At 41.0% G+C, this 115343-nt stretch carries 99 protein-coding genes, 2 tRNA genes and 1 pseudogene (1 of these 102 running past the window's edge); 58 read left to right on the plus strand and 44 right to left on the minus strand.

Annotation, left to right across the window (positions count from 1 at the left end; all coding sequences use genetic code 11):
* Together P2W73_RS18785 and P2W73_RS18790 are read left to right on the plus strand one after the other, a co-directional pair.
* Positions 1-110: pseudogene (locus P2W73_RS18785) on the plus strand (IS982 family transposase); the annotation flags it as partial.
* A gap of 24 nt (positions 111-134) precedes the next feature.
* Positions 135-893, plus strand: coding sequence for a hypothetical protein (locus P2W73_RS18790; RefSeq protein ID WP_276503635.1), 759 nt, complete (start codon positions 135-137; stop codon positions 891-893).
* Between the two features lie 153 nt (positions 894-1046).
* On the opposite strand, the gene P2W73_RS18795 is transcribed toward P2W73_RS18790, so the two are convergent.
* From P2W73_RS18795 to P2W73_RS18825, 7 genes are all read right to left on the minus strand, one after another.
* Entirely contained in the window at positions 1047-1520 is a 474-nt protein-coding gene (locus P2W73_RS18795; RefSeq protein ID WP_276503636.1) for an anthrone oxygenase family protein, read from the minus strand.
* Positions 1521-2131: 611 nt separating this feature from the next.
* Complete coding sequence (locus P2W73_RS18800) at positions 2132-3043, minus strand: DUF4249 domain-containing protein (RefSeq protein ID WP_276503637.1); 912 nt, start codon at positions 3041-3043, stop codon at positions 2132-2134.
* Positions 3044-3046: 3 nt separating this feature from the next.
* Entirely contained in the window at positions 3047-5338 is a 2292-nt protein-coding gene (locus P2W73_RS18805; RefSeq protein WP_276503638.1) for a TonB-dependent receptor, read from the minus strand.
* Between the two features lie 205 nt (positions 5339-5543).
* Positions 5544-6158 (minus strand): HD domain-containing protein, encoded by a 615-nt coding sequence (locus tag P2W73_RS18810; RefSeq protein WP_276503639.1) that lies wholly within the window; start codon positions 6156-6158, stop codon positions 5544-5546.
* A 250-nt stretch (positions 6159-6408) separates the two neighbouring features.
* Positions 6409-7122 carry a hypothetical protein gene (locus tag P2W73_RS18815; protein ID WP_276503640.1) on the minus strand — a complete coding sequence of 238 codons (714 nt, stop codon included), beginning with the start codon at positions 7120-7122 and terminating at the stop codon, positions 6409-6411.
* Positions 7123-7441: 319 nt separating this feature from the next.
* A complete protein-coding gene (locus tag P2W73_RS18820; protein ID WP_276503641.1) occupies positions 7442-8956 on the minus strand; it encodes an outer membrane beta-barrel protein in 1515 nt (504 codons plus the stop codon).
* Between the two features lie 6 nt (positions 8957-8962).
* Positions 8963-9511: an RNA polymerase sigma factor gene (locus P2W73_RS18825; protein WP_276503642.1), complete on the minus strand. Its 549-nt coding sequence runs from the start codon at positions 9509-9511 to the stop codon at positions 8963-8965.
* Positions 9512-9766: 255 nt separating this feature from the next.
* Between P2W73_RS18825 and P2W73_RS18830 the strand changes: the two genes are divergently transcribed.
* Positions 9767-10801, plus strand: coding sequence for a proline iminopeptidase-family hydrolase (locus P2W73_RS18830; RefSeq protein ID WP_276503643.1), 1035 nt, complete (start codon positions 9767-9769; stop codon positions 10799-10801).
* 86 nt (positions 10802-10887) lie between these two features.
* Here P2W73_RS18830 and P2W73_RS18835 read toward each other — a convergent pair whose 3' ends face one another.
* Complete coding sequence (locus P2W73_RS18835) at positions 10888-11640, minus strand: sterol desaturase family protein (protein ID WP_276503644.1); 753 nt, start codon at positions 11638-11640, stop codon at positions 10888-10890.
* A gap of 325 nt (positions 11641-11965) precedes the next feature.
* On the opposite strand from P2W73_RS18835, the gene P2W73_RS18840 reads away from it, so the two are divergent.
* Positions 11966-12640 carry a hypothetical protein gene (locus P2W73_RS18840; RefSeq protein WP_276503645.1) on the plus strand — a complete coding sequence of 225 codons (675 nt, stop codon included), beginning with the start codon at positions 11966-11968 and terminating at the stop codon, positions 12638-12640.
* A 157-nt stretch (positions 12641-12797) separates the two neighbouring features.
* On the opposite strand, the gene P2W73_RS18845 is transcribed toward P2W73_RS18840, so the two are convergent.
* The 4 genes from P2W73_RS18845 to P2W73_RS18860 all read right to left on the minus strand — a co-directional run bounded on the left by P2W73_RS18845 (position 12798) and on the right by P2W73_RS18860 (position 15473).
* The gene (locus P2W73_RS18845) at positions 12798-13298 is read right to left on the minus strand and encodes an SRPBCC family protein (protein WP_276503646.1); all 501 of its coding nucleotides are present in this window, start codon (positions 13296-13298) and stop codon (positions 12798-12800) included.
* Positions 13299-13878: 580 nt separating this feature from the next.
* Complete coding sequence (locus tag P2W73_RS18850; protein WP_276503647.1) at positions 13879-14283, minus strand: GreA/GreB family elongation factor; 405 nt, start codon at positions 14281-14283, stop codon at positions 13879-13881.
* Between the two features lie 87 nt (positions 14284-14370).
* On the minus strand, positions 14371-14544 hold the full coding sequence (locus tag P2W73_RS18855; protein WP_276503648.1) for a hypothetical protein: 174 nt from the start codon (positions 14542-14544) through the stop codon (positions 14371-14373).
* Positions 14545-14813: 269 nt separating this feature from the next.
* Entirely contained in the window at positions 14814-15473 is a 660-nt protein-coding gene (locus P2W73_RS18860; RefSeq protein WP_276503649.1) for an RNA polymerase sigma factor, read from the minus strand.
* A gap of 159 nt (positions 15474-15632) precedes the next feature.
* On the opposite strand from P2W73_RS18860, the gene P2W73_RS18865 reads away from it, so the two are divergent.
* The 4 genes from P2W73_RS18865 (at position 15633) to P2W73_RS18880 (ending at position 19369) form a co-directional block, all read left to right on the plus strand.
* Positions 15633-16358, plus strand: a complete 726-nt coding sequence (locus P2W73_RS18865; protein WP_276503650.1) for a ferredoxin reductase domain-containing protein — start codon at positions 15633-15635, stop codon at positions 16356-16358.
* Between the two features lie 19 nt (positions 16359-16377).
* Positions 16378-17073 (plus strand): GTP cyclohydrolase I FolE, encoded by a 696-nt coding sequence (gene folE, locus P2W73_RS18870; protein WP_276503651.1) that lies wholly within the window; start codon positions 16378-16380, stop codon positions 17071-17073.
* Positions 17074-17198: 125 nt separating this feature from the next.
* The gene (locus P2W73_RS18875; protein ID WP_276503652.1) at positions 17199-17867 is read left to right on the plus strand and encodes a ferredoxin reductase domain-containing protein; all 669 of its coding nucleotides are present in this window, start codon (positions 17199-17201) and stop codon (positions 17865-17867) included.
* 203 nt (positions 17868-18070) lie between these two features.
* A complete protein-coding gene (locus P2W73_RS18880; RefSeq protein WP_276503653.1) occupies positions 18071-19369 on the plus strand; it encodes a hypothetical protein in 1299 nt (432 codons plus the stop codon).
* A 176-nt stretch (positions 19370-19545) separates the two neighbouring features.
* Here P2W73_RS18880 and P2W73_RS18885 read toward each other — a convergent pair whose 3' ends face one another.
* From P2W73_RS18885 to P2W73_RS18895, 3 genes are all read right to left on the minus strand, one after another.
* Positions 19546-20361, minus strand: a complete 816-nt coding sequence (locus tag P2W73_RS18885; protein WP_276503654.1) for an HAD-IIA family hydrolase — start codon at positions 20359-20361, stop codon at positions 19546-19548.
* 752 nt (positions 20362-21113) lie between these two features.
* A tRNA-Leu gene (locus P2W73_RS18890) sits at positions 21114-21197 on the minus strand.
* A gap of 135 nt (positions 21198-21332) precedes the next feature.
* On the minus strand, positions 21333-22139 hold the full coding sequence (locus tag P2W73_RS18895; protein WP_276503655.1) for a 2,3,4,5-tetrahydropyridine-2,6-dicarboxylate N-succinyltransferase: 807 nt from the start codon (positions 22137-22139) through the stop codon (positions 21333-21335).
* A 135-nt stretch (positions 22140-22274) separates the two neighbouring features.
* Here P2W73_RS18895 and P2W73_RS18900 point away from each other — a divergent pair, with 135 nt between their 5' ends.
* From P2W73_RS18900 to P2W73_RS18925, 6 genes are all read left to right on the plus strand, one after another.
* Positions 22275-23441: a glycosyltransferase family 4 protein gene (locus P2W73_RS18900; RefSeq protein ID WP_276503656.1), complete on the plus strand. Its 1167-nt coding sequence runs from the start codon at positions 22275-22277 to the stop codon at positions 23439-23441.
* A 26-nt stretch (positions 23442-23467) separates the two neighbouring features.
* On the plus strand, positions 23468-24034 hold the full coding sequence (locus P2W73_RS18905; RefSeq protein ID WP_276503657.1) for an L-threonylcarbamoyladenylate synthase: 567 nt from the start codon (positions 23468-23470) through the stop codon (positions 24032-24034).
* A 111-nt stretch (positions 24035-24145) separates the two neighbouring features.
* Positions 24146-25570 (plus strand): CCA tRNA nucleotidyltransferase, encoded by a 1425-nt coding sequence (locus P2W73_RS18910; RefSeq protein ID WP_276503658.1) that lies wholly within the window; start codon positions 24146-24148, stop codon positions 25568-25570.
* A gap of 9 nt (positions 25571-25579) precedes the next feature.
* Positions 25580-26149, plus strand: a complete 570-nt coding sequence (locus P2W73_RS18915) for an IS1096 element passenger TnpR family protein (protein ID WP_276503659.1) — start codon at positions 25580-25582, stop codon at positions 26147-26149.
* Positions 26150-26256: 107 nt separating this feature from the next.
* On the plus strand, positions 26257-27174 hold the full coding sequence (gene miaA / locus P2W73_RS18920; RefSeq protein ID WP_276503660.1) for a tRNA (adenosine(37)-N6)-dimethylallyltransferase MiaA: 918 nt from the start codon (positions 26257-26259) through the stop codon (positions 27172-27174).
* A gap of 134 nt (positions 27175-27308) precedes the next feature.
* Positions 27309-29852, plus strand: coding sequence for a TonB-dependent receptor (locus P2W73_RS18925; protein WP_276503661.1), 2544 nt, complete (start codon positions 27309-27311; stop codon positions 29850-29852).
* Between the two features lie 85 nt (positions 29853-29937).
* On the opposite strand, the gene P2W73_RS18930 is transcribed toward P2W73_RS18925, so the two are convergent.
* Together P2W73_RS18930 and P2W73_RS18935 are read right to left on the minus strand one after the other, a co-directional pair.
* Positions 29938-31506 carry an OmpP1/FadL family transporter gene (locus P2W73_RS18930; RefSeq protein WP_276503662.1) on the minus strand — a complete coding sequence of 523 codons (1569 nt, stop codon included), beginning with the start codon at positions 31504-31506 and terminating at the stop codon, positions 29938-29940.
* Between the two features lie 103 nt (positions 31507-31609).
* The gene (locus P2W73_RS18935) at positions 31610-32353 is read right to left on the minus strand and encodes a hypothetical protein (RefSeq protein WP_276503663.1); all 744 of its coding nucleotides are present in this window, start codon (positions 32351-32353) and stop codon (positions 31610-31612) included.
* 254 nt (positions 32354-32607) lie between these two features.
* Here P2W73_RS18935 and proS point away from each other — a divergent pair, with 254 nt between their 5' ends.
* The 3 genes from proS to P2W73_RS18950 are packed head-to-tail and all read left to right on the plus strand — an operon-like array spanning position 32608 to position 34980.
* Positions 32608-34083 (plus strand): proline--tRNA ligase, encoded by a 1476-nt coding sequence (gene proS, locus P2W73_RS18940; RefSeq protein ID WP_276503664.1) that lies wholly within the window; start codon positions 32608-32610, stop codon positions 34081-34083.
* An 18-nt stretch (positions 34084-34101) separates the two neighbouring features.
* Positions 34102-34533 (plus strand): hypothetical protein, encoded by a 432-nt coding sequence (locus P2W73_RS18945; RefSeq protein ID WP_276503665.1) that lies wholly within the window; start codon positions 34102-34104, stop codon positions 34531-34533.
* A 3-nt stretch (positions 34534-34536) separates the two neighbouring features.
* Positions 34537-34980, plus strand: a complete 444-nt coding sequence (locus P2W73_RS18950; RefSeq protein ID WP_276503666.1) for a hypothetical protein — start codon at positions 34537-34539, stop codon at positions 34978-34980.
* 8 nt (positions 34981-34988) lie between these two features.
* On the opposite strand, the gene P2W73_RS18955 is transcribed toward P2W73_RS18950, so the two are convergent.
* Positions 34989-35795, minus strand: coding sequence for an RDD family protein (locus P2W73_RS18955; RefSeq protein WP_276503667.1), 807 nt, complete (start codon positions 35793-35795; stop codon positions 34989-34991).
* 225 nt (positions 35796-36020) lie between these two features.
* On the opposite strand from P2W73_RS18955, the gene P2W73_RS18960 reads away from it, so the two are divergent.
* The 7 genes from P2W73_RS18960 to P2W73_RS18990 all read left to right on the plus strand — a co-directional run bounded on the left by P2W73_RS18960 (position 36021) and on the right by P2W73_RS18990 (position 43987).
* A complete protein-coding gene (locus P2W73_RS18960; RefSeq protein WP_276503668.1) occupies positions 36021-36989 on the plus strand; it encodes a stage II sporulation protein M in 969 nt (322 codons plus the stop codon).
* Between the two features lie 54 nt (positions 36990-37043).
* Positions 37044-37838 carry a DUF4129 domain-containing protein gene (locus P2W73_RS18965; RefSeq protein ID WP_276503669.1) on the plus strand — a complete coding sequence of 265 codons (795 nt, stop codon included), beginning with the start codon at positions 37044-37046 and terminating at the stop codon, positions 37836-37838.
* Positions 37835-39058, plus strand: a complete 1224-nt coding sequence (locus tag P2W73_RS18970) for a DUF4350 domain-containing protein (RefSeq protein WP_276503670.1) — start codon at positions 37835-37837, stop codon at positions 39056-39058. The genes P2W73_RS18965 and P2W73_RS18970 overlap by 4 nt, the downstream gene beginning before the upstream one ends.
* 1 nt (position 39059) lies before the next feature.
* Complete coding sequence (locus P2W73_RS18975) at positions 39060-40037, plus strand: AAA family ATPase (RefSeq protein ID WP_276503671.1); 978 nt, start codon at positions 39060-39062, stop codon at positions 40035-40037.
* Between the two features lie 49 nt (positions 40038-40086).
* Complete coding sequence (locus P2W73_RS18980; protein ID WP_276503672.1) at positions 40087-41409, plus strand: DUF58 domain-containing protein; 1323 nt, start codon at positions 40087-40089, stop codon at positions 41407-41409.
* Between the two features lie 141 nt (positions 41410-41550).
* Positions 41551-42222 carry a tRNA pseudouridine(55) synthase TruB gene (gene truB / locus P2W73_RS18985; protein WP_276503673.1) on the plus strand — a complete coding sequence of 224 codons (672 nt, stop codon included), beginning with the start codon at positions 41551-41553 and terminating at the stop codon, positions 42220-42222.
* An 88-nt stretch (positions 42223-42310) separates the two neighbouring features.
* Complete coding sequence (locus P2W73_RS18990) at positions 42311-43987, plus strand: glutamine--tRNA ligase/YqeY domain fusion protein (RefSeq protein ID WP_276503674.1); 1677 nt, start codon at positions 42311-42313, stop codon at positions 43985-43987.
* An 89-nt stretch (positions 43988-44076) separates the two neighbouring features.
* On the opposite strand, the gene P2W73_RS18995 is transcribed toward P2W73_RS18990, so the two are convergent.
* Complete coding sequence (locus P2W73_RS18995) at positions 44077-44286, minus strand: hypothetical protein (protein ID WP_276503675.1); 210 nt, start codon at positions 44284-44286, stop codon at positions 44077-44079.
* 211 nt (positions 44287-44497) lie between these two features.
* Between P2W73_RS18995 and P2W73_RS19000 the strand changes: the two genes are divergently transcribed.
* Both P2W73_RS19000 and P2W73_RS19005 read left to right on the plus strand, forming a co-directional pair.
* Positions 44498-44755 (plus strand): DUF6364 family protein, encoded by a 258-nt coding sequence (locus P2W73_RS19000; protein WP_276503676.1) that lies wholly within the window; start codon positions 44498-44500, stop codon positions 44753-44755.
* A 1-nt stretch (position 44756) separates the two neighbouring features.
* Positions 44757-45179, plus strand: coding sequence for a PIN domain-containing protein (locus P2W73_RS19005; RefSeq protein ID WP_276503677.1), 423 nt, complete (start codon positions 44757-44759; stop codon positions 45177-45179).
* A 5-nt stretch (positions 45180-45184) separates the two neighbouring features.
* Here the strand turns inward: P2W73_RS19005 and P2W73_RS19010 are convergent, their stop codons facing one another.
* The 3 genes from P2W73_RS19010 to P2W73_RS19020 all read right to left on the minus strand — a co-directional run bounded on the left by P2W73_RS19010 (position 45185) and on the right by P2W73_RS19020 (position 47969).
* Positions 45185-45736 (minus strand): GNAT family N-acetyltransferase, encoded by a 552-nt coding sequence (locus P2W73_RS19010; RefSeq protein ID WP_276503678.1) that lies wholly within the window; start codon positions 45734-45736, stop codon positions 45185-45187.
* A gap of 93 nt (positions 45737-45829) precedes the next feature.
* Positions 45830-47410 carry an acyl-CoA mutase large subunit family protein gene (locus tag P2W73_RS19015; protein WP_276503679.1) on the minus strand — a complete coding sequence of 527 codons (1581 nt, stop codon included), beginning with the start codon at positions 47408-47410 and terminating at the stop codon, positions 45830-45832.
* Between the two features lie 52 nt (positions 47411-47462).
* Entirely contained in the window at positions 47463-47969 is a 507-nt protein-coding gene (locus P2W73_RS19020) for a DUF7935 family protein (protein ID WP_276503680.1), read from the minus strand.
* 135 nt (positions 47970-48104) lie between these two features.
* Between P2W73_RS19020 and P2W73_RS19025 the strand changes: the two genes are divergently transcribed.
* Entirely contained in the window at positions 48105-48449 is a 345-nt protein-coding gene (locus tag P2W73_RS19025; RefSeq protein WP_276503681.1) for a HesB/IscA family protein, read from the plus strand.
* Positions 48450-48592: 143 nt separating this feature from the next.
* Here the strand turns inward: P2W73_RS19025 and secDF are convergent, their stop codons facing one another.
* A complete protein-coding gene (secDF, locus tag P2W73_RS19030; protein ID WP_276503682.1) occupies positions 48593-51754 on the minus strand; it encodes a protein translocase subunit SecDF in 3162 nt (1053 codons plus the stop codon).
* 614 nt (positions 51755-52368) lie between these two features.
* On the opposite strand from secDF, the gene P2W73_RS19035 reads away from it, so the two are divergent.
* A complete protein-coding gene (locus P2W73_RS19035) occupies positions 52369-53559 on the plus strand; it encodes a pyridoxal phosphate-dependent aminotransferase (protein WP_276503683.1) in 1191 nt (396 codons plus the stop codon).
* Between the two features lie 127 nt (positions 53560-53686).
* Here the strand turns inward: P2W73_RS19035 and P2W73_RS19040 are convergent, their stop codons facing one another.
* The 6 genes from P2W73_RS19040 to P2W73_RS19065 all read right to left on the minus strand — a co-directional run bounded on the left by P2W73_RS19040 (position 53687) and on the right by P2W73_RS19065 (position 59890).
* A complete protein-coding gene (locus P2W73_RS19040) occupies positions 53687-54004 on the minus strand; it encodes a hypothetical protein (RefSeq protein ID WP_276503684.1) in 318 nt (105 codons plus the stop codon).
* Positions 54005-54097: 93 nt separating this feature from the next.
* Positions 54098-54691 (minus strand): dephospho-CoA kinase, encoded by a 594-nt coding sequence (gene coaE / locus P2W73_RS19045; protein WP_276503685.1) that lies wholly within the window; start codon positions 54689-54691, stop codon positions 54098-54100.
* A gap of 140 nt (positions 54692-54831) precedes the next feature.
* Positions 54832-55173: a preprotein translocase subunit YajC gene (gene yajC, locus P2W73_RS19050; RefSeq protein ID WP_276503686.1), complete on the minus strand. Its 342-nt coding sequence runs from the start codon at positions 55171-55173 to the stop codon at positions 54832-54834.
* Positions 55174-55192: 19 nt separating this feature from the next.
* Complete coding sequence (locus tag P2W73_RS19055; RefSeq protein ID WP_276503687.1) at positions 55193-55636, minus strand: DUF1573 domain-containing protein; 444 nt, start codon at positions 55634-55636, stop codon at positions 55193-55195.
* Between the two features lie 84 nt (positions 55637-55720).
* The gene (gene nusB, locus P2W73_RS19060) at positions 55721-56662 is read right to left on the minus strand and encodes a transcription antitermination factor NusB (RefSeq protein ID WP_276503688.1); all 942 of its coding nucleotides are present in this window, start codon (positions 56660-56662) and stop codon (positions 55721-55723) included.
* Positions 56663-56839: 177 nt separating this feature from the next.
* On the minus strand, positions 56840-59890 hold the full coding sequence (locus P2W73_RS19065; protein ID WP_276503689.1) for a zinc-dependent metalloprotease: 3051 nt from the start codon (positions 59888-59890) through the stop codon (positions 56840-56842).
* A gap of 406 nt (positions 59891-60296) precedes the next feature.
* Here P2W73_RS19065 and P2W73_RS19070 point away from each other — a divergent pair, with 406 nt between their 5' ends.
* From P2W73_RS19070 to P2W73_RS19085, 4 genes are all read left to right on the plus strand, one after another.
* Positions 60297-60578 carry a co-chaperone GroES gene (locus tag P2W73_RS19070; RefSeq protein WP_276503763.1) on the plus strand — a complete coding sequence of 94 codons (282 nt, stop codon included), beginning with the start codon at positions 60297-60299 and terminating at the stop codon, positions 60576-60578.
* Between the two features lie 90 nt (positions 60579-60668).
* The gene (gene groL / locus P2W73_RS19075) at positions 60669-62306 is read left to right on the plus strand and encodes a chaperonin GroEL (protein ID WP_276503690.1); all 1638 of its coding nucleotides are present in this window, start codon (positions 60669-60671) and stop codon (positions 62304-62306) included.
* Between the two features lie 651 nt (positions 62307-62957).
* Positions 62958-66065: a zinc-dependent metalloprotease gene (locus P2W73_RS19080; protein ID WP_276503691.1), complete on the plus strand. Its 3108-nt coding sequence runs from the start codon at positions 62958-62960 to the stop codon at positions 66063-66065.
* 125 nt (positions 66066-66190) lie between these two features.
* Positions 66191-67816 carry an ABC-F family ATP-binding cassette domain-containing protein gene (locus P2W73_RS19085; RefSeq protein WP_276503692.1) on the plus strand — a complete coding sequence of 542 codons (1626 nt, stop codon included), beginning with the start codon at positions 66191-66193 and terminating at the stop codon, positions 67814-67816.
* Positions 67817-68037: 221 nt separating this feature from the next.
* Here P2W73_RS19085 and P2W73_RS19090 read toward each other — a convergent pair whose 3' ends face one another.
* Positions 68038-68997, minus strand: coding sequence for an SMI1/KNR4 family protein (locus tag P2W73_RS19090; protein ID WP_276503693.1), 960 nt, complete (start codon positions 68995-68997; stop codon positions 68038-68040).
* A gap of 222 nt (positions 68998-69219) precedes the next feature.
* Positions 69220-70545 (minus strand): OmpA family protein, encoded by a 1326-nt coding sequence (locus tag P2W73_RS19095; protein WP_276503694.1) that lies wholly within the window; start codon positions 70543-70545, stop codon positions 69220-69222.
* Between the two features lie 449 nt (positions 70546-70994).
* Between P2W73_RS19095 and P2W73_RS19100 the strand changes: the two genes are divergently transcribed.
* The 3 genes from P2W73_RS19100 (at position 70995) to P2W73_RS19110 (ending at position 74140) form a co-directional block, all read left to right on the plus strand.
* Entirely contained in the window at positions 70995-72080 is a 1086-nt protein-coding gene (locus P2W73_RS19100; protein WP_276503695.1) for an aromatic ring-hydroxylating oxygenase subunit alpha, read from the plus strand.
* Positions 72081-72297: 217 nt separating this feature from the next.
* Positions 72298-73725, plus strand: a complete 1428-nt coding sequence (locus P2W73_RS19105; protein WP_276503696.1) for an APC family permease — start codon at positions 72298-72300, stop codon at positions 73723-73725.
* Positions 73726-73780: 55 nt separating this feature from the next.
* Positions 73781-74140, plus strand: a complete 360-nt coding sequence (locus P2W73_RS19110; protein ID WP_276503697.1) for a hypothetical protein — start codon at positions 73781-73783, stop codon at positions 74138-74140.
* Between the two features lie 90 nt (positions 74141-74230).
* Here the strand turns inward: P2W73_RS19110 and P2W73_RS19115 are convergent, their stop codons facing one another.
* Entirely contained in the window at positions 74231-75676 is a 1446-nt protein-coding gene (locus tag P2W73_RS19115; RefSeq protein ID WP_276503698.1) for an aminotransferase-like domain-containing protein, read from the minus strand.
* Between the two features lie 175 nt (positions 75677-75851).
* Between P2W73_RS19115 and P2W73_RS19120 the strand changes: the two genes are divergently transcribed.
* From P2W73_RS19120 to P2W73_RS19150, 7 genes are all read left to right on the plus strand, one after another.
* Entirely contained in the window at positions 75852-76748 is an 897-nt protein-coding gene (locus tag P2W73_RS19120) for a DMT family transporter (protein WP_276503699.1), read from the plus strand.
* Positions 76745-77260, plus strand: a complete 516-nt coding sequence (locus P2W73_RS19125) for a GNAT family N-acetyltransferase (protein WP_276503700.1) — start codon at positions 76745-76747, stop codon at positions 77258-77260. Before P2W73_RS19120 ends, P2W73_RS19125 begins: the two co-directional genes overlap by 4 nt.
* 82 nt (positions 77261-77342) lie before the next feature.
* Positions 77343-78038, plus strand: coding sequence for an aspartate/glutamate racemase family protein (locus tag P2W73_RS19130; protein WP_276503701.1), 696 nt, complete (start codon positions 77343-77345; stop codon positions 78036-78038).
* Between the two features lie 128 nt (positions 78039-78166).
* A complete protein-coding gene (locus P2W73_RS19135) occupies positions 78167-78709 on the plus strand; it encodes a GNAT family N-acetyltransferase (RefSeq protein WP_276503702.1) in 543 nt (180 codons plus the stop codon).
* Positions 78710-78726: 17 nt separating this feature from the next.
* The gene (locus P2W73_RS19140) at positions 78727-79791 is read left to right on the plus strand and encodes a branched-chain amino acid aminotransferase (RefSeq protein WP_276503703.1); all 1065 of its coding nucleotides are present in this window, start codon (positions 78727-78729) and stop codon (positions 79789-79791) included.
* A 269-nt stretch (positions 79792-80060) separates the two neighbouring features.
* The gene (locus P2W73_RS19145) at positions 80061-80756 is read left to right on the plus strand and encodes an outer membrane beta-barrel protein (protein ID WP_276503704.1); all 696 of its coding nucleotides are present in this window, start codon (positions 80061-80063) and stop codon (positions 80754-80756) included.
* A 118-nt stretch (positions 80757-80874) separates the two neighbouring features.
* Positions 80875-81276: a hypothetical protein gene (locus P2W73_RS19150; RefSeq protein ID WP_276503705.1), complete on the plus strand. Its 402-nt coding sequence runs from the start codon at positions 80875-80877 to the stop codon at positions 81274-81276.
* A gap of 34 nt (positions 81277-81310) precedes the next feature.
* On the opposite strand, the gene P2W73_RS19155 is transcribed toward P2W73_RS19150, so the two are convergent.
* Both P2W73_RS19155 and rocD read right to left on the minus strand, forming a co-directional pair.
* Positions 81311-82012 carry a VIT1/CCC1 transporter family protein gene (locus P2W73_RS19155; protein WP_276503706.1) on the minus strand — a complete coding sequence of 234 codons (702 nt, stop codon included), beginning with the start codon at positions 82010-82012 and terminating at the stop codon, positions 81311-81313.
* A 136-nt stretch (positions 82013-82148) separates the two neighbouring features.
* Positions 82149-83384, minus strand: a complete 1236-nt coding sequence (gene rocD / locus P2W73_RS19160; RefSeq protein WP_276503707.1) for an ornithine--oxo-acid transaminase — start codon at positions 83382-83384, stop codon at positions 82149-82151.
* 203 nt (positions 83385-83587) lie between these two features.
* Here rocD and P2W73_RS19165 point away from each other — a divergent pair, with 203 nt between their 5' ends.
* Positions 83588-84070: a VOC family protein gene (locus tag P2W73_RS19165; protein ID WP_276503708.1), complete on the plus strand. Its 483-nt coding sequence runs from the start codon at positions 83588-83590 to the stop codon at positions 84068-84070.
* Here P2W73_RS19165 and ispE read toward each other — a convergent pair.
* A complete protein-coding gene (ispE, locus tag P2W73_RS19170) occupies positions 84065-84895 on the minus strand; it encodes a 4-(cytidine 5'-diphospho)-2-C-methyl-D-erythritol kinase (RefSeq protein WP_276503709.1) in 831 nt (276 codons plus the stop codon). The two genes, P2W73_RS19165 and ispE, sit on opposite strands and share 6 nt — an antisense overlap.
* A 108-nt stretch (positions 84896-85003) precedes the next feature.
* Complete coding sequence (locus P2W73_RS19175) at positions 85004-85615, minus strand: bifunctional nuclease family protein (RefSeq protein WP_276503710.1); 612 nt, start codon at positions 85613-85615, stop codon at positions 85004-85006.
* 128 nt (positions 85616-85743) lie between these two features.
* Between P2W73_RS19175 and P2W73_RS19180 the strand changes: the two genes are divergently transcribed.
* Positions 85744-86847 (plus strand): hypothetical protein, encoded by a 1104-nt coding sequence (locus P2W73_RS19180; protein ID WP_276503711.1) that lies wholly within the window; start codon positions 85744-85746, stop codon positions 86845-86847.
* A gap of 100 nt (positions 86848-86947) precedes the next feature.
* Here the strand turns inward: P2W73_RS19180 and P2W73_RS19185 are convergent, their stop codons facing one another.
* Together P2W73_RS19185 and P2W73_RS19190 are read right to left on the minus strand one after the other, a co-directional pair.
* Positions 86948-87913 (minus strand): electron transfer flavoprotein subunit alpha/FixB family protein, encoded by a 966-nt coding sequence (locus tag P2W73_RS19185; protein ID WP_276503712.1) that lies wholly within the window; start codon positions 87911-87913, stop codon positions 86948-86950.
* 208 nt (positions 87914-88121) lie between these two features.
* Entirely contained in the window at positions 88122-88865 is a 744-nt protein-coding gene (locus P2W73_RS19190) for an electron transfer flavoprotein subunit beta/FixA family protein (RefSeq protein WP_276503713.1), read from the minus strand.
* A gap of 103 nt (positions 88866-88968) precedes the next feature.
* Here P2W73_RS19190 and P2W73_RS19195 point away from each other — a divergent pair, with 103 nt between their 5' ends.
* Together P2W73_RS19195 and tilS are read left to right on the plus strand one after the other, a co-directional pair.
* Positions 88969-89280 carry a tetratricopeptide repeat protein gene (locus tag P2W73_RS19195; RefSeq protein ID WP_276503714.1) on the plus strand — a complete coding sequence of 104 codons (312 nt, stop codon included), beginning with the start codon at positions 88969-88971 and terminating at the stop codon, positions 89278-89280.
* A 29-nt stretch (positions 89281-89309) separates the two neighbouring features.
* Positions 89310-90668, plus strand: a complete 1359-nt coding sequence (tilS, locus tag P2W73_RS19200) for a tRNA lysidine(34) synthetase TilS (protein ID WP_276503715.1) — start codon at positions 89310-89312, stop codon at positions 90666-90668.
* On the opposite strand, the gene P2W73_RS19205 is transcribed toward tilS, so the two are convergent.
* Both P2W73_RS19205 and P2W73_RS19210 read right to left on the minus strand, forming a co-directional pair.
* Positions 90646-91314 carry a rhomboid family intramembrane serine protease gene (locus P2W73_RS19205; protein WP_276503716.1) on the minus strand — a complete coding sequence of 223 codons (669 nt, stop codon included), beginning with the start codon at positions 91312-91314 and terminating at the stop codon, positions 90646-90648. The two genes, tilS and P2W73_RS19205, sit on opposite strands and share 23 nt — an antisense overlap.
* A gap of 111 nt (positions 91315-91425) precedes the next feature.
* Positions 91426-91899: a 23S rRNA (pseudouridine(1915)-N(3))-methyltransferase RlmH gene (locus P2W73_RS19210; protein ID WP_276503717.1), complete on the minus strand. Its 474-nt coding sequence runs from the start codon at positions 91897-91899 to the stop codon at positions 91426-91428.
* A gap of 70 nt (positions 91900-91969) precedes the next feature.
* Here P2W73_RS19210 and P2W73_RS19215 point away from each other — a divergent pair, with 70 nt between their 5' ends.
* The 6 genes from P2W73_RS19215 (at position 91970) to P2W73_RS19240 (ending at position 98668) form a co-directional block, all read left to right on the plus strand.
* Complete coding sequence (locus tag P2W73_RS19215; RefSeq protein ID WP_276503718.1) at positions 91970-92404, plus strand: hypothetical protein; 435 nt, start codon at positions 91970-91972, stop codon at positions 92402-92404.
* Positions 92405-92586: 182 nt separating this feature from the next.
* A tRNA-Arg gene (locus P2W73_RS19220) sits at positions 92587-92660 on the plus strand.
* A 208-nt stretch (positions 92661-92868) separates the two neighbouring features.
* Positions 92869-94089: a Pycsar system effector family protein gene (locus P2W73_RS19225; protein ID WP_276503719.1), complete on the plus strand. Its 1221-nt coding sequence runs from the start codon at positions 92869-92871 to the stop codon at positions 94087-94089.
* Positions 94090-94107: 18 nt separating this feature from the next.
* Positions 94108-94965 (plus strand): SdiA-regulated domain-containing protein, encoded by an 858-nt coding sequence (locus tag P2W73_RS19230; protein WP_276503720.1) that lies wholly within the window; start codon positions 94108-94110, stop codon positions 94963-94965.
* Positions 94966-95014: 49 nt separating this feature from the next.
* On the plus strand, positions 95015-97357 hold the full coding sequence (locus P2W73_RS19235) for a GAF domain-containing protein (protein ID WP_276503721.1): 2343 nt from the start codon (positions 95015-95017) through the stop codon (positions 97355-97357).
* A 237-nt stretch (positions 97358-97594) separates the two neighbouring features.
* Positions 97595-98668: an AI-2E family transporter gene (locus P2W73_RS19240; RefSeq protein ID WP_276503722.1), complete on the plus strand. Its 1074-nt coding sequence runs from the start codon at positions 97595-97597 to the stop codon at positions 98666-98668.
* A 48-nt stretch (positions 98669-98716) separates the two neighbouring features.
* On the opposite strand, the gene P2W73_RS19245 is transcribed toward P2W73_RS19240, so the two are convergent.
* From P2W73_RS19245 to P2W73_RS19255, 3 genes are all read right to left on the minus strand, one after another.
* Positions 98717-99481, minus strand: a complete 765-nt coding sequence (locus tag P2W73_RS19245) for a Bax inhibitor-1/YccA family protein (RefSeq protein WP_276503723.1) — start codon at positions 99479-99481, stop codon at positions 98717-98719.
* A gap of 119 nt (positions 99482-99600) precedes the next feature.
* Positions 99601-101529, minus strand: coding sequence for a glucosamine-6-phosphate deaminase (gene nagB, locus P2W73_RS19250; protein ID WP_276503724.1), 1929 nt, complete (start codon positions 101527-101529; stop codon positions 99601-99603).
* Positions 101530-101674: 145 nt separating this feature from the next.
* Entirely contained in the window at positions 101675-102220 is a 546-nt protein-coding gene (locus P2W73_RS19255) for an RNA polymerase sigma factor (protein WP_276503725.1), read from the minus strand.
* 141 nt (positions 102221-102361) lie between these two features.
* Between P2W73_RS19255 and P2W73_RS19260 the strand changes: the two genes are divergently transcribed.
* From P2W73_RS19260 to P2W73_RS19270, 3 genes are read left to right on the plus strand one after another with little or no spacing between them, the layout of a single operon-like run.
* Positions 102362-103366: a FecR family protein gene (locus P2W73_RS19260; protein WP_276503726.1), complete on the plus strand. Its 1005-nt coding sequence runs from the start codon at positions 102362-102364 to the stop codon at positions 103364-103366.
* A 25-nt stretch (positions 103367-103391) separates the two neighbouring features.
* Positions 103392-107147: a SusC/RagA family TonB-linked outer membrane protein gene (locus P2W73_RS19265; protein WP_276503727.1), complete on the plus strand. Its 3756-nt coding sequence runs from the start codon at positions 103392-103394 to the stop codon at positions 107145-107147.
* Positions 107148-107166: 19 nt separating this feature from the next.
* A complete protein-coding gene (locus P2W73_RS19270; protein ID WP_276503728.1) occupies positions 107167-108762 on the plus strand; it encodes a SusD/RagB family nutrient-binding outer membrane lipoprotein in 1596 nt (531 codons plus the stop codon).
* 38 nt (positions 108763-108800) lie between these two features.
* On the opposite strand, the gene P2W73_RS19275 is transcribed toward P2W73_RS19270, so the two are convergent.
* On the minus strand, positions 108801-109658 hold the full coding sequence (locus P2W73_RS19275) for an AraC family transcriptional regulator (protein WP_276503729.1): 858 nt from the start codon (positions 109656-109658) through the stop codon (positions 108801-108803).
* 442 nt (positions 109659-110100) lie between these two features.
* On the opposite strand from P2W73_RS19275, the gene P2W73_RS19280 reads away from it, so the two are divergent.
* From P2W73_RS19280 to P2W73_RS19290, 3 genes are all read left to right on the plus strand, one after another.
* Positions 110101-113178: a SusC/RagA family TonB-linked outer membrane protein gene (locus P2W73_RS19280; protein ID WP_276503730.1), complete on the plus strand. Its 3078-nt coding sequence runs from the start codon at positions 110101-110103 to the stop codon at positions 113176-113178.
* 45 nt (positions 113179-113223) lie between these two features.
* On the plus strand, positions 113224-114837 hold the full coding sequence (locus tag P2W73_RS19285) for a SusD/RagB family nutrient-binding outer membrane lipoprotein (protein WP_276503731.1): 1614 nt from the start codon (positions 113224-113226) through the stop codon (positions 114835-114837).
* 213 nt (positions 114838-115050) lie between these two features.
* Positions 115051-115343, plus strand: the start of a protein-coding gene (locus P2W73_RS19290) for a VCBS repeat-containing protein (protein WP_276503732.1). 2986 nt of this gene lie beyond the right edge of the window; the window shows 293 of its 3279 coding nt (coding positions 1-293); its start codon is at positions 115051-115053; its stop codon lies off the right edge, out of view.

Consider the following 115343-nt stretch of genomic DNA (forward strand, 5'->3'; position numbering starts at 1 on the left):
AAATAAAGGCGCTATTCCTTAGAAAAATACACGCAGTGACCTTTAAAGGATTCCTGCTCAAACTGGTAATGTTTATTCTGGCTTTTACACTGAATAAGCTTACCAATTAACTAGCAACTTGAATTAACTATTCAATGAAAAGAATTACACTGTTTGCTGCTATTGCAGTTTTGGTCTCATTATCCTCTTGTCAAAAAGAACCCTCCAACACCCCTTTGCCTGCTGCATCGCTTAAGATAAAGACCTACACCGAAGATGTCAGGTCAGGTGCATGGGGCAACTCTGTTACCACTTACAATTTGAGCTACGATGGTAATAACAGGCTCACGGGTATGACAGATGCAGCCAATCCCGGCAACAAGTTCGTATATGCATATCCTTCTTCATCGAAGTACACACTTGACCTTTTCGTTGATAATATATTTGAATTGCATGCTGATTATTTGCTCAACAGCAAATCTCTTATAGACAGCACGTTTCAATACAATAATACCGGCGATACCATGACGGAAAAATATATTTATAATCCTGCCGGTCAGTTGACCAAACTGTACGAATATGATTACTACAATACAAGCTCAGATTTGTGGAATACTACCACCTATATTTATGATGGCGCCGGCAACCTGGTAAAATCACAAGACACCGACGACTATGTATACACCTATGAATATTATACTGACAAGCTGTACCTGGCGCCCCAGTTAGTACCCGTTACGGTTCCCAACCAAAAAGCCAACCTGCTCAAAAAGGTGACGTTAACCGAAAGTGGCACGGTGTCGGGAAGCGCCACTTCTACCTATACTTTCGATAGCAAAGACCGCATCAGCACCGTCAGGACTGAGTATAGCGATGGGGATGTGGTGATAAAGACGTTTACGTATTTTGATTGATGCTTTGTTTTCACGCAAATGTGCATAAGGAGCAAAGTCGCAAATGAGTTACGCTATGCTTTGCGTCTTATAATCTTTGCAGCTTTGCGTGAAATTTTCAAACTAAGACCTTCCGCGTGCCGGATAGACAAGTCTCCAATCTCATCCCGATAGCTATCGGGATCCTTTAAGCATCCCACTCATATAAAAACCAAAAGACGCAATAGACGTAAACGTTCTGATGGTATGAAATTCATCCCAGGTTTGCCTTAGCGATTGCCAGTTAGCAGGAACAGTCTCCGCTGTCCAGTTTTTGATCTGGTTATCTATCGGCACTTCTACAGCCACTGTAATAATTAAGGTGACCACCATCAGCACAAAGGAGATGGTGAACAGCCAAAAAACAGCTTTGTTTGTTTTATAGCTGCTCCACATGGACAGCAGCAGAAAAGCCAAAGCAGCCGGCATAATAATGCGCATAGGCACAGCCACATTGGCGATAATCGTTTTGCCGATATGAATAAACTCGCCGGCCGAAAAATTCTCCAGCGAACGGGTAAGCGTAAACCAGGTGCCCCAAAACACCCCGGTTACAAGCATCAGCAATATAATCGTGATAAATAAAACAGGCTTTTGTTTCATACTCATACTATAAAGTAACGATGGTTACAAAAGCCTTGCCAGCAAAAACCGGTTAATGAATAAATCCAGGCGGTGAAAGCGGGTTTGTTGAGGATGAGTGGAACGGCCCAGGGAAATAAGATCAGGCCGCATATGGCCAGGATAATGCCCATGACCTTCAAGAAAATATTTGCGTTAAACAATGCCCTTTGTTTGTCATAAACCAAATATGGGATGATGACTGTTACTGTAAAAGGCAATCTAAGAATATCACGAATATGCTTTATGATCGGGGGGCCTTGCATATTATTAATAGTTGGTCTTTCGACCAAAGAGTTTAAAGCAAGTGTAATTCTGCGGGTGAATGTATTGAATTTGGAGCCTTCCGTTGTTAATCCACATTCCCCTGCGCTACCCTGGTAAAGAATATTTTGGAAGTCTGTTATGTTCTTATCCGGGCACAGGATATTAACAATCCGGATTATAATGTGAACGGATGAGCCGGGACAAATCTAAATGACAATTTTGAATTAAGCTAAACCAACAACGAAGTCAAATTATACTGTTCCTTCTTTCACCTCCAGGTTATTTGAATAATTTGAGATATTGCTTTTTGCATTTCTTAATCTTGTCTTTTGTCACGGGTGATCCCGGGGATATTCAAAAAAGACTGAATCGGATAATACTGCTGAGCCGAAAACTCCTATAGCACCTTGTATTTTAGAATTAATAAAAACCGGTTCGACAAATGGATTATATATTGCCTGCAACTGATCGTCCAGGTCTTTATAAAACTCCGCGGAGTTTTTATCCAAAGACTGAATCATTATCCATCCATCATCACCCTGGCTATATTCATAGGTAACTTCAATTGACATGACTATTTTTTGTCCATCCGCATTCTCATCTGTAAAAACGATCCGCCCGATGTCCGTTACCGGAAATAATTCATTTGCACTTGCACAGGTATTAATAAATCCGTCCAGCACATGAGCATGTTTCACTGAATTGTCAATCATCCTGTTCATCTGGAAACGATAATAGTCCTGTGAGCCAGGGTGATCGGTGATTTTTATGATCACTCCATCATGTCCTCCATAAACATCAAAAAATTCCGGGGTGTATTCAATGGACTCAATGATAACCGCTTTTTGATTAATTGTCGTGCTGGCCGTATATGTTTCTCCTTTATAAATAACTTCGAGTGTGTAGGTCTTTCCATGTTCAGCCATCGTATTACCCCTGTAAAACGGTTCCCATCTGCACCTGAATTTATTATAAGTGGAATCGGGAACTAATAGATCAACTGATGATCCGCTTGTAATCTTTACAACCGCACCTCTTGCAAAGACCTGTTGGGGTGTAACTTTTGAGCTGAAAAAAGGGTTGCTGGTGCTGAGAAAAATGGCTGGAACTTTTCCCGGGTATAACATTCCTTCTATAAACACTTTACTGTTATGGTCCGCAGGAAAATTTATGGTTATATCTTTTTTGCAGCCAGCAAATAAAAGGATAAAGAAAACCGGTAAAAAAAATACTTTGCTCTTCATTTTCTAAAATTTAAAATTGAATGATACCGCGGGAATTATTGGCAACAGCGATACCTGCTTTGCTGTCGGCTTGGTTGTGAGTGCGTCAATTTCGAAGTAAACAAAATAGGGATTTAACCTGCTGTAAGTATTGTACAGCCCAAAGACCCATTCCCTTTCAAAACGGTTCTTAAATATTTTGGCTGTCTTTTTATGAGAGGCAGAGAGGTCTAACCGGTGATAAGAACGCAAGCGGTAGTTGTTTCTGCCTTCATATACATAATAGTTGCCTTCAAATATTGTCCCGGAATTAAGTGTGCTTATCCGGCCTGAAGGCACGGTATAGGCCCCGCCGGTAGAATAAACAAAAACGGAACTTACGATCCACCTTTTGGTGAGCTGATAACTGGCGGTTACTGACAAAACATGCCGCCTGTCGTATTTGAAGGGAAATTCTTTTCCAAAATTTAAGTCTTTAAAGTTTTGAGTGGTTTTTGATAAGGTATAAGAGACCCAGCCCGTGAGTTGGCCTGTATTTTTTTTAACAAAAAACTCGGCGCCAAAGCTTTTCCCTTTGCCATATACTATCAGGCTATCGGTATCAACGTTTATTTTCAGTTGTTTTCCTTCTCCGAATAAAACCTGGTTATCCATATCCTTGTAATAAAATTCAACGCTGGTTTCAATAGCATTGTCTTTAAAATTTCTGAAGTACCCGAGAGCATACTGTGTGGAAGATTGTGGTTTTGTTTTATTGCTGGATGGAATCCATATATCAGTAGGTAACCCTGCGGTAGAGTTGGGAATGAGATGAAGAAACTGATTCATTTTTGTATAAGATGCTTTAGTGGAAGCATCGGACCCGGCAGATAATTTTGCAGTGATGCGTGGTTCAATAAAAGAATAGATTTTGCCTGATACAGTAAAAATCGGAACCCGTAGTCCGTAATTAATGCTTAGTTTTTCAGAAACATCAAACTCATCACCGGCATATAGGGCCATTTCGTCGGAGTATAACTTTTGAATACTGTCTGTAACGATCTTAAGCCGGTTGCCCCGTCGGGGAATACGGTCAGAAAACGATGCAGGAGATAAGCGGTGACGGGTATAAGTAAAGCCGGTTTTTATTTTATGCCTTGTATTGGGCGTAATAGTTAAATCAGTTTTTGCGGTAATATCTCTTATCCCGGTATAAAGCAACGAATAATAATTATTTTGCGAGGTTGACAAGGCGAGGTTGTAATCATTATAAATAACAGAAGTATTTGAAAAAGTTTTACTACCAAACAAATGATTCCAGCGCAGGGTGGCGGTGCTGTTTCCAAAATCAGTCGTGTAGTTTAAGCTGTTTGCATTGTTGTAAGCCGCATTATCATTTCCTTTGAAAAAACTCAGAAATACATGATCTTTTTTCCCCAGCTCAAAATTCATTTTTGCATTTACATCGTAGAATTTATAGGACATACTTTCCCTGGGTTTACCGTAAGCCCGTAACAGTAAATCAATATGGCTTCTTCTGGCAGAGACAATAAAGGAGGATTTATTTTTTCGAATTGGCCCCTGAAAAGTAAGATTGTTAGAGAGCAAGCCTATTCCTCCTTCCATCTGGTATTTTGTTTTATTCCCTTCCTTCATAGTAATATTTAAAATAGAACTGAGCCGGCCGCCATATTCTGCCGGAAAGCTACCTTTAATCAGTTGTACATTATTGATGGAGTTTATATTGAATGTGCTGAACAAACCAAACAGGTGATTGGGATTATACACGGTGGCTTCATCCAGCTGCACTAAGTTTTGGTCCAGGTTACCGCCCCGTACATAAAAACCGGTTGTTCCTTCTTGCCCACCCTGTACGCCGGGCAGTAACTGGATAATTTTCATCAGGTCTCTTTCTCCCAGCAGCACAGGTAAGTTTTTGATAGCCCTGAGCGGCACATCAATAACACCCATTTGGGCTTTTTGAACGTTATGATCATTCTTTCCGGCGGTAACGATCACTTCACCTAACAGGCCGGTGGTATTTTCCAGCAATACATCCAACTGCAAATTTTCCTTAGCCATTATTTTTTTTGCCTGTATCTTATAACCCTGGTAGGAGATAATTAATTCAACTGTATCTGCCGTGAAAACCGTTAAAGAAAAAAAACCATACTGGTTGGTAGTGGTACCGGTTTTGTTGTTAGCGTTTACAACAGAAGCGCCGATCAATGCTTCTTTGGATGTTTCATCCTTTACATAGCCGCTGATGGTTATTTTTTGTGCTGAAGAAATTAAACCAGGTAAGGTTATGACAAAATATAGTAGTAGAAGTTTCATGAGCAACAGGTATTAATTTTTTTAAAAATTTCCTGGTATTATGTTCTCCTGATTTTTATGCTAATGGCAGAGCCTTAAGTCAATTGATCGTGTTTACCATGGCGAGATATACGACTATGTCAAAAGCGTTGGGTTCTAAACGTAATTTTTAAGGCCAGAGAATTTAATTACTTAAGCATTCGTGTCTTTTAGGATCTGCTACAAGTCACTTTACCATTGCCCTTTGTTTATGTTGAAATTGTTTAATCCATTCTTGTTTTATCGGTTCAAGATTCTGCAGGCAATAGCCGGTAAAATATTTGTGTGATTTTAAGAACCCGATGTTAAGCCGGCACCATTCTTCTTCGGAAAAATCAGTTTTATAATAATTTTGCAGCTCCTGTCTTAAATTATCATTCCATATGTTAAACGTATTTGTGCCCAGGTGATAAAGATCTGCATCGCACAAAATTTTTTCTACCAGATTTCCCGGCTCCTGTGGTATATGCGTTGCCTGGATGCCTGATGAAACCCGGTTTATGAGCTTTTTGTCTTCACTACAACGGTATAAGAAATCCTCAGCCAGTTTTATACTTTCTTTTTCATGTTCTTCGGAATGTCCGGCACTAAAACCTGTGTCATGAAACCATGCTGATATAAATAGAACAAACTGATCGTTGTCATTTAAGGGATAGTGTCCTGCAATCTCTCCGGCGGCACACACTACCTGCCGGGTATGTTCCAGGTTGTGAAAAGCAAACAGCGGGCTTACTCTATTTTTAAAAATTTCTGTTACAGCCTTTTTTGCTTCTCCCAGTATCTGTAATTGATGTGTGTTCACGACCCTCGTTTTGAAACCGTATAAGGAAAAAAGCTGTTATTATTTTTTAGAAACGCAGATACCAGAATCGTCTGCCTGTACATTAAACAGATAACCAGTATATTAATTTTAGTTGGGTAGCTGAAGAAATAATTGCCACAATTTTATTCATCTTGTCTTTTACTGGCAAGCAAAAAATCTAATTGCTTAAAAATCCCGCAGGCTAACTGCATACTGCGGGATTTAAGGAAACCACTGCTTATGCTAAAACTTATTGAATGGCTTTTAAAAATATTTCCTCCTTGTCTGTAACATTTTCTTCTTTTACCAGACCTACACCCGGCGCATAAAATTTATTTTCATTCAAATCCGGTTCCAGTGCTGTCCAGTTTCTTGTTTTGATACAATTAGTGTAAGTCCCCAAAGGAATAGTAACGGTTAGTCCGGTAGCAGTGATCTCAGCCTCGTCCTCCGCATGATTGAAATAATATTCTTCGCGATACTTCATCCCTGTCTGCGGATTGGCTGGCATAATGGTGCCGGGTTGAGCACCATCCACACCAGCCTCCCATGAACCCCCATGATCCAGCAGGACGCCATTAGCGCTATAATTATCAACTGCTTCACCGAAATACCATACGTTGCCATCATTGTCCTGTGCATACCAGTCCCAGGCCTCTTCAATCAATGTTCCATTGACATATGCTTTGAAGTTGACTATAACGCAGGTAATACCCAATATTACTTTGGTAGTAGTGAGCCGTTGTTCTTCTATCCGTTCAAGGCCGTCTTCGGTTTGCCCTTCATAAATATATTTTTTGCCCTCAGTAGCCGGAAAGTAAGGATTGGTGATATTGGTACTGTTTGTAAACTTTGTAATGTTTACATCAGGTTTGTAACCTGAGTCAATAATACGGGTAGTTTCTTTTTTACAGGAAGGTTGTAACAGTAACGATATTGTTACAAGCAATAATAAACGTTTCATTTGTTTATTTTTTATTGTTTTTTCGTCAAATGGAATTGGTGAGATCAGTTATATTTTATTTTAGCCTCATCGTCCGCCAACCGGCGGATCGCCAAAAAAATTATCATCAAGGTTTATAAAAAAATGCCCGATAATTTTTTAAGTTTTTAAGGTTCATTTCATATTTCAGGGTTTTGATAAAAGACAAACAGTATAGCCTGGTAATGCCAGCTTAAGATGCTGATGAAAACAAATTGTAAGAAAACCGGAAGAAAGATTAATCTATCTTAAAATATAGATAGCAGTCAATGGAGTTTTGGTTGGGTACTATTCAAAATAGTTATTGAAATTTATAAGTGATTCCAAGGCTGGCTCCAAAACTATAAGGAAAAGTTTCTACCACATTATTTTCTGTGATCGGTGAGATGGCATACCTGAACACCGGACGCAGACTAAAAGATAATTTATTATTTACGTTGTACCGCAACTCTGCATCAGCCATTAACGACCAGTAAAATGATTTTGTACCATTGAGTTTATTAATAAAAACAGTTTCGCGGTTTGCTGCATCTTCTATTTCTGTTTCCAATTTTGCTCTTGTAATAAAATTAGCCTCCAGGCCTGCGCCTGGTAAAAAAAGAAATCTATTTTTTCCAACAGTATATTTAATGACAAGGGGTACACTTATTGAGTGCAGGCTGTGGGTTGCCTCTGTCGTTGTGAGACTGTCACCAAAGGCAGGTGGTGACCCAAAACCAGGTTTTATATAGGCATAGCCGGATGAAGTGATGTATTTGTAAGCAATGTCTCCGGCCGGATCCTGCAGGGCATATATCTTCTGGGGACTGATGCCAATAGCTGTATTGGAATAGATAAGACCGGTTTGCACGCCCCATCTTTCTTTCAGTTGCCTTGTCGCTAAAATTCCAACAGAGAAGGAAGGTTCGTGTACTTCGCGGTGCTGAATAGAAGTTATAGCGTTTGGCTGATCGCTATCCAGCTTGTAATTTACCCTGTCATAGGTCGCCAGCCCGGTAAGTGTCCAAAACGGTTTGAAATGATGTATTCTTTTTGAGCTTATATTTTTTGCCGCATCATTTTTCAAAACAGAATCAATACTGGCAGGTATTTTAAATCCGCTGGCTATCGGATCTTGTGTACCGGCGAATGACCGGGCATCAATTTTTATGAGCTTAATTGCTTCAACCAGTGGAGCGAAGTTTCTTTTTTCTTTTGTTAAATTTTCCCGGGATCTTATTGTAGCAGCATTAACAATTATGTCGGATTTTGATGGATCGGGAATTGTTTCTTTATTACCGGCAAGTGATTTTATTTGCCTGGTAAACTGTTTGTTTTTTTGTACAGCTAATTTATTATCCTGCTGTTTTTTTTCGATCGTGACCGGATCAATGTCGTGGTCACTGTTTTCTTTTTGTTTGGGTTGAGCATATTTCTTAGCGTCATCGGCAATAGTTTTGTTAGTAGTTTTTTCTTTAGTGCTTAGTTCTTCGTCGCCAGGGATAGATTTATCGGTGTTTTGATTTCCTGCATCCCGGGCATTTATTGTTTCTTTAGCCGGAGTAGCGGCATCATTTTTTTTAGTAATGATTTTTTTAGTTGAATGACCAGAGCCGGTTCTCACTATGCCTGATTCATATAATACAAATCCAGCCAGCAGGAATGACAAAAGAATAGCGGCTCTTTTCCATCCTATAAATCTTTTTTTATAGTATTCCGCATCTTTTTTATCAAGATGAGCAAAGAGGCTTTCCTTTAGGGAAGCTGAGGGTGTTTCTTCATTTTCTTCCAGCTCCGAACGGAACAGATCATCAATATCGTGTAAATCTTTGTTCATAGGTTCCTATTTAAAATGAGCTAAGTTTTTTTTTTCTGTTAATGCTTTTTGCAGTATAGTCCGTGCATCCGAAAGATTGGATTTGGAAGTGCCTTCCGAAATGCCCAGGGCTTCAGCAATCTCCCTGTGCTTGTATCCTTCAAATACATATAGATTGAAAACAAGCCGGTAACCGGCAGGTAAGGACTGAACGAGCAAAATCAATTCTTTTGCACACAATTTTGCAAATATGTCAGGGTCATCTGATGCGCCTGATCTTTCAGCATCTAATTGAATAACAGGATACAGGTGAGATTTATTCCTGTACCGAAGTAAAGCACAGTTTACCATTATCTTTCGTATCCAACCTTCGAAAGAACCACTTCCTTTAAATTTTTTGATATAAGTAAAGACCCGTAAAAAACCCTCATGCAAAACTTCCTCTGCTTCTTCCCTGTTTTTTGCGTACCGCATGCATACCCCCAGCATTTTGGGTGCAAAAAGGTCGTAGAGCTTTGTTTGAAAAGTTCTGTCGCCTGCTATACAACCCTTTATCAGTTGTTCTGTGTCTGGCAATTGGTGGTGTTTTGGTTGTGTTTACTATGGATAGATATGCAACTATGTCAAAAACGTTGGGTTATAAGCGTTATTTTTTATGACAACTGCAAGTATTCTCCTGGGTTCAAGATCTTTTACTTTCCAGCCGGGTCTTGGCTTGGAAAGTAAAAAGGTCCCCTTTTACACGGTTCGTGGACACGAACCGTGGCGTTGGAATTCTTAACTTTAGTACGCTGTTCGCATTTTACCAAACTGCCACCAAAAACCTTCAACATGAGAAAAGCTGCTTTATTCATTTTCACTTCCATAATCTTATTATCCTGCAAGGAACAGGCCAATGATAAAGCGGGGGCATCAATGCCGGTGTCCCAATATTTTAATTATGGAGATACCGGTGTGCAGATGGCGGGTATTAAAATGATACCCGTTAAAACTCCGTCGGGTGAATTTAAAGTATGGACAAAACGTTTTGGTAATAATCCACGAATCAAAGTGTTGTTATTGCATGGCGGACCTGCCGCTACTCATCAGTATATGGAGTGTTTTCAAAGTTTTTTTCCAAAAGAAGGAATCGAATTTTACGAATATGATCAGCTTGGCTGTGGCAATTCGGATAAACCTGCCGATACCAGTTTGTGGACACTGGATCGCTTTGTAGATGAAGTAGAACAAGTGAGACAAGCTATCGGCGCTGACGAAAAAAATTTTTACATACTCGGCAATTCATGGGGAGGAATACTTGGAATGCAGTATGCGCTGAAGTATCAGGATAAAATGAAAAGCCTGATAGTTGCCAACATGATGGCAAGCTGTCCTGAATACGGAAGATATGCCCAGGAAGTATTGGCAAAGCAAATGGATACGGCAGTACTTGCAGAAATACGAAGTTTGGAAGCAAAAGGCGATTTCAAAAATCCAAGATACATGGAGCTGTTGGTTCCTAATTTTTATAATGAACATATATGCAGGCTTAAGGAATGGCCCGAGCCGGTAAACCGTGCTTTCAGCAATATCAATGAAACGATCTATGTTCAAATGCAGGGACCATCAGAATTTGGTGTTGGCGGCAACCTTGCCAACTGGGATGTAAAAAACAGGTTGAAAGAAATAAAAGTTCCAACGCTGATGATTGGAGCAAAACATGATACGATGGATCCGAAAGCAATGGAGGAGCAAAGCAAGTTGGTGCAGAAAGGCCGTTATCTGTATTGTCCCAACGGAAGCCACCTTGCTATGTGGGACGATCAAAAAGTGTTTATGGATGGCGTGATAAAATTTATAAGCGATGTAGATGAAGGAAGATTTTAGATTTAAACAAATCCATTGCCCTGGTTCGTGACGAATCGTGGCGTTGGGAGTGAGACCCGGCCGGGAAACAAAAGGCCCCCCAAATCCTATCTCCCTTTCACTTCTTCAAACCTCTCATCATAATCACTTCTTATTGTTCCCATCATTCTGTCCCAGAAAAGAAAATACAAACCATAATTTCCTTTGAAATATTGGTGATGCAGATTATGATTGACGGAGGTGTTGATCCATTTGCCAAACCAATTCTTGCTAAAACCTTTTGGATAAAGCTCATAACCTGTATGGCCGTACACATTATAAATAATAGAAAGCAAAAAGAAAATTGGCAAATGAAGACTGTGAATGGGAATGGTGAAAAGAAAAACTGCGGTGATTCCAACCTCCACGATCGCTTCTAAAGGATGAAATGCATAAGCAGCCCAGGGTGATGGGTTGGTAGACTGGTGATGAACCAGGTGGAAGATCTTAAAAACTTTTGGATGATGCATCAGCCGGTGAGTCCAGTAGAAATAAGTGTCGTGAATGATGAACATCAGCGGGAATGCAGCATAGAAATAAAACCATCCATACTCCTCAATTTTTGTGTAATGAGTAGTGTAAGGCTCAATGGCAGGGTTTTTAATAAGAAACAAAGGAACAAATGCAAAGAACAACATGGTAATGATTGAATAGACAATTTCACGTAAGTAATCTTTTGTCTGCGGAAACCGCTGCTGAATTTTTTTATGCCTGATCCATTTGCGCAATAACACATAACCAATAAGAAAGGCAATGCCCGCAATGTAAAAGTATCTTGTACTTACATTTTGCAGAATAGCGAAATAGTCATTCCAGGTCATATTCATTTTATTTTTTCAGGAGTTGCAGGCAATTTTTCATTGCTGCAAAAAATAGCGTTCGGGAGTTTTTCTTTGACTGTAATTACTTTTTCCGGTTTACCGTGACAGAAAATAATGGGTATATGTTGTCGTTTTTGTCTCCCACAGCCATTCCGTCGACAAAGTTAGTGTCCGTAACTTTAGGTCCAATAACATAGGTGCGATGAAAAAATGCCGGCTAATCGAACTTATAAAATGTTTACAGAATGGTTTGAAGTGAAGCCGCAGAGTATGCTGTATGATATGGCAAACTATCCTTTTGAAAAAGAGTAAAAAATCCAACGTTATGCAAACATACATCAACCAATTGCTTGCAGATATTACTTACGCCACAGAAAACATAAACCTGCCGTTTGTTGAAAAGGAACTGTACCTGCAAGACTGGATTTCTGATGAAGACGAAGATAAAACCGCTCCTGTTCGTAACCTGGAAGAGTGGACAGGCATCAGCAAAGAAATGCTGCCACCGGAAGGAAGGCTGAATGATGAACAGGTGAATCGTCTTCTTGATGCATTGAAAAAAATGCTGGATGCATACAATTGGTCATTTGTATTACAGACACAAGTTCCTGAGCGCATTCAATACACCGCCATTCGTGATAATTTTAACCAGGAAGCAAAATTAAAACGCTGGCACATGGGATTTTTTGAGCTCTGCCGCCCGGGCACAGAACACAAAAAATGTGCACTGGGCGAACATTGCCAGTGTGCATTTTATGCAGCACTGTTTTCCGGCTTTATTGATGAAGGCCTAAGCCCTGAAGAAGAACGGGCAAGAGAACTGGAAATTGAGATCAGTCACATCAAAAGAAAATACGGTGATGACTGGATGAAATATTATCCCTACCATCTTGATAAAAACTATGATGATGAAAACGGCAATCCATACGATTATGGTTTTGACCCCGGTAGTTATCGGGATGAGGATGATGATGAAGATGATAATTGGTGGCGTAAGTAAAAGATGGTAGCCAGCCGCCGGGCTTCAGTTCTGCCATCAGCAATCTTTACGATTCAAGGCACAGTTGCATTCTCCATGCAATCATTATCAGGTATTACATAATAAATACAGGTGTATGAAGACACACACCTGTACTTTGAGATTTCGACGGCCAATATTATTTAATATTTTTTTCCAGCTTGTCCAGTGATTCATTCCACCCTTTTATACATTCATCATGCATCTCTTCCGGTATACCTTCATGCTCCAATCTTAATTTTGTTGCGCCATCGGCTTCTTCCAGCTCGAAGGTGATCAGCAATTCCAAGGGCCAGTCTCCGGGCAGGCCATATTCGGAGGCAGAAGTGATATTTCCTTTTGAGTCAGCAAAACTATCCGTAACAACCAGTTTTTTCTCCGGAATAAATTTAACCACCACACCGGTAGACCAATAGTCTTTTCCATCGGGCCCGCGCATACAATTCAAATACCTACCTCCCTTCCTTGCTTCCATGGTACTGGATGGACAGGTAAATCCTTCAGGCCCCCACCATTTTTTAAAGTATTCAGCCACTGTCAGGGCTTGCCATACCTTACTGACCGGCAATTTAAAAACCCGGTGTATTATAATATCATTTTGGACAACGTTATCTTGCCGGCTCTTTGTTTTTGTTTCCATTTGATTTTATTTTAGAATTAATAAAATAGGGGTTCACCTATAAAAGGCAGAAAACATAGCAGCCGCTTTTATTGCCCCAAATAGTATGCCTTTATGCCATTATGTGCGTAACCGGTACAAATTCCACGCATGGCGTCGTAGCAATTGCCTGAAGCTGAAATGCAAGAGTTAGACGAGGGTTCAGCATTACTCTTTCCAAAAATGTTTTGACAGAGAACAGTTGGAAAAATAACTGGTAAAATAAAACACTAAAGTGAAATATTCGCTTTGAAGTAAGCAAAACACCACTGGAAACGGACGCAGATGCGATTGGAGATCAGTCAACCTGATTACATGAACACCCCAGGGTACAAGCAAAAAAAGCTGAATCGGGCTGGCTTTTGATCAATGACCCGATTTTTTTTAGCACAACAGCCCATTGAAATACTGAGAAACAAAAATGAGAAAGAACCTGCTGAACCGTATTCCAGCAGGTTTGCACAAGTATCATTTCCCAATAAATTGCCGGTTATTTGTTTTGTCCTTTTGTTTGGCCTGGACCAGGCAGGAATTCCTGGGCGCCCTGCTCATGAGACAGGATTCATAATCTGTCATTGATAACATCTTTAATATGGAATGTTTTATCTCCCGCAGGCATTTCCCAATTAATTTTTGATCCTTTACGATATCCAATCAAAGCAATTCCTAAAGGTGCGAAAAGCGACAACTCTCCATTGGTTAGATTCGTATGTCCTGGTTGTACCAGCCTGAATTTTAATTTGCGCCCGGTTGATTCCTCTTCCACTTCAACCAGAGAGTTTGAACGAATAACATCCAACGGAATGTCCTTTTCGTTTTCATGTATTTTCGCATCTTCCAACTCCTTATATAGTTGTTCTGCATTTTTATTTTCGGCTGACATTGGTGTCATCCTCGAAAATATATATTTTACCAGGAGATCATAGTCCCTTTTTATTAGAATAAGTTTGTCCTTAACTGCTTTCATGATTTATAATTTAATGTGTGATTTTTTTACGACCTTATTTTTTTTCTACTCCATATATTTCCCCGAAATTCTTCGTCTCAGGGATATTTAGCCTGCGGAAAAAATATATAAGGCCAGCAACAGGAGTGGTGATGATAAAATCAATCCCCAATAAAACCGCGTGTCACTGGCATAGCCGAATAATAATATGGTCCCATTAAGTAATGCCAGTATCAATAAAATGATACCACGTACCGAAATCAATGGAAGATTCCGTGACATAGCACTGCTATTTAAAATGAATAAAAATGAATACCGTCCGATGACCCCGGGTGACTTAAAAATTGTCAGGCCGGGGTTAACCTACCAAAGGCTTTTTGATTGGAAAAGAAGTTCAGCCGGGTGGTATAACCTGGATATTCCCTTTGCAATTCTGAATCATTACAGGGAATCGACGAAGCTTGTATGGAAAAATAAGATTTCAATTGTCGCAAACTTACTGCATTTAATCCAACCGATCAAACAGCAGTTCCTTCAACTATCGATGAAATTTATAGAGCCATAATTTTCGACATGACCCGTTCTATCATCTTGTCACAACGGGAAAGATGAAAATGAAGAATATCTTCTTTCTTATAATAACTGCTTAACGATTCTTTCAATAAGGCTTTGGCCCGGTTGAGCCTCACTTTCACGTTGGCTTCGCTCAGATCCAGGCACTCCTGCGTCTCTGCTACGTTCAGGCCCTCAATCTCCCGCATGATGAAAACAATTCTGTATTTATCAGGAAGATTACGAATGGCTTCCTCCAGAATGACTTTTAATTCAGCATTCAACACTTGCCCAACAGGCGTTCTCACGGTGGCTGTCTGTTGCTGATAAATTTCTTTATCCATAGTATCGTCATTCATATTGATGGACCGGCCTCTTTTTTTTAATCGTAACAAGCTTTCATTGATCAGTATTCTTGTCAGCCAGGTAGAGAAACTTGCTTTAAAAGCAAATTTGTCCAGGTTCTCCCAGGCATTGATATAGGCTACCTGCATGATATCTTCCACTTCCGCGTCATCATTAATGATTGACATCCCCACCCGGTAAAGACGTTGGTTGTACCGGCGAATAATGATCGCATAAAGGTTTTTTTCACCGCTTAATATCCTGCCGATAATCTCTTTGTCAGAGATAGTATCCGTTGCAATAGCGTCCCGCATGTCCGTAATGTTGATCAATCTATAATTAGAGTAACGGGGAATGATAAGGTTACAAATTTATCTGAATATTTTTTTTGTAACCTTTCAACGCATTCCAGCTCCAATGAATGCGCCGGATGATTTTTGCCAGCCGTCGCTTTTGAAAAAAAGAAAATGATCATGAAAAGATATATCGTTAAGGTGTTGAAAACCGGGTTTGTTACACATAATGTAAACCGGCTGGTGGTAAACAAGCCACACGGTTACCCATTTACACCCGGACAGGCAACGGCTATTTCAAGTAACCAATCTGCCTTGAGGAACTTATCCAAGCCCTTCTCGATTGTAGCGGTGAGTGGGTCGGAGCAGTTTGAATTTTTTATAAAAAATCATACAGGATATGACGGGCTTACAGAAAGACTTTGGAAAGTGAGAGCAGGGGAAGAATTAATCCTCCACAAACCGTTTGGGTCCATTCGCTACAAGGGCAAAGGAGTGTTTATAGCCGGAGGTACAGGAATCGTTCCCTTTATGGCGATTTTCCGTGAGCTTGAAATGGAGAATCAGTTAGCCGGTAATGCCTTATTGTTTGCCAACCGCTCAATAGCCGACATTTTCCTGAAAGCAGAACTGGAGGAGATGTTGGGAAGTAATTATGTAAACGTTGTAGAGACAGCTGAGGACCCATTAATGATAACAGGGTTTATCGGCAGTAAATTATTGAAGCAGTATATACACGCAGACGATGCTTACTATTATATCTGCGGGCCAGACAAGTTTACTATTATTATGATCAGGCATTTACTCGGCCTGGGTGTCGACCGGTCGAGGATCGTGTTTGATGAAGAAACCATTGTACCTCCTTTGAGTTACCTGTTGCTTCGACAAGCTATTCAATTTAATTAATTCAAATCACTACTACAAAATGAAAGAAAAAGGAATGGTTTTTACGATCGATCAAAAAAAAGTGTCGATAGATGAACTGGATGAATTGTTGGGTGACCAGCATGCAAGCAGCTCCGATGACACACCGTTACGAAAAGATGCGTTTGCAATCAGTGAGGAAGAAAAAATTAACCTGATTGCGAAACATTTCACGGAGATCATGAAGGTGTTGGGAATAGACCTGGGTGACGAAAGTTTGAAAGGAACACCGCGAAGAGTCGCCAGCATGTTTGTAAACGAAATATTCAGCGGCCTCGATCCCCGGAATAAACCTGGTGTTACGCTTTTTGAAAACAAATACCGGTATAATCAGCTATTGGTGGAGAAAAATATTACCCTGTATTCCACTTGCGAACATCATTTTGTTCCTATTATCGGCAAAGCACATATAGCCTATATATCTTCAGGAAAGGTGATCGGCCTTTCAAAGCTGAATCGCCTGGTGCAATACTACGCACGGCGACCACAGGTACAGGAAAGACTGACGATGCAAGTAGGCAGGAATTTGAAATCCATTTTACAAACCGAAGATGTCGCCGTAGTAATTGATGCTACTCATTTGTGTGTTGCTGCAAGGGGAGTAAACGATGTTGGCAGCAGCACGGTTTCTGCTTTCTACTCAGGCAAATTCAATCGTGAAGAAACGAGGCAGGAATTTCTTTCATTGATCAAATAGCCGAAAGATATTTTCACACGACAAGCTTAGCACCTTTAAAAAGAGGCATTAAAACGGGATATTCTTTCAATGTCCATGTCTTTTTAAAGGTGCTTCCAAACAAGAAGAGTAAAATAAAATTTGCAATGGAATCGCATATTGTAAGAATTGAGTCAATTGGAAAAATAAGCCATGACGTGTTGAGAATTGTAACCCATAAACCTTGCGGTTATTTCTTTAAGCCCGGACAGGCGACTGAAGTGTCGATCAATAAAGGTCACTGGCGAAAAGAAAAAAGAGCTTTCACCTTTACAGGTTTGCCTGATGATCCATTCCTGGAGTTCACCATTAAAACATATCCATCACACAAGGGAGTCACCAATCAGTTATTAAGCTTAATACCAGGTGACGAATTAATCCTGCAGGATGCCTGGGGTGCTATTTCTTACCAGGGAGAAGGAGTTTTTATAGCCGGTGGTGCCGGCATTACCCCTTTTCTTTCCATCTTCAGGCAATTAGCCGCTGATAATAGTATCAACAATAACAGGCTGATTTTTGCCAACAAAACTAAGGCTGATATTATACATGAACAGGAATTAAAGAAATTGTTGGGCAGTGCCGTTCACTATATTTTGTCTGAGGAAATCGTGCCGGGTTTCGAACATGGCTTTATAACGAAAGATTTTTTGAAGAAAAATCTTCCAGCATCTCCAATCAAGATTTATGTATGTGGCCCTCCGCCCATGCTGGATAGTGTGTTACAAAATTTGTCCAATTTGGGTGTGGGTGATGACGCACTGGTAGCAGAGCTATAACGTAAGGATACTGCATATCGCCTGACATTTTTTTGCTGTTTCAAAAAAGCAATGAATAAGGTAGCCTGATTGTAACCTTTTCTGATGCTGTTACTCTAATGATTAGAACCGCACTTTTCATCAGAGCAAAATTTCGCAACAACAGAAGGTGAGGTCGCGTTGGGAATAGGGTAAGTAAAAGTCGCAAACTAAAAAATTGTAACATGAGATATAAAAAGCAATCAATCACTGTTGTGTCATTGATAGCGGTAGTGGTAGCGCTGGTTCAATGCACTAAAGGAGGTGTCGTTGATGAGCCGCCGCCTGATCCCGCCCTTGTAAAGGATGGAAAGGAAATATTTCGCTTTGACAGTTTTGGAGATGAAGATTTTTGGAGTGGTCTTTTGCATCTTGACAAAGCAATCGCCGGGGCTGCTAATGGAGGATATGGTCCAGGTGTAAATCCTAAAACAGCATTAGCTGCAGGGCTGAAAGTAGATGCGGAGGCACTGCCTGCGGATGTTGTCGCCGGCGTACAATCCGGGGCTATAAGCCTGGACGATCCTGCTACCACGCTTGCGCTTTTAAAATTAAATGCGGTCGTAGGTGTCAAAGGAAACTTTAATAATGATGGAGCGCTGAAATCAATTGGTATTACCTGTGCCGCCTGTCACTCTACCGTAGATGACTCCTTTGCACCCGGCATTGGTAAGCGGCTTGATGGCTGGCCCAACAGGGACCTGAATGTAGGTGCTATCGTGTCATTGACTGATAATGCACAACCCATTGCTAACATGTTGCATGTCGATGAGACCACTTTGCGCACAGTACTTAGCGGCTGGGGACCGGGAAAATTCGCAGCAGTACTATTTATGGATGGAAAAGCATTGCGTCCTGATGGCAAGGTTGCTGCCAATTTAATTCCACCCGCATTTGGATTAAAAGGAATCAATCTCACCACCTATACGGGTTGGGGCGATATCAGTTATTGGAACTCCTTTGTCGGCACCCTGGAGATGCATGGTAAGGGAAATTTTTCTGATCCACGATTGAATGATCCAGTTAAATATCCTATAGCAGTGGAAAACCAGTTCTTTAATGTTACACATAACCCGGACCTGCTCACATCAAAACTACCGGCACTACGGGCCTACCAGCATTCCATTATCGCACCTAAGCCACCCACCGGTAGTTTTAACCAGTCGGCGGCTGCCAGGGGAAAAGGAATCTTCTTATCCAAGGCAAAATGTGGTACATGTCATGCAGCACCGTTGCTGGCCGATAATATTCTTCACACGGCTGATGAAATCGGTATCGATGATTTTGAAGCGAAACGTTCGCCAACCGGTAAGTATCGCACCACACCTTTAGGCGGATTATTTACGAGGACAAAAGGTGGCTTTTACCACGATGGCAGGTTCGCAACGCTGAGCGATGTAGTCAATCACTATGACAATCATTTTGCAACAGGTCTAACTGCAACAGAGAAACAGGACCTGGTGGAATATTTGAAATCTTTATAGCAGTTGCAGTTTGCAAACAGGCCTGGGTGTTTCATTTCATGAAATGCCCGGGCCTTTTGCATTAATTGGAAAAGATCCAAGCTGCCTGTATCGTTTAATATACTTTGATACACTCCTCCAATTCATCCAAAAGAACAAAGACCGGCACTGCCCGGCCTTTGTTTCATTGTGTTCTCTCACGAGACCAGTAATAAGTCCTGTTTTTTTAATAATTTTTCAAACAGCTGATCATCCAGTAAATCCTTTATCGAGTTGATAATAAAGTCAGGCGCATAACCAAATTTGTCCAGGTCTTCATTTTTAGTAACACCTGACAAGGTGAGTACCGTCGTAAATCCCATGGAACCAGCGCCTAAAATATCCGTGCCCATTGTATCACCAATCATGATCGTTTCGTCCGTCGCAAGGCCTAATACTTTGCGGGCCATACGCATCATCACCGGGCTGGGTTTACCTACACTGAAAGCCTGTTTTCCTGTGGCAAATTCGAGCATGGCCACAAAAGCTCCGCATCCTGCCCGGTACTTGCCGCTGCCAACCGGGCAATTGGGATCCAGGTTGGTTGCAATCAGTTTGGCACCGTTCATGATCATGTTGATGGCTTTGTCTACAGATTCCATCATGATCGTACGACCCTCGCCAATAACGACATAGTCAGGGTGATCGTCTACGATCGAATATCCGACTCCATATAATTCTGTGAGCAGACCGCCTTCACCTATCACATAAGCTGTACCGCCTTCTTTTTTGGAAGCCAGATAGCGGGCTGTCGCCATGGCACAGGTGAAGATATCTTCATCCTGCACTTCAAAGCCCATTTTGCGAAGTTTGTAACATACATCCCGGTTTGTCCGCTGACTGTTATTGGTTAGAAAAAGAAAAGGATGTTGCTGCTCTTTCAAACGATGAATAAATTCTACAGCTCCGGAGATGGGTTCATTGCCTTTGTAGATCACGCCATCCATGTCAATTAAAAAGCCCTTTTTTTCCATAAGGTATTGTTTTTAGGTTATTCAATTTTTTAAAGGGCAAGCCTCTTTGGCAAGGCCGTTATACAAAGGGACAAGAACGTTATGAAAAGAAAAACCTGCTTTGCAGCAAAGCAGGCGATCGATTAGCAGGCCATAAAGATAGGTATTTCCTGTTTGTTTTGCAACAATGAAAATGATTTATGCAAGTGAGTACCTTAAAAAATAGTTTAATGAAGTTGTATATCAATGTTCGTTGTTGCAGTGTTTAGACGTTTGTAACGACAAGATGGAATTGATCCCATTGGGCGACAAACGATATTACAATTGTCGATCAGCTTTAAAGAGATCCGGGGTTAGTGATGTTATTGGAAAGGCGGGGCGGATAACCTGATTAGACTGAACAGCTAGTCTTAAAGCTGTGCTGGTGGTGAAAGTGAGACCAACCGCGGCGTAAAAAATCTTCAAAAAAATAGTTGCGCTAAATTGTGCCTGCTGTTTGTCATAAACCAAAGATGAGATGATAACTGTTACCCTAAAAGGCAGTACAAGAATATCATGAATATGCTTTATGATCGAGGAAAGTTAATACTGTCAGGGGTTCAAAAATTTAGTTGTGCCAGTACCGGATTATTTCCAATGATCCAACAAAATTGGTCTTACTTAAAGACCCCGTCCCGCTGTAGCGATCCTGGCCTTTTTATTTGTCTGCTCGTGCGAACTTGTTCGCAACACCTCCAAATAAAAAGCCCCGACACTTCGTGTCAGGGTCTTTGTGCCCGGGACTGGATTCGAACCAGCACATCCTTGCGAACGCTGCCACCTGAAGACAGTGCGTCTACCAATTTCGCCACCCGGGCTCTAAAAGTTGCAGAGGTTTAAGGAGTTTAAAGGTTCCAAAGGTTAGCAGCAAAACAAACCTTTTAAACTTGTTGAACCATTGAACTTCTGAACTTTTCTTCAGGGGCTGCAAATATAATAAATGATACTATTCCTTAAACAGAAACATTAAAATCTCTCAGCGCATCATTCAGGCTGGTCTTTAAATCCGTACTGGGTTTGCGTTGACCAATGATCAGGGCACAGCCTACACCATATTCACCCGCCGGGAATTTTTTGGTATAGCTACCCGGTATCACCACGCTGCGGGCAGGGACGCGGCCCTTCATTTCTTTCGGTTCTGCACCACTTACATCAATGATCTTGGTGGATTGGGTCAACACTACATTGGCGCCCAATACCGCTTCTTTTTCTACTACCACACCTTCTACCACAATACAGCGGCTGCCGATAAAACAGCCATCTTCAATAATAACCGGCGATGCCTGCAGGGGTTCCAACACGCCACCAATACCCACACCACCACTCAGGTGTACACCTTTTCCAATCTGTGCACAACTGCCTACGGTTGCCCAGGTGTCTACCATCGTTCCTTCGTCCACATAAGCTCCGATATTGACATAAGAAGGCATCAGCACCACGTTCTTGGCGACATACGCACCATATCTCGCTACTGCATGAGGTACAGCCCGTACACCCAAATCTTTGTAATTTTTCTTCAACAACATTTTATCATAAAACTCAAATGGCTCTACGTGCCAGGTCTGCATTTGTTGTATGCCAAAATACATTAATATGGCCTGCTTTACCCATTCATTTACCACCCAACCATCATCGCCGGGTGATGCTACCCGCAATCTTCCTTTGTCCACTTCTTCTATCACTGATCTTACGGCTTCATTGTACTTGTTATCTTTCAAAAGCTCCCTGTTGTTCCAGGCTTCCAATATTAATTCCTTCATTATTTTTTGAATTTTGCTGCGAAATTAAGTTAATCCAGCCTTCGGCGGGACAAGTTGTGAACATTTGCGAACAGCTGAATGCACGGATGACAGGATTAATTCGCAAATTTGCACTTCTTCAAATTTTCAAGTTGAATGAACATCGGGTTTGATGCAAAAAGAGCTTATCACAATACAACAGGACTGGGTCATTATAGCCGTACGCTGATAAAATTGCTGGCGGATTACTACCCGGAACATGAGTATTATTTGTTTAATCCCAAGCGATCAAACCGTTTCAGCTTTAATGGTCACAGTAACATTCATGAGATATTGCCAACAAGTTTTCCTCACACGTTTATCAGGGCAGCCTGGCGCAGCACCTGGATAAAGAAGGACCTTTTGCGAACGGGCATCGATGTTTTTCACGGCCTGAGTCATGAAATACCTATTGGGATAAGAAAAACAGGTATTAAATCTGTCGTTACTATTCACGACTTGATACCCGAGAGAAATCCGGAACAGTACCACCCGATGGATGTAAAGATTTACCGGAAAAAATTTCGCTATGCCTGTGAACAGGCTGATAAGATCATTGCCATCAGTGACCAGACAAGACAGGATATTATTCAATTTTATAAGATACCGGAGCAGAAAATTGAGATTTGTTACCAGAGTTGTTCGCCGGTTTTCAGTGTGATGGTCAATGATGAAGAAAAGCAAAGAGTTGCTAAAAAATATAATCTTCCGCCTCAATTCTTCCTGTCAGTGGGGTCCATAGTGGAAAGAAAAAATTTATTGAATGTCTGTAAAGCCTTTTACCTGCTTCGCAATGACCTCGACATCCCGCTTGTTGTAATAGGAGACGGTGGAAAGTATAAGCAACAGGTGCAGGATTTTATTTTGCAGTATAACCTCGAGACAAAAATTATTTTCTTATCAGATAATAAGGATAAGAAAAGCGATCCATCCTTCTTGTCGACACCTGACCTGGCGGTGATTTACCAATTGGCGATCGCAATGATTTATCCCTCGTTTTTCGAAGGGTTTGGAGCGCCGGTACTGGAAGCACTGTGGAGCCGTTTACCGGTTATTACTTCCAATGTTTCCTGCCTGCCAGAAGTAGGGGGGCCGGGTGCATACTATGTGGATCCTAACAGCGCTGAAGAGATTGCAGAAGGAATGAAGCAAATTTATTCTGATCCGCTGCTGGTCAAACAAATGCAGGAAAAAGGGATAGAACATACAAAAAAGTTTGCACCCGATGTGTATGCTGCATCGGTAATGAATGTATATAAAAGTTTAGTGTCCTCCTCCAGGTAAGCCCGTATCATAGTTAATTTGCAGTATTGGATTTCGAAAAAGACATAGAACAATGTTTAACGGTGTTGAAAAACGGCGGCACGATTTTGTATCCGACGGATACCGTGTGGGGTATTGGCTGTGATGCCACCAATGCTGTGGCCGTGGAAAAGATTTTTCAAATAAAAAAAAGGCCGGATTCAAAAGCCATGATTGTTTTAGTGGCTGATGAAAGAGAAGTATTGAAGCATGTAGCCAGCGTGGATCTGCAGGTGTTTGATTATTTGCAAAAAATTAAAAAGCCCACGACGGTTATTTATGAACATGCGATTGGTCTTGCAGATAATTTGTTGGCGGACGACGGAAGCATCGGCATTCGTATCTGTAACGAGGCTTTTTGCAGACACCTCATCAAGCGTTTCCGCAGACCCATTGTTTCAACTTCTGCTAATATCTCCGGCGATGCGACACCACCATTCTTTGCAGCGATCAACGATGAAATAAAAAAATCTGTTGATTATGTGGTAAAGCACCGGCAGGATGATCAAACCATCGCCAATCCCTCATCGGTTATTAAATGGGATAATGGAACTATCTCTGTAATCAGACCCTAGAAATTGGTTGATAATTGATAGATGACGGCATATGGTTCTCTCTTGTGCCTTGTACCTTGTCTCTTGTACCCTTGTATCTTGTCTCTTGTTCCAATTATCTTTGCAACACTCATGGAAATCAATTGCACAGAAAGAGAATTAATGATCCTGAAAAAGATTGCCCGTGCCGCTGAGCAAAAGCAGGTGGAGTGCTATCTCATTGGGGGATTTGTACGGGATAAAATTTTGGAACGACCAACAAAAGATGCGGATATTGTTTGCGTTGGTGATGGGATTGAATTGGCGGAAGCAGTGGCGAATCATTTTAAGCCGGTTCCCCAGGTAAACTTTTTTAAAAATTTTGGTACGGCGCATATCCGGCTGGAAGATGGATTTGATATCGAGTTTGTCGGTGCAAGAAAAGAAAGTTACCGGTTCGATTCCCGGAAACCAACTGTGGCCCCAGGAACCTTGGAGGACGATCAGAAACGAAGGGATTTTACCATCAATGCCTTGGCAATAAGTCTTAATAAAAATGATTATGGCAAGTTGGTTGATCCGTTTAATGGACTAACTGACCTGGAGAACAGGATCATCAAAACGCCGATGGAGCCGGCACAAACATTCAGTGATGATCCGCTTCGCATGATGCGGGCCATTCGTTTTGCATCCCAATTGAATTTTACAATTGAAGGCGGTACCTGGCAGGGGATTGTTGATAATGCAGAACGGATCAATATCATTTCACAGGAAAGAATAACTGATGAGCTGAACAAAATTGTATTGTCGCCCAAACCTTCTATTGGCTTTGATCTTTTGTATAAAAGTGGTTTGTTGAAATTGATCTTTCCACAAATGGTGGAACTGGCAGGAGCGGAATACAAGGACGGGCATGGCCACAAAGATAATTTTTATCATACGCTGCAGGTGCTTGATAATATTTCACTGGCGACAACTGATCTTTGGTTGCGATGGGCGGCCATCCTGCATGATATAGCAAAGCCCGTCACCAAGCGATTTGAAGAAGGGCATGGGTGGACCTTTCACGGGCATGAGGTAGTAGGCGGAAGAATGGTGCCAAAAATATTTGCCAAACTAAAGCTTCCGCTAAGCGAAAAAATGCGTTTTGTCAAAAAAATGGTAGAGCTTCATTTGCGGCCCATTAGTTTGACGAAGGAAAATATTACTGACTCAGCCATCAGGCGTTTGTTGTTTGATGCCGGCGAAGATTTTGATGCACTGATGCTGCTTTGCGATGCGGACATTACATCGAAGAATAAACAAAAAATAAAACGCTACCAGGAAAACTTTCAACTGGTGCGACTACGTTGCAAAGAGGTGGAAGAAAAGGACCAGGTACGTAACTGGCAACCACCGATCAGCGGTGAAGAAATAATGGAAATGTTTGATTTGCCTCCTTCGAGGCCGGTAGGAATTTTGAAAAATGCATTAAAAGATGCGATTCTGGATGGTATAATTCCTAATAGTTACGAGGCCGCTTATGAATACCTTGTTGAAAAAGCAAAGGAAATGGATTTGAAAATAAAGAAATCGTAAATTCGCAGTATGGCTATTTTAAAATTCAGAATCTATTTCGAAGAAGATGAAAGCATCTACCGTGACGTAGCGATCCGGCATACGCAATCATTTTTTGATTTGCACGAAACTATCCTGAAGGCGTATGAATTCGATAATAAACATAAAGCCACTTTTTTTCGGAGTAATGACCACTGGCAACGTGGCCGTGAAATAAGCCTGGAAAAATATGACAAAGAATACAGGGCCGAACCTTTGCTGATGCATGAAACAACGATCGGTTCTGAAATAAAAGATCCCAATCAAAAATTTATCTATTGGTACGATTTTAACAAGAACTGGACTTTCCTGGTTGAATTGATAAATGTATCAAAAGAAGAAAGTTCCAAAATTTCCTATCCATCTACGGTCAGGGCGGAAGGTATTGCCCCCAGCCAGTATGGTACCAAAGGTTTGCTGGGTGAAAAATTTGCCGATGTGGAAGAAAAATATGATCTCACCCAGGGTGTTGATGGCTTTGGTGAAAAAGACGAAGAAGGTGAAGATCTTGGAACAACAACGGATGATGGTACGGCAGAAGAAGAAAGCGAAGAAGTGTAGTGTTGTTTTTATCAGTTTTTGCAAATAACAATGTTCAATGCTCAACACTCAATGTTCAATATCCAACAACCGGGTTAGCGGGTTCATTGAGAATTGCTAATTGAACATTGAATATTGAACATTTTTTGAAATCTCCCGACAAAACAGTCATTATTATCGTGGGACCGACAGCTGTCGGGAAAACCGCTATTGCCATAGACGTTGCAAAGCATTTCCAAACAGAAATAATTTCTGCTGATAGCCGTCAATGTTTCAAAGAAATGAATATTGGCGTTGCCCGGCCGTCGCCGGAAGAACTGCAACTGATAAAACATCATTTCATCACATCACATAGTATCCACGAAGAAGTGACTGCTGTAACTTTCGAACAGTATGCATTGAAAAAAGTCGGTGAATTGTTTCACCAACACGATATCGTGGTGATGACCGGCGGTACCGGTTTGTATATAAAAGCATTTTGCGAAGGTCTCGACCTTGTTCCTGATATACCAAAGCAAATAAGGGAAGCCATTGTAGCAAATTATGATCAATTGGGTCTTGAATGGTTGCAGAATGAAATCAAATTAAAGGATCCTGAATTTTACCAGTCGGGAGAAATACAAAATCCTCAAAGGATTATGCGGGCATTGGAAGTAAAGGAGGCAACCGGCGAGTCGATCCTGCATTTCCGGAAAGGAAAAAAACGGGAGCGGAATTTTGAAATAAAAAAAATCGGCCTCGAATTACCAAAAGAAATGCTCCGCCAGCGAATTGATAAAAGAGTGGATCAAATGATGGATGCAGGTTTGCTGGATGAAGTAAAACAATTGCAACCATTTAAGCAGTTGAATGCCCTGCAAACGGTGGGCTATGCTGAATTGTTTGATTATCTCGATGGTAAATTATCATTGAATAAAGCAATAGAACAAATAAAAATACATACCCGGCAGTATGCAAAGCGGCAAATGACCTGGTTTAAAAAAGACCAGGAAATTAAATGGTATTCACCTGATGATACCGCAGATATTATCAAAGCAATCAGCTGAAAATATTTTCCAGGCGTCATATTAATGAAGTTTCAAGGGAGGTCTTAGGCCTCGATTGGTTATCTTTGTCGTTCCCACTTGATGCTGAATTACCGCTTACGGATCAACAAAAGGTTTTACTACAATCGTGCAGCATGAAATTTTTTTCTACTTTATTAGTCTTTCATTTTTTTTCTTTAACCATACAAGCCCAGATAGACAGAGAACAGCAACACGGTACAGAATCATCTGCCATCAAAATAAATACCAGCAGGCTCTACGGAAAATTGATCGATAAGAATACTGGTAAGCCGATCAGTGCCGCCTCAGTGCAACTTTTCATCGCCAATAAAGACAGTATAATCACTGGTATGCTGAGCAAAGCAAACGGCGATTTTGAGTTGTTGGATATTCCGGCTAATCAAGACCTCAAAATTGTTATTTCGGCCATAGGGTTTGAACCTTATGAACAGGCAATTGAGGGTAATTCAGTGCGACGAGGAAGGGGAAATCTCGAAAGGGACCTCGGCAATATTGCAATGGAACCCAATATCCAGGTATTGGGTGGCGTGACCATTGTGTCGAACAAACCTGTAATGGAATTGGCCGTGGATCGTAAAGTGTACAATGTGGCGAAAAGTTTCACAGCAACCGGTGGTACGGCTATCGACGTGATGAAAAATATTCCTTCATTAAAAGTAGATATCGATGGTAATGTGCAATTGCGTAATAGCTCGCCGCAAATATTTATTGATGGCCGGCCCACTATTTTAACGCTTGACCAGATACCCGCCGACAACATTGAAAAAGTTGAATTGGTAACTAACCCTTCCGCAAAGTTTGATGCAGCCAGTTCAGGTGGCATTATCAATATTGTATTGAAAAAAAATAAACGAATCGGTTTGAATGGTATCATTTCCGCATCAGTAGGCACACCAAAAATTCTTAATAGTAATCTTAATTTAAATCTGCGCCAGGGTAAGTTTAATTTTTTTGCTATCGGCGGTTATAATCAGTCCGGCGGAAAGGCAAGAGGAGAAACAAAGCGGCAGAATAAAACGGGTGGCGCCATCCAGGATTATTTTAACCAGGTTACTACCAATAATCGTCTGCGCCGTTTTCAATCACTTCGTTTTGGAACGGATTATTTCATTGATAACCGGAACACTTTGTCCCTGACACAGGATTTCGGAAAAGGACGCTTCAGGAACAGGGAAGAACAGGAACAACAGTACCTTGATCAGAACGAGACTATGCAATACTATGGTAATCGTTTTGCCAATGGGAGATCAACCTTCAGGCGACGCAGCACAAGATTAAGCTATAAGCACAGTTTTCCGCAGGCAAGCCGCGAATTGACAGCAGACATCACCTACAATTATGGAAAAAATACCGAGAACTCGAATATCGATAACATCTTTTTAAATCCGGATGGCAGCACTTATAAGCCATCATCAAAAGTTCGCAATGAAGGTAGCGGACGAAATGAACAGTTCACTTTCCAGGCAGATTATATTCACCCTTTCAATGAAGAAACAAAATTGGAAACAGGTATTCGCAGTTTCCAAAATGAGTCACGCAGTTTTTATAATGCTTTTGCTGTTGATAATGCTCTTGAAACAAAACTCCCGTTGAGCAATAACTATAAGTACAGGGAAACAGTCAATGCTTTATATGCTACTTATTCGGGGAAGAAAAAGACTTTCTCTTACCAGTTTGGCTTCAGGGCGGAGGTTTCTAAATTCACCGGCACCTTAATAGATAGTGCTTTCAAATTCGGCTACGAATATCCTGCTGCTATAAAAAATATTTGGGACGCCATCTTCCCCAGTATGTTTTTGGCGAAGCAGATAGGTGAAAACGATCAGCTTCAATTCAATTACTCAAGGCGTATCAGGCGGCCAAACTTTTGGCAGATTAACCCTTTTATTGATATCAATGACCCCGTTAACCTGCGACAAGGTAATCCACAGTTGCGACCCGAGTTTATTAATTCCTTTGAATTCAATTATAGCAAGGACTATAAGAATGGAAATTTCCTGGCATCTGTTTATTTTAGAAATAATCCTGATGATATCACGCAGTACAGTGATACCATTACTGCGGCACAATATGAACAATTGCAAAATGCGGGAATAGATCCGAATGCGATATTAAACACCTTTATCAATGCCGGCATTACCAACCGCTATGGGGCTGAGTTTGTAGTGCAACACAAACAGGGGAAAAATTTTACAATAACGCCTTCCTTCGATTTTCAATACCGCACCGTAAAGGCGGAAGTAAAAGAACTTGACCTGAGCAATGATGGATTTAGTTGGGAAGCTCAACTTACAACCGATTATAAAATTGAAACGAATACAAAATCTATTTTCAATAACCTGGGCTTCCAGTTGATGGGAGAATATGAGTCGGCTGAAGTAATACCACAAGGCAGGAGAAAGCCAGAGTATGGAGTAGACTTTGCGATGCGCAAAGATTTTCTGAAAAACAATAAAGCAACTATCACGTTTGGCATCAATGATATTTTCAATACACAACGATGGGGCACCATCTATGATACGGAAATATTTTACCAGGATTCGTACCGTCGGTGGAATGTGCGGAATTTCCGGGTTACGTTCAGCTACAAATTTGGTAAGGCTGACTTTTCATTATCGAGAAGAAATGAAAGAGGCGGCGGTGGAGAGGATGATTAACGATTAAACCGTTCATAAAAAAAGAAAGGCCTAAATGTCTTTCGCTTCAAAATATTGCTATTTCCTCACAAAATCGTGGTTCTGGCTATATCTTAAACCCAAGAGTCAGTATCACATTACTACCGTTCCCTTTGATGGCGGCAAATGTATTGGCCTTATCAGATAGGCGATAGGGAAAGTTGACATCTTTTTGCAATGCATGCTGATAGGTAAGATCAATAAAGATACCAGCATTGCGGTAACCCAGGCCGCCACTTACAAACATGCGGTTAGCCTTTAATTCTTTGTCTGAGTAGGGTGATCCATAATAGGAGAATCCAAGCCGCGTCATTATCGTTGTAAATTTCAATTCTCCACCGACCCTGAAATTAAAAGCTCCTTTGTAATAATCTTTGATCACTTCATTCACATCTTTATAGTAAGCTTCTTCACTATCGGTACCATAAGAGCTGGCTTGCCAAAAACGGTTGGAACCATGTGTTACGTATTCCACATCCGCCGTAATAAAACCTTTTTGCTGGCGAACATCTTCTACTTCACGCAAAACATAAGAACCGCTGACTAAAAACTTCCAGGGGGAATTTAATTCATACTTATAAACCGGGTCTGAGTCTTCACCTGGTAATTGATTCGACTCGATTGTATGTGCGCCACGTACAGTTCGAAATGTGTCAAGATCAGTAACCATTTTACCGTGATACGTATCTTCCAGGCTGTAAAACGTAGGGGAGTGAATTGCAAAACCAAGACGTACAAATTCAGAAGGCTTCGCAATTACACCAAATCTTAATGTTCCGCCCGCACCCTTTGTTTTGTAAGTCTCACTAAGCTCTGAATAATTGAAGTGATTGTAGATATTGCCGGTAGCGTCCTCCTCGCGGAAAGTTGTTTCTCTTTTATATTTTACAACCGAAAAGCTCAATGAGCCACCGATATAAAGTTTGTCATCCATATTGGCTGCATAGCCAAAAGCGATATCGGTAACACCACCACTTGTTTCGATCAACTGTGACTGATCCACTAAAAAATCGCCACCTTCTTTTAATTGCCCCCACATAGCCATACTAATCACATCGGGGGTGGAATTGCCGGCGAGGGTGGTTGTATCAATAAGGTAATTATAAGTCGCCATACGGCTGCCATATGAAACGCTGCGGTTGTCAGGTATAAAACCGATGTCAATACCTCTTGATGCAACTTCTGCTGCATATTGTTCGGCCTGTGAGCTAAAGTCATTCTTGCCGGTATAATAAATGGTATTAGAAAAATTAACCGTTCTTGTGATTCCTATACTAAAGGCCTGGCTTTTCCATTTACCCCTGCCGGCCCAGCCTGTTACAAAACCGGTAGTGCCCAGGTTAAAATACTTGTCCTTTTCCTTGCTACTGATGCCGCGAAAGTTGCTTTTGTTGGTCAAAAAAGAATAACCGGGTGAAAGAACAATTTCTCTTGTCTTGAAGAAACCAAGTCCCGCGGGGTTGACAAGGTTTGCCGATATATCTCCACCCAACGAACCCATTGCCCCACCAATGGCATTGATTCTTGCTGTTCCATTAGTTGGCTGCCAGGAGTATTTCAACACATCTTCGGGCACCTGTGCAAATGCATAGGATGATAGCAGAACAAATGCCCCGGTAAATAGATTACGCTTCATACGTTTATTTTTCGATTGCTGCTTAGATATAAAAAGGGAGGAAAACACTCAAGTGTACTACTTAAATACATTCCTCCCGGTAAAATAGTTTATAAAGCCGCCATTATCTGGGTGGCCTGCTGGATCCGCTTCCACTGCTACTACTACTACTACTACTACTGCTGCTCCTTGATGAGGAAGAAGAACTGCTGCTGGATGAAGGAGTATAGCTTCTGGAAGGAGTTGAATTGCTGCTTGGGTTATAGCTGTTATTATTGTCAGAGTTGGAGAATACTTTACGAACAGATTGGCCTAAAGAACTCCTGTTGCTATTGCTGTTGATATAACGGTTATTATTGCCGTTATTATAGCTATTACTCAAGCCGCGGCTTCCTGCAGGGCGATTAAGACTGCTGCCGGTATTATAACTGGCCGGGTTAAATGCTAACGGACGGCTCGGCGGATTATATCTGGTCGGATTTTTAATAATGATCACACCAGGATAATAGAGAATACCACCATAATAGGGGTTGTAGAAATTATTCCAGGTATAATAACTATTCCATGGATTGTTCCAACTGTGATAATATCCGTAAGGGTTATAAGCGTAAGTGTTGTAAAAATAATAGTCATCCAAAGCCGACCAGCGATAACGATTCTGCAATCTCATTCGCAAAAACCTGTCTTCGTAATAATCGTCTGAGCCACGATAATACTTGTCGTCCTGTTTTTCAACACGAACGTATTCATCCTGAGGTTTGCCGGGGGAATAATAAACATCGTCCGGCGTTTGGCCGGTTTTATAAGCGGTGGTGCAACTGCTGAAAACAACTGCTGTTAGTGCCACAAGAAGAACGGACAATTTCATGGCAAACGGTTTTATTAGTTTAAGGTTGAAGTTACTACTTTTGTGCGACTTTGATTTTTCAAACAACTGTTTGCCAAAGTTACAATCATTGCATTGACATTATTGCAGGCATAGCTGTTAAGATAAACGTAAATGTCTGAGCCGGGATTAGTTGGATTTGTGGGATTGATAGGATAGCCCGGAAATAGAATTGAATATAAAATTCATTTTAAGATAAAAAAGGATTGTAAAGCGAAAGAGAAACGATAAATTTTATGAGTAAAGAAATCACGTCAAGAGAACAGGATTATTCGCAATGGTATAATGATTTGGTAATTAAAGGCGGCCTGGCTGATTACTCAGCGGTACGCGGCTGCATGGTGATAAAGCCCTATGGATTTACACTTTGGGAAAACATGCGGGACGCTTTGGACAAAATGTTTAAGGACACCGGTCATGTGAACGCTTATTTTCCGCTGTTCATTCCAAAAAGTTTTTTAAGTAAGGAGGCAGCTCATGTCGAAGGCTTTGCAAAGGAGTGTGCGGTGGTTACGCATTACCGGTTAAAAAATGATCCAAACGGTGGGGGTGTAGTGGTGGATCCTGAAGCAAAGCTGGAGGAGGAATTAATCATTCGTCCGACCAGTGAGACTATTATCTGGAACACATACAAAGACTGGATACAATCTTATCGTGATCTTCCCTTGCTTATTAATCAGTGGGCTAATGTAGTACGCTGGGAAATGCGTACCCGCTTGTTTTTACGGACAGCCGAGTTTTTATGGCAGGAAGGACATACGGCACATGCTACCAAAGAAGAAGCTATTGAGGAAACAAAAAAGATGCTGGAAGTATATGCCACATTTGCGGAAGAGTTTATGGCATTGCCCGTCATTCGTGGTGTAAAAACCGAGAGTGAACGTTTTGCCGGTGCGGAAGACACTTACTGTATTGAGGCATTGATGCAGGATGGAAAAGCTTTACAGGCCGGAACCTCCCATTTCCTGGGGCAGAATTTTGCCAAAGCCTTTGATGTTACTTTTTCCAACAAAGAAAATAAGTTGGAGCATGTTTGGGCTACCAGCTGGGGCGTAAGTACGAGATTGGTGGGTGCATTGGTGATGGCACACAGTGATGATGATGGTTTAATCTTGCCGCCCAGGATTGCGCCTTTGCAGGTGGTGATCGTTCCAATTTATAAAGGCGATGAACAAAAAGCCCTGATCAATGAAAAGGCAAACGAAATAATGGCTAACCTGAAAAAGCTGGGTGTGCGGGTGAAGTATGATGACAATGACAATAACAGACCCGGGTGGAAGTTTGCAGAATATGAAAAGACAGGAGTGCCTGTTCGTATTGCACTAGGAGCAAGAGACCTGGAGAAAAATGTTGTGGAAGTGGCCCGTCGTGATACCAAAGAGAAGAAAACTGTTGGCCTGGACGGTATTGCGCAATACATTGACGGCCTGTTGCTGGAGATTCAGCATGCAATGTTTAAAAAGGCGAAGACTTATCAGCAGGAACATATTACTCCTGCCAATAGCTGGGAAGAATTTGAAAAATTGCTGGACGAAAAGACCGGGTTTATTTCGGCGCATTGGGATGGAACTGCTGAAACTGAAGAAGCCATTAAAGAAAAAACAAAAGCTACGATTCGTTGCATTCCGTTGAATAACCAATTGGAAGATGGTAAATGTATTTTCACAGGTAAACCATCGACACAGCGGGTTTTGTTTGCAAGAGCATATTAACATAAAATAGGAAATAATATGGAGGAAAATCAATCTTTGCTGGAACTACAGGTGGATAAGCAGGCGTCTGACAACCTGGTTGAAACATCTCGTTGGGCTAAGTTGCTGGCTGTAATAGGGCTTATCTGCATTGGAGTTTTGTTCCTGGTATTAGTGTTATTGCGGAACAAGATTGCGGAGCAGTTCCTTTCTCTTGAAGAATTGAAAGGAAGCGAGTCATCGATATTTATTATATCTCTTGTCGTTGGCTTCTTAATTGTAGCGCTTGTTTTTGGGATGTTGCTGAATTTTCTGCTTAAAGGCGCCAATCGTATTCGCCAGGGCATTCTCCATAACGACCAGACTCTTTTTAATAGCGGGTTATCGAGTTTGAAGAATTATTTTATTATGTATGGTGTATTGGGCATCCTCGGTCTCTTATTTTCTTTATTGGCTTTCCTTAATTCATAATTTATGCAGCAAGAAAACCAAACGCACCTTTTTAATGAGATCACCTTTGACCAAACAGCTAAACAACATCTGCGATCTATTACGAGTTGGTCGATGGTTATCGTGACGGTGAGTGTAATCGGCTATATTGTCAGTATTATTCAAGTTTTTTTTACGTCAAAACCTGCTTTGCCAAAGGATGAGGGCTTTGGCGACTATGTGTCGCTGTCTTCTTCTGACACGGCTTCCGCTATTATTTCAATTGCATTAGGATTAACGATAAATTTTTTTCTTTTCCGTTTTGCAACCCAGGCTAAGGCGGGGATGGATGGCCTGGATCAAAATAGGTTGAGTAAGAGTTTTGGTAGCCTAAAGTCCTATTTCATAATTATGGCTGTATTGTTCATTATTATTTTTGTAGCAGTAATTTTTATGGCTGGTATTTTTGCAGTAGGTGGGTTTAAATAATTTCAATATTATTTAATGGAGAGGTAGTTATAATCCTTCAATAAAATATCTAAGAATTCAAAAGGCGACAGTTGAGAATCGATTTTCAGGTGCGCCTTTATTTTTTCACTGGCTGCGGCGGCCATATCCATGTCTCCCTTTTTGCGGGATGTTTCTAAAATCGTTTTTATGGCGTTGATATCCCTGTCACTCAACCGCATGATTTGAGGAAAAGAGGGAGTATAAGTGTCGGCCACTTCCTGGAATACGGTTTCTTCAATGCTCGATTGGCGATTCGTTCGTATCAAAATAGTTTTTGCCAATATATCGCCGATCCGCTGTCCTTTTTTAGAAGAAATAACGAGCGCCACTTCTACAATAAAATAGGCCAGCACCGCTAGAATGATAAAGACCGATTCTGCACTTCGGCCGGCTCCCTGCAGGCCAATTCCCAATAAAAATAAAAACCAAATATCACGCAGCAGCCACCGGATTAAAAATTGACTGATGCTGGCACGACCGCCATTTTCATTAACAACCCGGAGGTTCATAATTTTTTTTCCAACACTCTGGCCATTCATCGTTATCTCCAGTACTACGTGGTAAATAAGTAAGGGTAAAAAGAGTATCAGTCCAATGGCTTGTAGATTATAGCCCATGTCATTGTCCATGAAATTTCTACCCATGGCAATTGATCTGAAAATTTCAATAGCGATCTTCAGGTAAAAATATTGTACCAGAATATCGATCAATAAAGCAACCAGCCTCCTGTAAAACTCAGGAATTTCAAATTCCACATCAATGTTGAAAGAGGTCGGAACTTTTATTACGGCCATTTTGCCGGCAATTTATTGAACCGTTAAATTAACTTCTTTCAGTTAAAATATTCCAATTTTTCGCATGAGGAATTTTATGCATTTATGGGATATAAATTTTCCCGTGTATCAAACACTCAGGTTCATCCGATGTATTCCCTGCTTTTCCGGTCAATCCATCGAAATCCAATAAATCGTGGTTCTATCTTATTTAAAAAGCAGTATTTTACAAAGCAAATAAAGGAATTGAGAGAAGCCCTTTTTATAAAAAAGAATCGTGACCGGTGGCTGAAAAACCAGCACATGCCCGCCGAAGACGCCGACGAGATGGCGCAGGAATTTACCCAACTGGTGGATGATCTTGCTTATGCCAAAACTTTCTACCCGTCCAGCAAAGTGACCCGGTATATCAATAGTGAAGCGTCCAGGATTTATCTCAGCATTTATAAAAACAGAAAGGAGGAATCGAGCCGCCTGGTTACCTTCTGGAAATATGATTTGCCACTTACTATCCGCAAACATCATAAAGTGGTATTGTTCTCTTTTGTCTTGTTCTTAATTTTTTTCAGCATCGGTTTTTTTGTATCACGGGAAGATGAAGGAGTAGCCAGAAGTTTTTTTGGCGATAGTTATGTGGACGAAACGCTGGAAAACATCGAGAAAGGAAATCCTTTTGGCATTTACGAATCGGGTAATCCCATATTAAGCTGGTTGCATCTGATGATACACAATATCCGTGTGTCATTGCTGATGTTTGCCTCCGGGATATTCGCCGGTATTCCAACGCTCAATTTCCTGGCGCAGAACGCTGCCATGGTTGGTATCTTCGACCAGTTTTTTGCTGCAAAAGGATTAGGTATCCAGTTTTTTCTTGTTGTATTTGTTCATGGAACGCTTGAATTGACAGCCATTATCATATCCGGCGCAGCAGGATTGATATTGGGAAAAAGCTTTTTATTCCCCGGTACAATTAAGCGGTTGGATGCGTTTAAACGCGGAGCAAAAGATGGTGTAAAGATCATGATTGGTTTAATGCCCGTTTTTGGCCTGGCTGCATTTTTCGAGGGGACTATTACAAGACTTTACAATGATATTTCAGTTCTCACAACTATTGTTACTGCTTTGTCTGTGGTATTTGTTATCTGGTATTTTGTTGTCTATCCCATTCAACTGGGTCGCAAAATGGCGGCTCAACTTAACGAGGAGGAGGTTTAAGTGACGGAAAGGTTTTGGAAATATCATATTGAAAAGGCAAAAAGACTATGCTTCTTGTGCCTTATACTCCCGCTTACATTTTTTGCAAGGGCACAGGATGATGTCAGAACAGATACAGCGGTGAAGTTGAGGTACGAGGTTGATACAGTCATTGCTGAAGATACTGTTGAAGAGGAGGATAGTGATATAGTTAGCAATGAAGATTCAAAAGATCAACAGGAATATTTCCTTCGAAAGGAATTTACGGGTGGATTTGGTGATAGCCTTGAATTACAGCGACACATTCCTGATACGGCTTTGAATGAACTGCGAAAGGATAAAGCATTTTGGTATGCCAACGAAGTGTTTAAAAAAAAGCAAGCAAAGCAGGAACAACCTTTTACCGCACAGCCCTTATTTCAAACTATTTTATGGATCGTGATTATTACTGGTTTTGTTGTTTTTCTTTTTATGTATCTCGCCAACAGCAATATAAGTTTGTTCAGGCGTAGCTCTGTTCTCGCTGCAAATGAAGAAGAAATGGAGGACACCGATATTTTTTCGATCGACTATCAAAAAGAAATCGGGACTGCTATCAATAGTGCAGATTACCGCCTGGCCGTCCGGCTACTCTTTCTGCAGTTATTACGTAATCTTTCTAATCGGAATATTATTGAATACAAGCCGGATAGTACCAATATGGATTATCTCCGGCAATTGCGTTCTACTAATTTATATGAAGGGTTTGCGTGGTTGGCCCGTAATTATGAATATAGTTGGTATGGTCATTTTGATATTGGCAGGGAAAAATTTGACCTGATAAAAAAAGAGTTCGAAAAATTTGAATACAAAAACCTGGCAACCGCTTGAAAAAATTCTTACCACATATTCTCATTGGCCTGGTTGTATTAGCTATTCTTTTTTTGCTTTTCACCGGCAATAGCGGAACAGTGCAGCGATTTGATGACAGGGTCACATTTCGTAAGCGGGACAAAATCCCCTATGGTACATTTGTGGCTTACGAAAGTTTAAAGCATATTTTTCCATCGGCATCGGTAATAACCAATAAACTGGAACCGGGATACTGGGATTCATTGTCGATGTATGATGAGCGACAGGCTTTGGTGATCGTCACTCCCTTTTTTAATGCCGATGAGAGTGAAATGAAAAAGCTGGTAAGTTTTATGGAAAGCGGCAATGATGTTTTTGTCAGCACCATGAAGGCGTCTTATGAGGTAACACAAATGCTGAAATGTGATATCAATGCAGCCGACGGACTTATTTATTATTTTGATCATTCCGAAGGGTCGGATCTGTTATCTGTTTCATTAAGTAAGCCGCCTTTCCCTTCTCATCCTGCTTACACTTATCCCGGGAAGCGGTATGATTTCTATTTCTATAAAGTAGATTCGACAACGGCGACTGTGTTAGGCAGCGACAAAAACAATAAGCCTAATTTTATTCATTTGAAAGCGGGAAAGGGAAACTTGTATATGCACCTTGCGCCCACGACATTTACCAATTATTTCCTGCTGCATAAAAATAATATTACTTATTATGAGCAGGCTCTTTCCGTTATTTCCCCTGCGACCGAAAAAATTGTATGGGATGAATACTATATCAATAAAAGGCAGGGAAGAGAGAAGAAACCTAATTGGTTAAGTGTGTTTCTGCAGCATAAAGAACTACGCTGGGCACTGCTTACGGGCCTTATTGCACTATTAGTATATGTGTTATTGGAGATGCGCCGGAAACAACGATATATTCCTGTCGTCAAGACGCCGGTAAATGACTCATTAGAGTTTGTAAAGACAATCGGCCGGATGTATCACGATAAAGGGGATCATAAAAATCTTTGTAGAAAAATGGCGGCTTATTTCCTGGAGCATATCCGCAGCCGGTATAAACTGAATACCTCGGAACTGGATGATGAATTTGTTAAAACCTTGCATGCAAAAACCGGTGTTGAAGAAAGCGACATTAAAAGTATCATACAGTTTATCCGGGGATTAGATCATGCAGACTTTGTAAGTGATAAAGAATTGGCATCATTTCATAAACAATTAGAATCGTTTTATAAAAAAGCTTAGCATGGAAGAACAATTATTTCAGGCAAGAACTGATCTTACTGCATTAAATGAATCTGTACAAACAATCAGGGATGAGATAAAAAAAGTGATCGTTGGACAGGATGAAATGGTGAAGCTAATCCTGGCTGCTTTATTGGCCGATGGGCATGTGCTGATAGAGGGAGTGCCCGGCGTGGCTAAAACCTTAACAGCAAAATTAGTGGCCCAAAGTATCAGCGCCGGATTTTCACGTATACAGTTTACACCCGACCTGATGCCTTCAGATGTATTGGGCACGCCGGTATTTAATCCGAAGGAGGGAGTATTTGAATTTAAAAAAGGACCCATCTTTAGCAATATTGTGTTGGTAGATGAAATTAACAGGGCGCCGGCCAAGACACAGTCGGCCCTGCTGGAAGTGATGGAAGAAAGGCAGGCTTCGGTTGATGGTAAAACCTATCTTATGTCTGCACCATTTATTGTGATGGCAACACAAAACCCGGTAGAGCAGGAAGGCACCTATCGCCTGCCGGAAGCACAACTCGACAGGTTCCTGTTTAAAATTATAGTTCCCTATCCCACAGAATCGGAAGAGATGACCATTCTTTCGCAGTTTCATCATATGGGAAATGCTACAGTAAATGAAATTGTAAAACCTGTATTGAATGGCGATACAATTAATGATTTGCGACACCAAATAAAAAATATCCTGATTGAAGAAAAGTTATTGCAATTTATTGCGAGGCTGATTCATCAGACAAGAAACCATAAGTCCATCTACCTGGGAGCATCCCCCCGGGCGTCGCTGGCTGTGATGAACGCTTCCAAAGCGATTGCTGCTATGCAGGGCCGCGATTTTGTCATGCCGGAAGATATCCTGGAAATGGTACCACCTATCCTCAGGCATAGAATAATTTTAGCACCTGATAAAGAAATGGAAGGCGTGACAGAGGATGAAGTGATCAATCAAATAATACATAGCCTGGATGTACCGAGGTGAGATGATGAGGAGTGACTTAATAAAAAAGATGTTTTAAGAACGACGAGTAATGAAGTCTTTTTTCCTAAACAATATTGCCTATTACATTGCCGGTGCTGCAGCCGTGACGTTTGTGATAAGCTATTTTCAGCCAATCTTGTATCGAATGGCCTGGCTGATATTGCTATTATTGATTATTACAATAATAGTGGATGCTGTTTTAGTTTATGGAAAGCGGAGAGGAATGCATGCAAAGCGTCAAACCACAGATCGGTTTAGTATCGGCGATTTAAATAAGGTAAATATAAAGTTGGCGAATAAGTATCCTTTTGCAGTAAGAGTAAGTGTGATCGATGAATTGCCGGAACAATTCCAGGAAAGGAACTGGCGGCGGAAAGCTAAAATAGAGAGTAATGCTTCGTACGAGATAGAGTATTCGCTAAAACCTCTTATCCGGGGTGAATATGCGTTTGGCGACATTAATGTGTTTGTTCATGGACCACTCAGGCTGGTAAAAAGGAGATTGATTTTTCCGGCAAAAAAAACTGTGAAAGTGTATCCCTCATTTATACAAATGAGGCGATACCATTTATTAGCGGTAAGCAATCGCTTGCAGGAGGCAGGGGTAAAGCGAATCAGGAAGTTGGGACACAGCATGGAGTTTGAACAAATAAAAGAATATGTGCGGGGTGATGATTTCAGAACGATCAACTGGAAGGCGACGGCCCGCAAAGAAACCCTGATGATTAATAATTACACGGATGAGCGCAGTCAGCAAATTTATTGCCTGATCAACAAGGGCCGCGTGATGAAGATGCCATTTGATGGCATGAGTTTGTTGGATTATGCTATCAATGCTTCGTTGGTCTTATCTAATGTGGCCCTGGTCAAACAAGATAAGGCCGGGCTGATCACCTTTGCTGAAAGCCTGGACACATTCATACAGGCTGACAAGAAAACCACCCAAATGAGTTTGCTGCTGGAGACCCTTTATAAACAACAGACACGTTTCCTCGAAGCCGATTTTGAAAAACTTTTTTCTGTGATCCGCAACCGGATTACGAACAGGAGCTTATTATTACTTTTTACCAATTTTGAATCGCTAGAAAGTTTGCAGCGGGAAATGCCTGCCCTTAAACGAATCGCCCGATATCATTTACTGGTTGTCGTGTTTTTTGAAAACACGGAACTCAAAGCGCTTACCACGATGAACGCCAAAAAGTTGGAGGACATTTATATCAAGACGATTGCAGAGAAATTTGCCTTTGAAAAACGCCTGATGGTAAAGGAACTTCATAAAAATGGAATACTTTCCATCCTTACTACTCCTGAAAATCTCACGGTCAATACAATTAATAAATACCTCGAATTAAAGACCCGCATGTCGATTTAGAGATTGGTGATGTTGGATTGGGGTGATGGAACATTTGCCAGAGAATTTTAACTTCATTAATGATTTTAAAGAGTAGGAGATTGTCTTTTAAATATCTGGTATCTGCATCCCGTTTCACTCCATCTTCCCGACATTTGCAGCATGAATCAATTTGAAGAAGGAAAATTATTGTTAATTGATAAACCGTTGCTCTGGACGTCTTTTGATGTAGTGAGAAAAATTCGCAACCTGATCCGGATAAAAAAAGTGGGTCATGCCGGCACGCTTGATCCGCTGGCAACAGGATTATTGATCATATGCACGGGAAAGTTCACCAAAAAGATCAATGAATATATGGCGCAGGAAAAGGAGTATACCGGATCTTTTACCCTTGGTGCCATTACCGATTCATACGACCTGGAAAGAGAACCAAAAGATTTCAAGCCAACAGAACATCTGACGCCTGCCGGCATAAAGGCGGCTACTACACCCTTCATCGGAGAAATATTGCAGGTGCCGCCTTCTCATTCGGCTATTCAAATAAACGGTAAGCGGGTATATGAGCTGGCCCGGCAGGGAAAAGAAGTAGTCATTGAACCACGTAAAGTGGTGGTGAAAGAGTTTGAAATAACAGCCATCGAAATGCCGCAGGTTTACTTCCGTATCGTTTGCTCAACGGGTACCTATATTCGCAGCATTGCCCACGACTTTGGGAAAGAACTAGGCTGTGGTGCTTATCTCAGTAGTTTATGCAGAACAAGAATCGGTGACTTCAAAATCGCGGATGCGATCAGCATGGAGGCATTTGAGAAAGAGGTTAGAGCAGCACAATAGCGTTAAAGCCGGACGTATCAACTGATAAATTTTAATATGTAGTTCATTAAATAATTACATAATTTCCCCTTCCTTAACTTTGCACCCTATGTCAAATGAAGAAAAGAAAGAAGAAAGAAGCCTGAATTTCCTGGAAGAAATAATAGAAGCAGACCTTGCGGCAGGGAAGTATAAAGAGATCATGACCCGGTTTCCGCCAGAACCTAATGGATATCTCCATATGGGACATGCCACCAGTATTTGCCTCAATTTTGGATTAAGTAAAAAATATGGAGGCGGCACTAACCTCCGCTTTGACGATACAAATCCTGTTACAGAAGAAACGGAATATGTGGATAGCATAAAAGAAGATGTCCGTTGGCTGGGATTCGAATGGGCCAATGAGCATTATGCATCCGATTATTTTGAAGAGTTGTACCAACTGGCCGAAAAATTAATTAAGAAGGGGCTGGCTTATGTGGATGACAGCGCCAGCGAAGAAATAGCCGAACAAAAAGGAACTCCAACGCAGCCCGGCAGGAGAAATCAATTTTCGGAAAGAAGTATAGAGGAAAATCTGCAGCTGTTTCGTGAAATGCGGGATGGAAAATATAAAGACGGCGAAAAGGTATTAAGAGCGAAGGTGGATATGTCGTCGCCCAACATGTTGATGCGTGACCCGATACTTTATCGTATCAAGCATGCACATCATCATCGCACAGGTGACAAATGGTGTATCTATCCAATGTATGATTTTGCACATGGACAGAGTGATTCCATTGAAAAAATAACACATAGCATTTGTACGCTTGAGTTTGTTCCGCATCGTGAATTGTACGATTGGTTAATAGAAAAGTTGGAGATCTTTCCGTCGCATCAATATGAGTTTGCACGTCGTAACCTGACTTATACAGTAATGAGCAAGCGCAAGCTTTTGCAACTGGTAACGGAAAAGCATGTGGATGGATGGGATGATCCAAGGATGCCAACCATTAGTGGAATGCGCCGGAGAGGTTATACCCCGGAGGCAATCAGGGAATTTTGCGATAGGATTGGGATCGCCAAACGGGATAATATTGTCGACGTGGGACTTCTTGAGTTTTTTGTCCGGGAAGATTTGAATAAAAAAGCGTTGAGGAAGATGGTGGTGTTTGATCCGGTGAAACTGGTTATCACGAATTATACGCAAGACGAGGAAATGCTGGAAAGTGAAAATAATCCTGAGGATCCAAATGGAGGAGAAAGGGAAGTACCGTTTTCCGGTGAACTTTATATTGAGCGGGAAGATTTTATGGAAAATCCGCCAAAGAAATATTTCAGGTTGGCGCCCGGGCAGATGGTAAGATTAAAAAGTGCTTACATCATTCGTTGCGATGAGGTGGTCAAAGATGAAAAGGGAAATGTCACAGAGTTAGGATGTTCCTATATACCGGAAAGTAAAAGCGGTGCCGACACTTCAGGTATCCATGTAAAAGGTACGCTTCATTGGGTAAGTGTCAAGCATGCCGTAACAGTGGAAGTGCGGGAATATGACCGTCTGTTTAAAGTGGAAGATCCATCATCAGAAGAAGGCAATTTTAAGGACTATATCAACCCCGATTCATTGAAAATTGTTAAAAATGCATTCGCGGAGCCGTCATTGAAGAATGCAAAATTTGAAGAGCGATATCAATTTATCCGGAAAGGATATTTTACTTTGGATAAGGACAGCAGTACCAGCGGAATTGTTTTCAATAAAACAGTGGGTTTAAAAGATAGCTGGAAACCGCAAACTGCGAAGAAGTAAGGTTTAAAAGTTAGTAAAACAAAAAGAGGTGTAAAATATAACACCTCTTTTCTGATTCTTAAAAACTAAACAAACCGTCCAAATGGTTATTATTTCCGGCGGTCGGCAATTACCATAATCAATCCCGCGACAATCGCAATTCCGCCTGCATACACAGGCCAGCCGATCCACTTATTTTCTTTTTTATTGACCTCCAACGGCCCCAGGTCTATCACCTTTTCCTCTGTCTGAACACTGAATCCACGAACTACTAACATCACAATTCCTACAACTATTAAAACAATTCCGACAGATCTCATGATCCTTTTTTTGTGGTGGATGTTAATTGAGCGACAAATTATAGGCCATTTTGCCTGGAGGCTGAAACCCGTCAATTTTCGACAAAAAGTGAAAATGTGTGGTTTTTTTTCTACACAAACTGGCTGACCGGACATTTACGACAGCCTGATGTTTTATACGTATAATATTTTAAATTTACACGTAAATTGTATAAATTTGGGAAAAATAAAAATGGACGCTAAAGTGACTTTAAGCTTTGACGAGGCAGTTGTGAATAAGGCCAAGCGATATGCTGAAAAGAACAATATCAGCCTTTCGAGGCTTGTTGAGTTTTTATTACAAAAAACAACTTCAGGTAATTACTCATCCCTTGAAGAGTTACCCATTTCTGATTGGGTAAACCAGGTGGCGGAAGGAGAAGCGGTCTATCTGACTAAGAAGAAAAGTAGAAAAGCGGCAAAGACAGAATATTTTTCTTCTAAAAAATAATATGCGAATATTCCTTGATGCTAATGTGCTTGTATCCGTGCTTAATAAAGAATATCCCCTATTCACTTATTCTTCAAGAATATTAAGCCTTACAGACCACAAAGGATACGAGGTATTTACTTCGCCCCTGTGTCTTGCTATCGCTTTCTATTTTGCCGAAAAGAAAAATAAGAAATCAACCAGGCAAAAAATTGGCTTGCTGTGTGAAAACTTATCTATTACCACTGTCAACGAATCGGCAGTAAAGCAAACAACTGCTAATTCAGCCATTCATGATTTTGAGGATGGATTGGAATATTTCTCAGCTATTGACAGCAAGTGCGACTGTATTATCACGGAAGATGTGGATGATTTCTATTTTTCGAAAATTGATGTTCTTACGTGTGAAACTTTTTTTGATAAACACCTGGTAAGCAAAAAATAATCCTTTTAACTCCAATCCCAACCGACAACAGCCCATTCATCCAGGTTATCACGATGGGTATGAATTGTTTTAAACCCAACTTTTTCATGTGCCCGAAGGGAACGATGGTTCCGGGTGGCTATTTCTGTAAGAAACAGTTCAAATTTGGAACTGTATATTTTTTTATGATGGAGATACAACTGTTCAAATAATCCTTTTCCTCTATAGTCCTTATGAATGCATACCTGGCCCATTACATAAAACGAATAACTATTGAGTGGTCTGTTATTCCATGTTAATGAATCAAAAAGCTGGAACATTGGTTCAAGATCAGGAATGATTTGCCGGCACTCTTTCAGCATCGTCAGCGCATAGCCCACAATTTTTGAATCGTCTTTGATGATAACAGAAGGTGCCAGATCGTTCATTTGTTCCAGGGTTTTGAGGCTATGTTGTAAGGTGACGAACCCCTGCGATTTTATTTCTGACTCATCAATGTGGTTAATTAAATTTTGTCGCTGCAAATCCAGGATTTGCTGTAAATCCTTCGTAGTCGTTGCCAGTGTTGCAAAATGCATGATCCCAAAAATTATTATAGTAGGGATTGTACGGAATAATTAATAAAAAATCCTTGTCCTCAAAATCATTCTTAACCCTGCGAAATGGAGGTTCTACTTGTACTCTCCAAATACCTCCCGCAACGTGTCGGCTATTTCGCCTAATGTACATTTATTCTCTACCGCTTCGATTACAATAGGCATAATATTACTCCCGTTTGAGGCTGCATCATTTAAAGACTGTAAAATACTATCGCATTTGGGATTGCTTCGGTTGTTGCGCAGCGTCCGTAATTTCTCACTTTGCACCTGTCGGATTGAGTCATCAATTCTGAAGCCCGGAACAGGTTCTTCCGATGCAGCTTTGAATTTGTTAACCCCAACGATGATCTTCTCGCCAGTTTCTATTTGGCGTTGATAATCGTAGGCACTGCGGGCAATTTCATTTTGTATAAAGCCCTGCTCGATTGCCGAAACGCTGCCACCCAGGCTATCAATTTTTTCCATGAGCTTTAATGCCGCTTCTTCGATTTCCCTGGTTAGCGATTCGACATAATAAGAGCCAGCCAAAGGATCAACAGTATCCGGTGCGCCACTCTCATAGGCGACGATCTGTTGGGTTCGCAAAGCTATTCTGGCCGCTTCCTCAGTTGGCAGGCTCAGGGCTTCGTCATATCCATTCGTATGCAATGATTGAGTGCCGCCCAAGACTGCCGCTAGTGTTTGAATGGTGACTCTTGAAATATTATTGAGCGGTTGCTGCGCAGTTAATGTGCTGCCTCCTGTTTGTGTATGAAAGCGCAGCATCATGGCTTTTGGATCTGTTGCTCCCAATTCTTTCATTATATTGGCCCACATTCTTCTTGCAGCACGGAACTTGGCTACTTCTTCAAATAGGTTGTTGTGTGAGTTGAAAAAGAACGACAGACGTTTTCCAAAAACATTAATGTCCAGCCCTTTTTCCAATGCAGCTTTTACATAGGCTTTTCCATTGCTAAGTGTAAAGGCAATTTCCTGTACAGCCGTGCTGCCTGCTTCACGGATATGATAACCTGAGATGGAAATAGTGTTCCATTTGGGAAGATCATACGAGCACCATTCAAAGATGTCTGTAATGATACGCATGGATGGCTTGGGCGGATAGATATAAGTTCCCCTTGCGGCGTATTCTTTTAAAATATCATTTTGAATAGTGCCACTGATTTTTTTCAGATCAGCGCCCTGTTGTTTAGCAAGGGCCACATAAAACGAGAGAAGTATAAAGCCTGTAGCATTTATTGTCATGGATGTTGAAACATCTTCCAGCTTTATGCCTTTGAAAAGAGTTTGCATGTCTTCAATGCTGTCAATTGCTACTCCCACTTTTCCCACTTCACCTTCTGCCAGCGGATGATCGCTGTCATATCCTATCTGCGTGGGAAGATCAAAGGCTACACTTAATCCACTTACACCCTGGCTCAACAGGTAATGATATCTTTTATTGCTTTCTTCCGCGGTTGAAAAGCCAGCATACTGTCGCATGGTCCACAATTTTCCGCGATACATATCTGCCTGCACACCACGGGTAAAAGGAAAAACACCCGGTTGTTCGTCAGCCGTTACTTGTTGATCGTTATTTTTTAAAGGAATGTCTTTATCATAGTACACCGGTTTTATTTCTATTCCGGAGTCAGTGTATCTTTTTTTTTCACTCATAGTTTCTTTTTATAAAATACAAGCCGGGAACAGCTAAACTGGTGACCAATGACTATTTCATTATTTTCTTGGCTTCATAATTCAATGCTTCCAGTACAATGCTATGCAAAGCTCCTTTTTTTTGTGTGATCACAAAGTCAAGCAGCATTTTGTTGAGGTCGGTACTGGTAGCTTCAGGAGCCAGCGTTGCAGCCACCTGGTTTATGATCAGCATATTTTGATCCTTTAGATTGCGAACCGCTTCCCAGGCAACAGGGCTCACATAGATCTGCTGGGTAGCATTATATTCACATTCCTGTTTTATGCTTTCCAACAATAACAATTGCATTTCTCTCGCATTTAGACCAGGTTGGTTTACCCGGCTTATAAGGTTGGGGATAGCTATTCTTTCAGCGAGCATCACCAATCTTTCATACGCTTGCAATTGAAGGGGTTTAGTGTTAAAATGATCTTTGTCGGTCTTTGGTTCTTTTTTTAGCTGATTGACCAGGTAAAAACAATAAAAGGAGATCAATAAGGCAACAAGGGCCATCAGCATGTTGATCAAGCTTTGATCCATAGGAAGAATGTATTTTGGTTAAAGCAAAAATAGGGAAGCTATAGTGAGTTGCAAGTGAATATGGTTTTTTGTTAAAGTATATTATTCGAAAACCCACGGGCTACAGGCTTGCGGAAGAATGTTTAATTTTGCGTAATGGAAACAACATATACAACTCCCGTTACATTAACCGCGGGGGCCATTAAAGAGATCAATAAATTACTGTCGGCTGAGGGATTTGACAAATCGCAACATTTGCGTGTAGGTGTCAAAGGCGGTGGATGCTCGGGTATGAGCTATGTACTGGGTTTTGATTCCAAAACAGAAAAAGACCAGGAATTTATAATAGATGGGATACCCTGCATCATGGATAGGTCTCATGAGTTGTACCTGGCCGGTATGCAAATCGACTGGCAGGACGGTTTAAATAACCGCGGATTTGCATTTAAGAATCCCAATGCCAGCAATACCTGCGGATGCGGGACAAGTTTTGCAGTTTAGATTTTTCTTCTACCCGGAATAGCTACTGTTATTATTGAAAAATGAAAGCCTCCAGGGCTTTTATTTTTTTGCCAATATCGCCATAAAAAAAGCCTGTCTTACTAAAAGACAGGCTTCACTATTTTGGAATATGAATTTATCAACTAGCTTCTTGCCGGTTGCGGTTTAGCCTCACTTTTAGTGATTGCTGCAGCCTTCGCTTCTTCTTTTTTACCGCTACCCATATCCAGCAGGATTGGAGCGGCCACAAATACTGAAGAGTAAATACCGGTGATAACGCCGATCAGCATCGCAAATGCAAAGCCTCTTGTTACTTCACCACCTACCAGGAACAGGATCAGGATGGTAATGAATACGGTCAAGGAGGTCATGATCGTACGACTCAATGTTTCATTGATCGCCCTATTGATAGTTTGCGCCAAAGGTGTGGTTGGATAAAGCCTGCGGTCCTCACGAATACGGTCGAAGATGATCACGGTATCGTTCATCGAGAAACCGATCACCGTCAGCAACGCGGCAATAAAGTGTTGGTCGATCTCCAGTGGGAAAGGAACGATCTTTCTTGCAAAAGAGAAAACGATCAAGGTTACCAATACGTCGTGCAATAAAGCTGCGATGGTTCCCAACGAGTATCTCCAGTCGCGGAAACGGATGAAGATATACAGGAAAATCACGAAGATGGCAAAGATGGTCGCTTGCACAGCGCCTTTTTTCAGGTCATCAGAAATAGTAGGCAATACTTTTTTTGACCCGATCTTACCAACCGCTGTAGCACTTGCATCCGCGTTATCAAACTGGTTAAATGTATAACCGGCAGGCAAATGTTTTTGCAGACCCACAAACAGTCTTTGCTTTACTATTGAATCTACTTCAGGGCGGGTATCAGTTATAAGATAAGAAGTAGTGATATCAAGCGTGCTGGCATCACCTACTGTTTTGATAGTTGGGCTCTTATCTTCAAATGCAACTCTCAGTTCTTCACGGATCTGCTCTACTTCTTTACCTATATTTTTATTAAAACGAACAGTGTAACTGCGTCCGCCTTCAAACTCAACACCATAATCAAATCCATTGAAGAAAGAAGCGATACCTAATGCCAATATCACAAAAGAGATGATGTAAGCTGTCTTTCTGAATTCGATGAATTTGTATTTCGCATGTTGGAAAATGCGGCGGGAGATACCAGTGAAATATTCAAGGTGTTTTCCTTTGCGGGTAAAGATATCACTCACCCAGCGGCTTACCAGAATACCACAGAACAAGGATAAAAGAATACCGATGATCTGCGTGGTAGCGAAGCCTTTTACAGGTCCTAATCCAAAATAGAAAAGGATGATCGCTGTAAGCAGGGTAGTGATGTGACCATCCAATACAGGTGGTAATGATCTTTTATAACCTTCATTGATAGCAGCGACATAGCTTTTGCCTTTAGTTAATTCTTCTTTTATACGTTCATAGATAATTACGTTAGTATCTACAGCCATACCAATTGTCAGTACCAAACCTGCAATACCAGGTGCAGTTAAAGTAGCGCCTAATCCCGCCAGTATACCCACTGTGAAAAGCAGGTTAAGGATAAGAGCTATGTTGGCAACCCAACCGCTGGTATTGTAATAGATCAACATCAGGATAAAAATGACGATGAATGACAAACCAAAAGCCATCATACCTCCGCGAATCGCTTCACTACCTAAAGTTGGTCCTACTGTTTGTTCCGCTACGATCTTAGCTGGTGCAGGAAGCTTACCGATTTTCAGCATATTGGCTAAATCTTCGGCTTCCTCAACTGTAAAACCACCGCTGATCTGGGATGTTCCGCCATCGATCACGCCATTTACATGCGGTGCTGAATAAACCAGGTTATCTAAAACGATAGCAATAGGTTTACCAACATTCTCACCGGTCATTTTGGCCCAAGCTTTTGTACCTGTGCTGGTCATTGTCATTTGCACTTCGGGTCTGCCGGTTTGATCATAGTCATGGCGGGCAGAACTTACTGCATCGCCCTCAATCTTTGCTTTTTCACGGCCAAATGTTTTGATAGCATATAAAGGGACACGATTGGATGTTTTATTATCAACACCTCTCTCAGGAATACCATACATCCATACCATTTGTGCCGGGAAAGAAGCCCTGACAGCAGGCGATTCAAGATAGCTGCGAACCAATGCAGTATCCTTGATGGCAACTGAACCGATAGCTGCCGGGAAGCGAGCCTTGCCTGCTTCATCCTGGTAAGGCTGTGTATAGAATGCAATATATCCGTATAAATGTTTTTTCAGATCAGCTTCATCGTTTGAAGCAACTGTTGGTGTTTTTTTGCTGGTATCCTCACCACCTAATTGAGCAAGGCCGCTTGAGTCTTTTTTAGTAGTATCTGTAGTAGACTTTGCAGTTGTAGTATCGACAGCATTCGTTGTTGTGTCTGCTTTTGAAGACTTTCCACCCATCATAGAAAAGAAAATGCCATCGGCTTTATCAATGCTTTGACCGAGCTCAGAAATATTGAATACTTCCCAAAACTGCAGGTTGGCGGAAGATTGTAGAATCTTTCTAACCCTTTCTTTATCCTGTATGCCGGGCAGTTCAACAGTGATGATTGCTTTCTCACGGTCAGGGTTGATATTGGGCTGAGCAACACCAAACTGGTCAATACGGGTATTTAAAATACGGAAGGTGTTGTCAAATGCATCTTTCGAAAGTCCATCCAATACGCTGATCACTTTGCTGTCGCTATCGCCAACTTTTATTTCACTGTTAGGCGTTGCAAATATGGAGGCCAGTTTACCGGAAGGGCTCAATTTTTTATACTCATCAGCAAACAAACGGATAAAGTTCGCATCGCTGTTGCCCTTACGTTTATTCGCATTGTCTAGTGCTTGTAAGAAGTTTGGATCTTTGGAGTTATTTGACAAGGTTCTCAATAAGCCTGTCATTTCAACTTCCATCGTCACGTTCATTCCGCCTTGAAGATCAAGACCAAGATTTAACTCCTCGTTTTTTGCTTTTTGATAGCTAACTGCACCAGTTATACCATAAGTAACAGTTTCGTCTTTTGTGCTATCGATTAATCGCTTTAAGCGATCAGCTTTTATTTTGTCCAGTTGCTCCTGGTAAATAGCTTGTGAGTCTTTGTTGCCGGGATATTTTTCCGCGGCAGTAGGATAGTTTACTTTAACATAGCTTGCAGCACGGGCCTCCAACTTTTTTTCGTGACCACGGACAAACCATGTAAACGAAAGCTGATAAATGGAATAGATAATCAGGAGGATTGTGAAGAATCGAACCAAACCTTTAAGTTGCATACGTTTTGGAGATTTACATTTTTTGTCTTTCGTTTCCGCAAAAGGGCGGGAGGCAAGACTTTACACTAGTTTTTAAGGACGGCAAAGATAGGGTTTTCAGGCATATGTTTGAAGCATGGTTTTGTGACTCTATTCATTCTGAATTTGATTGATTTTAAGTCAATTATATTTTGTCAAAATGCTCATCCCGCACCCGCATCAGTAAAAACCGTCTTTACTGCTCCCAAAAACGAACAACTGCCGGATATTGATATGCTACTGTTACTTTTTATTAAATCCAATTAAAAGAGGGGAGGGAAGAGATGTTATTTCGAAAAATGGGGCATTCACTAAGAAAATGGAGGTTGTCAATTTTGCTTCGATAAAAGAACTTCAAAAACTTTTAATGAAACGAACAATTGTTCAGAGCTATCACCTGCTGTGAAATGAGCCAACAATGATCAATAAGCCTATCGTCCAATGAAGTTGATGCAATCAGCAACCCTATATTTTAATCAAATAACTTTCTTGTTGACTTTAAATAAAGTTTTCGATTCATTCAAATCCATAATTTTGCAACCGCTTGTTATTGAGTGACCGCTCTGATTATTTTATCTATTCATAAATAAACCAACATGCAGTTATCTTCTCTCCTTGACAGGTTCGCTGAACCTGAAACATTAAAAATGGCAAAACTTGGCCGTGAACTCAGGGCTAAAGGTGTTGATGTGATCGACCTTAGTCTTGGTGAACCTGACTTTGATACACCTCAACATATAAAGGATGCAGCTATAAAGGCCATCAATGATAACTGGAGTCACTACACGCCTGTGCCAGGGTTTTTGGATTTAAGAGAAGCCGTATGCACAAAATTGAAAAGAGATAATAATCTTGATTATAAGCCGGAAAACATTGTTAGTTCTACAGGCGCCAAACAAAGTTTGGCTAATGTAATTCTTGCATTGGTGGATGATAATGATGAAGTGATCATCCCAACACCTTATTGGGTTACTTATTCCGAACTGGTAAAAATTGCCAGAGGGAAAGTTGTTGAAGTTCGCACCTCATTGGATAGCGGGTTTAAAATCACACCGGCGCAACTGGAAGCGGCGATTACCGATAAGACAAAAGTATTCATGTTCTCTTCACCCTGTAATCCATCGGGTGCAGTGTATAGCAAGGCCGAGTTGGAAGCATTGGCCGGGGTATTCAGGAAACATCCTGATATTTACATTCTTGCTGATGAGATTTACGAATATATCAACTTTGTAGGTAAGCATGAAAGCATTGCTCAGTTCGCCGATTTGAAAGATCGAATCGTTGTTATCAATGGACTCAGTAAAGGTTTTGCAATGACCGGATGGAGATTGGGTTATATCGCAACCAATACTGAAATAGCGAAAGCTTGTGAAAAATTGCAGGGACAGTTTACCAGTGCTACTTGTTCTATCACGCAGAAGGCAGCAGTAGTAGCTTTAACGACTGATTTGAAACCATCGCTGGAGATGACAAAAGAATTTACGAAAAGAAGAGCAAGGGTGATGGAGTTGATCAAAGATATTCCCGGTTTTATTTGTTCAGAACCCGACGGAGCATTTTATATTTTTCCGGATGTTAGCTATTACTATGGCAAGTCAGATGGTGAAACAACTATAAACAATGCAGCTGATTTTTCCATGTATCTTTTAAATACGGCGCATGTTTCGTCTGTGATGGGTGATGCATTTGGTGAGCCCAAATGTGTTCGCTTCTCTTTCGCTAACAGTATGCCCAATATCGAAAAAGCATGGGTGAGAATTAAAGAGGCATTAAGCAAATTAAAATAAAACAGAACCACGATTAAGAAGATTAGAAAAGATTTTTCGGAAACTGGATTTCGCCGGTTTCCTTTTTTTATGTCATATAACTTAACAGTAAATTTTCTATTTCCTGTTAATCCATTGTATAATCCTCTTAATCGGGGTTCTCTTGTACAAATCTTTTGAGAATCGAATTCTCCTCTTCATTTTTTATCCGTTTCAAAATTGCTTCATGATGGTTAAGGATAGTAGTGTCCTTATCAAACGGAAGTCTTTCATACATCTTTCCGCCGGGAAAATGGCAGGGAGAACAGTTCTTTACGAAAATGGGTTGAACCTGTTTTTCAAAATCAATCTTTTCTTCCTCTTTTGGGGTTATATTTTGTTCTATTAAAGGCTTTTTGTCTTTATTTTGAATGATACAAGTCTGTACAAGAAAGAAACAAGGCAGTATAATAAGCAATGGTTTCATACTTATTTTCCGGAGAAATTATTTTATCAACTTATATAAGTTAATAATTAATGATCATATAAAGTATGATTTTACAGCAATGGCAGGAATCCGTTATTTAGCGGACATTGTAAGCAATTTCTCATGTAATTGCAGTATCTGTGGTATCATCAGTTGCTGCTCATCGTTGATAATGATAGCATCGCAAAGTTTCATTTTAATCTCGTCATCAATTTGCCGGTTCATTCGTTGTTGCACTTCTTCTTTGGTGATCTTGTCCCGCTGCATGATCCGTTGTATTCGGAGTGGGGCAGGCGTATAAACGCCAATTACAAAATCGAGATGTTCTGATGAACCGCTTTCAAATATTAACGCCGCTTCTTTTAAGGTATAAGGAGCGTTTTGTTTTTGCATCCATTCATTGGCATCACGTATAGTAGCAGGATGGGTCAGAAAGTTGAGGAGTTCGAGTTTTTCTTTATTATTGAAAACAATTGACGAAATATAGGAGCGATTCAGTTTTCCATCTTTGTAGCTTTCAGGGCCAAAATGCTCAATAAGATTTTTCTTTATCTCCTCATCTTCATTCATCAATCTGCGGGCTGCCTCATCGGCATAGTAAACAGGTATTCCGAGCACTTCAAAAATTTTTGCAACGGTGCTTTTGCCACTGCCAATGCCGCCTGTGATGCCGACTCGTAGAACCACGATTTATAGGATTTTAGAAGATTATGAGGAGGTTAAAGATACATGAGTAATGACAAATAGGCTTGCCAACAAAAAAGAGGAAATCAGCCCGGCTAATTTCCCCTTACTCCATTTATGATCCCACAAATCGTGGTTCTGTTCTATTTTTTCTCAGTTGCAGCAACCGGCTTATTCAGTGCAGCGGTCCAATCCATACTGATAGCTGACTTTTCAATTTTCAGGTAGCTGCCGGGATTTACTTCGATGCTGAGTGTGCCATCTTCATTTATTTTATTGACAGTGCCATGTATGCCTGCGATGGTCACCACTTTATCTCCTTTTTGTAAATCCTCTATGAATTTCTTTTGGTTCTTGGCCTTTTTTGCCTGCGGGCGGATAAAGAACAACCAAAACACAAGGATCATCAATCCCAGGAAAATAAATTGAAAGCCGCCCATGCCACCACCTGAAGGAGTTGCCTGTAATAAATACGTGTAATTCATTCTTATTCGGTTTTATTGTTTAGTCTGTGATTTCTACTCTAAAGCTAAGCGGGGTCAGGGGTTCAGGGCTGGTATTAGCAGTTACAAAAACTTCTTTTCTAGCTTCGCCGTGTGGTCTGCCTTTGCTATCAAATTTTGCTTTGATCACACCTTCTTCGCCGGGTGCAAAAGGCTTTTCCGGTTTTTCAGGAACAGTACATCCGCAACTGGCGGTCACATTGGCGATCACCAGGTTTTTTGTACCACTATTTTTAAAGCGGAAACTAACTTCTACAACCTGTCCTTCTTTCACTTTGCCAAGATCCCTGTAAGTTGAATCGAGCCATTGAATAGTTGTAAAATTTGCTGAGTCTTTTGTCGCATTCTCTTTCTGTTCCTGCGTCAGTTCTTTCTCAGTTGGTTTATCTGCAGCCTGGCAGGAAAATAACCCGGCCGCCAGTAATACAAATAATAATTTTTTCATTCTCGAAAATTTGGGAATGCAAATGTAAAGGTTAAAAAGTTAAGACTTGGATAAGTTTAAAAGTTGACAGCAATCAAGCCTTTGTTAACTTTTTAGTTTGTCAGTTTTTTTATAATCCACCTTTTGCATTTTTCCCTGCTGTATCAATTCTTTGTGAATGTTATCGAGGATGCCATTTACAAACTGGCCACTTTGCACTGTGCTGTATTCTTTAGCCAGGTCAATGTATTCGTTAATCGTTACTTTGGGAGGTATTGTTTCAAAATAAAGGAACTCCGCCAGGCCCATTTTCATCAAGAGCATATCTAATACAGCTATTCGTTCGGGATCCCAGTTTTTTAATTTAGGCGTAATAATGCTTTGCAAATGATCAGCTTTCTCCATCACGGTCTGCAAGAGATTCTTAGCAAAGAGTTCTTTGTCAGGACTCAGCAGCTGCCTGAAATTAAGTGAGCCCGGTTTTTGAATATAACCGGCTAATAGTTGTACTACCATTTCTCCATCATCATTCCAGCCAGTGAAATTTTCTTCCAAATGAGAAATAAATAATTCATTCGCCAGCATCATGTCATTGAAAATAAATTCCATGATTTTTTTCTCCTCCTGTTTATCCCTGGATGGAGTGGCTGTATATGCCTTGTATTGGGGAGTTTCCACTAACGCAAGATAAATCTTGCGAATCAGTTCGGTATCAGTTTTTAACTGCGGCTTTTCTTTTTCAAGCTGTTCTTTCAACGCAGCATCCTCCAGCATTTTCCAAAGCACATCATTGCCTGCGATTTTGGTGTTTACGTTAAGGTCGTCGGCAGTTGGCAAATGCTTGCTGGCTCGTTTATGCGCCTGCGTTTCTGCATAACGGGCTACTTCTGTTAAAAACCATGTAATATATACTAATATAGAGCGGGTCTGGTTAAAATGTTGCTGCAAGATCTTTTGCGGCTCGCCGGGTTTCAATAATCCCTCAATCGTGTCGACTGTATACAACGTCTGCATCACTTTCACCCGGATATTTCTTCTACTGATCATTTTCTGTAAGAACTGTTTGAGGCTGCGAAGATAAGCGTTTTCAGCCTGTATTAACAAGAACAGTTTATGAACAATTGCAAGTGAATTTCCGATTTTTTTAGTTTTTAAAACAGCAGAGAAACTAAAAAGCTATCCATCTTTTAGTGAATAGCTTTTACCAAATAGTAGGGTTGTTTTTTACTCTTTGATGAATCGCAGCACGTCCATGCTGTCGCCTTTTTTATACCTGATAAAATAAATGCCTTTTGAAAGACTGCTTATATCAATGGTTTTTGTCAGGGAAGGAACGCTGATTATTTCCCGCCGTACATTTTTCATATCGGCTGAAAAGATTTCCAGTTCAGTTTTCGTAAGCGGGCTGCCAAAATTAATGGTGATTGTATTTTTTGCCGGTACAGGATAAACAAATGAGCGACTGGCAGTATTGTCAACGTTCAACGAAATTATTTTGCTGTATTCAAAATCGCCATCCCAGTCAATTTGTTTTAAGCGGTAATAATTCACGCCGCCGGCTGGCTTTATATGCAGATAACTATACTCTTGTGTTGTAGCAGCGTTTCCTTGTGAGCCGATCGCTGCCAGCAATGAAAAATTTATTCCATCCCTGCTCGTTTCCAAATCAAACTGGCGATTATTAAATTCGGATGCGGTTGTCCAGCTCAATAGCGCATCCTGCTCTGCATTCAATCTGCCTGTAAATTCAGTAAGCGTAGCCGGCAATGTTACACCGCCATCAACCAGGAAAAACCTTGAAAAGCCGGTAAATGGTGCCGTAAAGATTGTTGTTCCCGAACCCAATGTGGTGACAGTAGGGGTGACTAAGATGGTATTGCCCGGCAATGAAGCTCCCGCAGACGCAGCGGAGGTTTTAGCCAATTTCAAAGTCGCAGGATTTTTTCCTGCCAGCTCTGCATTATCAAAATAAAGTGAAATAGTATAATTAGTGCTGGCCCCGTTTGTGGTCGGCGTAACGGCAAAGACTTTGGCAGAACGTTGACCACCCTGGTAATTTATCCATGTTGTGCCGCCTGCATCTAATGATGAACTAACACACCCTAATGATGTACTCACATTATTTAACTGCATCAGCAGTTTATTGTTGTTGGAATAGAAATAATCAGAGCTTCCATTGGCGATATGATAAGTGGAGGTGGCACCTGCTGCTGTTTCAATAGATGTTCCGGTTACTGATGCGCCTAACTGGATGATAGGTTTTACACCATTCCAATACAAGGATACAGAACTAAATGAACCGGAACAGTTAATATTGTTTTGGAAAAACAGGTTTGCCTGTGAGGCTGTGCCTCCATCCAAATAGCAACCCACCTGGTCGGCTGCGTTTGCCGCATCGGTCGTAGTGTTATCATAACAAATTTCAATGGCAAGACTGTTGCCTGTCCATGCAAAAGGAGCAGATAAAGTGAAATTATTCCAGCCTGCTGTTGTTGAATAAGAGCTACTAGTAAAAACAGTGCTCATTCCGCCGATGACGTATACACTTCCATCTACAAGGTTTGAAATACTGGTATTGGCCATTTTAATTGTCAGGTTGGTGAATGGCCTTGTACTTAATTTAGAATATACGTATAATTGAAGTGAAGTAATGTTTCCAGGGTTTATTCCTGCGGCCAATAGCTCGTCTGCTCTATAAAGGTATTGTCCTCTTTGTCTTTGCTGTCTTGCGTCAAAAGGGGCGCCGGTAATGTAGGTAGAAATAGTTCCGACCGGGTATAAGCCCGTTGAAGTTCCTACCGGAGCAATATCGTTGTCGAAAACCGTCAATGTAAATGTCGGCGCATTAGTTCCTTGGCTTGCGTCGCCATTGCCGTCATTTACGGTAAAATCAAGGATGATCGTTTCCGCCGGTTCAGCACTTCCATCATCATAAATACGTATAGTAAATGATTGTGCAGTTGTTGATCCCGCAGCAAAATTGAGCATATCACTTGGTGTGGTGAAGCTTCCATTCGTGGTTACGTCGTAATCCAGTCCCTTCACAGCAGTACCACTATAACTGAGTGTTGCCGTGGCTGCAGCGCTGGGCCCGTTGCCAATTACCATTTGATAGGTATAATCCTGGTAAGTACGGCAACCGGTGGGCGTTCCGGTTGAACTCTCCGTTTGTGAAGCCGTAGCCTGGCTGAAATTGATTGTTGTTCCACAAGGGACAAGAGCTAAATTACCAGCGTCGATCAAACTTGATCTTGATGGGAGTGTTAACGCCGCCTGGGCCCTCGTTTTTTGGTCATTTGTAAAAAGTGTATAGCAATTTGTATAGCTCATGAAATTGCTTTCCGTATTTATAGTATAAGGGGTACTGGTACATGTGTTCGTGCCTGTACGACAGGTAAAGCTGTATACACCGGTTCCAGCATTGTAGTTATTATAAATGGGATCGGTGTCGCAAATAAGATCTCCATCGGTATTGCAATTAGCATTGGCGGGGCACTGCGTATTATTGGCAGAGCCGCGAAAAGGATGGTGGAGATTCAGGGCATGACCGATTTCATGCGGCAACGTCTTTTCACCACTCACCATCTGTGTGGCCAGCATGATCGTTCCATCCAGGGTAGAAGGCGAACCGGGGAAATAAGCGAAGCCCGCTGTGAATTGGCCGGAAGTGCCATCGGCGCCATCAATTTTATTTACAATCCAGATATTGTAGTAATCAGCGGTATTCCAACGAGCCAGGTCTTTTAAGGTCAATTCCGGGCAGCCATTCGTGTTGGAAGCATTCACGCCATTAGCAACATAGTTAGGCAGCGAAGAAGCGTCAACCCTGTCAATACCGTTGGTGGCGCCACAGGTAGGGGTACGCTGAGCAAGGGCAAATTGTATTTCCATATCAACTACGCCGCCACCTTCAACAGGTGCTGTCATACCGGCATAGGTGCCGGCATAAACCTCGTTTAAATAATTTATAGCTCCGATAATCTGAGCATCGGAAGGATTATAATCAGAACCGATTGCACCGCCGGTGTGCATGACATGTACCACTACCGGGATTGTTACTGTGGATAAGGGTCGGACATCGCCGGGTTTCATTGCTTTTTGAGCAGTAATAAATTTTTGAATGGCGATATTGTTCAGCTCAATTTGCTTTGCGTAAGCCGGATTTATTTCCAGCAACCGGTCATGTTTTTTGTCGAAAGAACAGGGCTCCTGTGAGCGGAGGGGGGCAGTAAACGTAAAGGCAAATAGGGGCAGTAGTAAAAAATACTTACTCATAAGCGGTTTTAATAGAATATTGGTAGCTGATAAGATGTTGAAAAACTGAATCTTAGGACAGTTAATTCAAAATCCTGCGGAAAACTCGCAGTTGTCCACATACTTAAACGCTAAGCCTTTAATAATTAGTTTTTTGAAGGGGAACTATTTTTTGATTTACTGTAAATAGAAAAGCTGAAGGTTGTTGTCTGTTATAGAAAATGAAAAATTGACACAAGTTCTTTTCGGATTTTCTGACAGCCTTTTCAAAAAATATAAGCTGTTGACACTAAACTGCTATTTTTTCACAATCTGGCGCAATGGCATAATTATTAGGCTACCTTTGCCGTCCCGATAAAAACCAAGGCTGTTGACGATTGCAACAGGTGGTGGGATCACTATTCAAAAAACAAAAATCAATACAATTATGGCCAAGAAAGTAAACGTTACCCCCTTGCATGACAGGGTAATCGTGAAAGCGGCAGCAGCCGAAGAAAAAACTGCCGGAGGTATCATCATTCCTGATACTGCAAAAGAAAAACCTCAGCGTGGTGTCGTAGTAGCAGCGGGCCCTGGTAAAAAAGATGAGCCCGTGACTGTAAAGACCGGTGACACCGTTTTGTATGGTAAATATGCCGGCACAGAAATTCAAATCGAAGGACAGGATTACCTGATCATGAGAGAGTCGGATATATTAGCGATAGTTTAAAAGCCTTGAGCTACGAGCTAATAGCTTGAAGCTCATAGCTAAATGCTCAAAGCTTATTCCCATTTTTAAAACATTTTCAACTTAAATATTATGGCAAAGCAAATCTTCTTCGACATTGAAGCAAGAAATAGAATGAAGAAAGGCGTTGATACATTGGCCAACGCTGTAAAAGTTACATTAGGTCCTAAAGGCCGTAATGTAGTTATTGAGAAAAAATTCGGTGCACCTTCGGTAACCAAGGATGGTGTAACTGTAGCAAAGGAAATTGAACTGGAAGATCCCATTGAAAACATGGGTGCTCAAATGGTAAAAGAAGTAGCTTCCAAAACGGCTGACATTGCCGGTGATGGTACTACTACTGCTACAGTATTGGCTCAGTCTATCATCAGCGAAGGTCTGAAGATGGTAGCTGCCGGCGCTAATCCAATGGATCTGAAAAGAGGTATTGATAAAGCGGTTTCCCTGGTTGTGGAGAACCTGAAAGGTCAAAGCCAGACAGTTGGTAACGACAGCAAAAAAATTCAGCAGGTAGCCAGCATCTCTGCCAACAACGATGAAAATATCGGTAAACTGATTGCTGAAGCGTTTGGTAAAGTAGGTAAAGAAGGTGTGATCACCGTAGAAGAAGCAAAAGGTACTGACACTACGGTTGATGTAGTAGAAGGTATGCAATTTGATCGTGGTTATGTATCTCCATACTTCGTTACTAATAGCGAAAAAATGGAAGCAGAACTGCAGAACCCTTATATCCTGATCTATGACAAAAAGATCAGCGCAATGAAAGACATTCTTCACATTCTGGAGAAAGTTGCTCAAAGCGGCCGTCCCTTGTTGATCATTGCTGAAGACCTTGAAGGTGAAGCATTGGCAACATTGGTGGTAAACAAACTGCGTGGCACTATCAAAGTTGCAGCTGTAAAAGCTCCGGGCTTTGGCGATCGCAGAAAAGAAATGCTGACAGATATTGCTATCCTGACGGCAGGTACTGTTATCAGCGAAGAACTGGGTCATAAACTGGAAGGTGCTGATCTTACTTCTTTAGGCCAGGCTTCTTCTGTTACTATTGATAAAGACAATACAACTATCGTAGGTGGTAAAGGTAAAAAAGCAGATATCACTGCCCGTGTTAACCAAATCAAAGCACAGGTAGAAAATACTACTTCTGATTACGATAAAGAAAAATTACAAGAGCGTTTGGCTAAGTTGGCCGGTGGTGTTGCCGTATTATATGTTGGTGCTGCAACTGAAGTAGAAATGAAAGAAAAGAAAGACCGTGTTGACGATGCATTGCATGCTACCAGAGCTGCGGTTGAAGAAGGTATCGTTCCTGGCGGTGGTGTAGCTTATATCCGCGCCGTTGAAGCATTGGAAGCAAAAGTAAAAGGCCAGATTGCTGATGAGCAAACAGGTATGGCGATTGTACGTCGTGCTTTGGAAGAGCCTATCCGCATCCTGACTGCTAACGCTGGTATCGATGGTTCTATCGTAGTTCAAAAAATCAAAGAAGGTAAAGGCGACTTTGGCTTCAATGCAAGAACTGAAACTTACGAGAACCTGTTCAAAGCTGGTGTTATCGACCCAACTAAAGTAAGCCGTGTAGCATTGGAAAATGCCGCTTCAATCGCTGGTATGTTGCTGACTACAGAAGCTGTAGTTGCTGACAAACCTAAGAAAGAAGAAGCTGTTCATTCTCATGGTGCACCTGATATGGGTGGAATGGGATATTAAGAAGAACGAGGTAAGTAGTCGGAAGTACGAAGTCAGAGGACAGAAGTATGAAATCCTGACAAACATAATAGTCCCGTCTCTGCAAAGGGACGGGATATTTATTCCAATTATTCATAACCTTTTAAATGTTGTTGTATGAAAAAAGTTATTGAATCATTGCGTTTAAATGAACTGATGTTTATCGTGAAAAAATGGATGAGGAGAAACAGAGATGACAACGATGGGTTCAATCATCCATTTGCAATTTTCTAAAGGTATTATCCCGCTTCCGCAAGAGGCGGGATTTTTTATGCGCAAGAAAACGGATTTGACGGATAGAATAATGGCCTCAGATTCCGCGTTAATAATATTTACGTTTACCCGGACAGTGGTGGGAAAATGCTGCTGAAGCGGGAGCCAATGTGGCAACTGGTCTTTAAATGTTATTCAACGGCTGGTTTGGAAAAAATCAGTCTAAATACGTCCAATCTGCATTATCCCTGTTCCGTATTAAAAGTGTTAACTGGTTCCTATTTTATCAATATAACTCCTTCATACATCGATACAATTTGCCTGAACGTCGGTAAAGAGGCAAAAAGCCCTTGTTTTTTGTTTTGAGAACTATGGAAGAGCAACAAATTATTGATATTTTTAGTCAATCAAAGAACCTAAATGAGACTCATGCTTATTTCGTGCCGGGTTGGTTTACTGTTGCTGCTGACCACTATCTTTTCACTTTCATTGTTTGCTCAAAATAACTTTTTTGCGGAAGCCAGGGAAAGCGGGATAACAGCAGGCATTGGTAAGCGGGTCATTATTCCCGAAAAATATAAAACAGTTGTACTGGACAACCCTGGCCTTCAAAAATTTTTAAATTCAGTTTCATCTTTAAACGGCCTGGCCAACAGATCACAGGCCCCGGTGCTGGAATTGCCAATGCCCTATGGCGGAACCGCAAAATTTTCCGTTTGGGAAAGCGCCGTAATGGAGCCCGGTCTTGCTGCAAAATTTCCTTCTATTAAAACATACACCGGGCAGGGCATCGATGATCCTTCCGCCATTATTAAAATTGATTATACGGAAACAGGCTTTCATGCCATGGTATTATCCGACATCAGGGGTCATATTTTTATCGATCCCTATCGCCAGCAGGATTTAAAAAACTATGTCGTTTATTACAAACATGATTTTAACCGCAAAGAGCCATTCAAAGAAATAGGGTTGCTGCCGGCTGATGAAAAAGATAAAGTTAACCTCAACCGGCCGATGGGGGGGCCTTGTATTGGCCCGCAACTCAGGAACTATCGGCTCGCTGTCGCTTGCACGGGAGAATATGCCGTAGCGGCAACCGGTTTTACCAATCCTACGGTTGCACAAACATTATCAGCTATTGTCACCTCCATCAACCGCGTGGACGGGGTGTATGAACGGGAATTAGGCATCAGTTTAAACCTGGTAGCCAATAATAATTTGATCGTCTTTACCAATGCAACCTCTGACCCTTTTACCGCCAACGATGACGGTAGCGCCTTGCTGGACGAAAGTCAAACAGTGATAACCGACAAGATAGGTACAGGCAATTTTGATATAGGGCACACATTTAGTACAGGTGCGGGTGGCATCGCCCAACTTTCATCGGTGTGCGGAGGTTCAAAAGCGAGAGGTGTGACAGGTTTGACGGAACCTTTTGGTGATCCTTATGATATCGATTATGTAGCGCATGAAATGGGACACCAGTTTGGGGCTTACCACACTTTTAATGCAACAACAAGTTCCTGTAGTGGCAATCGCAGTGCTGAAACAGCCGTGGAACCAGGCAGTGGCATTACAATTATGAGTTATGCAGGCATTTGCGGCACCACAAACAATCTTGCCGTAAACAGTATCCCATATTTTCATGCCGTCAGCATGGATGAGATCAATACATACACGACTAACGAAAATGGGGCTACCTGTGCCACACTTATTGCAACAGGTAATACGGCCCCTGTCGCTAATGCCGGTAATGATTTTATTATACCCAAATCAACTTTTTTTAGCCTTACCGGTACTGCCAGTGATGCTAACAACGATGCGCTAACGTATTCGTGGGAACAAATGGATACGGGGCCGGCCGGTAATTGGAACAGCCCGACCGGAGATGCTCCCTTGTTTCGTTCGTTTGCTCCTGTATCTACCGGCACCCGTTATTTCCCTCAATTATCTGACCAGATTAGGAATAGTACAACTATGGGAGAGATACTGCCTTCTTACGGCCGTACTATGAATTTCAGGTTGACCGCCCGTGATAACCGTGCTGGCGGCGGAGGGGTTTGCTATGATGAGTCAGCTATTACTGTGGATGAAAACAGTGGACCTTTCGTGCTAACAGCGCCGGATGCTGCTGGTATTTCGTGGGAAGCAGGTACAGTACAAACTGTAACCTGGAATGTAGCAAACACCAACAATGCCCCGGTGAATTGTGCTAATGTAAGTATCCTGCTTTCATTGGATAGCGGTTACACATTTCCTGTTACCATTTTGGCAAGTACACCCAATGATGGAAGTCAGCAAATAATAGTACCGGACAATGTTACAACTAAGGCAAGAATAAAGGTGATCGGCGTTGGAAATATTTTTTATGATATCTCCAATAACAATTTTACAATTACATCAACGACTGCCGGTTTTAATTTCGTTATACCGGCATCAAGACAGGTGAATTGTGCTGATCCGGCGGCTACCACTGCGTCGATAACCTTGTCAACAGAATCGGTTTTTGGCTATGCAGTCCCAATCAACCTTTCTGCCACTAATGTTCCCGCCGGTTCATCGGTGAGCTTTAGCCAGACTACTATCAATCCCGGAGAAAGCACCGTTGTTACCCTGGATAATGTAAATGCATTAGCAAATGGTACATATACTGTTACCGTGGTAGGAACGTCCGGGTCAATTGTTCGTGAACAACCGCTGACATTTATTATTCAGGCTGGCGCTGGTCCTGTCATTTCCTCACAACCGGCTAATGTGAGTATTTGCGAAGGTTCTACAGCCAATTTTAGTGTTGCGTCTGCTTCTGACGTGAAATCATACCAGTGGCAGGTCAGCACGAATGGAGGAACAAGTTTTACAAATGTAAACGGGGCTAGTTCTCCTACGTTTACTATTAGCAATGTAGGTGCGGCTCAGGATGATAACCGTTATCGGGCGTTGGTGACCGGTCAGTGTAACGTAACTATATCTGCTATCGTTGTCCTCACAGTGCACAACGAGCCATCGGTTAGCTTGACGGCAGATCCTTACACGAGCTTGTTGCCTGGCCAGAGTACAACATTGACGGCCACCCCATCCGCATCAACAGGTGGAGTTGTGACAACCACCTGGCTGAAAGATCAAACGCCCATCAGTGTGACAGGAAATGAATTGGTTGCTGATGTTACAGGTTTGGGAAATTACCAGGTGCAAATTGCAGAAGCATGGTCCGATGGTAATACCTGCACGAATGAGTCAGAAATAGTTACTATCACGGCTACTGCCAGCGCAAGGCTGTTTATATATCCTAGCCCAAATAACGGACAGTTTACAGTTTCTTATTACAATGCATCAGGTGTCTCAACCAAACAGAGTGTCACTATTTATGATGCTAAGGGAGCAAAAGTGTATAGCAAAGAGTTTAGCTTTTCCGGCCCATACCAGTTGCATGAAATTGATTTAAGAAACAGGGCAAAAGGCATTTATTTCGTAGTTGTAGGCGATGCCAGCGGTCGAAAGATTGTCGACGGGAAAGTGCTGATAAATTGACGTTGCTAGTTGTTTGTTACCGGTAACCTGTAACCGGAAACAGGGAACGGTTTTTTATATTATTTTCAACTGGCTGCCCCCTCAAGTTTCCTTACCTTTGCGCCTCCAAAAATCAGTGGTAAAATATGATAAGCGTAAAAGACCTGAAACTGGCCTACGGCAAAAGAGTGTTGTTTGAAGAAGTAAATCTCAATTTCACAAAAGGGAATTGTTATGGTGTAATTGGCGCCAATGGTGCTGGCAAAAGTACTTTTCTCAAAATATTAAGCGGCGAAATAGAGCCAAACAAAGGAACCGTTAGTATTACACCCGGCGAGCGGATGGCGATACTTAAACAAAACCAGTTTGAGTTCGACGAGCATACGGTGTTGAATACGGTGATGATGGGGCATGCGAAATTGTGGAAAGTAGCAAAAGAAAGGGAAAGCATTTATGCTTTGGCCGATTTTACAGAAGAGGATGGCATGAGAGCAGGAGAGCTGGAAGCCGAGTTTGGTGAAATGGGCGGTTATACGGCAGAAAGCGATGCCGCCATGTTATTGGGTGAGTTGGGTGTAGAGGAAGAATTTCATGGTATGTTGATGAAGGACATTCCCTCTACATTAAAAGTGCGGGTATTATTGGCCCAGGCACTTTTTGGAAATCCTGATATTCTGTTGCTGGATGAGCCTACCAACGGTTTGGATATTGAAACCATCAGCTGGCTCGAGAATTTTTTGGCAGACTATGAAAACATCGTGCTGGTGGTGAGCCACGACCGTCACTTCCTGGATGCTGTTTGTACTCACGTAGCGGATGTTGACCGGCAGAAAATAAAAATCTTCACGGGTAACTATACATTCTGGTATGAGTCATCACAACTGATGGCACGCCAGATCAATGATAAGAATAAAAAGGTTGAAGAAAAACGCCAGGCCCTCATCGACTTTATTGCCCGCTTTAGCGCCAATGCATCCAAAAGCAAGCAAGCTACCAGCCGGAAGAAAGCCCTTGAAAAATTATCGATTGAAGAAATTGAACCAAGCTATAGAAAATATCCCGGTATCATTTTCCAGCAATTAAGAGAAGTAGGTAACCAGATATTAAATACTGAAAAGCTCACCAAATCGATTGACGGCCGGGTTCTTTTTAAAGATGTAACCTTTAATGTAAACAAAGGAGATAAGATCGCCTTGCTGAGCCGTGATCCGCTTGCTGTTACCAATTTCTTTGATATCATCACTGGTGAAACAACTGCCGATAGTGGTTCTTATGCGTGGGGCAGCACGGTGACACATGCTTACCTGCCACAGGAAAACAGTGAGTTTTTCAAAGGCGAGCTAAACCTGATGGACTGGCTTCGTCAATATGTTCCGGATCATGTGAAAGATGTTGACGAACCGTTTTTGCGTGGCTTTTTGGGTAAGATGTTGTTTAGTGGGGATGATGTACTGAAGAAAACAAATGTATTGAGTGGGGGTGAGAAAGTTCGTTGCATGCTTAGCCGGATGATGTTGCAAAGTCCCAATGTGATTTTATTGGATCAACCCACTAACCACCTCGACCTCGAAAGCATTCAAAGCTTCAACGAACAGTCTACCGACTATAAGGGAATTGTTTTGTTGACCAGCCATGACCATACATTTATGCAAACTGTTGCCAATCGTGTTATTGAAATAACACCCAAAGGTATCATCGACCGATTGATGACATTTGACGAATACCTGGCCGATGAAAGAGTAAAGACGCTGAAGGAAGAGATGTACAAATAGGGGAGTGGTGGGTGAGTGAAAAGAGAAAAGGTAAAAGTGAAATTTTTAAATCCTGCTTCGGTGAAGCGGGATTTTTTATAAAGTTATACTCTGTCAACGGCTGCGCATTGGCGATGTGGTGGCATTCATTGCTCGTCCAACCCGGAACCGAAGCTGATTAGCGATTTGTCGCTGATTGTTCTTGAGTCGCCCCGCTAAACTCAATGCAATGTAAGCAGCAGTTAATCCTTTTTTTTTGCGATTTCTTTTTCTATCATGTCAACTAAGTTGTCATACATGCCGCCATCTTTTTTTGTCGCCAAAATATCAGCAAAAGAATTTGATTTCGACAATTCATTTGCTTTTGTCGCATATTCTAATGCTTTGTATAAGTCCTTTATTAGCCCCAGTCCAAAGAAATAGCACGCAGCCCGATTAGAATATGCTTTGTGACTGTTTAAATTGATTGCCGCTTGATTATATTCAAGAGCCTTTGATAAGTCAGCAGGAATAGGTCCAAAACCTTTAAAATATATGTCACTTAGTTTATTTAATGCCCATACTTTATGCGACTGTTCATTACAATCTGCCAATTTTTCAAGTCCTTGGATGATTTCACTTGTAAGCTCTATTTTTCCATAGTCTATCAAATCATCTAAATGGCTGCGGAGCTTATAATCATCATCAAAAAAGTCATTGCTTATATCGGAATCTTCTATGTCATCAGATACCGATTTATATTCCTTATTTGGTGTCTTTTTGTAATCCTTCCACTCAACGACATTATCATTATCGTCAATCTTTAAATAGAACTCATCATTCCAGAAATAATCTTCCGGACCTTGTTCAATTAAATCATTCCAATTATCAGCAAATGTTTTTATTTCAGCTGTTTCATGCATTATAACAAAAACTTTCGGCAAGAAACTCATGTTATCATTGTCTCTAAGCATTACTAAGTAGTCCCCTATGCCATTTGTTGCAAATACAAGACCTTTTCTGCTCCACTCATTTTCAAAGTCAATAGAATGTGTATAAATGAAATTGTCGTCAATATCTTCTGGATTATCATTTACCGTCCCAAATAACCACTCTTCCTGTCCAAACTGAACTTCAGGCTTGTCGAGGTTTGCGATGAAATCAAATAAATACTTAGGAATATTATAGCCTAATTTTTCTTCTGTCTGCAAAAGTTTTATCATGGTCGATTGTAATTGTCCTTACGTAAATTTATGTTACATGCTCTACGATTAAAAATAGCAAATATTAATAATCAGCAAAACAGTATCATACATTTTGTACTTGCCTGCCGGCAGGCAGGTTGTTTATAGCGCCAATACAAATTGACCGGCAGTAACCGATCCATTAAATAAAAAGGTTGTCTCATCATTGAGACAACCTTGTATCGAAAGTTTAATGGTAAACTATTTTGACGCCACTTTCAGATCAACCCGCCTGTTTTGCGCTTTACATTCTGGTGTATCATTCGCAGCACATACCGGATGTTCGGGACCATAGCCAATGGCTTCTGTAATTTGTTTGGCGCCGGCTCCCATGCTGATCAATTCTTTCATTACTGCCTTTGCTCTTGCATCCGATATTTTTTTATTGACAGCCGCATCGCCAACATTATCGGTGTACCCGCCAATTTTAATAGAACCGGAAGGAAAGTTTTTGAGAATGATTGCTACGTTCTTCACCTGGGTTTGCGAAGCAGCGGTCAGTACTGATTTACCGCTTTCAAAATAAACCCGGTCAAAGCTGACCCAATTCTTTGTTTTATCAACCGTATCAACCGTCCATGCTGCATTGCTCAACATATTAAACAATTTGGCTTCCGTACTATTATCTCCGACTTTTAATATGGTTCCATCAGCCAGCTTCAATTCTATCTCCTGCCCGGTATCGTAAACATAGTTGCCTGTAACGGTGTCAAGCGTGCCACCGGATGTTTTTGCAAGGTCGGGATCTGAAACAGGTGGGACCGGTGATAAAGTGGTGTGTGCTGTATCATCAGTAGCAGTGGAAGTGCCCTCATTCGTACAACCTCTTTTGCTGAAAAACCAGATCAAAACTGCTACCACAACTACCAGGATGAATGGCCCCCGCCACTGACTGACCGATGAAGTAGCGGTTTTGAATTCACCCCCGGCATGTGCCGTAGCAGAAGGAATCGCATGGGTAACTTTGCCACCAATATCATCCAGGCTGGCGATGCCCAACGCCCCGGTAAGGTTTAGCCCGGAGGGAACAGCACTTAGGATATCATTTTTTTGACTTTGTAAAAAAGTATTCAAACCTGATTCACTCAGGTTGTTTTCTGTCGCATATTGACCAACCGGGGCTAAAGCCGCTGGAACGGCCATACTCAGCACAGTATTGGCCGATGAAGACTTGATTCCGGCAAAGCCTGCGATAGCATTGATAATATTATTTAGCTTATCTCCAAAAAGCGACCGAAGCCATCCCATCACTGTTGCTCTGACGCTGTCGGCAGTTGGAACGCTGCTATCAAATAACCCGGACAGGTTGCTTAGAATACCGCTTCCCGCCGCAGTTTTTGCAAGATCCAGGATTTCACCCTCACTTGTTGAAGAAGATTTATTCAACATGCCCGCCAATACGGAAGGTATAGCGCCGCCAATTGCTTTTTGGATACTGCTTTCGCTTTCGCCAAGTGAGTTAGCGGCTTTAGCGACCAGGTCACCCGGCAACAGGTTCTTTGCTGCGTCTGCTAAATCAAGTGCCATGTTCAGTGTTTTACGTGATGAATGAAACGGGGAAGGTGAACAGCAGGATAACTTGTTCCTTTAAGTTATGGCATTTGAATGATACTTTGATCATTTATCTTAATAACTTTTACTATCGCTGCTGCCAGCTAATATTTATTTCTTAACAATATTGTAAGTGAAAGTTCTTATTTCTACCTTAGTCTCCGCAAGCAAAAAAATAGTTCTTTTCCTTTCTGGGATCCATCTCCTTCCTTTACCTGTTAATCCTACCGGGAAAGACTAGTATCCGGGCCGTAGGTATGTAGCGCTGCTTATGATCGCTATATTCGGGTTGAAACCAGAAAACAAATAGTTTGGCTCTTCCTTTATCGGGGGAGCTTTTTTATTATATCAAGTTGGAGCCTCCATCTATCAGTCCCCCGGTATTTTCAGCAACACTTTCTTATCTTCCAAATAAATTGACTGCTATGAGTAAATTTTTTGTTGATGCAGATATTTCACAAGCCCATACCATTTCCACTGAAGTATACAAATCGACGCAGTTTTTTGAAATGGCAAAGGAAAAGATATTCGCCGCATCCTGGCAGTTAGCTGGTGATACAGATATGATAAAAACGAATGGCGCCTGCTATCCTTTTACTTTGCTGGAAAAGTTTATCAGCGAGCCTTTGCTGCTCACCCGCGATGAGAAAGGAGGACTGCATTGCCTGTCTAATGTATGTACACACCGGGGCAACCTACTCGTGTACGAATCCTGCCGGTTATCTAACCTGCGATGCAGGTACCATGGCCGGCTCTTTCATTTGGATGGGCAGTTTAAATCAATGCCGGAGTTTAAAGAAGTAAAAAATTTTCCTTCACCGGATGATGATCTGACCAGGCTTCCTTTATTTCAATGGGGAAAATTATTATTCACTTCGTTAAATCAGCGATATGACCCGACAGTTTTTTTTAAAGATATGATGCAAAGGGTTGCGTGGTTGCCTTTAGATGAGTTTCAGCATCGGCCTGATCTTTCCAAAGATTATTATATCAATGCCAATTGGGCCTTGTATTGTGAAAACTATTTGGAAGGGTTTCATATTCCTTTTGTACATGCCGGTTTGAATGCGGCGATTGATTTTACGGATTATTCAACCGAATTGTTTTATCCTTTTTCCAGTTTGCAGATCGGCATCAGTAAGACGGGTGAAAATTGTTTCGATCTGCCTTCCTCATCACCTGACTATGGAAAAAAAGTAGCTGCTTATTATTTCTGGGTATTTCCCAATATGATGTTCAATTTTTACCCATGGGGTTTATCTATTAATATCGTGCAACCGCTGGCAGTTGATAAAACAAAAGTCTCTTTTCGTATTTATGTTTGGAAAGAAGAGTTGCGAAGCACAGGCGCCGGAGGTGAGTTAGATAAAGTGGAAATGGAAGATGAAGAAATTGTGCAACAGGTGCAAAAAGGAGTTCAGTCCAGGTTTTATAAGCACGGAAGATATTCGGTTACAAGAGAAAGAGGAACACATCATTTTCATGAACTGCTGGCTCAATTCCTTCAATGATAAGAAAACGCCACGAATGACACGAATCGCACAAATTTTTAAAACATTTATCTGTGTACATCTGCGTTTATCTGTGGCCAGCTAAAAAGAATAGCGTTATTAGCCACAGATAAACACAGATTAACTCAGATTTTTAAAAGCCACAAATGACACGAAGTATAAAAATTGTTAAGTATTCTGTGTACATCTGCGTTTATCTGTGGCTCAAAAAATCAGGATGAATCAACAAAACTCACTGCAAAAAAAGATTGGCTTTTGGTCAGCAACATCTATTGTCGTTGGCAGCATCATTGGTTCGGGTGTATTTATGAAGCCTGCTACGATGGCTGCGCAATTAGGTTCTCCTGTTTGGCTGACGCTGGTTTGGATAATCGCAGGCCTGTTTTCTTTATTTGGTGCACTAATCTTTGCAGAACTGGGCGCCATGATGCCGGAAACGGGTGGCATCTATACCTACTTTCGCCGCATGTTCGGTGAGTTCTTTGCTTTTTTATATGGCTGGGCTGCATTTGCTGTTATTAATACAGCGGCAGTGGCAGCTATATCATTTGTATGTGCACAGTATGCCGATTATTTTTTGCAACTGCCCAGGTTTGACATAACAACTGAGCAAGCCTTTGTATGGCATATCCCTTTTATCGGCGACCTGTATCCTTTGCAAAACTTTGGTGTCAAATCGTTGGCTGTAGCGATAGTGATCATGCTCTCGGCACTAAATTACCGGAGTGTAAAAGCAGGAAGTTCTTTTCAATTAATTTCTACTATTGTAAAAATGGGTGTGATCGGTGCATTGATCGCAGGGATACTTTTTTCAGGCAAAGGATCTTTTCAAAATTTCTTCCAGGCAGAAAACCCCAAAGAGGGGATGAGTTTGCTTAGCGGTATCGTTGTTGCTATGACCGGCGCTTTTATGGCTTATGATGGATGGATCAATGTTACATTTATCGCAGGTGAAATAAAACAGCCGCAAAAAAATATACCAGGAAGCCTGATAGTAGGTGTGTTTGCCTGTATTATTATTTATGTGTTAGTAAACCAGGCTTATTTATATGTATTGCCGGTTGAAAAATTAGCCAGTTCTTCTCTCGTGGCATCAGATGCCATATCCATTGCATTAGGAAATACAAGCGGAGCCATTGTTGCGGCTATGATTGTTATCTGTACATTAGGTTCTGTCAATGGAAATGTCATGGCTAACTGTCGTGTCACTTATGCAATGGGAAAAGATAGGGTATTCTTGCCCTGGGCGGGGAAGACACATACACGGTACCATACACCGGGTAATGCTGTATGGCTGCATGCAGTCTGGACATCTGCCTTTATCATCACCGGGTCTTTTGATATGCTGGCCGATATGTTTGTATTCATCACCTGGATCGCTTATTTATTTGGTGCAATAGGCATTTTCCTCTTTCGCAAAAGAATGCCTGATCAGCCAAGACCTTACAAAATTTGGGGCTACCCGGTGGTACCCATCCTGTTTATTGCATTTTCTTCTTTTTATGTAGTGATGACCATCTGGAATGATGTGACCAATTATTTAAACGACCGGCAGCCCGTTATTAATTCTGTATTGGGATTGGTGATAACGGCAGTTGGGGTTCCTTTGTATTTTTATTTTAAGAGGAAGAGTGGGGGAAATTGAATGTTGGTTAAATTGCCCAAGGATAAGACCTTGGAAAAATCAATGAATATTTTTTATGAAGATTAAAAATATATTGATAGTGTTGTTTGTGATAGTCTGTGTAATCTCAATATTTGGAGTAATTTTTAAAAAGGAGCATAAGGTTATATTAATAAAAGATATTGCTTCAATATCTTTTAACGATTCAATAATATACGTTCGATACTACAAAGATGACTATGGCCCAGGAATAGAAACAAGAGTGAAAAATTTTGATACCTCATTTTGCTTTAGCGGAATAAATCATAAACTAAATCTTTTGTATTTTGACTATGCTAAAAAAGGGGATGTTATTCTAAAAGAAAAAAACTCCGATAGTTTTTATATTAAGCGAAATGATACTATCCTTGGTTTTATATTATTTAAGTGTCAGTAGAAGAATTACACTGCCCAAGCTATACGAAGCGTCTTCGCTTCGTATAGCCATTATGTGGCTTCCAGCCACGTACGTAAAGACGGAAAATACTTACATCATTTTCTGTATCAATTTTCCCAACATCATCAACCCGTAATCGGCATCATCATCCCAGGGTTTACCAAAACTGATACGGATACAGTTGCTATAATTACAACTGGCCGAAAATATCTTTCCCGGCATTATGGATATATGATGCTTCATCGCTTCTGTCCTCAACTTAAAGCCATTCACTTTTTTATTTAATTGCACCCACAATACAAATCCGCCATGTGGCCGGGATACTTTTGTATCCTCAGGAAAATATTCAATGATGGCCTGCATATACCGAAGGCATTGGGTGTATAAGGCTTTACGCAAATTTTTTAAATGATATTCATAGCGGCCATTCTGCAGAAAATGCGCCATAGCGGCCTGTGTAAGAGTGGGAGAGCTGATATTGTGTATTCTTTTTATTTGCTTTACCTGTTCTAAAAATTTTCCAGGAATGGTCCAGCCAACACGATAACCTGGCGCCAGTGACTTGGTCAATGAAGAGCAATGCATCACCATTCCCTTGGTATCATAATACTTGCAGGTACGTGGCCGGTTTTTCCCAAAATATAATTCACCGTAAATATCATCTTCTATCAATGGGATATTATGCTTTGTAATGATCTCAACCAGTTTCTTTTTGTTCTCATCGGGCATGCACCCGCCTAATGGGTTATTAAAATTGGGTATCACTACGCAAGCCTTGATCGGGAATTTTTTAATCACTTCCTGCAAACAATCCAGGTCGAGCCCGCTAACAAAACAAGAAGATATTTCCACTACTTTCAACCCCATGTTTTCAATAGCCTGGAAAATGCCGAAATAATTGGGTGATTCCACAGCTACGGTATCTCCCGGTTTGGTAACAGCCTTTAAACAGATCGTGATAGCTTCAAGACAACCGGTAGTAACCAATACTTCATCAGGTTTTATCTTTCCACCCCAGTTAAAAGCCAGCTTGGTTATTTGCTTACGCAATTCAATATTGCCCTGTGTATGTTCATAGCTGATGCAGTGATCCTTACTGTTGCGCAAGGCATGCATTACCGATTTATTGATTTTGGCGGCAGGTAATAAGGAAACATCGGGAACAGCCATTGCGAGATTGATTACTTTGTCATTGTGTGAAGCAATATCAGAGTAGATCGAAGAGATCATTTCCTTTACACTCACATCATGTGATAAAACATCAGGCTGTATGATCTTTGGCAAATCAGGAAATCGCCGTTGGTTGAAACGAACATAGTATCCTGATTTAGGTCTTGATTCAATCAATCCCTTTCCTTCCAAATGATAATAAGCCTGGAAAGCCGTGCCCATACTGATGCCGTACTCTTCACTCAGTAAACGAACCGAAGGGAGTTTGTCACCGATCTTCAACACATCATCAGTGATCATTTTTTCAAGACCCGTTGCTACCTGCATGTACAGGTGGTCATCGGTAGTAAAGTTTGCTTTGCCCATAATGTTAAAAAATCTGATCTAGTCAAAAATACAAAAACTGAATCTGTTTTTTACTAAATAATCGGCCAAAATTTGTACAGGATTTTAAAGGGGCCATTTAAAATCGCAAAAAGCGGGTTGTCGCAGGCAGTTGCAATAAACAATTTTACAGAATTAATAATTAGAGGGACTAAAGATGAAAAGGGAACTACATAAAGCATATTTCGCATTGGGATTGGTAAGTTTTTTTTGGGGTACTACCTATATCGCATCAAAGATAGGAGCTGAGAATATGCCCGGTCTATTTGTATCAGGCCTGCGACAGTTTATGTCCGGGCTTATACTGGTTGCTTACTTTTTAATACGGGGGTATCAATTGCCGGGTTGGGATGTATTGAAGAAAATCTCCGTGCAAAGCATATTCATGCTCTGTCTTGCGAATGGCTTACTCACCTGGTCGTTAGAATATATCAGCGGGGGATTGGCTGCTATCATTGCTGCCCTGGTTCCTTTATTTATTGCTTTATTCACAGTATGGCTTTCTAAATGTGCAAAGATCACCCGGTGGATGGTCGTTGGGTTGGTGGTAGGGTTTGCAGGTGTGTTTACCATCTTTTATGATTACCTGGCACAATTGCAAAGCAAAACATTTGTGTTTGGTGTGATACTGGCCCTGCTTTCCACTTTATCATGGTCGTTCGGCACGGTATATACATCCAAACAAAAGCCACCAATTGATATTTTATTCAATGTGGGTTTGCAGATGCTGATAGCAGGAATAGTAGTGTTGATGGTTTGTGGCATCACCGGTAAATATATCAGCCTTGCAGATGTGAACCGGGATTCATGGCTGGCGCTGATCTACCTCGTTGTATTCGGTTCGTTGGTAGCCTATTCTGCCTATGTGTTTGTTATAGGTAAGTTACCCCCCACCCAGGTATCAATATATGCCTACATTAATCCTATAGTAGCAGTGGTGATAGGCTGGCTGCTGCTGTCAGAAAAAATGAATGCCAATATGATCATAGGTACACTAATCACTTTAGGCGGCGTTTATTTGGTTAACCGTGAATTCAAAAAAGTAAAACAATGAGTGAAATTAAAATTGTGGATTACCGACCTGAACACCAACCGTATTTCGAAGCCTTTAACCGTGTGTGGATAGAAGAATTGTTTGAAATGGAACCGGTTGATGAGTGGGTGCTGACCAATCCAGAAGAAGCAATTCTAAACGATGGCGGCGCTATATTAATGGCGGAGTATAACGGGACAATTGCCGGAACGGTGGGTCTTCGAAAAGTAGACAGTAACGTTTACGAGTTTACAAAAATGGCTGTCGATAAAAATTATCGTCGGTTGGGTATCGCAGAAGCTATCAGCTATGCAAGTTTTAAAAAGGCAAAAGAATTGGGTGCAAAGAAAGTGATACTCTATTCTAATACAAAAAATGCCGGGGCTATTAAATTATATGAGAAGATAGGTTTTCAGCATGTGGATGTGGAGCAAGGAGTTTATAAAAGAGCCAATGTAAAAATGCTAATAGCTATAAACGATGCGCTGGATGCAGTAAAGAAATATGATGAACTGATTTCAATTCTAAAATAATAACGTTTAAGGTTGAAAGGGGCCGAAGTTTCAGAAATAATAAAGGTGACGACAGCCTTAGACATCGAATAAATTAAAAGAGATGAAAAAAATGAAAAAAATTGGACTTGTTGGAGGAATAAGTTGGGTATCAACGATGGACTATTACAAATTTATAAATGAAGGAATCAATGAAAAACTAGGTGGGCTAAATTTTGCAGAATGTATAATTTACTCATTGAATTTTGGCGATATTCAAGAGAAAAGTTGGGAAAATTCTTTTGACTTGCTTCTCAATGCTTGTGGAAGTTTAAAAAGAAGTGGAGCGGATGCTATAATCCTCTGTGCCAATACTGCCCATCTATTCGCAGACAAAGTTCAGGAAAAAATAGAATTACCTATAATTCATATTGGAACAGAAACTGCAATTGTAGTAAAAAAAAGAGGGTTAAAAAAAGTGGGACTATTGGGAACAAAGTTTACAATGGAAATGGAATTTTACATAAAAAAACTTGAAGAAAATGGTTTAGAAGTTTTAATACCAGATAAACAAGAAACACGAGATTATATTCAACATACTGTAAAAGAAGAATTGGGCAGAGGAGTAATTAAGGCAGAAACAAAGGAAAATTACATTTCTATTGTAAAAGATTTAGTTGGACGTGGAGCAGAAGGAATAATATTAGGATGTACTGAAATTCCAATGTTGATTGGCCAGGCAGATTTTTCAATACCACTATTTGATACAACAAAAATTCATTCACAGGCAGTAGTTGAATATGTACTTTCAAAAAATTGAAACAGACGAAAAAGAACAAAAGGCTGCCGTTTATATGAGTATTTGCAACAGCAGCACAGGACATTAGAGCAATCGGCACAACATCTAAAAAACTTTTCCAAAGAATAAACTTTAAAACTAACTCAACTATGGCCATAAAAATTAATCAGGCTGATGTTTCGCATACGGCGATCATCGCCACGATCGGTAAAAAATCTTTCCGCAATGCATTTGAACATTTATTTAAAAGCAAAGAAGAATTATTTGAATACCTGGAACACACATACGACCCGTTGAAGCTCAGTAAAAGTTTGCGAAAGGAGAATAATATATACCTGCTCGCTTTCGCAGATGAAAGGCCGGTCGGTTTTGCTAAAGTAAAAAAGCATTCACTCAACGACCAGATCGAATCAGGTGCACAAATGGAATTGCAAAAGATCTATGTGCTTCCCGAATGGCATGGCCATGGGATTGGAACTTCCCTGTTAAAAGAAGTTAGAAATATAGCCAGGGAAATTTATCCTGACTATCTCTGGCTTGATACACATGTGAGTAATGAAAGTGCTATCCGATTGTATGAGACTAATGGCTATAAAAAAATGGGGACTTATTCTTTTACCATTGGCACACAAACTTTCGATTATTACCTGATGGGACTGCCTGTCGCATTTAAAGTAACTACTGCTTGTTAAACCTTAAATCAACAAATATGGAATTGTTAACTGAGATCGTTGCCCGTGAGACAACTCATTCAAAGATCAATGAAGTGGATTTCGATAATCTTGAATTTGGAAAATATATATCGGACCACATGCTGGTATGTGATTACGACGAAGGCCAATGGCAACAGCCAATGATTGTTCCTTTTTCAAATCTGTCACTGAGTCCTGCGACATTAGCGTTACACTACGGACAAACAGTTTTTGAAGGCATGAAGGCTTTTCGCATGGCTGATGGGCGAATTAATATTTTCCGGGTCGATAAACACTACGATCGGTTTGTAAAATCATTGGAAAGAATGTGTATGGCTGTTCCTCCAAAAGAAATATTTGTTGAAGGATTAGCTAAATTGCTGGAAATAGATAATGCCTGGGTTCCCTCTCAAAAAGGCGCTTCGCTGTATCTACGTCCCTTTATGTATGCCAGCGAAGCAAAATTTGGAATTAAAATTTCAGATCAATACAGGTTCATCGTGTTTTCCGGTCCGGTTCCCGAGTTATATGCAAAATCAATTCGGGTAAAAGTCGAAACTGATTATTGCAGGGCTGCAAAAGGAGGAACGGGTTTTGTGAAATGTGGTGGTAACTACGGCGGTGCTTTGTATCCTACTCAATTGGCAAAACAGCAAGGTTATGATCAGCTTCTATGGACAGATGCCAGCGAAAATAAATTTATCGAAGAATCGGGGATGATGAATGTAATGTTTGTGATCAATAATACTTTGGTGACAGCTCCATTGTCTGATTCTATATTGGATGGTGTAACCAGAGATTCTTTATTGACCCTGGCAAATGATATTGGATGTTCAGTGGAAGAACGACCAATCAGTGTTGAAGAACTCGAGCAAGCTTTCCGCAACAACTCCATCACCGAAGCATTTGGAGCCGGCACGGCTGCCGTAGTAGCACCCATCCAAACGATTCATATTAATGGGATAGACTTTCAGTTGCCGTCGTATACCAATGAAAGTATTTTAAACAAACTCAAACAAAAATTAGAAAGAATAAGAACGGGGGTTGAGGAGGATATTCATAAATGGAATTATACACTGTGATTTTTTAATCAGCCCATGATCCGGGGATTGACTTTAGGGTCAATCCCCTTTTAATTTTTCTTATTTAAAAAACTAATATGAATGCGGATTAGTTTCCCCTGACTATTGCCTTTTCCTCACATTTTTTTTAGCATAGTTAAACCCCCGGTTTATCTTTGGGTCTTAAGATGCATTAACGCCAGCCAATTGCTTTAATTCCAGGGCGATCGATAAAGCTGGCAGCATCTTTGTCCTATGGACAACATATTTTAAACTGTACAATCATGAAAATGAAAAAAATTATTGTTTGTGCCACTTTGTCATCAGTAGCTTTTCTTAGTTCTTATGCTCAAAACTCTTCGGCTATTCTCAGGGGAGGTGTTAATCTCGCTAATGTGTCCGTGACCGACAACGGCGGAATTGATGATGCCAAAATGTTAACCAGTTTCCAGGTAGGAATTTTGGGAGATATTAACCTGACTTCTTTCCTGGCTTTGCAACCCGGGCTTACTTTTACAGGAAAAGGAACAAAAACGCAACGCGGTAAGGAAGGTGATGCTGGTTATTTCCGTGCCACTTCTAATCCATATTATGTGGAAGTCCCGGTAAATCTAGTTTTCAAAACTCCTACTGGTCAAAGTAATTTTTTTATTGGTGCTGGCCCCTATATTGCGATGGGCATTGCGGGAAAAAATAAAATTGATGGAAGAACATTACTTGGTGCCACTTACCATAGTGAAAGAAATATAGAGTGGTCAAACGATGATCCTACTACATTAAATGAAGAAGAGGGATCTGGTTTTGGCATCATGAAAAGATTTGACTATGGTCTGAATGGTACTGTTGGTATCGAGGCTTCCAAAATGGTGATCTCGGCTAACTACGGTCTTGGTCTTGCCAAATTGCAATCGGGTAGTGGTGGTTCTGGTGATGACAATAATAACAAGCACCGGGTGTTAAGTTTTACTCTTGGATTTAGATTATAAGCAGTCAACAGTTTGTTTAGTTTAAAGCAATGATCTCCCCAGGTCATTGCTTTTTTGTTGCCCGCCAGGCTCCGCCATTCAACTAATACCTATCTTGCGGCCTTTAAAACAAATATGTATGCGTTGGATGAAATGGGTAGGAGCCGGTGCCGCCCTGCTTTTGATCATTGCCTGTTTTTTTACATGGATAGTTGTTCCTTCAAAAAATATCGTGGTAAGCGGAGTGGATGCAACGGGTACCAGCTTTGGCAAGCCTGGTTATTTTCACTTGCTCTTCTCCTTCTTTTTTCTTCTTTTTTCTTTTATTCCGAAGATTTGGGCCAAGCGAACCAATTTGTTGGTAACTGCACTAAACCTTGCCTGGGCCATGAGAAACTATTTCATCATTTCAGCTTGTCGTGGTGGTGAGTGTCCCGAAAAACACGTTGCTTTTTACCTGGTAATAGTGGCCTCCATCATTATACTGGTAGCAGCTCTCTTCCCGGATATTAAAATACCAGCAGAAAAAAATAAGGTGTAAATTTTTTGCCTGCAAAAGGTCCAGGGACCAGGTGTCAGGCTTCAAATAATTTTGCCACACCAAATGCTGCGCTTGCGGCCAGTGCGCCAATTAAAGTAACTCTTAATGCTCCCCACCAGGGATTAACCCCCGTGATCCTGCTTTTAAAATAACCGAAAATAAAAAGACAAAGCAGTGTGAGGATTACCGAAATCTCTAATGCCTGCAAAGGAGTGTCGCTAAAAAAATAAGGGCTTAATGGAACGAGTCCGCCTACGGCATAGGAAAGGCCAATATTTAACGCAGATTTGGTGGCCCGTTTCGGATCAGGTTTGTCAAGGCCCAGTTCATATTTCATCATGAAGTCCACCCACTGTTTTTTATCCCTGGCGATTTCTTCGGTGGCTTTTGCCTGCATTTCCTCGCTGAGCCCGATATTGGCAAAAAAGGTTTTTACTTCCTCCTTTTCTTTCTCGGGTACTACATCCACTTCTTCGTATTCTCTTTTTAATTCTGTTTGGTAATGATCAATCTCTGTTTTACCGGCAAGATAACCGCCTAACCCCATGGCAATCGATCCGGCTGCGATCTCTGCAATGCCAGCAATTACGATAATAGAATTGGAAGCAACTGCGCCACTAAGACCTGCCGCCAATGCAAAAGGGACCGTAAGGCCATCGCTCATTCCAATGACAACATCCGTGAGAAATTTACTGCTGCTTAAATGCTTTTCCTCGTGGTGAAGGTGGGTATCCATAGTGAGAGTTGCCAGTTATCGATTACATGTTACCGGTAACTGACTCTTGGTTAATTCTTAAAATTGAAAATTTTTCTTTTGCTCGCAACAGGAAACCGGCAATCGGCAACTGGTAACCGGTAACTACTGTCGCTAATTAATCCAAACAAGATAATGATTTACCAATGATCTGCACACAGTCAACTATTTGTTCTTTTGTTATGATCAAAGGAGGTGCAAACCTGATCTTATCACCATGCGTTGGTTTAGCCAGCAACCCGTTTTCTTTTAATTGAAGACAAAGTTCCCAGGCCGCATCTTTGTTGGCATGTTCAATCACAATTGCATTTAATAATCCCTTTCCCCGAACAATGTGTATATGATTTGACTGTAGCGATGCTAATTCATTTCTTAGAATTTCTCCCATTGCTTCAGCGTTCCCGGCCATGTTTTCGTCTTTCAATACCTGTAGGGCAGTTATCGCTGTTTTGCAAGCTAAGGGGCTGCCGCCATAGGTTGACCCATGTTCACCCGGTTTAATTGTTAACATGATCTCATCATCGGCTAATACAGCACTTACCGGCATCATACCGCCGCTTAGTGCTTTACCCAATAGCAAAATATCCGGTCTTACATTTTCATGATCGCAAGCCAGCATCTTTCCGGTTCTTGCAAGACCTGTTTGAATTTCATCTGCAATAAATAAAACATTGGCTTGTTTGCAGAGTTGTTTGGCTTTTGACAAATAACCATCATCAGGAACTTTTACACCCGCTTCGCCCTGAATGGGCTCTACTAAAAAGCCTGCAACATTTTTATTTTCCAACGCCCTTGCCAATGCTTCAATGTCATTGTATGGGATGACTTCAAAGCCCGGCAGGTAAGGACCAAAGTTGGTGGTGGACTGTGGGTCGGTGCTAAAAGAAATGACACCCGTTGTTCTTCCATGAAAATTTCCCTCACATACGAGAATGATTGCTTTGTTCGCCGGAATATTTTTTACTTCATAGGCCCATTTGCGGCAAAGCTTGATCCCCGTTTCCACTGCTTCAACACCCGTATTCATCGGCAACACTTTGTCATAGCCAAAATAGTTGGTGATAAATTTTGCATATTCACCCAATTGATCGCTGTGAAAAGCACGGCTTGTTAAGCTGAGTTTTTGGGATTGTTCAATAAATGATTGGACGATTTTGGGATGACAGTGCCCCTGGTTCACGGCTGAGTAACCACTCAAAAAATCATAATACCTTTTGCCGTCGACATCCCATACAAAAACTCCTTGTCCTTTTGACAATACCACCGGTATCGGGTGATAATTATGTGATCCATATTTTTCTTCCAGATCCAGGTAATATTGTGATTGCTCAGATAATTGTAATAGCGATTGCATAAAACGGAATTGAAGGTTTTGTAAAAATGAAATGAGAACACGATGAAACGTCCCGGCGATCCGTCCGGGCTGAAGGAAGAAGAACCTTAGTGGTTGAGCAAATCAAGATTGTTTGCCAAAAACAATGCTATGGTTGTATTATAAAGGATAGAAAAATTTTGTCGCAAGTTAGTAAATTTATCCTGTTTTTAAAACCATTTTCTATGTCATACGAGCTACCGCCTCAAACCCGGATTGGGCATGTTCATTTAAAAGTTTCCAATTTGGACAAGGCACTTGGTTTTTATCGTGACCTGCTGGGTTTCCAGGAAACACAGCGATATGGTGAAAGCGCAGTGTTTATTTCAGCGGGTGGCTATCACCATCATATTGGTTTAAATACGTGGTACAGCAAAGATGCCGGTGCTGCTCCTGCAAGATCGGTTGGGCTTTTTCATACCGCCATTTTATACCCGACACGAAAAGATCTTGCTCTTATTTTAAAACGATTGCTGGATGCCGAGTATCCTTTGACAGGGGCATCCGATCATGGTGTTTCAGAAGCTCTGTATTTAAATGATCCGGATGGCAATGGTGTTGAACTTTATTGGGACAAACCAAGGGAGGAATGGCCTTATGTTGAAGGTAAACTTAAAATGGTGACTGAGCAACTGGACCTGAATGACCTGTTGAGATTAGCTCTATAACTCTTTTACAAAATAGGTGGAAGGAAAATCTGCATCCACTTTCTTATCCTTTTCAAATATTCCATACACCGTGCTGCCACTGCCAGTCATTGATGCGTACGAAGCGCCACCGGCATAAAGTTTATTTTTTATCTGCCCGATCTCCGGGTAAAGTTTGAAGATCGGTTTTTCAAAATCATTAGTCATATCATCTTTCCATGTTTCAATCGGCTGCTGGATTATATTGGTTAAACTTTTTCCAGGCAGGGCAGGGGTTATGTTGGCAAAAGCCTGGCCTGTATGAATGTGTATACCCGGGTTTACTATAATGAATTTATAAGCGTTAAGGTCGATAGTAACGGGTTCCATTACTTCGCCCCGACCGGTGGCATGGCACGGGGTATTGATAATAAAAAAAGGGCAATCACTGCCTAATTGCAATGCGTAATGAATGAGTTGTTCCGGTGATAAGCCCAAATTAAACTGCTTGTTCAACAATGATAAAGTAAACGCGGCATCCGAACTACCACCGCCTAATCCTGCACCCAGGGGAATGGCTTTGTGCAAATGCATTTTAATAGCAGGTATCTGCGGAAAATCTTTCTGCAGCAGGTTGAATGCTTTGATACAAATATTATCGTGCATCTTACCGTCAACCGAAATACCGGAGGTTGAAAACTGTACCGTTGATGTATTGATTTGTTGATGTTGAGGATCACGAATTATTTCCAACACATCACGAAGCGCAATAGGATAGAATATCGTTTCCAGGTCATGATAACCATCATTTCTTTTACGAACAATGCGAAGCCCGAGATTGATCTTGCAATTGGGAAAGACGATCACGAATCAATGGATTAAGATGAATTCCGCGGAAGAATTATTTTGCTGAAATATATAAAAAGGAAAATAATCACCTGGAAATAATCAATAAAACTCTAACGAGTTAGCCGATCAACGATTTTTTTTTCGGCTATTTATTTCGTCACGAATAGCGATAGCCCTGATATAGTCCTCGCTCTCGAGTACATCGTTTAACAGGGTATCCAATTCTTCCAGTGTCATGGTTTTAAGGTCTTCGTTACCGGTTGAGCCCTGTTCTTCTACCACCACTTCCTGTTTTGCTTTTTTCTTTTTGCCGGAGCCTGAGCCGGTGTCTTCCATCAAAATGCCGGCGCTTTCGAGGATGTTTTCGTAGGTATAGATCGGGCATCCAAACCGTACAGCCAAAGCCAAAGCATCGGAAGTGCGGGAATCAATTTCGATGGTATCATGTTCGGATGAACAAACCAATTTGGAGTAGAAAATGCCTTCCTGCAGGTCGCAGATAATGATCTCATGCAGGTCAATGGCAAAGGCGTTCATGAAATTTTTTACCAGGTCGTGTGTCAGCGGGCGGCTGGGTTGCATTTTTTCAAGCGCCACAGCGATTGCCTGTGCTTCAAACCCGCCGATCACGATCGGCAAACGGCGCAATCCATTTACTTCTCCCAGTACTACGGCATACGAATGGGTCTGGGTAATACTATGGGATAAAGCGACTATTTCCAGTTCGATCTTCTTCATAAAATATCACACGAAACTAAGGATTTTGAACAAAAAAGATAGCGGGAAAAAATCAGACCGGACTTTTATTCTTTTTATGCCTTATTTACTGGTTTTTTTGCTTTTTTTGTGGCTATTTAACTGTAACTATGAGAATTAGAAATTTCAGTCATTTATTTTTTGCCTCGCTTGTAATAGCCGTTTTCGTATTAGCCTCCTGTCAGAAAGAAGTGGATATTGATCTTGAAAATCCGCCGCCGGTTCCGTCTGAAGTACAAGATTCCACGCTGTTGATAAAGAGCATAAAGATAAATTCATTGGATCCCGTTTCTGGTTTGCCCGATGGAGGAGACACTATCAAAGAAGATTATTTTTACGATACTGTGAATCGAAAAATAATAATGACATTAGATCAGGTAGCTTCCAGCCAATATCTTACAGGTGCCGGGGTAGAGCACACATATGATGCGAATGGATTGCTCACAAATGTGCTTTACAAATATAAGAATGGATATATACCAGAGGGCGATGACCGGATTTCAGTTCGGTTGAGCTATGACGCTGATAAAATCATTCAAAAAATTACTCTCTACTATTTTAACGGCAATACGAGAAGTACTTTGTTTAGAAAGACATTGCTTTCAGAGAATAAATACAGGTTGGACTGGGGTGAGCCCACAATTATTGCTATAGGCGGGGCACGGGATACCGTAAGTGCATCTGCCGTTTTTGATAAAGCGGGCAAATGTCTTACAAGTGAGTATAGCTACTCCTATAATACTGTAATTGGAGGAGGTGAGGATGCCTATACAAAAATAATTTACAGAGACTCTTTAGTTTATGACGCAAATGGAAGTGTCACCAAAGTGGTAGAAAATTATATCGATACGCTTAATCATGAAAATATAACTTTTGTCGCATGTGAATTTACTGCACGTCATACAAAAGGTGACCAGTTATTTAATATGCGGCAAATTCTGCTGAATGGCATTGCTAACATTCCGTTCGGGGAAGATATGTTTCATGGGAGTATTACAGGCGTATTATCATTTTTCCCCGACGGTTACGAACCTCTTGAATATAGCAAGTATCCATTCCAGTTTGCCAAAGTCTTTAATTCACAAACAAATCAATACGATAATTTTACAGCTATATCAGAATTAGATAACAAAGACAGGCTGATAAAATTTAGAGGTTTTTTAAATGACGTGGAATTGATTCCATACCAGTATGAAATAAGCTACTATAAATAAACGAGTAGATCAAGAGAAATAACAAATAAGCCAGGCGAAAATTCATCACCTGGCTTTCTTTTTATCTCTCAAAAATGAACGGAAATTTCTTACTTCGTATTTACGCAACTCCTCTCAACTTCTTAATCGCCTCCGTGATCTTTGGCACTACTTCAAAAGCATCGCCAACAATACCATAATCCGCTGCTTTAAAGAAAGGGGCTTCAGGGTCTTTGTTGATCACTACAATTACTTTGCTCCTGTTTACACCGGCCAGGTGCTGAATAGCTCCCGAAATACCGATAGCGATATATAAATTGGGTGCAACAGCAAAACCTGTTTGACCCACATGCTCGTTGTGCGGACGCCAATGCGCATCGGCAACAGGACGGCTACAGGCGGTAGCTGCATGCAAAACTTTCGCCAGGTCTTCCACCATTCCCCAGTTTTCCGGACCTTTAAGACCACGGCCTCCGCTAACTACTATTTCTGCTTCTGTCAAAGGAACTTCACCGCTTGCTTTGCTGGTGCTGGTTACTTTTACTTTTGGCGCATCGACGGTAGCATTAAACGCAACGACTTCCGCAGTGCCACTGCCTTCAACAATTTTATAGGCATTTGCATTCAATGAAATGATCTTAACCGGCGTGCTTACCGAAATATTGGCAAAGGCTTTCCCGGAAAAAACATTTTTCTTCACGGTAAATCCATTGCTGGTATCAGGCAATGCCACGGCGCCGGAAACAAGACCTGCTTTCAAACGGGCGGAAAGCCGGGGCGCAAGAGCTTTGCCATCCATATTGTTTGGAAACACTACCACCGTTGCGCCGGTTGATTCCACCACCTGTGCAATCACCTTTGTATAAACCTGTGCATCCAGTTGGTTCAGCGTCTCATTGTTGACGTGATGGATTTTTGAAACCCCATATTTCCCCAAAGCAGCAAGATCTTCCGAAGTACTGCCAAGAATAACGCCTTCTGATGAAGTGCCTAACTGTTCAGCTATTTTAGCGCCATAGGAGATCGCTTCCAGTGAAGATTTTTTTACATGGCCCTCGGCCTGATCGACGAATATTAATACACTCATGTTAAAGAGTTGATTATGTTAATTAGTTAATTGGTTGATAAGTTAAATAGTTTAAATGCTGAGTAAAAGAACTGAACGCTGAAGAGTGCGACGCAACGAAGCTGATAGTAGCACTAAAGCTGGTAACACTATCATCAATCCATTATTAAAAGAGCATGGCTATTTAAAAAGTATCTTCGGCCTAAGTCCCCTTTAGGGGAACCGGGGGTTAGATTGCTTTCGCCTCTTCATGTAACAATCTTACCAGTTCTTCCACATTATCGGCCGCTACCAGCTTAACACCAGCTTTTGCAGGTGGTAAACCAAAACTGGTGACGCTTGTCAACGCATCAACGGCAACAGGCTCCACCACTTTCAACGGTTTGGTACGGGCCGCCATGATGCCACGCATATTGGGAATACGTTGCTCGGCCATTCCTTTTTGAGCACTTACCACCACTGGCAATTCCACTTCATTTATTTCTTCGCCACCTTCAATTTCACGGGTAATGATGGCTTTGTTGCCATTCAATTCAAACTTGGCTGCCAGCGATACAAAAGGCAGGTCGAGTAGTTCGGCTACCATGCCGCCAATAGATGATCCGTTGTAGTCGATGGTTTCTTTACCGGTGAATATAAGATCATAGCCTCCATCTTTTGCTACTGAAGCGATTTGCGAAGCGATGGTAAAACTATCATGGCTCTCCATATTTACCCGTATGGCTTCATCACCGCCCAATGCGAGGGCCTTACGGATGATGGGCTCAGAATCAGCAGCGCCAACAGTTACCAGGTGAATAATAGTAGAAGGATCTTTTTCTTTCAACTCGATGGCACGAACCAGCGCATACCACTCATCGTAAGGGTTGATGATCCATTGAACGCCATTGGTATCGAATTTCGTGTTGTTGTCGGTGAAGGCTATTTTTGCCGTTGTGTCCGGCGATTTGGTGATACAAACTAAAATCTTCATGACGGGGTTTTTGATGATCGTTAGAGTTAGTTGTTTATGCAACTAAAACAAAGATAAGTGAAGCAAAGGTAACTAACGGTAATTCAGGTAAAATTTTTTCAACATGGATCGTATTGTGAAGCTGCTTGAATTTTTGCGGGCTAACCCGGATGATAGCTTTGTACAACACGCATTGGCGCTGGAGTATGTCAAAACCGGGAACGATGAGAAAGGGCGGGAAGTATTTGAAACGTTGCTGGCGAGAGATCCGGAGTATGTTGGCAGTTATTATCATCTGGCGAAATTGCTGGAAAGAAACGGTGCTGTGGAAGACGCTATTAAATGGTACGAGAAAGGAATGGAAATAGCAAAGAAGGCGGGAGAGAATCATGCTTATGGGGAATTGAGAGGGGCATGGGAAGAGTTGACTTTTTAGAGTTGATGTGCAAATTTGAAAATTTGAAAATGGAGCTGGTTACACAATTCAAAAATTATATTTCATCGAACGATCTTTTTTCTTCAAAAGATAAATTGTTGCTTGCCGTTAGTGGTGGCATAGATTCTGTTGTGTTGTGCGAACTATGTAAACAGGCAGGTTACGAATTTGGCATCGCCCATTGTAATTTTCAGTTGAGAGGTGAGGACAGTGAACGGGATGAAAGATTCGTGGGTGGCCTGGCTGCGAAATATGGAGTCAATTTTCATGTAATCAAATTTGACACAAAGGATATCGCTAAAGAACGACGGGTATCCACACAGGAAGCAGCACGGGGGCTTCGTTACGAATGGTTTGAAAAAATAAGGGCAGAAAAGGGCTATCAATTTATCCTGACAGCGCATCATGCTGACGACAATATAGAAACCGTGCTCATGAATTTTTTTCGGGGAACGGGTATCAAAGGTATAAGGGGTATTGAACCTAAACATGAACATATCGTGCGGCCCTTACTTTTTGCACGACGAAAGGATCTCGAAGGCTTTTTGAAAGAAAGCAATCTGGCCTTTGTGCAGGATTATACCAATCAGCATGATGATTATACAAGGAATTATTTTCGTAACCAGTTAATACCACTGATCGAAAAGTCTTTTCCCGGCGTTAATGAAAATATGATTGCCAATATCAGTCGCTTCAGGGAAGTAGAACAACTTTACCAGCAAGCCGTGGCTGTTCATAAAAAGAAATTAGTGGAGCAGGAAGCCAATGAGATTCACCTGCCTGTTTTAAAATTAAAAAAAACGCCTTCGCTTCACTCCGTGCTTTATGAGATTATCAAAGAGTATGGCTTTACTGCTCACCAGTTGCCGGATATCATGAATTTGTTGGATAGTGATTCCGGGAAATATGTGCAATCTCCGTCCCACCGTATTATTAAAAACCGGCAATGGCTGATTATTGCGCCAAATGAGACGAACAAGGGAGATATAGTTATCATTGATGCAGTTGGCAATTGGCAATTTGCAATTGGCAACCTTCAACTCGAAACGACTTTAATTGCCAATACTTCGGCTATCGCTCATTATCAACTGCAAACTGCCAACTCAGTTGCTTTGCTCGATGCTGACAAAATAAAATTTCCGATGCTTCTCAGAAAGTGGAAGCAGGGCGACTATTTCTATCCGCTGGGAATGATGAAAAAAAAGAAGTTGTCCCGGTTTTTTATTGACCGAAAACTTTCAAAGACAGATAAAGAAAATGCCTGGGTGATTGAAATGGATAAAAAAATCATTTGGGTAGTAGGCTACCGGATTGATGAGAGATTTAAGATTACTGACAATACAAAAACAGTGTTGAAATTAACCGCTAATATCTTCCAAACTGGATAAAGTCCTTTGGATTTGTATTCCTGATCTGGTCAATAAAGGCAGTTACGACGGGATATTCAGAAAACAATTTCGCTGCCACAATCGTGAAAGCTAATCCATACAAGGCGCCGTAAAGGTGCGCCGAATGGTTGATGTGTCCTTCACCACGCCTGTCCAGGTAATGCGAAATAAGAAGGTAGATAAAACCAAAAAGAAAGCCTGCTATGTAAATGGGAATAAAGAAAAGCCCAATCCCGGTTATCGGATCGAAAAGTATTCCGCAAAAAACAACAGCCGATACAGCGCCTGACGCTCCCAAACTTTTGTAATGATAATCGTCTTTATGTTTATAATAAGTTGGGAAAATAGAAACAGCTAAGGCCGAAACGTACATAATGAGGTATAAAATCTTCCCAAGGCTACCAATAGTCAGGGTGAAATATGTTTCTACATTTTTTCCGAACAGGTACAATGCAAGCATATTAAAAATAAGATGTCCCCAGTCGGCATGTATGAGCCCGCAACTAAAAAAGCGATACCATTGATTGCGCCGGCTCACCGCCGGTGGATAAAATATCAAATCATCCATGGTCTTTTGATTGTTAAATGCACCGATAGAAACAACGACCGTAATAATAACTATGATAAGTGTGATTGACAATTCCATTGGATAAATGTAAACAAACAAGTGGAAAAAAGAGAAAAGAGAAAAGTGAACGTTGAAAAGACAAAAATTGATAGTGGCCTGTTTTTGACTTTTGACTTTTCAGTTCTGCCGCTACCTGTGATGATACTTTTCATTCTTTAAAATAGTGCAGGCCCGGTAAATCTGCTCGGCCAGTATAAGGCGAACCAATTGATGAGGGAAAACCAATTGGGACAAACTCCATTTGTAGTTTGCTCTTTTAAAAACTGTATCTGCTACACCAAAAGCTCCGCCAATCAGGAATACAATTTTTTTGGTGCTTTCATTGGCTCTTGCCTGTAAAAATTCAGCTAAGCCTTCCGATGTAAGTTGCTTTCCCCTTTCATCCAGCAGCACTAAATAGTCATCTTTATCGAGCCACTCCAGGATCAGTTCTCCCTCTTTTTTTTTCAGGTCCATTTCACTTAACATACCTGCATTCTTCGGAACCGGGATGATATTCCATTCGACTTTAAAATAATTGGAAATCCTTTTAGTAAAATCTTCCACGCCCTGCTTTACATAAGCCTCGTTTGTTTTACCGATACTCCAAAACTGAATTTTCATGTTTTGATGATTAATTCAAACAACAAAAGTTGGCACAAAAAATGAAAGAATAAAAAAAACATAGCAATAAATGAAAACTATCTTCCTTGCCCTTATCGCCTTACTATTTCTTTTTGTTGGTTGTGATGAGCTTAAAAAACTACCAACCAACACCAGTGGCGGCATCTTTTCTTTGAATGGCAATTGGCAACTGACCAGTGCCAGTGACAATAACAGCCTGTCCGGGTCGGTGGTGACTGTTTTTCCGGGCATCGCAGATGGTTCTGTTAAATCACTAAGTAATAATAACCTTTGTCTTCGCCAAAATGATATACTTTGGAAAGGAGTGAAGAATACCGGCAGCGGCGCATTTTCTTTCAGCAACCTGGTTGATGCGTGTAATAGTCAAACATTATATAAAGCGGCGACGATTACCGTGTTGACTAATGAAGAAATAAGAATTACCGGCCAAAATAACCAGGGGAAAGAATTGATCCAAAGCTGGAAAAGAATATCTGCTAAATGATTGGGAGAATCCTGGCCATGGAGATTAAAAAAATAGCCCTTATGACGGAATTTGTTTTTGCCTGAAACCATTTTTCCTTTATTTTTGCCGCCCATTGGCCCCGTAGCTCAATTGAATAGAGCATCCCGACGATACTGTCGGGAAGGTTTCAGGTTGAGTTCGGGAATTGAGATAAAAAAATAGGCCCCGTAGCTCAATTGAATAGAGCATTTGACTACGGATCAAAAGGTTTCAGGTTTGAATCCTGACGGGGTCACTCAACAATTTTTAAAGCCTTCTTCCAAAGAAGGCTTTTTGTATCACCTGGTTATTGCGATCACAAATAAGATTTGCCTCCTCCCAATATAGTGAGCTAAAATTTGTCGCCGTCTTCATTAAATAAGGAAGTTTTTTAAAGTTTTTCCGGCTGGTTGAAACAAAGTAATATTTTATTACCCAATTTTACGATAAGCAAAGAAACCATTATGAGTTACAAGGAACTCCAGGAACAGGTAAGACAAAATGTGATTCATTTTTATAAAAATAAGGGGAGTGAAAAATTTGTTTACCACAATCTTTCTCATACGGAGGCCGTGGTTTCAAATGCAGTGCATATCGGTGAGCACTACAAGCTGGATGAAAAGGATCTTTTTATCATTACAACAGCGGCCTGGTTTCATGACACGGGCTATTGTAATGGCGAGCCTGCCGGTCATGAAATGAGGGGCGGTGATCTTGCTGCAGGCTTTTTAAGTGAAAGGGGCGTAGAACAGGATATTGTCAATGCTGTAAAGGATTGCATCCTGGCTACCCGCATGCCGCAAAACCCGAAGAACCTGCTGGAGCAAATTGTTTGCGATGCTGACCTCTATCATTTCGGTACCGATGATTTTGCCCGGCGCAATAAGCTGATGCGGACCGAAGCAGAGTGGAGGATGGGAAAGAAGATCTCAAAAGATGACTGGAGACTAAGTACTATCGCCTTTATGCAGGCGCATCACTTTCAAACTGACTTTGGTCGAAATTTATTGCAAGCCAAAAAAGAAGAGAACATGCAGAAGCTCAGAAATAAATTGAAAGCGGATGGGGTCGACGTACCCCCGTCTATAAAAGAGCAGGCAATCGAAAAAACGACGGACGGGAAACAACCGGGAGGTAATACAAAAAAACAAAAAGTGGACCGGCCCGAACGGGGCATAGAGACTATGTTCCGGATCAGTTCCACCAACCACCAGCGTTTAAGTGATATGGCGGACAATAAAGCTCATATCATGATCACTACTACTTCTATTATCATCTCTGTATTGCTGAGTGTGTTACTAAGGAAGTTGGAAGATAATCCCCAGCTCATTTTTCCGACATTATTATTATTAACGGTATGCGTGATAACAATGGTTTTTTCCATATTAGCTACAAGGCCCACTTTGCCGCCGGGACGTTTTACCCAGGAAGAAATTGACACCCGAAAAGTAAACCTCCTCTTTTTTGGGAATTACTACAAAATGAGTTTTGATGAATATGACGTGGGCATGCGGGAGATGATGAACGACCGGGATTTTTTATATGGTAGTCTTACAAGGGATCTTTATTCGCAGGGTATTGTGTTGGGAAAAAAATATAGTCTCCTGCGAAAAGGATATAACGTATTTATGTATGGTATTGTGGCTTCTGTATTTGCCTTTATAGTAGCGGCGGTTTTCTTTTAAACAAATTGGTAAGCTTGTATGTTTTATTTCAGTAATAAATCCATTATTGCCTGCATGCTGGCAGGGGTACTGGTAACAGGTTGTTCTTCAGAGGCAAAAAATGAAAGGTCGATAAAACATTATGCGATCAATGATCCTGAAAAATTCTTAATGCCTGAGAGCTTGCTGGAGATATCCGGAATTACTTTCAGGCCGGGCAAGAGTGACAGCATTTATGCAATACAGGATGAGCAGGGAAGAGTTTTCAGGCTGGCATGGGGAGTAAAAAAGCAGTACAATGCAAAGTTTGGCAAGCAAAGCGATTATGAGGATGTGGCTGTCCTTAAAGACAAGGTAGTGATATTGAAAAGTAATGGCACCTTGTTCTATTTTTCTTTAGCAGATGCGATTTATGAAGAAGTGGATAGTGTAAAGGAAATAAAAGAATTGTTGCCGGAAGGTGAATACGAAGGAATGTATGGCGATGATGCCACGGGTAAATTGTATATAATTTGTAAAAACTGTAAAGATGATGATTCAAAGACACAGGTAACAGGCTATATTTTTCAACTCGGTGACTCTATATTGCCGCAGGGAAGTTTTCATGTCAATGTAGAAGAAATTAAAAATATAACCGGTAAGGTCAAGCGGGGATTCCGGCCTTCCGGCTTAGCCAAAAATCCTGTTACCGGCGAGTGGTTTATGATTTCCGCTGTCAACAAACTACTGGTGGTGGCCGATGAAAACTGGAAGATCAAAGAAACCTGTTTTTTAAACAGCAATATCTTCAACCAACCCGAGGGAATTGCTTTTGATGAAAAAGGTAACCTGTATATTTCCAACGAAGGAGACGATTTTTCGCAGGGAAATATCCTGAAGTTTGTTCGTTCTAAATAAAACTATCGGTATAAAAGATGACCGTTACAACTGATGAGATTTTGACTATATGCTTACGAATGTATTATATATGGCTCCGCTTACCGGGGCTGAAGAAGGACCGGAGATCACTCTTAGCTTCAGGCCATTTATTGATTATTTAAAAAAAAGAGGGACGACTAACTGCAAGAAAGACCATTTTTTTCAATACGTAATCGAACAATTTGACAAGCGGCCCGAACTTTATGGTGCGATTGATCTTGATAAGGTAAAGGATTACGGGGATCTGCTGATCCTGATCTACAGCATTGTTTCGCCCATCATCGAAGACGAACTGACACACCGGTGGGCCTTATGTTTGCCGCTGAAGCCAGTAGTGTTTTATTATACGAATGCCTATTATGAATTGGTGGCTAATCCTGCTACCGGCGAATTGCGTAAAAGCATTGCCAGCAAAAGTCCGGAAGAGATCAGGCGAAGCCAACTGGAATTCACTTACTCCCTGATTCTCGAAAAATGTTATGGCATCTCCACCTTTTTAAGCCGTGATATCATCCATTCTTTACGGGATGAGGAAACAGGTCTTGAAAAATATTATTGCCTGGACTTAGACACCCGGTTTGTCGAGATACATACAACACAGCCGTTACCCGAACTAAAAATAGCTGATTTTCATCCGGGATCTTATGACAAGGAGGAAATGCTGGCTTTCCTGCAAACGAAGCTGCCTTTAAATATGTTTCGTTTCGAGGGATTTGCCATCAACAATGTTCATGATGTTACCACGGAGCATTCAATCGAGAACATAAAAAAAGCCTTGCTAAACCGGTCGGTATATAATTCAGGAGAATATTCGGATGTAGTGCATTCATTGAAGACTTTGGTCGGAAACAATAATGTTGAATTTGGTCTGCTGCCGGTATTGAAGGTGAACAATAAACTGGTTTTTAGTGATAGCGCCTGCACGAACAGCAAATTAATAAGTGTTGCCAAAGAAAAGGGTGGAGCTGAAGATGCGTACATGGGATTGGTAGAAAGTTATTTTAAGAACCCCAAACTGATTTTTTTCAGGGATATTGAAGCCGAACACGATGAACGTCACTCTTACCTGAAAATGTTAAAGGCAAAAGGCATTCAGTCTTATGCTTTGTCTCCGGTATTCTTCAATAATTCACTGGCGGGGGTGCTTGAAATATATTCTAAGCAAAAAGACTTGTTGAATGAAAGCTTGCTTTCAAAACTGGAACCCGCCATGCCATTGATTGCCCAGTTGTTGAAAAACAGTATTGATGAATTTAATGGAAGCATCGACCAGGTAGTGAAGGAGCGGTTTACTTCGCTGCAATCATCAGTGCAGTGGAAGTTCAATGAAGTAGCGTGGCATTATTTATTGAGCGCAAAAAAGCAAAAAAATGTAACAGAAACGGAAGATATCTTTTTTGAAAAAGTTTTTCCATTGTATGGCGCCGTGGACATAAGAAATTCTACGGTTCAGCGTAACGAAGCTTTGCAAAAAGACCTGGGCGTACAGTTTTCCATACTGATTGATGCGCTTGAAAAATTAAAAGAAGAGACAGAATTTGGTCTGATAGATGAGAAATTATTCTCCTCAGCCAAATGGCTGGAACTTATAAATAATCCCGAGGGTTTCAGCCAGGAAGTGAAACTGAATGACTTCCTGGAAAATGATATAATTCCATTCCTGTCGGATTTTAAGCTGGGAAATCCTGCATTTGCTTCCATCATTGATAATTATTTTGACGCTATCGATCCCCTGGAAGGTATTGCTTATGAAAACCGGCTGCAACTGGAAAAATCAATGTCAACGGTCATTGCGGCCGTCAATGATTACATGGAAATGATGAAGGATGAAATTCAAAAGGCTTATCCATCTTACTTTGAAAAAGTGAGAACTGATGGCGTGGAGTATGATATTTATATTGGGCAATCCATCGCTCCTGACAAGCCATTTAGTGATATTTATTTAAAGAACCTGCGATTGTTGCAGCTTACTTCAATGGCTACTATCGCAAAATATACACATGCGCTGAAATCGCAGTTGACCCGGCCTATTGAAACAACACAGCTGATATTTATTCATTCGCAGGCTATTGATATAAAATTCAGAAGGGATGAAAAGCGGTTCGACGTTGAGGGAGCTTATAATATCCGGTATCATATCGTGAAAAAGAGAATTGATAAGGTAAATATCAACGGTAGCAATGAACGGTTGACACAACCTGGAAAAATTGCACTGGTGTATTTTAGCCAGAAGGAGGCGAATGAATACATTGGCTATATCAAATACCTGCAACAGCAAAATATCTTAGCTGATGATCTTGAAAAACTTGAACTTGAAGAATTGCAGGGTGTGGCCGGCTTAAAGGCCATCAGGGTGGGAGTGGTGCTGTAAATTTATTTTTTTATACCTGCCGGCTCTTTTACACTTTTAAAGATCGCATCCCAAGGCAGGTGAATGAAGGATTGCTGTTTAAATGAATTGCTGCTGATAAATTTCCGATCGGTTCTGTAGTTGGAAAAAGCGAGTTACCTGTTATCAATGTTCCATAATAGGGAAGTGAAAAAAACACGCCGGGTTTTAGGGTTAGCATTCTTTTTGCATCAGTAATGCTTTATCTTAGTATCCCTTATGCCAAGCTTTAACAACCGGATCAAACAAGTACTACTCTTATCCCTCATTCTTTTATTTGTATGGCTTGTAGTAAAGGAGCTGTCCCTTTTTTTGCCAGGTTTGCTGGGAGCGTTGACGTTATACATCCTAAGCCGGGCCAATTATTTTCAGTTGGTGTATAATCGAAAATGGAAGGCCGGAAGGGCGGCCGGCTTGTTTATTATTTATTATCTTTTTTTAATTGGGCTCCCGATATTCCTTGCCGTTTCGTTGATTAGCCCAAAGATCAATGCATTCCTGGAAAACCCAAATGCGATGATCGAATCAGCTCAAAATTCTATCACTACGATTCAGCAAAAAATCGGATTCAAAATATTTTCAGAAGCTAATCTTAGCAATTTCCTGAGTAAGTTAACCGCATTTATACCTACTCTTTTGAACAGTACAGCCAATCTTATTTCGAATCTCGCCATCATGCTGTTTGTGCTATATTATATGTTATGCAATGGGCGGGAAATAGAACGAATGCTAAGCAGACTTATCCCCCTAAAGCCGGAAAATATCAACATGCTTGCTTCGGAAACTAAAAGGATAGTAAGAGCTAATGCGCTGGGGATACCGCTTATTTCAATTATCCAGGGTCTTACTGCTACGCTGGGTTATTTCATTTTTGGTGTGAACGAATGGGGCTTGTGGGGTTTTCTGACCGGTGTCTTTGCATTTTTCCCTGTCGTGGGAACAATGATAGTATGGGTGCCATTGGTAATTTATACTTATGCAATCGGCGACACATGGCAGGCAACCGGCTTATTACTATACAGTGTGCTTGTTACTGGCAATGTCGATTATTTGGCCAGGATCACCTTGTTGAAAAGAATGGGAGATGTGCATCCGGTGGTCACCATATTGGGTGTGTTGGTTGGGCTGGGTTTGTTTGGTTTTATTGGTTTGATATTTGGTCCGCTGCTCGTCAGCTATATAATTGTGCTGTTTAAAATATATATGAATGAGTTTATAGAAAATGCGGAGCCGCTGCCCGGGATTCCAACGATTGAAGAAAATAAACTGGCTGAGGAACATAATTCAAAATAAAAGCCGTTCGGTGAAGAACGGCTCTGAATGTTATTTACTTTATTTATTTTACCTGTCTTTTAATTTAGATAGTAATCTTAATATCTCCAGGTAAAGCCAAACCAGTGTTACTAACAAACCAAAGGCGCCATACCATTCCATGTATTTTGGAGCTTTCGCTTCTACTCCTTTTTCGATCATGTCGAAGTCTAACAACAGATTTAATGCTGCCAAACATACAACCACGATAGAAAAGCCGATACCCAGCGGAGTGCTGGCATTGGTGAAGGCGCCGATTGTTGCCCCAAATGCAAGGGATGCAATCCATTTGATAAGATAAAACACGCCGATACTGATAGTAGCGATAGTAATAATCGATCTGAATTTATCAGTTACTCTAATAACACGGGTTTGATACAGCACATACATTACGAGTGCCACTATCAGGGTTAAACCTACTGCCTGCATTACGATACCGGGATAACTTGTAGCGAATGCATAGTCATAATAAGCAGAAACCGATCCTACAAAAAGACCTTCCAACAAAGCAAAGGCAGGAGCAATATAGGGCGACCATTGTTTTTTAAAAGCCATTAAAAGTGCCAATGCCAATCCGCCAAACACACCTATGAGCATTAATGGCAGTGGGTTACTTCCTTTGTAAAATTGTGTCCAGGCTAATAAAGTAGTGCCCATCATCATCAGGAAGAGGAAACCAAATTTGTTCATGGTGCCTCTCACCGACATTTCTTCACCAGTGGAGATACCCTGTAAAATGGTGCCTTCAAAAGCCGATTCTTTCAGCGTGGGATTACCAGATTTAAATAGTGACATAAGCAATTTTTTTTGTGAAGATATACTGGAATTTATAAATCCCAAATGTTAAAATCCCAACTTCCAGACACGGTGTTTTTACGGTTGAAGTTGGGATCTGTGTGTTGGGATCATCACTGCTAATAATGCCAGCGTACAAATGCCTCGATAGCCGCATAATGAGTCAACCCAAGGTCTGCATATAAATTCGCTGTAGCGGCATTTCTTTCCTCTGCCCGCTGCCAAAACTCTCTCGAATCACTCCCCTGGAAGGGTACTGAATCTTTTTGCGATTGGTGAATGAAAATACCAAAACGTTTTTTCATCACCTGGTCAGGACTCATGGGTACGGCCATTTCAATTTCTTCGATGTTCCATTCCTGCCATGCTCCTTTGTACAACCACAACCAACAATCATTGATCCATTCATCACCGGCTGCTTTGATTCTCTTCAACGATTCCAATACAATATTAAAGCAGACCAGGTGCGTGCCATGTGGATCAGCAAAGTCGCCGGCGCAATAAACCTGTTGTGGTTGTATTTTCCGTAATAATTCCATTGTGATTTTTACATCCTTTTCACTCATTGGCTTTTTTTCGATCGTGCCGGTTTCATAAAAAGGAAGATTTTGGAAGTGGATGTTTTCATCGGGAATACCAACGTAGCGACAAGTAGCTTTCGCTTCACAGCGACGGATCAATCCTTTTATAGACCGGATAGTAGGTGTATCGATCTGGTTGGACTTTTTGGTGGCAATAAATTTTCGGGCGGCATTGAGAATCTTGCCAGATTTATCGGTATCGATGCCCGCTATTTCTTCAAACCCCACAGCAAAGTCCAAAAATCGGGTTACAAATTCGTCCGTCACCGCAATATTGCCAGATGTTTGGTAACCTACATGTACGTCATGCCCCTGGTCGTGCAATCGCTGAAACGTACCACCCATACTGATAATATCATCATCAGGATGCGGAGAGAAGAGAATCACTTTTTTGGGGTAAGGTGATGAACGTTCAGGGTGGGCTGGTATTACCGCATTGGGTTTGCCACCTGGCCACCCGGTAATAGTGTCACGCAGCATATAATAAACCTGCAGGTTTATTTCATAGGCATCTCCTTTTTCAACCAGTAAATCACTGAGGCCATATTCATTATAGTCGCTGTTTGTAAGACTGAGCAAAGGCTTCTTTAATTTCAAAGCCATATTTACCACCGCTTTCTTTACCATTACAGGTGTCCAGTCGCAGTCGCCGGTAAGCCACGGCGATTTATTCCTGGTCAATTCAGCAGCAGCAGTTTCGTCCATATGGAAGGTCACATCATCATGATTCTGCAACAGCGAAGCAGGCACTTGTTCGGTATCTTCTTCTTCAACCGCTTTTTTAATAACCGGGGCTTTGGCAGGTCCCCAGGCCATCAGGATGATCTTTTTCGATTTCAGGATCGTGCTTATACCCATCGTGATCGCCAGGCGGGGGACTTGTGAAATGTTGGCAAATTCATACGAGTTTGCAATGCGGGTAGAGTTATCAAGAGTGATCAGTCTGGTTTTCGAATAAATGCCGGAGCCCGGTTCGTTAAATCCAATATGCCCATTATTACCAATGCCCAGTATTTGCAAATCGATGCCTCCCGCTTCTTCAATCATTTTCTCGTATTGACTGCAATGGAGTTTGATATCTTCTTTTTTTATCTCACCGTTCGGAATATGAATATTTTTTGGTTTTATATCAACATGATCAAAAAGGTTCGATTTCATGAAGCGGTTATAACTTTGCAATGCATCATTGTCGATCGGATAATATTCATCGAGATTGAAGGTGACTACATTCTTAAAACTCAGCTTTTCTTCCTTGTGCATCCGTACCAGTTCAGCATATAATGTTTTGGGAGTGGAGCCGGTTGCGAGACCTAACACACAGGTTTCATTTTTCTTTTGTTTCTCACGAATCAGGTTGGCTATTTCTTTTGCAACGGCTAAAGAACCTTGTTTGAGATCGGGGTGAATTTTTACTGCAATTTTTTCAAAACTGTCAATGAGATTAATCGAAGAGACTTTTTTTGCCATTTCTTTTTATTTTCAGTTTATTCAGGATTCGAAGATATTAAAATGAGCGAAGGCCGGAAGGCCATTGATAATATTTATTTGCGGAATCGATTGTCCTGAAGAGTATAGGCAAATGATATTTTGTAACCAGTTAAATTCATTTATTTTATTCAGGAGATAATAATTTTCGAAGCGCTTTTAGTGATTGATGAAAAAGATTGCGTGCCACCTGGTAGTTGATCCCCATTATTTCACTTACTTCTTCATAATTGAGCTCCTGGTAGAATTTAAGATAAATGATTTCTTTTTGCCGGTTGGAGAGTTGCTGCATGGCGGCAATTACTCTTGCAGTTTTTTCTTCACTATCGTGTTTGCTGATGAGCAAGGTTTCGTGACTGAATTCAAATCCGGTTTCCTCATGAATGGTTGTAAGTGCAAGGCCGGATTTTTTTTGGAGTGCCCGGAATAATTTATACTTAATCGCTTTAAACAAATACGCCTTTACCGACTGTACTTTTGTCTGGCTTTTGTTTTGCCATAATTCTACAAACAATTCCTGGATACAATCTTCGAGCAAGTCCTGTTCGGAAGAAAATTTGCTTCCAAATTGAAAAAGTGGCTGATAATACCTTCGGAATAGCTTTCCAAAAGATTCGGTATCACCCTGTTTATAGGATTCCCATAATGCAGTATCAGGCTTATTACTAATCACAATATTCTCATCTGGTTTTGGCCTTAAAACCCCAAATCTAACTTATCTCGCAGGTTTCGTGTAGCAAAATAAAAAATCATATAAAAAATTAGTTACAAAAGTTCCCGTTCAGGTACTATTTTTAGCAGCGAAATACGTATTATGGCGATGAATATCAAAAATATTGATGAGTTATTGTGCGATGATGGCTTCCTGGCCTGGTATTTTAAAACGGATCAGACTAAAATAGTTTTTTGGGATAACCTTGTAAAGAATGACCCTGAACAAAAAAAACTGGTGGATGAGGCTGTAGAAATATTAGAAGCGATAAAAATCAAAGAAGGTGGAACCGCAATAGATACTGATAAAGCCGAAAGCAGGCTTTTTGAAAGGATCAATCAATTTAATCCACGTCCCACGGCACAACTGGTGCCTTTAAAGGGTAGGCGACAATTGTTGCGGTGGGTTGCTGCCGCAATTATTTTAGTGACAGTTGGCTTTGGATTATATAAATATTTTCAGCCGGGGAAACCTGTTATTGAAACAAGATATGCAGAAATCAGGAAAGAATCTTTGCCCGATGGCTCACAGGTTACCTTAAATGCTAATAGTGAAGTAACCTATGGCAAAAGCTGGGGAAAAGGAAAGGATAGGGAAATATGGGTAAAAGGCGAGGCTTTCTTCCAGGTGGAGAAGACTCCTAAGAAAAGCAGGTTTGTTGTTCATACAGGTCATTTTGATATTATCGTAACCGGTACTGAGTTTAATGTTGTAAACAGGAATGAGAAAACGAATGTATTACTCAAGGAAGGCAGCGTTCTTATCCGTGCTTCCAATGGAACTGAGACATCGATGAAGCCCGGTGATTTTGTTGAGTTCACTAACGACCGGTTGCAAAAAAAACCGGCAAAAGATATTCAGGTTTTAGCATGGAAAGACCGTAAATTTATTTTTGAGAAGACGCCGATGAAAGAAGTGGGAGCCAACATCAGGGAGCTATATGGTTTCAACGTGAGGTTTGAAAATGATGCTATTGCTACTGACACTATCTCTGGCATTTTGCCCAACGATAACCTGGATATTTTTCTGCAGTTACTTGAAACTGCGAAAAACTATGAGATCATAAAAACTGACCAGGATATTTTGATCAAAACAAGGCGCCGATGAACAATTGACTGCTCAAAACTGCTTTATGAGGGAAAAAAAACTGGCATTTTTCTTCTTGTTGTATTTGCCGGTAAGTATTTTAGTTTTTTTCAACAAAGTTGAAGCACAGGCTGTATTGGCGCTTAATAAAAAAAAATCGCGGCAAGCAGAGGCTAAATCATCTGCAGAAAAAAACATTCCTCCGAATCTTCAGCTAGAAAAGCAGACACTTTTTAATGCGCTGCGACAGCTTAATCAAACAAAAGGTATTTATTTTCTTTTTTCCGACAAATCATTTGGAGATATCCTGGTTGATCCGGTTATGGATTATAAACAGCCGGTCGAGCAAATACTGCATGCCTTATTGAAAAACACAGATCTCAGCTTCAAAAAAATAGGCACAAAAACCTTTATCATACTGCCTCTTAAGGACAAATCAACGGGAACTTCTTCCATAGAAATCGCTACCAATGATCCGGAGATGTCCAACCAGATACTGGAGACCGGCAATCAGCAATCGGGCACAACAACACGTTTTATCCGGGGTAAAGTAACTACTACAGATGGCGTTCCGTTAGCCAATGTTAGTGTACTTATAAAAGGTACCGCCAAAGGGATAGTCACAAATGGCAATGGAGAATTTGATATCACCGGCAACCTGGGTGATGTATTGATCTTTTCTTTTGTCGGATATGAAAAAAAGGAGATAACAATTGAAAATGATATTCCTGGATTTTTAACGACAAAACTATCGGTGGCGGATAAGCAGATGGATGAGGTCATCATAACCTCATTAGGAGTAAAAAAATCACAAAGATCGGTAGGCTATTCTGCTAACACTATCACCGCTGAAGATCTTACAGCTTCGGGCAATACCAATTTTGCTTCGGCCCTGTATGGTAAAGCGGCCGGAGTTAAAATCAGTACAGCGCCGGGCGGTGCTACCAGTGCGGTACAGGTACAGGTAAGAGGGCTGAATTCACTTAATTATAACAGCCAGCCGTTGTACGTGGTGGATGGAATAGTGATCAGGAATGCCAATGAAAAAGGAATAAAAGGAATTAATAATGATAGCTACTGGAATGATCCGCGTATCCGGGGAAATGGGATTCTTGACATTAACCCCGCCGATATTGAAACACTCACCATTTTAAAAGGGGCCAGTGCAACAGCTTTATATGGATCTGAAGCAGCAAGCGGAGTTGTAGTGATCACTACAAAAAAAGGTAATAATAAAAAGGGTTTGGGCGTAGAGATAAACTACACCAACAATATTGAGCAGGTTGCTTTTTTACCAAAATACCAGAATGTATATGGCCCCGGGGCTGACCGAACCACTAATTTATCAGAAGGGGCTACAGAGGAAGGATGGATAGAAGCAGACCTTAATAATGATCGTATCAACGAAAGCGTTCGGCCCAATTTCCGTTCCTATGCACAATTTGGACCCAAAATGGAGGGGCAGATTGTGCCCTGGTGGGATGGTGAAATGCGTTCTTATTCACCCCAGCCCGATAATTATAAAAACCTGTACCGTACCGGTTTTAATTCTATTTTAAATGCGGCCGTATCTCATCAGTCAGAGAAAGCCTCCTATCGCTTTTCATACACGAGAAATGATTATAAAGGAATACAGGTTGGCGGTGGATTGCAACGCAATACTTTTAATATTAATAGCAGTTTTAAAATAAATAATCAGCTAAGCACCGATGTTGTGGTAAGCTACATAAACAGCAAAGTACATAATCGTCCTTACCAGCTTACCAGGGTCATTGCTTCCTATTCAGGTTTTTTCAGCCGGGCGGAAGATGTGGCTCTTATGTTTAATAAATATAAAACATCGCAGGGGTATAAATGGGTACCCTGGGATCAGCAGCAACGCAATCCGGCTGAGGCATTGAGTTATGAAATGAAAAATGAAACCCTTGATCTGCTATGGACCCAGTTGCGTAATAGCGAAGATGAAAGCCAAAACAGGTTGTTAAGCAGCATTACTTTAAATTATGATATTAACAAAGAGATGCACATCAGGGGAAGAATTGGCAACGATTATACTAATCTGAATATAGAAGGGAAAAATTACAATGAATACCCGCTTGCGTTTAACACCGTTAATAGCACAGGATCATATACAGTATCGGATGGAAGGTATTCTATTTTTTATGGAGACATTTTGTTTACCTATGCCAGGAAGGTTAACAAGAACCTGGATATTTCTTTTAATGGTGGTTACCAGGCAAGAAATGAAAAATATTATGACCAGGTTTCCAATACAAGCGGGGGACTGATAAAAGAAAATTGGTTCAGCCTCAATAACTCATTTAGCCCAATCATTGCTAATGCTAACCGGAGTTCTATTCTCAAATATGCTTTTCTTGGTTTTTTTAATGCAGGATATAAAAACTATTTATTCCTGGAAGGAACAGCCAGGCAAGAATATTCTTCAACACTACCACCCGGTAATAACAGTTATTTCTACCCTTCGGTAAATACAAGCTTTGTTTTTAGCGATGCCTTTAAAATGCCTTCGTTTATTAATTTTGGAAAACTGAGAGCCTCCTATGGTATAGTAGGTAATGCTCCACCGGTCTACGCTTCGGGGATAGCTTATACACAAACAACCCTGTCGACTGTTAACGGGCCCGTTGCATCACTTAGTACACAGATCAATGCAGGCAATAATAATATAAGACCCGAGAATAAATACGAAACGGAATTTGGGCTTGAAGCGAAATTGTTTAAATGCAGACTTGGTATTGATCTCACTTATTACAACAGCCGGACGATTGATCAGATAATACAATTGACCGTTCCGGCGAGTACTGGTGCTGTTTCAAAACTGGTCAATGCAGGCAAGCTGCAAAGCGACGGGGTTGAGCTGGGATTGGATCTGGTGGCGATGAAAAAAAAGAATTTTAAATGGAATGCCCGGATGAATATGGCAATAGGCCACACGGTGGTTCGCCAACTGGATGGTGCTGTTAAACAGATAGTCTATTATGAAGGGGAACAAAATGCGATTCGAATTGTGGCTGAAGAAGGAAAAGCTGTAGGTGATATTTATGTGCATCCGCGGATGACAGACCAGGCTGGAAATTACGTAGTAGGTTCTAATGGCTTATATGTAATTGATAATACCAAATATGTAAAAGTTGGTAACGTGATGCCAAAGCTGACAGGAGGGATTGCCAATACGTTTATTTATAAAAACATTGCATTCAATTTTATGGTTGACTACCGTTTGGGTGGTCAGTTGGTATCACCTGCTTTAAAATATAATTTAGGTGCAGGGATCTATGAAAGCACTCTACAATACCGTGATGAAGAACATGGGGGTTTGCCTTATTACTTTAATAGTAACGGCGAAAAAATTTTATTAAACAGTCATCAATCGCTGGCGCCAAATGGTAGTAAAGTGTATCATGATGGGGTTATTTTAAAAGGAACAACTATTGCTGGAAAAGATAATGCCATGATCGTAGATGCAGCCTATTATTATATGAACATGTTTGGATGGGGGCCCGCCGCCCTGAATGAAGAAGGTGCTGTTTACAAGAATAGTTATATTAAAATGAGAGAAGCGGTGATCAGCTATACATTGCCTGCAAAGCTTGCCAACAAAATGCATTTTAATACGATAAGGTTTTCAATGATTGGAAGAAACCTGTTTTATTTCTGGCGTACATTGAAAAATCTTGATCCTGAAGCAACAATTGGAACTAACTGGACAAGGCAAAGTATTGATGACGGTACCAGTGCGGCAACGAAGAGCTATGGCTTTTCAATTAATCTTGGGTTTTAAAAAAAACAGTATTATTCAGATGCGGCGAATTTTGATTCATATAAGTTTAGCAGCATGGCTGATATGCAGCCTGGCAGGTTGTAAAAAAAGGCTCGAAGAGCTTTATTACAATCCGGATCAGACAACCCAGGCTTCTATTGAAAAGTTTTTTACAGAGATGCTCGACAATGACCGGGTTCGGCCTTCATATTGGGAAATAAGAACATTCACTGTGCTGCAAACCGGAGTTTATAGTCAATCAGTCGCCTATTTAAATACAAACACGGTTTATCAGCAAAACCCCAGCTATACGCAAGATCGTTGGAATGATTTTTACCGGCCCGGAGGTAACGGCGGCGGTGTCATGGCGCATTATCGTTCTATTGAGGCGGCTTATAATTCTTTAGAACCTCAACAACAAACAGAAGCAAAGGTTTTTTTGGCGGCGGCTAAGGTTGTATTACTGGACCAGGCTTCACAGATGGTTGATTGCTGGGGCGATATTCCTTTTAGTGAGGCCGGAAGCCTTAATAGCTCGGGCGAAATAAAAATGGCGAAGTTTGATAGTGCTACTGCTATATACAACAATATCCTGGATGGTTTAAATGAAGCCGCTTATTATTTTTCTCATCCGGTGCATTCCACTACTACACAACTTATATTCAACAAGCAGGATATACTACTAAGCGGTGATCTTGAAAAATGGCAACGCTATGCCAATTCAATAAGGCTGCGGTTGCTAATGCGTATCTCTTTTTCAGACCAGGAAATGGCAAAAACAGAGGTAATGAAGATGTTGAATAACCCTTCTTTATATCCATTGATTGATGGTGGTACGGGATATACACCAAAGGAGACTGATGTTTTGCTGCAACCACTAACCAATTTTACAGGTGATCTGCACAATGCATTTACAGAACTGACCAATTATTCAGCACCTGAGTTTTTATTGGATAAGGTAATGAAGCCAGCGGATGATCCACGAATACCTGTTATGTTTGATAAATACGGGCGCACTGTAAGTGATGTTTTTATTCCGAATACGGATTATAACGGGCTCACTGTTAATATGCCCATGGAACAGCAGCAGATCAATATCGGGAACTATGCAATATTGGATTCAGCTACTTTTTTATATAACAATAAATTGCCGGGTGTTGTAATAACTGCGCCGGAAGTAAATTTTTTAAAATCGGAAGCTTTTGAACGCTGGGGTGGTGGTGATCCGAAAACCTTTTATGACAAAGCGATAAAACAATCTGTTGCCTTTTATTATTACTTAAACAGCCTGAATATGACGACAAGGACTCCTTTGACCGCTCCTTCAGATGCGGAGGTTGATCTGTTTTTGCAAAACGCCCTTATTAACTATGGAGGAACGGCTGAAGAGAAACTGGAAAAAATATGGGTACAGAAATGGGTACATTATGGTTTCCTGCAATCGGTGCAAAGCTGGTCTGAATGCCGGAGAACAAAATATCCGCAACTAAGTTTTTATCCTTCAACCTTGCCGGGTTATGAAATGCCTCCATCAAGGCTGTTATATCCTGCCAGTGAAACATCGTATAATCCCAATTATTTATTGGTTAAAGACAAGGATACAAGAAACAGGAAAATATTTTGGGATGTAAAATAAACATTGACGGATCTTTTGCTTGCACAGAAGTGAGGGCTTCAGTTTTGCATTAGCTGCATATTTTGCCGGTATTCTTTTGGAGAGAATCCCGTTATTTTTTTAAAGCTTTTGTTGAAATTGGAAATAGTTTTGAATCCACAACGTGAATATATGGCCGAAATATTCAGATCGGTATCCTGAAGGTCTTTACAGGCAGCGGATATTCTTATTTCATTTACATATTCCACAAAACTTTTACCGGTTCTTTTTTTGAATAACCTGCAAAAGGCAGGTTCTGTCAGGCTTGCCATGGAAGCTATTTCATGAAGGCTGATATCTTTTTGAAAATTTTCTGCTATATAATGATATACTTCCGCCAGCCGGTCTATCCCACTGTCATTTGACCGGGATGTGTTGTTATCATTGGTGATATAATCAACTTCTTTTGAAGTAGAAATGATGTGCAGTATTTCCATCAATCCTATTATTTTTTTAAATCCGTTTTTCTTAGCAAGCCTTTCCATTTTGGCGCCAACAATTTGCCGGGTAAGGCCTGTAATGTTTAAACCCCGGCTTGCTTTTGCAAACAGGCGGGCCAGTTCCTGGCTTTCTTTCAATGCATAAAAATCTTCAGAAAATGCATCTTTGTTAAAATAGGCGACAATGGAAGACGGTGGCAGGTCATTATTGTCACAGATCCATCTATGTGGTAATGCTGAACCAACCAGAACTATGTCGCCCGTGTTAAACCGGGTTATCGTATCACCGACAACCTTTTTACCGGAACCTGATTTAATAAAGACAAGTTCTAATTCGGGATGACAGTGAAGGGGTGAAGTGAATCTTTTCTCATTGTGTTTCATTACAGCTATACAGCTATGCAATGCATGTGTTATATGCGTATGCAATACTTTCATAAGCAGTTTTTGGTTTCTTAATTTACAGAGTGTCTGCGCCAAAAAAAATGTAACCATGTTTTGGTTAAAATTTTACCTGTTTTGAATAAAAAAGAGGAGATCGGGTTAAAGCACCCTGTTGATTTTCTGTGATGAAACAGGCGGGATGCAGAACAGTAGACTATTTCAGCAAGATGGGGGATTATGAACCTGTCAGGAACCTTTATTAAATTATAATGATTTATACTGGTCATTTATGAATTATTCATAAATGGAAAATTAACTTATTGTTACAAAACCAAGACAAACTGTACTTATCAGTTCGGGAGAGGTAATCAACCGGAAAAAATGCAGCAGGTAGGAGCAGTATTTTTTTCCGGCTATTGGATTCAGGTTATTCATTGTACCTGCTTATTTACTTCCCCGCTTTGAGATTTTTTTTCACCATAAAACCAATTGCATAATGAGAAGTATTCGCCTGCTAATTGCATTGCTGTTACTGCATTCGACAGTATTTGCACAAACAAGGCAGATAACCGGCAATCTGAAAGATTCAAAATCCGGTGATGCCATTCCCTCAGCAACTATTAAAGTAAAAGGCAAAAACATTCAAGCCGTTACCGATGCCAACGGATCGTTTTCTTTAAATGTTCCGACAGGATCTATTCAGTTGGAACTTACTTCTGTTGGTTATGCTTCCAAAACATTAACAGTACAAGGAAGTGAAAGTAGCCTTAGTTTTTCTTTAGACCAGGGAGGACAGGAGTTAAGTGAAGTGGTGGTAACAGCGTTGGGTATCACCAAGCAGCAAAGAAAAGTTGGTTATGCTGTTACAACCGTTAACGGCGATCTGCTAAGCCAGGCAAGAGAAACCAACGTGGCTAATTCATTAAGCGGCCGTGTGGCAGGTTTAAGTGTGAGGGGTACCAATGGTGGCCCCGGTGGTACGGTAAAACTTTTGTTGCGTGGGTTACCAAGTATGAACGGTGCCGGTTCACCGCTTTTTGTTATCAATGGTATTCCGATGGATAATTCACAAAGAGGAAGCGCCGGTGAATGGGGTGGATCTGATAATGGAGACGGAATCGGCAATTTAAACCCCGATGATATTGAATCAATGACTGTATTAAAAGGCCAGTCTGCATCTGCACTCTATGGTACAAGAGCTTCAAACGGCGTAATTCTTATCACGACCAAATCTGGAAAAAGAGGAGATTTTTCTGTAGAGTATAATTTAAACGCCATGGTTGATAAGGCTATTGACAATACAGACTTTCAGTATGAGTATGGCCAGGGTGTTGGCGGTATTAAACCTGCTACTGTAGCGGCAGCACAGCAATCAGGCCGTATGAGCTGGGGAGCAAAATTAGATGGCAGCCAGGTGATCCAATTCGATGGTAAAACTTATGCTTATTCTGCAGTAAAGGATAATCTTGAAAACTTTTACAGAACAGGGCCTTCTATTACAAACACAGTAGCGCTTTCAAAAGGCGGCGAAAATGGTGCTTTCCGTTTATCATTTTCTCACCTCGATAATAAGTCCATAGTTCGAAACAGTGGTATAAAAAGAAATACGATCAACCTGAATATTGATCAAAATATCACTGATAAATTATCGGTTAAAATCGTAGCCAATTACATAGAAGAAAAATCAAAGAACAGGCCACAGTTAAGCGATGGGCCATTGAATGCCAATAATGGTTTGTTCCTTGCTACAAACATTGATCAAAGCGTCTTAGCTCCCGGTTATGATCCAACTACTGGTTATGAAATTCAATTCAGCGATGATGAATATGTAACCAATCCATGGTTTGTGGTTAATCAATATATCAACAATCTTAACCGTAAACGTTTGATTACTTCCATATCTGTTAAATACAATTTTACAAAATGGCTGTATGCACAGGGCCGTGTAGGTTATGATCTGTTACATGACCGCTCATTCTCAGTGACTCCATGGGGAACTGCTTATTCAACTAACAGGGCTGGTGGTCTTAATAATTTGGGCTCATCTGAAAAGTACGAGTTGAATACAGATGCATTGATCGGAGCTTCTCATAAAATAACTGATGATATCAGTTTTGACGCCGCTATCGGGGCGAATCTCCTTCAAAAGAAATTTGAATCAGTTTCTATAAATGGCGGCCCTTTTATACTGCCCTATCAATATAGTTATAACAATGTGGTGAACTATGGCAGGGGTTACGGATTTGAGAAGATAGAAACACACTCAGCCTATTACACATTGGATTTGGCGTATAAAAATTTCCTTACTATAGGTACAACTGGGCGGTATGACGCTTATTCTACACTGCCTGTTGATAATAATGACATATTTGTTCCCTCGGTATCTGCCAGCTTTATTTTCTCAGAGCTGATGAATATTAAAAATCTTAACTACGGTAAACTGAGAGCATCCTATGCTAAAACCAGCGGTGAAGTAACGGAAGCTTACAAAACAGATGTGTATTATTCTCTCGGAAATAATTTCAATGGCGTGCCGGTGGGTAACTTTAATACTTCATTACCAAGCGGGCTTTTAAAGCCGTTTACTACTACTGAAGTTGAAGTTGGCGCCGATCTTAGGTTTCTTAACAACCGGCTGAATATAGATGTTGCATACTTTACCAAGAAAACAAAGAATGAAATTATGGGTGCTAATTTCAGTATTGCTACAGGTTATACCAGCGGTTACATTTCTAATGGGGTGACAGAAAACAAAGGAGTGGAATTACAGATCGTCGGCACACCGGTAAAAACAAAAGATTTTACATGGACGGCTACTTTAAATCTTACTTCAGTAAAAAATAAAATACTGGAAACGGATGAAGCCGGTAATTCATTGGGACAAGGCTCTAACCGGGCCACTTTAGGAAATGCTACTACAGCTTTTGTAAAAGGATTTGCGGGCCCGCAAATTTTAGCATACGATTACAAACGTGATTCAAAAGGACAAATAGTTGTTGATGGCTCAGGTTATCCAATGCGTGGAGAGTTAATTAAAATGGGTAGTGTATTGCCGACTTTATATGGTGGATTGAATAATGATTTATTTTATAAAGATTTCAGTTTCTCTTTCCTCATTGATTACAATTATGGCAATAAGATACTTTCCGCTACCAGTTATTATTCTATTTTCCGTGGTTTAAATAAACTTACCCTTACCGGCAGAGACGGAATAACAACGGGTGTTACAGAAAGCGGCGCCACCAATACTGTCAAGGCTGACGCACAAGGATATTATAGATCTTTAGCTCAACAGGTAACTTCCACCCATGTACTGGAGGGAGACTTTATTAAATTGCGCCAGGTATCTCTTGGCTATTCCATTCCTCAAAGTGTTATAAGCAAATTAAAACTGTTCAAATCGATAAGGGCATCAATTGTAGCCCGCAACCTGGCTATACTGATGAAGAAGAGTGATAATATAGATCCTGAAGCTACGTTCGGCTCCAACGTGAGGTATTATGGAATAGAAGGTACCAGCCTTCCATCTACCCGTTCGTATGGCATCAATCTCAATTTTACATTTAAAAAATAGTAAATGACGGATGAGCTATTGTTTAAACACTATAAAAAGACAAAAATGAAAAAAACATTCTTATATATAGGCATAGCGGTTTTTGCTCTTCAAACGGGTTGTACTAAAAACTTTGATGAAATAAACACCGATCCTACGCAGTCATCGCCTGCAAATTTTAACTCGGATTATTTTCTTTCCAGCAGCCAGGCCAACTACATCAATGCCATTACCGGTTACAATGGAGCCATATTATTTCAAAGCGGATGGGCACAAATATTCGCTTCTACCACTTCCGGTGCGGCCAACTACTATAGCAACATGGATAAATACGTGCCATCTGGTAATACCAATGATTACGCCGCCCGTGGCTGGAGAGTTAACTTCAGAGGAGCCAGCCTTGCAAATGAAATTATAAGAAACCTCTCCGGCGATGCTGCCAAAGCAAATGTTGTAAGTGCTGCTACCGTAATGAAAGTGCTCTGCGTACAATACATTACTGACTTGTATGGGGATTGTCCTTATTCACAGGCATTTCAGGGTGCTGATGGCGTTGGCCTGCCTGTTTATGATAAACAACAGGACGTTTATAAAGCCATGCTTAGCGATTTGGATGCTGCGCTTTCAAAGTTTGATGCCTCAAAAGCTAAACCTGCTGCTGACCTTTTTCCTTATGCAGGTGATGTAGCCAAATGGAAAAAATTCGGTTATTCACTGATGTTGAGACTGGCTATGCGATTGACAAAAGTGGATGCTGCTACTGCAAAAACTTATGCAGAAAAAGCAGCGGCGGGAGGAACTTTTTCAAGTGTGGCCGATGATGCGTACATTAAAGGAGATAACGCCAATGGCTATCGCAGTGAAAATTCCCGTGCATTAGTCACTGCCGCCGACTTTTACCAGGTAAGATGGAGCAAGACATTAATAGATTATCTTAAATCCACCAGCGATCCCCGTGTAAGTGCTATTGCAGAAGTATCACAAGCCGGGTTAGCAGCCAATCAAAATTCGTCTTTGGCAGGTGATAATACATACTCTGCTCAGGTAGGATTACCAAGCGGATGGGACCTGAACGGCGGCTCTACTGATATTTCTAATTCTCCGGGTTATCCGGGTGGCACAGGTACCGGCAATGACTTTACCCCGATTGGTAAATATTCCCGTCCAAAAACATCGGTTTATGGAAATTTAAACAGTCCGCAATTTGTTTTGACTTATGCGGAAACAGAGCTTTTGCTGGCAGAAGCCGCAGTAAGAGGATGGAGTGTTGGCGGAACTGCAATTACACATTACAAGAACGGAGTGTCGGCCGCCCTGCAATCATTAGCTGTATTTGGCGCTGATGCCACGATAAGTGCAGCGACTGCCGATGCATATGCGTTAGCAAATCCATTGGATATTACTTCCACCACCGCTTCTTTAAAAATGATCAATGAGCAATACTGGGCTACCACCGGTATACTGATGAATTTTGTGGAAGCATGGAATAACTGGAGGAGGTCAGGTTATCCTGCTTTGACGCCTGTTGTTTATACAGGTAATTTTTCCAACGGCACTATTCCGAGAAGACAGCTATATCCCACTGAAGAAGCTACTTCCAACGGTACCAACTATAAAACCGGTGTAAGCAGTTTAACCGGCGGTGATACATGGACGGCTAAAGTGTGGTGGGATAAATAAAAGTTTTAGTAGCAGATACAAAATAGCAACAAGCAGTTGTTTTAAAGTGAGGATTACTAATACAGGGCTATCTTTCAAGATAGTCCTGTTTGCTTTTGTATTTAAAATAGCTTGCCTTGCACAAAGTGCTATAATTATTAATGAGTTAAATTGTTAGGTTAAAATACAAGCAGCGCAGTTTGCGCATGTTTTATAAACCAAAACTTTTTTTGCATGAGGTATAGTGGTGTTTATATGATCTTACTGTTATTGGGGCTGCCATTTTTTGCGTTGACACAACAGCCTTTATTCCAATTATTATCGCCAAAAGAAACAGGCATCAGGTTTAGCAACGATATTAATGAAACAGAAAGCCTGAATGTGCTGGCCTACGAATATTTTTATAATGGTGGCGGCGTGGCTGTCGGAGATATTAACAATGATGGACTGGAAGATATTTTCTTCACTGCCAATATGAAGGATAATAAACTATACCTTAACCAGGGAGGACTGAAGTTTAAAGATAT

The sequence above is a fragment of the Terrimonas pollutisoli genome, from assembly GCF_029360765.1.
Classification (GTDB): domain Bacteria; phylum Bacteroidota; class Bacteroidia; order Chitinophagales; family Chitinophagaceae; genus Terrimonas_B; species Terrimonas_B pollutisoli.

Coding starts and splice junctions, on each gene's coding strand:
- P2W73_RS18790 (WP_276503635.1), top strand. CDS start 135: ATGAAAAGAATTACACTGTTTGCTGCTATTGCAGTTTTGGTCTCATTA.
- P2W73_RS18795 (WP_276503636.1), bottom strand. CDS start 1,520: ATGAGTATGAAACAAAAGCCTGTTTTATTTATCACGATTATATTGCTG.
- P2W73_RS18800 (WP_276503637.1), bottom strand. CDS start 3,043: ATGAAGAGCAAAGTATTTTTTTTACCGGTTTTCTTTATCCTTTTATTT.
- P2W73_RS18805 (WP_276503638.1), bottom strand. CDS start 5,338: ATGAAACTTCTACTACTATATTTTGTCATAACCTTACCTGGTTTAATT.
- P2W73_RS18815 (WP_276503640.1), bottom strand. CDS start 7,122: ATGAAACGTTTATTATTGCTTGTAACAATATCGTTACTGTTACAACCT.
- P2W73_RS18820 (WP_276503641.1), bottom strand. CDS start 8,956: ATGAACAAAGATTTACACGATATTGATGATCTGTTCCGTTCGGAGCTG.
- P2W73_RS18830 (WP_276503643.1), top strand. CDS start 9,767: ATGAGAAAAGCTGCTTTATTCATTTTCACTTCCATAATCTTATTATCC.
- P2W73_RS18835 (WP_276503644.1), bottom strand. CDS start 11,640: ATGACCTGGAATGACTATTTCGCTATTCTGCAAAATGTAAGTACAAGA.
- P2W73_RS18840 (WP_276503645.1), top strand. CDS start 11,966: ATGCAAACATACATCAACCAATTGCTTGCAGATATTACTTACGCCACA.
- P2W73_RS18845 (WP_276503646.1), bottom strand. CDS start 13,298: ATGGAAACAAAAACAAAGAGCCGGCAAGATAACGTTGTCCAAAATGAT.
- P2W73_RS18850 (WP_276503647.1), bottom strand. CDS start 14,283: ATGAAAGCAGTTAAGGACAAACTTATTCTAATAAAAAGGGACTATGAT.
- P2W73_RS18855 (WP_276503648.1), bottom strand. CDS start 14,544: ATGTCACGGAATCTTCCATTGATTTCGGTACGTGGTATCATTTTATTG.
- P2W73_RS18860 (WP_276503649.1), bottom strand. CDS start 15,473: ATGCGGGACGCTATTGCAACGGATACTATCTCTGACAAAGAGATTATC.
- P2W73_RS18865 (WP_276503650.1), top strand. CDS start 15,633: ATGAAAAGATATATCGTTAAGGTGTTGAAAACCGGGTTTGTTACACAT.
- folE (WP_276503651.1), top strand. CDS start 16,378: ATGAAAGAAAAAGGAATGGTTTTTACGATCGATCAAAAAAAAGTGTCG.
- P2W73_RS18875 (WP_276503652.1), top strand. CDS start 17,199: ATGGAATCGCATATTGTAAGAATTGAGTCAATTGGAAAAATAAGCCAT.
- P2W73_RS18880 (WP_276503653.1), top strand. CDS start 18,071: ATGAGATATAAAAAGCAATCAATCACTGTTGTGTCATTGATAGCGGTA.
- P2W73_RS18885 (WP_276503654.1), bottom strand. CDS start 20,361: ATGGAAAAAAAGGGCTTTTTAATTGACATGGATGGCGTGATCTACAAA.
- P2W73_RS18895 (WP_276503655.1), bottom strand. CDS start 22,139: ATGAAGGAATTAATATTGGAAGCCTGGAACAACAGGGAGCTTTTGAAA.
- P2W73_RS18900 (WP_276503656.1), top strand. CDS start 22,275: ATGAACATCGGGTTTGATGCAAAAAGAGCTTATCACAATACAACAGGA.
- P2W73_RS18910 (WP_276503658.1), top strand. CDS start 24,146: ATGGAAATCAATTGCACAGAAAGAGAATTAATGATCCTGAAAAAGATT.
- P2W73_RS18915 (WP_276503659.1), top strand. CDS start 25,580: ATGGCTATTTTAAAATTCAGAATCTATTTCGAAGAAGATGAAAGCATC.
- P2W73_RS18925 (WP_276503661.1), top strand. CDS start 27,309: ATGAAATTTTTTTCTACTTTATTAGTCTTTCATTTTTTTTCTTTAACC.
- P2W73_RS18930 (WP_276503662.1), bottom strand. CDS start 31,506: ATGAAGCGTAATCTATTTACCGGGGCATTTGTTCTGCTATCATCCTAT.
- P2W73_RS18935 (WP_276503663.1), bottom strand. CDS start 32,353: ATGAAATTGTCCGTTCTTCTTGTGGCACTAACAGCAGTTGTTTTCAGC.
- proS (WP_276503664.1), top strand. CDS start 32,608: ATGAGTAAAGAAATCACGTCAAGAGAACAGGATTATTCGCAATGGTAT.
- P2W73_RS18945 (WP_276503665.1), top strand. CDS start 34,102: ATGGAGGAAAATCAATCTTTGCTGGAACTACAGGTGGATAAGCAGGCG.
- P2W73_RS18950 (WP_276503666.1), top strand. CDS start 34,537: ATGCAGCAAGAAAACCAAACGCACCTTTTTAATGAGATCACCTTTGAC.
- P2W73_RS18955 (WP_276503667.1), bottom strand. CDS start 35,795: ATGGCCGTAATAAAAGTTCCGACCTCTTTCAACATTGATGTGGAATTT.
- P2W73_RS18975 (WP_276503671.1), top strand. CDS start 39,060: ATGGAAGAACAATTATTTCAGGCAAGAACTGATCTTACTGCATTAAAT.
- P2W73_RS18980 (WP_276503672.1), top strand. CDS start 40,087: ATGAAGTCTTTTTTCCTAAACAATATTGCCTATTACATTGCCGGTGCT.
- truB (WP_276503673.1), top strand. CDS start 41,551: ATGAATCAATTTGAAGAAGGAAAATTATTGTTAATTGATAAACCGTTG.
- P2W73_RS18990 (WP_276503674.1), top strand. CDS start 42,311: ATGTCAAATGAAGAAAAGAAAGAAGAAAGAAGCCTGAATTTCCTGGAA.
- P2W73_RS18995 (WP_276503675.1), bottom strand. CDS start 44,286: ATGAGATCTGTCGGAATTGTTTTAATAGTTGTAGGAATTGTGATGTTA.
- P2W73_RS19000 (WP_276503676.1), top strand. CDS start 44,498: ATGGACGCTAAAGTGACTTTAAGCTTTGACGAGGCAGTTGTGAATAAG.
- P2W73_RS19005 (WP_276503677.1), top strand. CDS start 44,757: ATGCGAATATTCCTTGATGCTAATGTGCTTGTATCCGTGCTTAATAAA.
- P2W73_RS19010 (WP_276503678.1), bottom strand. CDS start 45,736: ATGCATTTTGCAACACTGGCAACGACTACGAAGGATTTACAGCAAATC.
- P2W73_RS19015 (WP_276503679.1), bottom strand. CDS start 47,410: ATGAGTGAAAAAAAAAGATACACTGACTCCGGAATAGAAATAAAACCG.
- P2W73_RS19020 (WP_276503680.1), bottom strand. CDS start 47,969: ATGGATCAAAGCTTGATCAACATGCTGATGGCCCTTGTTGCCTTATTG.
- P2W73_RS19025 (WP_276503681.1), top strand. CDS start 48,105: ATGGAAACAACATATACAACTCCCGTTACATTAACCGCGGGGGCCATT.
- secDF (WP_276503682.1), bottom strand. CDS start 51,754: ATGCAACTTAAAGGTTTGGTTCGATTCTTCACAATCCTCCTGATTATC.
- P2W73_RS19035 (WP_276503683.1), top strand. CDS start 52,369: ATGCAGTTATCTTCTCTCCTTGACAGGTTCGCTGAACCTGAAACATTA.
- P2W73_RS19040 (WP_276503684.1), bottom strand. CDS start 54,004: ATGAAACCATTGCTTATTATACTGCCTTGTTTCTTTCTTGTACAGACT.
- yajC (WP_276503686.1), bottom strand. CDS start 55,173: ATGAATTACACGTATTTATTACAGGCAACTCCTTCAGGTGGTGGCATG.
- P2W73_RS19055 (WP_276503687.1), bottom strand. CDS start 55,636: ATGAAAAAATTATTATTTGTATTACTGGCGGCCGGGTTATTTTCCTGC.
- nusB (WP_276503688.1), bottom strand. CDS start 56,662: ATGATCAGTAGAAGAAATATCCGGGTGAAAGTGATGCAGACGTTGTAT.
- P2W73_RS19065 (WP_276503689.1), bottom strand. CDS start 59,890: ATGAGTAAGTATTTTTTACTACTGCCCCTATTTGCCTTTACGTTTACT.
- P2W73_RS19070 (WP_276503763.1), top strand. CDS start 60,297: ATGGCCAAGAAAGTAAACGTTACCCCCTTGCATGACAGGGTAATCGTG.
- groL (WP_276503690.1), top strand. CDS start 60,669: ATGGCAAAGCAAATCTTCTTCGACATTGAAGCAAGAAATAGAATGAAG.
- P2W73_RS19080 (WP_276503691.1), top strand. CDS start 62,958: ATGAGACTCATGCTTATTTCGTGCCGGGTTGGTTTACTGTTGCTGCTG.
- P2W73_RS19085 (WP_276503692.1), top strand. CDS start 66,191: ATGATAAGCGTAAAAGACCTGAAACTGGCCTACGGCAAAAGAGTGTTG.
- P2W73_RS19090 (WP_276503693.1), bottom strand. CDS start 68,997: ATGATAAAACTTTTGCAGACAGAAGAAAAATTAGGCTATAATATTCCT.
- P2W73_RS19095 (WP_276503694.1), bottom strand. CDS start 70,545: ATGGCACTTGATTTAGCAGACGCAGCAAAGAACCTGTTGCCGGGTGAC.
- P2W73_RS19100 (WP_276503695.1), top strand. CDS start 70,995: ATGAGTAAATTTTTTGTTGATGCAGATATTTCACAAGCCCATACCATT.
- P2W73_RS19105 (WP_276503696.1), top strand. CDS start 72,298: ATGAATCAACAAAACTCACTGCAAAAAAAGATTGGCTTTTGGTCAGCA.
- P2W73_RS19110 (WP_276503697.1), top strand. CDS start 73,781: ATGAAGATTAAAAATATATTGATAGTGTTGTTTGTGATAGTCTGTGTA.
- P2W73_RS19115 (WP_276503698.1), bottom strand. CDS start 75,676: ATGGGCAAAGCAAACTTTACTACCGATGACCACCTGTACATGCAGGTA.
- P2W73_RS19120 (WP_276503699.1), top strand. CDS start 75,852: ATGAAAAGGGAACTACATAAAGCATATTTCGCATTGGGATTGGTAAGT.
- P2W73_RS19125 (WP_276503700.1), top strand. CDS start 76,745: ATGAGTGAAATTAAAATTGTGGATTACCGACCTGAACACCAACCGTAT.
- P2W73_RS19130 (WP_276503701.1), top strand. CDS start 77,343: ATGAAAAAAATGAAAAAAATTGGACTTGTTGGAGGAATAAGTTGGGTA.
- P2W73_RS19135 (WP_276503702.1), top strand. CDS start 78,167: ATGGCCATAAAAATTAATCAGGCTGATGTTTCGCATACGGCGATCATC.
- P2W73_RS19140 (WP_276503703.1), top strand. CDS start 78,727: ATGGAATTGTTAACTGAGATCGTTGCCCGTGAGACAACTCATTCAAAG.
- P2W73_RS19145 (WP_276503704.1), top strand. CDS start 80,061: ATGAAAAAAATTATTGTTTGTGCCACTTTGTCATCAGTAGCTTTTCTT.
- P2W73_RS19150 (WP_276503705.1), top strand. CDS start 80,875: ATGCGTTGGATGAAATGGGTAGGAGCCGGTGCCGCCCTGCTTTTGATC.
- P2W73_RS19155 (WP_276503706.1), bottom strand. CDS start 82,012: ATGGATACCCACCTTCACCACGAGGAAAAGCATTTAAGCAGCAGTAAA.
- rocD (WP_276503707.1), bottom strand. CDS start 83,384: ATGCAATCGCTATTACAATTATCTGAGCAATCACAATATTACCTGGAT.
- P2W73_RS19165 (WP_276503708.1), top strand. CDS start 83,588: ATGTCATACGAGCTACCGCCTCAAACCCGGATTGGGCATGTTCATTTA.
- P2W73_RS19175 (WP_276503710.1), bottom strand. CDS start 85,615: ATGAAGAAGATCGAACTGGAAATAGTCGCTTTATCCCATAGTATTACC.
- P2W73_RS19180 (WP_276503711.1), top strand. CDS start 85,744: ATGAGAATTAGAAATTTCAGTCATTTATTTTTTGCCTCGCTTGTAATA.
- P2W73_RS19185 (WP_276503712.1), bottom strand. CDS start 87,913: ATGAGTGTATTAATATTCGTCGATCAGGCCGAGGGCCATGTAAAAAAA.
- P2W73_RS19190 (WP_276503713.1), bottom strand. CDS start 88,865: ATGAAGATTTTAGTTTGTATCACCAAATCGCCGGACACAACGGCAAAA.
- P2W73_RS19195 (WP_276503714.1), top strand. CDS start 88,969: ATGGATCGTATTGTGAAGCTGCTTGAATTTTTGCGGGCTAACCCGGAT.
- tilS (WP_276503715.1), top strand. CDS start 89,310: ATGGAGCTGGTTACACAATTCAAAAATTATATTTCATCGAACGATCTT.
- P2W73_RS19205 (WP_276503716.1), bottom strand. CDS start 91,314: ATGGAATTGTCAATCACACTTATCATAGTTATTATTACGGTCGTTGTT.
- P2W73_RS19210 (WP_276503717.1), bottom strand. CDS start 91,899: ATGAAAATTCAGTTTTGGAGTATCGGTAAAACAAACGAGGCTTATGTA.
- P2W73_RS19215 (WP_276503718.1), top strand. CDS start 91,970: ATGAAAACTATCTTCCTTGCCCTTATCGCCTTACTATTTCTTTTTGTT.
- P2W73_RS19225 (WP_276503719.1), top strand. CDS start 92,869: ATGAGTTACAAGGAACTCCAGGAACAGGTAAGACAAAATGTGATTCAT.
- P2W73_RS19230 (WP_276503720.1), top strand. CDS start 94,108: ATGTTTTATTTCAGTAATAAATCCATTATTGCCTGCATGCTGGCAGGG.
- P2W73_RS19235 (WP_276503721.1), top strand. CDS start 95,015: ATGCTTACGAATGTATTATATATGGCTCCGCTTACCGGGGCTGAAGAA.
- P2W73_RS19240 (WP_276503722.1), top strand. CDS start 97,595: ATGCCAAGCTTTAACAACCGGATCAAACAAGTACTACTCTTATCCCTC.
- P2W73_RS19245 (WP_276503723.1), bottom strand. CDS start 99,481: ATGTCACTATTTAAATCTGGTAATCCCACGCTGAAAGAATCGGCTTTT.
- nagB (WP_276503724.1), bottom strand. CDS start 101,529: ATGGCAAAAAAAGTCTCTTCGATTAATCTCATTGACAGTTTTGAAAAA.
- P2W73_RS19260 (WP_276503726.1), top strand. CDS start 102,362: ATGGCGATGAATATCAAAAATATTGATGAGTTATTGTGCGATGATGGC.
- P2W73_RS19265 (WP_276503727.1), top strand. CDS start 103,392: ATGAGGGAAAAAAAACTGGCATTTTTCTTCTTGTTGTATTTGCCGGTA.
- P2W73_RS19270 (WP_276503728.1), top strand. CDS start 107,167: ATGCGGCGAATTTTGATTCATATAAGTTTAGCAGCATGGCTGATATGC.
- P2W73_RS19275 (WP_276503729.1), bottom strand. CDS start 109,658: ATGAAAGTATTGCATACGCATATAACACATGCATTGCATAGCTGTATA.
- P2W73_RS19280 (WP_276503730.1), top strand. CDS start 110,101: ATGAGAAGTATTCGCCTGCTAATTGCATTGCTGTTACTGCATTCGACA.
- P2W73_RS19285 (WP_276503731.1), top strand. CDS start 113,224: ATGAAAAAAACATTCTTATATATAGGCATAGCGGTTTTTGCTCTTCAA.